Source organism: Lewinellaceae bacterium (assembly GCA_020636105.1).
Taxonomy (GTDB): domain Bacteria; phylum Bacteroidota; class Bacteroidia; order Chitinophagales; family Saprospiraceae; genus BCD1.
The window spans coordinates 57,672-173,014 of the sequence record JACJYL010000001.1; the positions used below are offsets into that span (position 1 = coordinate 57,672).

A 115,343-nucleotide genomic window follows, 5' to 3' on the forward strand; every position below is an offset into this window, starting at 1 on the left:
GATAGCGCACACCAGTCTCAAAAGAAATAAGATGCTCAGGGGTTAAGTGTTCTTTCAGTGCGTGTGCACCAAATGCGCCAAAGATCACGGCAAAAAGAGCAAACAATACCCCGATTTTAAAAAATGTCTTTCTCATAATTGTTCGTATGTTGTTATAATATACAAATGTATTAAATTCGGGCCGGACATAAGATTCACAGATGAAAAATTTATTCGGATTCGGTTTGCTTTCCCTGCTTTGGGTTTTTATTTTGACCAATTGTGGCAACAAGCCTAAACAACTCTTGTCAGCAATACCCGAAAATTCGGCGGTGGTGGTTTATGCCGGGGCTTTTGAAAAATTGAAAAAATTCAATCGTTTAGACAGCCTTTTGCCGGAAAAGTCCAGCATGAAGGATTGTCTTTTGCGGTTGGAAAGCTTGAATTTGGGCATGAATCTGGCGGATAAACCAGCCGTTTTTGTGCCTGACCGAACTACCGGGTTACTGATATTGGATATTTCTGGCAGCCTGAACCAAAAGGATATTCTTTCTCGTATGAAGGCATTGCAGGGAGGAGAACTTACCCTATACCATTATAAGGGAAAGGAGATTTATGCTGTTTCGGGCAAAGAAAAAATTTCCGTTGCCTTTCACAAAAACCTGTTGTTGCTTTCTTCAGAAGCCTTCCCGATTGAGGCTGCGCTGGACCAGATCAGGGAAGGTAGTATCGGGCCGTTTGTTTACCAACCCGACCAGGAAGGGATAACCATTTACATTCAACCAAAATGGCTGCCTGCCTTGTTTGCCGGACAACTTTCCCTGGCTGGGGAAGCGGCTTTTAAACACTTCGAAGAAAAGATTGAAACGCTGATCTTTAACTGGCAGGAGCCGGACAGCCTTTACTTTACAGCGACTGCCGGATTAGGCAATGGTTTTCCTGCTCTTCAGCAATCAACTTCTCTTGACCATTTTTCCGGAATGCTGGAACGAATGCCTTTTCGCAGCGGACAACTCATGCTGCTGAATTTGGATCTTGCCCGTATGAGGAAACAAGGAGATTCCACCACCTTTTCAAGATTGATCCTGCCGTGGATGGGACATAAAATTGGGGTGTTTAAATCGGTAACTCAGCATGGAATAAAAACCGATGGTTATGTTTTGAACATTTCAGATAAAGCCCTTGCAGAATCCTTAATGGCCGAATTGGGAGAAGAAATGCCCGCCGGAGCGCCTTATGATTATGGAATGTTTACAATTCATCCGATTACCGGTAAAGATCTCTTCCTTGGACTACCAGGGAACGATGAGGATGGATCCGACCTGCTTGCTTACGTAATGTTGGAAGATTGTGTAGTATTTGCTGGATCAGCACAGGAACTGGAGTTGATATTAGAGGATATTATCGTCGGCAATACCAGGATGAAAGACGAAGCCTTACTGGCCAGCCTGGGGAAGGGGACGCCAAAAATGTGCGGAGTTTCATTATTTGAAGCTTCCTTTTTGGGGGATCTTTTTTCAAATGAATCCTTGCGTTTGGCGTATGGACAAATGAGGATGACGCTTCTGTTTTCAGAATTGGATTCCCAAAGGAATGCTATCGAGATCAAAGGCATGACTTCAGCAGCTGAGGAAACTAAAAACCTGCCGGGTCTGAAGGTCTGGAGTACCAGGCTCCAGGCAGAAGCTATCTCCCCGCCTGTTTTCATTAAAGACCGTATTTTCATTCTGGACCAGAAAAATATTTTATACGCACTTGACCTTTCAGGGACGATTTTATGGGAAAAACAACTGGAGGGGCCAATGCTTGGAAAAATTCAGCATGGAGTCGTGGAAGGAAAAACAGTCCTGTTTTTCAATACAGCCCATAACGTTTCGGCTTTGGATCTTTCGGGAGATGAATTACCCGGGTTCCCGATAATGCTTAAGGAAGTGTCCACCCAGGCCATAACACTTGTTGATTTTGAGCACAATGGACGTTTTTCGTTTTTTGTTCCCTGCGGGGATAAAATTTTTGGTTTTGAATATAATGGAATTCCGATTGTAGGCTGGAATCCTTTAGTGCTTGAGGCCCAGGTATTGTTCCCTTTTGATCATTTTCAATATGGAGGGAACGATTATATTTTTACATTGGATAGCTTGCCACAATTGCTTGTGCTGGACCGTTTTGGAACTCCCGTTTTTCCACCCATTCCACAAGAAGGATCATTTTCTTCCCCACCTTTTTATCAACTCGATCCCAGCTCAAAAATGCAGGGGATAAACCGCATTGTAGCCGGGAATGATGCAGGAAAAATCCTGGTGGTCAATCCGGATGGAACCCATTTCAATCTTCGGCTAAAGTGCGGGAATAATAAAAGAATGAATTTTGTTTTTGCTGATTTTACCGGGGATGAAAGAATGGATTACCTGGCTTCCAGCGGGCAAAATATCTCCCTAAGCGGTTATGAATCGGATCGCTTTTTTATCCATTTTGAAGTTGAATTACCCGTGGAAATCACCGGGATTTTTGGATTGGATCCGTTGTGTCAAAACAAGGCTGCGTTGGGTGTTTTCTCTGCTCCTTCCAAAAAGGTATACCTCCTGAATCCCGACGGTTCGGTAAATATGAAATTTCCCCTGGCGGGTAATCAACCTTTTACCATGGCCTGGAATGAAAATTGCAGGGAAATTTTCTATATTTTGGTGAACGGATCAGAAGTATATGCAGTCAGATAGAGCGAGCTAAAGGAGGGGGAATAATCGCCCATTAACTCCTCTGTTTTGCCAGACTGTTCCGTCGTTTCCAGAGCATAGCGAGGCTGAAAGCAGAGATCAGATGCCATACCCCCCACCAGGCGGCGACCATGGCCATTCCGCCCAGGCCGTTAAAGAAATTGAAAATCAGAATGAGGCCCAGCCCTGAATTCTGTATGCCGGTTTCCAATGAGATGGCCTGTGCATCTGTATTGGGTAAGCGGAATAATTTGGCCCAATAGTACCCTGCACTCAACCCCATAAAATTATGCACCAGGACGAGAAAAAATACCAGGTGAAGATAGTTTTTGATGTTCTCGAAGTTCCCGTAAATGGCAAATACCACAAAACTTAGGAAAATGATCATCGAAAGTATCCGGACAGGTTTTTTGATCTTTTGCGTAAAGTCTTCAAACCTGCTGTTGATCCACATGCCGAAGATTAAAGGAACCACAATCAACCTGATAATCGTGCCGGCCATGTCTTGTGGGTTCACATGGAGTTCCTGGGCGTAAACCTCTGTGCCGGGAATGAAAATGCTCAGGTACCGGAAATAAAAAGGCGTAACCACTATGGCCGCTAAAGTGGAAATAGAAGTCAGTAAAACGGAAAGCGCAGCGTTGGCTTTTGAAAGGTGTACCGCGAAATTGGAGACATTACCTCCCGGACAGGAAGCCACGAGAACCATTCCCAGGGCAATACTGGTAGGCGGCCTCAATATCAGGATCAGGATCACTGATAATATCGGCAAAATAATGAATTGCGAACTCATTCCGATCAACGCGATGCGGGGGTGTTTGAAAATGTACAGGAAGTTTTCTTTTTTAAGGTCCAGGGCTACCCCGAACATCAGAAAACCAAGACATATATTCAGCAAAAAAAGTTGATCCGGATTGAAATTAATACGGATGGCATCAATACCGGTCATATTAAAGTTGATTTATTTCGTTGCAAAGGATGGATGCTTTATTTTTTTTCAATTTCATCCATTACGTTTTGCGTATCATCCAGCAGCTTTTTCCAGTCCTCCTGGATTTTTTTTTGATCGTAGCTGTCTGGAGTTTTCTCCGAAAGTTTCTTTTCGAGATCTACCCGTTTTTGTTCAAGATTATCCAACTGGTCAAGTAAACCACTGTCTTTCACTTTTTTGGCATTATCTTTTAGCGAAGAATAAATGCCCTTCAACTTGTCCACCCCGGATTCAATGTTGTCCACGGCCTCATCGTATTTACCGTCTTTGAATTTTTGATGTTCAGTTTTCAGCAGGTTCCATGCTGATTTTGAAAAATCTTTAACATCGGAAATGATCTCTTTGGATTGCTCTTTTTCCTCTTCGGAACCATAAAATAAATTATAGGCGACGATGCCGACGACTAAAAGAAGCGCGATTTTAATTGCAGATTTTATCATAGTAATTATCGTTTATTTTAACAGAACTATATGATTAAAACAAAAAAAATCCCTCATAGAGTTCCGCCTGGTAAAACAAAGTTAGGGAAAAATAATAATTTTCTTTTCACTTTGTCATCCTTACCGACCGAGTTATCTTATTCTTCGACGTTTTGACGCCAATCCTGATTAAACGCTTTTTTGCGGGTGGCTTTACTTTCATGTCGTTTTACGTATTCTTCGAAAAGCGCTTGCTGTTCGATTTCAGGTAAAGGTTTGTTGTCATGATAGAACCCTTTTTCGAGCCGCTGGCGAAAGGCTTCGTATAAAGTTACCGCACAAGCGACTGAAATATTCAAACTTTGAACCATTCCCATCTGAGGGATGATAAAATTCCCGTCCGAATGTTTCAGGGCTTCCTCAGAAACGCCATCGTGTTCATTACCGAATAAAAGGGCTACCGATTGGGTCAGGTCGAGATCGTATATGGATTTGGGTTCTCCCTCAAGGTGAGTACTGAGGATCAGGTCATAATTACTTCGAACGTGTTCAAAACAAGCTTTGAGATCCGTATAAAAATGAACATCCACCCATTTTCTTGCCCCCGAAGAGGTGCGTTTTCCGAGCACAATATTTTTTATAGATAATTCCGGCTCCGAATACAGTACGAAAATTTCTTTCATGCCAACGGAATCGGCACTCCGTAATACTGCCCCGATATTGTGCTGGTCGTGCACATTCTCCAGGATCACCGTAAGATTGGGTTGTCGCCTTGAGGCAACCTCTTTAAATCTTTTTATTCTTTCATCTGTCATCATGTTCTTTCTCCATTTTATTAACTTACCAAATTTAACCAGGATCAGGTATTTACTACCACAGATTTAATATTTACCAACTCAGGGAATCCCTTTCGGCCTCACCTTTTAGTTTACCCATTTTCTGCCTCATTAAGGAGGCGTATCTGGATGGAACTGTCCTCAGGGCCCAGGCGATGTTCCTGATCATTTTAACACGGAGGGTTAATGGAACCGTTTTCCACAAAGAGTAAACGGTGGTAGCCAGATCAAGTTTTTCGGCAATGGCTGAGGCATTGAGGGATTCATAAGTGTTCAAGGCTTTTTTCGAAACCGGAATAATGCTTTGGAACATAACAAATTGATTCGCAGGTTATGGATTCAAAGAACAAAGTTAACCAAAAATAATGGTTAATAATTTTAGGCTAAAATTTTTAAATCTGAAAAATTTATAGTAACTTTAAGAGTATTGAAAAAGGTTCTACGGTAATAAATTTCGCTTATTTACACCCAGTATGTTAATTGTTCTGTTGCCGTATTGTAAAAACGAACCAAAAGACATTCTATTGACCCTGACATAATTTTTTACTGATTTTAAAAAGTAAAATTATGTTAGAAATACGAGGCCATGCGCGCGGCGGCCAGGGAATGGTAACCGCTTTTGAAGTACTTGCCAAAATATTCAGCCAACTCGGTGATTATGAGGTACAGTCTTTTCCTGCTTTCGGTGTGGAAAGGACGGGGGCTCCAATTCAGGCATTCCTAAGGATAGCCAGGAAGGCGATTCTCAACCGGAGCAATGTTTATCATCCCGATTTTATCATTGTCTTTGATGAATCCCTTCTCGATCAGGTGCCTGTTTTTGACGGGCTAAAAAATGGGGGATCCCTTTTGCTGAATACCTCCAAACCTATCAAGGCATTTGTGGGGCAGTGTGATAACGTTTATGCCGTACCAGCTACCCAGATTTCGCTGGATCTGGGCCTTGGTAGTAAATCCCTGCCCATCGTCAATGCGGCCATGATTGGTGCAATCATGCGTATCCTTGACGCTGATATCACCATAGCGAAACAAGTGGTTGCCGCAAATGTGCCGGTTAAACCCGAAGCCAACATAAAATCCTCACAAATAGCTTACGACAGTGTTTTGGGGCTTGAAAACAGCAACAACCTTTTATTGGAAGCCCTCAATACGAATGAGGAAGCCGGTTATGAACAGCCTGTATTTTCTAAGGACAACAATGGGGGCAACGATCCGAAATACAAGGTGCCTGTTTGGGAAGACCCTATGTCAAAGAACAAAACGGGAAACTGGCGCTTGCTGACTCCTTCTTACACTACAAAAACGCCTCCCTGTACTGATAACTGCCCGGCCGGCACTTCGGTTCGTGAATTTGTAAAACTGGCCGGAGCCCATAAATTTGATGAAGCGTTCGAGGTAATTCATGAACACAATCCTTTTCCTTCCATTTGCGGTAGGGTTTGTCCCCATTTCTGCGAGCAAAATTGCAACAGGAATCCTCTTGACGAGGGGCTTAATATCGGGGCAATAGAACGTTTCCTGGGGGACAGGATGACGGCACGAAAAATAACCGCTGTTCCGGTTACCCGGGAAGCAAAAATCGCGATCATTGGATCGGGCCCCGCGGGTCTTACGGCTGCTTTACGGCTGCGCAGTAAAGGGTATCAGGCGGTCGTTTTTGAGGCTTTACCCAAAGCGGGAGGCATGATGCGAACGGGTATTCCCAAATTCAGATTACCCGATGAAATTCTCAACCGGGAAATCAGGAATATCGAAAAAGCAGGGGTGGAGATTCTTTTGAATCAGCGTAAAAAAGTGGCTGAATTAGCCGATAGTTTTGATGCCGTGATCACCGCGGTGGGGTCGCATGTCAGTTCATCCATGTACCTCGATAATGAGGATCTCGTCACTGATGGCATTGATTTTCTTAGGGATTTTAAATTATTTGGCGATCAAAAGGGCCTCAGAAAAGGAGAAGAAGTTGCCGTGATCGGCGGAGGGAATACGGCCATTGACGTATCCAGAACCTTGCTGAGGCTGGGAGCCAAACCTACCATTTATTACCGGCGCACCAGTGAGCAAATGCCGGCCATTGCGCAGGAGGTGGAAGAGGCTCGTCACGAAAATGTACAGTTTGAATTTCTTGTTGCGCCTGTTTCTGTGGCCAAAAAAGCGGATGGCCGCTTCGAACTCGGGCTGATAGGCATGGAACTGGGCGAAAAAGATGCTTCGGGGAGAAGGAGGCCGGTTCGTATGGAAGGTTCTGAAAGGTTTATTCAGGTGGATCGCATCATCTCGGCCATAGGTCAAAGATTTGACGATTATGTTTTCAATGGAAGACCCATTATGCCGCAACAGGGGCAAATCGAATTTCAGGCCGGAGTCCCCGTCTTCTGTGCGGGAGATATGGCCTGGGGCGGAACGGTTGCCGAAGCCATTGGTAGCGGGAATAAAGTGGCGGAAGAGGTGCATGCTTTTTTGCAGAAACAACCTTACAGTCACGAGGAAGTGCTTCCGGAAGTCGTTTTGCCCAAAGACATCAATTATACATACTACCTGCCGTCGGCCAGACATGACAATAAGGTCTTTTATCCAAAGGATATTTTTAATGATTTTTCGGAAGTGCTGGAGTCTCTGCAGGCGGATGAGGTGGTGGACGAAGCTTCCCGCTGTTTGAGTTGCGGAGATTGTTACAGTTGTTTCAATTGTTTTAATTACTGCCCGGATGCCGCTATTCATGTGGATGAAAATGGCAGGATGCGAATTGATTATGATTACTGTAAAGGATGTGGCATTTGTGTTACAGAATGTCCTTGTTCAGCGATGGATTTTAGCTTAAGTTAAAAAAATGCCCGAATCATAAATAAAACCAGTCCGTGTATGATCACGGAGAAAAGAAGTAAATATGGAAAATAAAATCCAGGAACGTAAAAAAACGGTCAAGGGATATCCACGGCACACCATGAGGATCATGAAAGGGAATTTTGCGGCATCAGAAGCCGCCCAGTTGTGTCGAGTGGATTTTGTGCCCGCTTATCCCATTACCCCTCAGACTACCATCATTGAAAGTATTGCAGAAAAGGTAGCCCAGGGTGAAATGGAAGCCACCTACATCAATATGGATAGTGAACATTCCGTTTTTGCAGCGGCTATGGGAGCTGCAATGGGAGGTTCGCGTGTATTCACCGCCACAGCAGGGCAGGGGTTGTTTTATTCTCACGAGTTGTTGCATGCTATTGCTCACTTCAGATTGCCGGTGGTGGCTTGTAATGTGGGAAGGCCTTCTATACCGTGGAACATCTGGTCCGACCAGACGGATTCTCTTGCGCAAAGAGATACCGGTTGGGTGCAATATTACGGGGAGAGTTCTCAGGAAGTGCTCGACACGATCATACAGTCCTATATGTTGGCAGAAGCCCTGGAATTGCCTGTTTTGGTGGTGTTGGATGCCTTTTACCAAAGTCATACCAGTGAAAATATTTGGGTGCCGGATGCAGATCTCGTAGATGAATTCCTGCCTCCAAAGGCGCTTAAAGGAAACGAAATTGATCCTGACCATCCCAAAGATTTTGGTGGACTCGTTCCACCTGAACACTATGGGAAATTCAATATGAATTATTGGGAGGATGTCAATAAAGTGGAATTGCTTTCCGAAAAAATTGCCAGGAGGTTTGAAACCCATTTCGGGCGTAAATACAGCAATGTGGAGGCGGTGAATATTGGCAAAAACACCAAAATCGTCCTGGTGACCCTCTCAAGCATAACCACTACTGCCAGAGGCGTCATTCAAAAATACCCGGATGTGGGATTGCTGAAAATCAGGTTATTCAAGCCTTTTCCTAAAAATTCAGTACTCGAAGCCTTAAAAGACCTTCCGGAAGATGCCATTATTGCCAGCGTGGAGCGTAATTTCATCGGAGACAATGAGGGAGCCATTATGCAGGAAATGCTTCGTACCCTTTACGGTAAAAAGTACAGGTTGCACGATTTTTATGCCGGGATGGGTGGAAAGGATGTTCCACCTGAAACAATAGAAAAGATCATTTACATGGCCAGAAACAACCCTGAGTATATAAATTGGGTGTAACCCGGAAGAAATCATTAATCTACCATCAAAAACTACCATCATAAATGGAACCATCATTTGATTTTTTGATAAAAGAAGAAAAAGTATTCTCAGGTGCATTGAGTTGCAGAGGTTGTGGCTGGTCCCTTTTAGTCAGGCACCTGGCCAGTATTTTGGGCGAGAAAACGGTATATGTGCTTCCAGCCTCCTGCTTTTCCATTATATCGGGTCCTTATCCTTTAAATGATTTGAAAGGCACCGTTGTGCACACGGTTTTTGCCGGAGCGCCTGCTACGGCAACAGGTGTCCGGGCAGCTCTTGATCGTCGAGGTATGGAGGATGTACCGGTAGTGATCCTGGCCGGAGATGGCAGTACTTTTGATATAGGATTGCAGTCCCTGTCCGGAGCCGCCTCCCGTGGGGAGAATATCCTGTACATTGTCAACAACAACGGGGCCTACATGAATACGGGGATACAGACCAGTACTGCAACCCCTTATGGTGCTATGACGACGACCAGTCCCGGAGCTCAGGGGTTTAAAAAAACCTGGCCCAAGGATCTCATGGGCATCATCGCGGCTCACAATCTTCCCTATGCCGCCACTTGCTCCCTGGCTTTTCTCGAAGATTTTCGAAGGAAGGTTGAAAAGGCAAAAGAAATGAAAGGTTTTCGTCTGCTGATGATCGATGGCCCTTGTCCTCCGGGGCATAAAACCGACCCGTCACAATCCATTTCGCTGGCACGACTGGCGGTGGAAACCAGGTTGTTCCCCTTGATCGAAATTGAGCATTTTGATTACCGGATCAATTATACGCCCGAAAAATTCGTTCCGGTGGAAGCCTGTATGAAATTGCAGGGAAGATTTAAAAATGTCTTTAAAACCGGCAATGAACAAATATTGGAGGACATCCAGGAGCATACGGATAAAAACTGGAAACGGCTGGAAGCCCTGGCGGCGATGGTGGTTTAGGTGCTTTTTGTGAAACTTTTAAAAGAGTTGAGTTGTTCAAGTTGTTCTAAGAGTTCAAATTGTTCAAGTTGTTCCAATTGTTCAAGTTGTTCAAGTGAATCGAAGACAAGTCGGGAGGGTTTCAAAAAACTCCATGTTAACCCCCCTTTGAACTTTTGAAACAAAAAAACACTCACACATGACCTTTTCCACCCGGGTAATTGATTTTTTCAACCGCATCCAGGCCCCCGAAGTGCCCAAAGGGATTGGTGTCATGAACCCATATGTGACAGCGGAGGTAAAAGCCATTGTCCGGCAATTTTACGGTAAGTATTATAACGATCAGCATCCCCGGCGGTTGATATTTGGGATCAATCCGGGCAGATTTGGCGCAGGCATCACCGGGATCCCTTTTACCGATCCCATTCGCCTCGAAACTAGTTGCGATATTCATAATACTTTTCAAAAGAGACTTGAAGTTTCCAGTGTATTCGTTTATAATTTTATTAAAAAGTACGGCGGCCCCGAGATGTTTTATAAAGATTATTTTATCACGGCCACCTTTCCGTTAGGGTTTACCTTTGAAGGGAAGAACATCAATTATTATGATCAAAAGCCGCTGCAGGAAGCCCTTGAAGCCCTGATCATCCGATACATAAACGAACAACTCGAATGGAATGTCAAAACCGATGTGGCTTACTGTCTGGGCAAGGGCAAAAATTTGAAATATCTGGAAAAACTCAACAAAAAACATCAATTTTTTGGTGAAATACGCCCCCTTCCTCATCCTCGATGGGTCATGCAATACCGGTATCCAATGAGGGATGAAATTGCTGAGCAGATTGCCCTTGAGTTAAAAGGTCCCTAAAATTTTACATTTTACATTTTACATTTCACCTTGCAATGCCTACTTTTATCCTTTCAAAATTTTGAGGGTTTGCTTTCCTCATTCCTAAACACACCGATTTAAATTATGACAAAGACCATTCGTTTTTGCCTGTTCCTGATGATAGGGATGGGTTTCATTTCCACCCATGTCAATGCACAATTTGTAAATTTCGAAGAAACCTGGAAGGAATTTCTCGCTGACAACAAAACCATAGATTTCAGCGAATTAAAAAAACCATCCAAAGATCAGATCATCGATTATGCCAAATATACGCTTATGTATGCCACCAAACATTTTTGTGGAGGCGACATAAATGCTGCAGAAAAGCTGATCAAGGAAATCCATTCCTTTACCGAGGAAGGGTATAGTTACATCGATGGGTTTAAACCCAAATTTGATGACCTTACTGCTAAAGTCAAAGCCTATCATGATGTCGAACGACTGTGGCGTAAATTTTTAAAGACCAGAGATGTCAGCCTGGCGGAACTGGAGATTGAAAATGCTCCGCTGGTTTGTGATAAAGGAACCCTGGCCAAGTATTTTTATATGACCAGTGCGGCTTATTATTGCGAGGGAAACATTCAGAAATCAAAAGATGATTTTGAGAACAGGGTGATCAAACTCGTGGATTTTACCTCTTTAAAAGTGGAAGATGTGCCCGGCCTGGAGGTCAATGTAAATGTGATGAGGCAGATATACGCCGGGTTACCCCAATTGGGAAAGGCCTGGAAGCAATACCTCGATACAGGGGTTTCTCCCGGCTTTGATATTGAACTTCCCGTGATCGAATGTTATTCCATTCCTTCCATGAAGGAGTTTGTGCTTCGTGGGTCAGCAGATGTCTGTGGACAGGGAGAGTCGATGCTTAAAAAGATCAATGACCTGAAAGCCAAAAATACCCACCCAATCGAGGCAGGACTTGCAGATAAGATCAAATGGCTGGAAGAGGAAGTGGGCAAAAATAATGGGGATGTAACGGCATTGAATAAAGCCTGGAACGATTTTTTGCCGGATAACCAATTGACCGGGGGCATTAATTTTGGCTTTGAATATTGTAATAAGGCAGCCCAGGTTAAAGCCTATATCATCGATGGAATGGTCAATTTTTGCGAAAAGGGGCAACAGCGATTGGCTGATATAGACGCTTTGCGCAAATCCGACAATCCCCAATTGGATGAACCCACCCTCCGCAAGATCAATGAGTTTTCTGCCCGGCTGAACAGTGCCGACCAGGACCTTTCCAAACTGGAATTCCTTTGGAAGGATTTTGTACAAAACAACGATACCATCGTCGGGGCTTTTCAACTGGCCGATTTTTACTGTGATAAAATTGCCCAGGTGAAATCATGGACCATCAAGGGACATTTTGAGGCCTGTAGCCAGGGGCAGCAATACCTGGATAAAATTGCCGACCTTAAAAGAACACACAACCTAACTTTTGATACTGAATTATCCTGCCGGGTGCAGCGGTTGAGCCGCAAAGTTTGGTGGTGTCGCTATATTGAGCTGGTATTACAAGCCAGACGGGAAACCCATGAGGAGCGCGAGCGTTTTGGACCTAAATCTGCCCTGATCATGGAAGGGGATTTGAATAGTGATAAATTGCCTTGCCAAACGACGGTAAAATATGAACCCCTGGGCAATATCGGCATCAAATATGTCATTACGACTTACCTCTGCCAGGAAATCGACCTGGCAAAAATGGGAGATCCCGAATATTATAAAAAAATAGCTACCTGGGTGGATACCGAAGTGCTCCAGAAATATTGTGAAGTTAGCATGCGGTGTAAGGAAGATTTTTTCATTTACCTGGAAGGCCATACCGACGGGCATCCTTTTGGAGGCGCACGCTATAAGGAATCCCTTGAAATTCCGGAAGGTACTCCATTTACCCATTTTTGGGATGGGGAGGCCATTGAAAAAACGACGGAACGTGAAATGACCACCTCCCTCAAAAATAATATGGAATTAGGGATCGCAAGAGCCTGGACGGTGAAACGGCAGCTCGATTTCATGGGCGTTCCCATTACCATTGGCGCCTACGAGCATCCGAAATCGGAGAAAGGAGGGGAGTACCGCAGTGTCCATATAGAATTGAATATCACTAACCTTTTGCTCGATTTTTATGAGAAAAGGCTGGCTGAATTGTTGGAAAAATCAGGCATCGGCAAGCAGCCGGATAATTGCTAGAAAATATAAATCAGTTGAATGAATCCCAATAGCAAAAAGGCCATTCAAACCACTTATGTGAGTATCTTTGGCAATGTCCTGTTAGCCCTGGCCAAAGGCCTGACCGGAATTTTTGGGCATTCATTTGCTCTGGTGGCAGATGCCATTGAATCAACCACGGATGTTTTTGCCTCCATTTTGGTGTTGATGGGATTAAAATATGCCACAAAACCTGCCGATGAAAACCATCCTTACGGACATGGCAAGGCTGAAGCCCTGATCACCTTTGCCGTAGTGGGTTTCCTGGTGATATCTGCTACGGTGATTGCTTATAAGAGCATTCAAAACATTCGTTCTCCACAGGAAATGCCTGAAAGTTACACCCTCATCGTTTTGGCGGTTATCGTGCTGATCAAAGAATTTTTTTATCGGTTCGTTTCCAGGAAGAGCGATGAAACACGAAGTACTTCCCTCAAGGCGGACGCCTGGCATCACCGGAGTGATGCCATCACCTCTTTGATGGCTTTCATCGGCATTTCCATTGCCCTTATCATGGGAGAAGGGTATGAAGCGGCTGATGACTGGGCAGCTTTGATGGCATCAGGATTTATTGTTTTTAACGCTTACCTGATTTTCAGACCGGCACTCGGGGAGATTATGGATGAACACCTGCATGATGATCTGATCAGTAAGATCAGGGCCTTGGCAGGTTTGGTGGAAGGCGTGGTGGATACAGAAAAGTGTTTTGTGAGAAAATCCGGTCTTTCTTATCATGTTGACCTGCATTTGATCGTTAATGGGAATATAAGTGTCAGGGAAGGCCATGGTATTGCGCACAACTTAAAAAATTATTTACAGCTTAAAATGCCTGAAATTTCAGACATATTGATTCACGTGGAGCCGGATGAATAAAATTAAATCAAGATTATGGAAACAGATCAACTTTACGACAAAGCCAGGAAAAAAGTAAAAAATAAAGCGGGGTTCTTTGTTCACCTTGGGGTATTTATTCCCGTAGGTATATTTTTGTTCCTTTTGAATATGTTTACGTCCCCGGATATCTTATGGTTTCATTTCCCTATGTTATGCTGGGGATTAGGTCTGGCCATTCATTACACGGTCATCTTTGGTATTCCCGGAACGAAAATTCTCAGCCCGGACTGGGAAGAAGATGAGTTGGATAAGGAAATAGAACGCCTGAGACGCATCCAGGATAAAACCCGCACCAAAAAATATCTTTTGGACATGGGAGGGTTTAAGGAAGATTCCCTTGATCTCAGGGAACTGGATAAACAACGGGAGGAAATGTTTGATGAGGAAGACCTGGTTTAAATTATTCAGTTGAGCAACAAACGAAAAATAAAATAGTGCGTTGTCCTAAATTTTTTTGATGACCAGAATAAACACGCTCAGCAGAACAATAAAAGTTTCCATTCTTCCAATCTTTTCTTATTTTTGCCGGCTATGAGATTGCAAAGTCTGGAAATAAAAGGTTTTAAGAGTTTTGCCAACGATACGAAGATCAACTTCGGGCAGGACGTCATTGGGATTGTCGGGCCAAACGGCTCCGGGAAGTCCAATATCGTCGATGCTATTCGCTGGGTGCTCGGAGAGCAAAAGAGCAGCGAGCTCCGCCTCGACCAAATGTCCAGCGTGATTTTTAACGGCACCAAAAAGCGTAAGCAGGGTGGATTGGCACAGGTTTCCCTGACTTTTGACAATACTAAAAACCTGCTTCCTACCGAATACCAGTCGATTACTATTACCCGAATGTTATATCGTTCCGGTGAAAGTGAATATCGTCTGAATGGTGTAGCCTGCCGGCTGAAAGACATCACTTCCTTATTTTTAGATACCGGGATTGGCTCCAATTCCTATGCCATCATCGCATTGGGGATGGTCGATGATATCCTGGCCGACAAGGATGATTCCCGCCGGAAAATGTTTGAGCAGGCCGCCGGAGTTTCCAAATACAAAATTCGCAAAAAGCAGACCCTCAATAAGTTAAAAAGTACGACTGAAGATCTCGACCGGATCGAGGACCTGCTGTTTGAAATAAACGCCAACCTGGAGACCCTTGAGAAACAAGCCAAAAGGGCCGAAAAATATTTTGAGCTTAAAAACGAATACAAGAAACTGAGCGTTGATATGGCTATCCTTAAGGTAGCTTCGCTCAAGGTCAAACAAAACGAGCTAAAGGCTACCCTGGAAAAGGAAGAGGACAAATACCGCGAATACGACGTCGTGACCAGGAAACTGGAAGCCCAACTCGAACATGAGCGTAAAGCCAATGTGGATAAAGAAAAGGCATTGTCTGAAAGTCAGCGTGAACTGAACAGCCTCATCGGCCATATTCGTGGTATGGAGAACGACAAACGCATGATGGAACAGAAACAGGAGTTTCTCGAACAAAACATGCAGAAGTCGAATCAGGATATACAGTCTGCCAGCGGTAGAATTGCGCAATTGGAAGGCGATATTGAGCATTTTCGTTCAGAACTCAATTTGTCAAAAAGAGAAGAAGCCCGTCTGGAGGAGGAACTTGAAGCAACAGAATTGGCGCTGAAAAAGGTTAAAGAAAGCCACGGCTCCATAAAAGCTGAATTGGACGACATTGTCAATAGTCAGCAAGAGGCCGAACGCGCCTTGTTTTCCCTGGAAAAACAAAAAGCGGTCAATGCCAATGAGATCGAAAATTACCAGCGGCTCATCGAACAAAACAGACTCGATATAGAGTTGAGGGTAGAAGAAGTCAATTCCCTTAAATTGAAAATAGAGGCCATTCGCAAAGAAGAAGAGGGGAAAGCCAAATCGCTGGAGAATCTTGAAAAAGCCGAAGCGGGTCGTGTGGAAGAAATCCGCCTGACGGAAGAGGAACTGGATACGCTTCAGAAGACCATGACCCGTGTGAACAGGGAACTGGATTCCAAGCGCAATGAATTCAAACTGACTCAGAGCATGATCGAAAACCTCGAAGGTTTTCCGGAGTCCATCCGTTTTTTAAGTGGAAGCAAGGAGTGGAAAAAAGATACGCCCCTGCTTTCCGACATCATTTATGTCAAGGAAGAATATAGAATTGCCATAGAGAATTTTCTAGAGCCATATCTGAACTATTATGTCGTTCAAAACCTGGAAGAGGCCCAGCAGGCCATCCGCTTATTGAGCAGGAGCCAGAAAGGGAAGGCCAACTTTTTTATTTTGGATGCTTTTGCTCATTACGAGGCACCTATGAAGATGCTTCCGGGGACAAAACATGCCATTGACCTGGTGGAGACGGATATGAATTATCGCCGATTGTGCGGTTATTTGCTTGAAAATGTGTTGATTACGGATAATGAACAGTTCGAAATCCACGATATGGATGAGGATGTGACCATTCTTTCGAAAAGTGGCAGTTTCATCCGCAGGAAGTTCAGCGTATCAGGAGGATCGGTCGGTTTATTTGAAGGAAAAAAGATCGGGCGCAAGAAAAATCTCGAAATACTCGATTCATCCATCAAAAAACTTGAGCGGGAAGAGAATAAGTTCTCCACTGCTTTTTATAATCTGAAAAGTAAAATTGATCACCTGAAAACAGGGAATCATAATCCCGAAATACACCAGGAGCGGAATGCGCTGAACCAATTGAGCCAGGAACGTATTTCCCTGGCTACGCGACTGGAAAATTTCCAGACCTTCATTGCTGAAGCAGATGCCAAATTCCAAAAATCAAGTGAGGCGATCAAGACCCTTGAGGCTTCCAATATCAGCATAGATAAGGACCTGGAGGAAAAAATGAATATCGTCAGGGGCGTGAAAGACCAGATTGCCAATATGGATGGATCTTACCGGGAAGTGGCAGAGGAACTCAGTACGGCATCGGCGAATTTCAACCAAAAAAATATTGCCTTCATTCAGCAGCAAAATAGGGTAGGAGCGTTACAAAGAGAATTGGTTTTCAGGGAGAAGCAATTGGAAGAAACCCTTACTGCCTTGGATGCCAATCAGCGTCAGTTAAGGGAAAATAGTGAGGAAATCAAACGGATACAGTCAGGAATTGATGAGTTGCAAAATAACCTGCTGACCAAATACGAGGAGCGTAAAGCAAAAGAATCCTCCCTGACGGAGGTGGAGCAATTGTATTTCAGTGGCCGTGGCGGCATCAATGAGATCGAAGATAAACTCCGTCAGACAGGTCGCGCCCGACAGGATGCACAAATCCTCATCAACCAGATTAAGGAAAAATATACCGATATCAAATTCCAGGTGAGCTCTGTAGCCCAGCGCCTTAAGATCGAGTTTGAAATGGATATCAACTCCATCATCAACCAGGACCCCGAAGATCCCAACCAGGATCCTGAAGAACTGGAGATGAAAGTCGACCGGATGCGACGCCGTCTGGAAAATTACGGGGAGATCAACCCCATGGCAGTGGAAGCCTATAACGAGATGAAAGGTCGTTTTGATTCCATCACTAAACAAAGGAATGACATCGTCGAGGCTAAGGATTCCCTGATCGCCACCATCAAGGAGATCGAAGAGACCGCCACCATCCAGTTTTTGGATTCTTTCAGCAAAGCCAGGCTGTATTTTATCGATGTATTCCGCAGTCTTTTTACCGAGGATGACAACTGCGATCTCATCCTGCTCGAACCAGATAACCCGCTGGAGTCCAAGATCGAGATCGTCGCCAAGCCAAAAGGCAAGCGTCCACAAACCATCAGCCAGCTCTCAGGAGGAGAAAAGACCCTCACGGCCATCGCCCTGCTGTTTGCCCTATACCTGCTGAAACCGGCCCCTTTCTGTATCTTCGATGAGGTAGATGCGCCATTGGATGATGCCAACATACTCAAGTTCAACAAGATCATCAAAAAATTCTCCGTGGAATCCCAGTTCATCATCGTGACTCACAACAAACTGACCATGGCTTCGGTAGATACTATCTACGGAGTGTATATGGCAGAACAGGGCGTTTCAGGCGTCAGTCCCGTCGATTTCCGGGATTTTGAGCATAAGGCTACTTTTGAGGTGAGCAGGTAGGGAGAAAATAATTGAACCCAACAAAACTCCTGAAACCTTTCCCCATTCTATGTGTTGATATTGAAATATTCGAACAACCCACTTCATATCATGTCAAAATTCAGAACCCGCTTTCGCAAAGTGCTCAGGATCATTGGTATTGTTTTTTTTATTCTTCTGGCATTTGTTTTTTTTGCTATGCATTTCCTGATGCCTTTCAGGGAATCGGATAAAAAAATTGAAAAATATTTCGCCGAAAAGCATGTTCCTGTAGTCATTCATCATGTCGAATACCAGGGCGCTCCGGTTCGGTTTATTGAAACCAAAGGATCTGAAGCCCCCGACAGTACGCTCATCATTTTTGTACATGGAGCCCCGGGGTCTTTGTCAGATCATAAAGCTTTTTTGGCTGATAGCCTGCTGCTTTCAAAGGCGAGAATGGTTTCCATGGATCGCCTTGGCTATGGCTATTCGCATTATGGACAATCTGTGCCCGGGATTGGGGAACAGGCAGCGTTTATTAAATTTATCGTGGAGCAGTTTCCCCATAAAAAGGTCATTCTTTGCGGTCATTCTTTTGGAGGGCCCATCGTGGCAAAATTCGCCATGGATTATCCCGAGCTAGCCGATAAGGTCATCATGCTGGCTCCCTTGAATGAGCCGGAAACAGAACCCATGTTCAATATGGCTTACCTGGCCAAGTGGAAACTTACCCGCTGGACGTTGCCTGCAGCCATCAATGTTTCGGCTGATGAAAAATTTGCCCATGCGGCCGAACTGGAAAAGATGAAAGGAGGGTGGGCAAACCTGAAAGTGCCCATGGTACATATTCATGGCACAAAGGATATGCTGGCGCCGTTTTCCAATGTAAAATTCAGCGAGGATCATATTCCTGCTGCATTGCTGCAAACCATTGTATTAGAGGGTGCGAATCATTTTTTGCCCTGGTCGCATTATGAATTGGTGAGGAAGGTTTTGTTGGAAAGTATTTAGGTTTCAGGTGTTCAAAGTGGGCTTAATCCGTTTTATCCGTTCCATCCGTGTTCTAAATAGTCCCGATGGAACACGGATGGAACGAATTTGACGAATTTAGACGGATTTTCTTTCATACAAGAAAGCCCTGATCCAACAAATCCCGGTTCTGACGCTAAATTTACTTCAACCTGGCCACAGCTTCCTTGATCCTTTTTGCAGACTCTATCAATTGTTCATCGGAAGCCGCATAAGAAATTCTGAAGCAATTGTCCGCTCCGAAGGCACCGCCTGAAACGGTGGCTACATGGGCTTTGTGCAATAAGTATTCACAAAAATCATCCGCATTGTTGATGGTCATTTGTCCATCACTTTTGCCGAAAAAGTGGCTGATATCCGGGAAAATATAAAAGGCGCCATTGGGCATATTGACCTTGAAACCGGGAATTTCGCTGAGTTTTGCGATCATCATATCCCGGCGTTTTCTGAAGGCTTCGCACATTTTATAGGTTGGGGTGAGGTCCGACAACAGCGCGTGGGCCGCGGCTTTTTGACCGAAAGAACTGGCACCGGAGGTGAATTGTCCCTGGATCTTGGTACAGGCATCGGCGATCCATTTTGGCGCGCCCATGTATCCGAGTCTCCATCCGGTCATGGCAAATCCTTTGGCAAAACCATTCACCGTGATGGTGCGGTCCTTCACATTTTCAAAAGAACCTATGCTGATGTGTTTGTCTCCAAAATTGATGTATTCGTAAATTTCGTCAGAAACGATGTAAACATCATCATATTTGGCAATCACATCCGCAAAAGACCTGAGTTCTGCTTCATTATAAACCGAACCGGTAGGATTGCAGGGAGAAGAATAGAGGATGAACCTTGTTTTGTCGGTAATGGCGGCTTCGATTTGGGCCGCAGTCACCTTGTAGTCCTGCTCGATACCGGCGCTCACCAAAACCGGCGTCGCTCCGGAAAGTCTGATGATTTCAAAATATGACACCCAGTAAGGGGCCAAAATGATCACTTCATCGCCTTCGTCCAACAGCGCAAGGGAAAGGTTCGCAATGCTCTGTTTGGCTCCGTTGGAAACTACGATCTCATTGATATTGTAATCGAGATTGTTATCTCTTTTGAACTTAGTCTTTATGGCCTCACGCAATTCGATCAGACCGGGAACGGGAGTATATTTGGTATACCCATCATCCAGGGCCTGCTTGGCGGCTTCCTTTATGTGTACGGGAGTGTCAAAATCGGGTTCCCCAAGGCTTAAATTGATAACGTCATGTCCCTGTGCTTTAAGGTCACGGGCCAGCTGCGACATTTTAAGGGTGGCGGATTCCTCCATTTCCTCAAGGCGCTTTGATACGATTTCTTTGCTCATTTTTTATGAGTTGTGGCTTCTGAAAAGTGGTAAATAAGAGGGGGCAAAAGTAATTCTTTTTTTCAGAACAGCCCGCTTTTTTTCACCCTGAATTACAGTCTCAAAAACACATTTGTTCCTGCAATATCTAATTATTAAAAGACCTATTGGCCGACAATTTTAGTTTTTTGCAAAAGCAATATTTTTAGAAGTGTTGTATCCATGAAACTATTTGTCTAATTTGGCGCCGATTATTTGAATAATATTTTGCAAAATCTACTTTAATGAAGATCATAGTAAATCTGGGCCTGCTTTTTTTGGTCTCTACCTCCTTTGTACGGGCTCAAAATGATTCCTGGAACATGAATTTGCTGGGTAACTGGACGGATCCCTCCCTTCCTGTTTATCAGGGCCTTATTTTTAATGATGTTTGGGGATATACGGATCCTTCCGGAAGGGAATACGGCATTATCGGTTCGGCTCAAAAAGTACATTTTATCAATATAACCAATCCAGGGGCACCTGTGGAGATCGCCAGTTTTGCCGGCGGGGTGTCGAGTATCTGGCGTGATATAAAAACCTACGGCAATCATGCCTATTCTGTTGCTGATCAGGGGGCGGAAGGCCTGATGATTTTTGACATGAGCGGTTTACCCGGTACGGTTGCCAAAGTGTACCAGTCCAATTCATTTTTCAACAGGGCGCACAACATTTTTATTGACGAGGCCCAGGGACGGTTGTATGTTTTGGGGTCCAGCGGAGGTTCCGGGCACATTATGATCTTTGATATTGCGACCGACCCTGAAAATCCCATTTTGTTGGGCGCCCCGAACCTCAACGGCGGTTATATTCACGATGCTTATGCAAGGGATAATATTGTTTATTGTTCCCATGGCAATAATGGCCTGTACGTCTATGACATGACCAATCCGACAAGCCCGGTGGAGTTGGGCAACCTGACTGGCTACATCAACAGCGGTTACAACCATAGTAGTTGGTTGAGCGAGGACGGGACAACCCTGGTTTTTTGTGATGAATCCCATGGAAGAAAAATCAAGGCCATTGATGCAACCAATCTTTCCAATTTATCCGTGAGCAGTAACAATTTGTTTTATTCCAACCTGCTGGGGACCACACCACTAAACAGCATTGCGCATAATCCTGTTATCAAAGGCAATTACGTGTATATTTCTTATTATCACGATGGGGTACAGGTGTTTGACATCACCGATCGCACCAATGTCACCCGGGTAGCTTATTTTGATACCTATCCTGATAATACGGGTTATGGCGGGTACGACGGAGACTGGGGCATCTATCCATTGTTTGACTCCGGAAAGATCATTGCCTCTGATGAAACCTACGGGTTGTTTATTTTAGAATTGTCTAATCCTTTGCCGGTGGGCCTGAAAGACTTTGCCGTGACCCGGGCAGATGGCCAGTCCGCACGAATTGCCTGGAAGACGAATCATGAAGAAAACAGTGCTGTTTTTTACGTGGAAAGAAGTGTCGATAATCAATCTTTTTCGACCATCGGCAGTGTGGTCGCGGCGGGGAATTCCCAGATGGAGCTGAAATATTTTTTTTACGATGAAAAGCCTGAGCCCGGAACCAACTACTACCGCTTACGACAAGTAGATTTCGACGGCAAGGCTAATTATTCGGACTCCAGGTCCCTCGATTTTTGGTCGCCGGGGGCTTTCTCCGTTTTTCCAACGCTGACCAAAGCAGGAACGGCCATCAGGTTCGAAAGCAAAGGAATCCTGCCCGGAGCTAATTGGATTCTGCAACTGTTTGATGTTCAGGGGAAACTCCTTGAAACGCTCGATTTTGTCCCGGGAGAAACTGAAAAAAACATACCTACCGAAACTTTGGTTCCAGGAACCTATCTTTTTGTTTTGAAGGAAGGGGATCGCACGGCATTCTTACAAAAAATGATCATTTCTGAATAAAAGGCTTGATTTTTTATATCTTTCGGGTCAAAACATAAGCCTTACAAGATGAGTAGGAAAAAAAGCGGTAAACCACCAATACAAAAAAATAAGAAGTCATCGGGAACCAAAACCGAGTCGTTCCAAAAAGAGAAAGAGATATGGATCGATCATAAGGATCCCAAGGATAACTTTTACAGAAAAATATTTCTGGGTGTTTCAGCCTTCGTGGTCGTGGTCATGATATTACTGTCTTTCAGCGCCGGGATCAATGCCGATGATTCCTACCAGGTCAAATATTCTGAGAACATCGTCAATTTTTATACCACTTTCGGAAAAGACAAAGCGGCGCTGGAGAACGTTCATATAGGAACCAGCCAGGCTCCCATGCAGTATTACGGTGGGTTTTATGAACTTATGGCTGGCGGAATCAACCGCATTTTGGGATACACGGAGTACGACCCCGCTTACCATAATATCCGGCAGATGCTCATTGCCATTTTTGGTTTTTTTGCCATGTTTTTCACCGGGTTGTTTGTCAAAGAAATCGCCGGATGGCGGGCAGGCATTTTGGCCCTGGTTTTGATGTTTTTATCGCCGCGTTTCCTGGGACATTCAACGATGAATCCCAAAGATATTCCCTATGCGGCCGGTTTTGCCATAAGCCTTTATTTTCTCATCCGGATACTCAAACACATGCCCAAACCCGATTGGCGGGAGGCGCTCGGGTTTTCCCTGGGCGTAGGCATCGCCCTGGGCACGAGAGCCGGTGGTTTGCTCGTGATCGCCTACGCCGGATTATTTGCCGGCATAGATTTTTTGGCCAGGTATGGCCTGAATGGCTTAGGGACGAATTTTAAAATGATTTATAAATACCTGATTTATATCGGAGGGACCTCCATCATTGGTTATATTATTGCCGTCCTCTTTTGGCCCGCGGCCCTGGTTTCCCCCATCAAATTTCCCCTGGAAGCGCTGACGGAGTTTTCGAAATTCGGGACGGCCATACGCTTGTTGTTCCAGGGCGACAACGTGATGTCGGACACTACACCCTGGTATTACGGAGGGTTGTGGATTGCCAAGACCATTCCGCTTTTTACCTTGATAGGATTGTTAGGTAGTTTCGCGGTATTGCCGGCCTTGTTGCGAAAATATTCCAGGGTAGCGGTTTTACTGGCTTATTTCGCGGTGTTTTTTCCCTTGCTCTATATTGTTTATAAAGGATCAAGCCTTTATGACGGATGGCGTCACCTGTTGTTTATATATCCTCCCATGGTGATCCTGGCTTCCTTGTTCTGGGCCCACCTGGAGCAGTTGTTTGCAGAAAATGCTACGGCAAAAAAAGCGATATGGGCCATCCTGGGTATTTTGATGCTGATCCCCGGTATTTTTATCGCCCGAAATCCCGCTTATCCCTATACTTACTTCAACCCTATCGGCGGGGGCATCCAGGGAGCTTTTGGCAATTATGAAACTGATTATTGGGGCATTTCCTGCAAACAGGCCATCCGCTGGATGGAAAAAGAAGGGATACTTAGTGAAAACATGAAAGATACCCTTTACATCGGGACGACCTTCCAATACAATGTTTCCCGGCAACTCGATCCTTCCTATGCCGGTAAAGTAAAAGTGAGGTATGTACGCTTCGGTGAACGATATACGGCCAGTTGGGATTATGGAATTTTTCCTTCCCGGTTCTTTAGAGGGCCACAACTGCGTGCGGGTTTTTGGCCCAACAGCAAATCCATACATTCGGTAAAAGCCAATTCTGTGGTCTTGACCACCATCGAAAAAGATGAAAATCATTATGCTTTCCAGGGAGAACAAGCCTTGAAAGCAAATGATTTCACCAAAGCCATTGAGCAATTTACCCTGGAGGTACAGGCCTTCCCGGACAATGAACTGGCCTGGGGCGGTTTGCTGCGCGCTTACCTCAACACAGGCCGATTGGATGAGGCTATTGTTGCCGGACAGGAGATGCTCAAACTGGCTCCGGAAAATGAAACCGCCCTGTTGATGCTTGGCGTCGCTTACCTGAATAAAGGCGACCTGGATACCGCTGATCAGATGTTGCAGGAAAATGTAAGGATCAACCCTAAAAACGCAACAGCTTTTTATTACCTCGCTTTGGTTTACGATAAGAAAAATAATTACGTGGAAGCGGTTTCGTATGCCACAAAGGCCGTAGCGGCCAATCCGCGTTTTAAAAATGCTTACAGCCTGGCGGCCGACCTCTATCAGAAGATGGGCGATGCGGCCAGTGCAGAAAGATACCGGCAGGCGGCGGCTAAGGTGCAATGATGTTAAAGGACAAAAGAATAATGTCAATTTATTTAACCGCAATGGTCGCAAAGAAGGCGCAGTGATCGCAAAGGGAATGTAATGACATCCCGACCTAACGGTACGGGATGTTCTATTTGCGAACTCAGAAACAGATTATACATGAAAGATAAATTACAAGAACTTAACGACAAACTGGCAGAAGCCAAATTAGGCGGAGGGCAGGCCCGTATTGATGCCCAGCACGAAAAAGGAAAACTGTCGGCCCGGGAGCGGATACACTTCCTTTTGGATGAAGGCTCCTTTGAAGAAATCGGTGCATTGGTGACCCACAGGAGCAGTGATTTCGGAATGGACAAACAAAAGGTCCTCGGGGATGGGGTAGTGACCGGTTACGGAACCATTGAGGGCCGTCTGGTGTATGTATTTTCACAGGACTTTACCGTTTTCGGGGGATCCTTATCAGAAACCCATGCCGAAAAAATATGCAAGGTGATGGATCTCGCCATGCAGAATGGCGCTCCCTTGATCGGGCTGAATGATTCCGGCGGGGCAAGGATACAAGAGGGCGTCCAGTCTTTAGGTGGTTATGCCGATATTTTTTACCGAAACGTACAGGCTTCCGGGGTGATTCCCCAGATTTCTGCCATCATGGGCCCTTGTGCGGGAGGTGCCGTTTATTCCCCCGCGATGACGGATTTTACCATCATGGTGGAACAGTCTTCCTATATGTTTGTCACCGGCCCGAACGTCGTGAAAACCGTTACCAACGAAGAAGTGACGGCAGAAGAACTCGGCGGCGCCAAAACCCATGCCATAAAATCCGGTGTTACCCATTTTACGGCGGTAAACGATCTCGATTGCCTGGCCAAGGTAAAAAGGATGCTCAGTTATATGCCTCAGAATTGTGAGGAGAAACCCACCGATATTCCCTTTGTTTTGGAAGAGGAGGAAAGACCGCAACTGCTGGAGATCATTCCCGAAAACAGGAACCATCCTTATGATATGCGGGATGTGGTGAATGGCATAGTGGACCAAGGCAGTTTCATGGAAGTGCATAAGGATTTCGCTGAAAATATCATTGTCGGCTTTGCCCGGCTCGGTGGACGCAGCATCGGCATTGTGGGCAACCAGCCGATCAGCCTGGCCGGAGTGCTCGACGTGGAAAGTTCCAAAAAAGGCGCCCGTTTCGTCCGCTTTTGCGACTGCTTCAATATCCCTTTGCTGACCCTCGTAGATGTACCGGGTTTTCTGCCCGGGACCGACCAGGAATGGAACGGCATCATCGTCAACGGCGCCAAGTTGCTCTATGCATTCAGCGAAGCCACCGTGCCCCGGATCACCCTCATCACCCGCAAAGCTTATGGCGGGGCCTATGATGTGATGAACTCCAAACATATCGGGGCCGACATGAACTATGCCTGGCCTACCGCCGAAATTGCCGTGATGGGAGCCAAAGGCGCCTCAGAGATCATCTTCAGGAAAGAGATCAAGGAAAGTGACCACCCGGATACCTTCCTCGCCGAAAAAGAAAAAGAATACCAGGATAAATTTGCCAACCCTTACCGGGCCGCTTCCCGGGGATTTATCGATGAGGTGATCAACCCCAAAGATACCCGGAGGAAGCTGATCAGCGCCTTTGCCATGCTGTCGAATAAGGTAGCCAAATTGCCGAAGAAGAAACATGGGAATATTCCTTTGTAGGGGAGGGGCGGAGATTCACAAAAGTTATATGGAAACGTGGGAAGGTTTCTATGTAACTAAGTATAGCCAATAAACAAATTAAACTTATGAGCATATTTAAAGTATTAGAAAGTAGCATTGAAAAAAATGCAGAAAATTATTCCGAATTTTTGAAAGATAAAAAAGGAGATATTTTAAGAGGCTCTGAATTCATGCTTTATGCTTTAACAAATATGTTCAAAGATAAAGAGGTTGATGAAATTGAAAATGGCATCGTTGATTCTTCATACAAAGGTGAGAAGTATGATTTTGGAATTGATGCAGTTTATATAACTGCTTCAAATGATTTCCTAGAAGAACCAGAACAGGTTGAAGATTATAATGAAGATACTAAATTTAAGATACAATTTTTTCAGTTTAAAAGGGGTACAGGAATCGCTCAAGCTGATCTATTGAAATTTAAAGGGGGAATTGAAAAGGTTTTGATAAATGAAAGTATTTCTGAAGACGATAATTTCTACTTTTTCAATCGAATGAGTGTACTTAATGAAATTAAAAATATTCTATTTAGAGATTTTCCCAGTGAAAATATTTCAATATTATGTCATGTTGTTTTTGGTGGTATTGAGAAAAACATTCACTCTGAGAAAATACTGACAGATGAATTAGAAAGCTTAAACTTATTACTTAACAACAATGGCTATACGAATTCCAGTATAGTAATCACTGATTGTGAATCCCTAATAAAAGGGCCATTTAAGCATCAAAACATTGTTGACATTGTCGAGTATCAAAAAACTTTTAAATATATCACTGATACAGACAAAAAAAATAAGCTAAATGGTTATATCAGTATTATTAACGGTGGTGAAATTGCCGAACTTGTTCGCAAACATCAATCATCAATATTTGAAGCAAACATCCGTGATTATTTCAAACGAAGCGATTTGAATTCAAAAATACTTGAGACAAGTGCCAATGAAGAAGAAGCTAAATATTTCTGGAGTTACAATAATGGATTAACAATGACATGTAGTAAAGTCGAAGAATTACCGAATAATAAATACAAATTGCATAACCTTCAAATTGTAAATGGCTGTCAAACATCTAATGCAATATATGCTGCAGTAAAAAATAAAGAGCGAATTATTGAATTGAACAAAAAAATTGAAGAAGGAAATACTTTAACTAGAAAAGAAGCCGAAGAATTTGATCAAAAAAATCTTCTTCAATTCAACGAAGAAACAAGTTTATTGGTAAAGATAATCGAGACTAATAATGATGATTTAATTTATCGAATTACTGAAACAACAAACTCCCAAACACCAATAAAGGCATTTTCTTTAAAAGCCAATGATGACATACAAAAACTAATCGAAAAATATCTTGAAGACTATGATGTTGCTTATGAACGAAGAATAAATGAACTGAGGAATCAAGGAAAAAAGAATATCTACAGTATTCAGAAGTTATTTCAATTGTACACCTCTCATATTTTACTTAAACCTTCTCAAGTTAGAACAAGACCTAAAAGCATGTTTATTTCATCTTATGACGATGTTTTTCCTGCGCCAAACGTTAAATCAATAAATTACCTTTTGTATTACATTCCTATTCAGTTGGATATATATGTCAATAAAATCATCAAAGAATACACAGGAGAAATGGACTCCTACCAAAAAACATTGATGTCATATGGGAAATTTCATTTAGGATGTTTTTTGCTGAGTTCTATATTAAAAAGTAACTATAGTGAAAAAGGAATAATAGCAAATGAGGATAGAATTAAAAAAGAATTGAATGATAATTTAGAAGCACATTTTTTAGATGCAATCGATAATTTTGAAAAGGTTGTCAAAAATTTTATCGGTAATAAAAAAGAGTCCATTCCCAGTGCAGTACGTAAATTAGAACTAGACACAAGAATCGCGAGGTTTGTGAAAAACAGAAAATAAAAGGCTATAACAAATAAGCCCCAAAGCGAGGCGGAGGCGCAGCCGACGGCCGTAGCTTTTGGGCTATGTTGGACGCACCCGCCCTTTCAGCAGGATATTATGGGGATTGAAAAAGTTGGTTGATTGGGGTAAAGGACTAAATGGGAAAAAGCAACGGCCTGCATTAGCTTGTTTTTATAGGCAACTTTTACATTCGTTCTTTGAAAACCGGATTATTAAGGAGTTATATTTATGGTTTGGGGCTTTTCAGGTGTAGCCAGGCATGAAAATGGCCCGAAAGACAACGCTCATCGCTTTGACAGGAAACAAAAAACCGGACTTTCGTTTGGGTGCTTGCCATTTCCCTTGTTTGTTTATTCCTCCACCGGGGACAATGGCATGTACATGGGGGTGTAAACTCAGGCTTTGTCCCCAGGTATGCAGTACCATTGTAGCGCCGGTAGCTGCTCCGAGGTATTTTGGATCGGCGGCGAAGTTTTGTAAAGTCTGCCATGCAGCCCGAAAGAGTAAATCGTAGCAAAAATTGGGATTGTAGATACACCAGCTATTGAGCTGTTCAGGAATGGTGAACACGACATGGTAGTAAGTTACGGGCAAGAGTTCCCGTTCGCGAGCTTGTATCCACAGCTCGCGCTCCAACCCTCCGCACTTGGGACAGTGTCGGTTGCGGCAAGAGTTGTAACTCACTCGTAAAACTTGTTCACAAGCAGAACAATAGTCGATGTGGCCGCCAAGCGCGGCTGTTCGGCACTGCTCCAAAGCCCGTAACGTTCGGAGGTGTGGGGGGATACAGATGATCGGCGAGTTGGTCTAATGCCTCTTGTAGTTCAGCCCGATGGGAAACTATTGCTTTTTTTTGACATGATAAACATTTTTAGTGAATTGGAAAGATAGGTCAAAAAGTGTTATCTTGGAGGAGTTTTGGAAGAGTTCCCGCGTAAGCGGGTTCGTTCAACAGCACCTATAAGAAATTGGCGGTTCAGTGCTCCGCAGACAGTTTTGTGGTTAATCAAAGTTTGGTTCTCCGCATCAACATTTGTGGTGAAAATCGCCAACTTCTTATAGCTGCAAAACGTTGGCGGCAATGCCCCAAAAGACAATCAATAACTATTAAAATTGTATGGATAATCACCCTAGAATATTCGTTTCATATGCGTGGAGTAACTCCAAATATACTGATGTAATAGAAACAGATTTCAGTACAGCAGGAATTCCAATAATTAGAGATAAAAATTCAATTAAATATACGGGAAGCTTAAAAGAGTTCATGGACTCTATCCGATTCAGTGATTTTGTTATTGCACTAATTAGCCCTGATTATCTAAAAAGTAAAAATTGTATGTATGAGCTTACTTCAGTTTTTAAGGATATCGATTATAGGAATAAAATCTGCCCAATAATAGTAGAGCCTACTAAGTTTTATGACGTAAATGGTAAAATAGAATACATAAAGTATTGGGAAGAAAAAAAGAGAATGCTTAATGATAAATCAGCAGAACTAGAACCAATGAACGCTTTATCCATTTTTAAAGAATTGAAGTTAATTGACCAGATTTATGATCAAATTGATGAGATTTTAGATTTTCTATCTGATTCTTTAAATAAAAATTTAGACGAACTTAGAAATGATAATTATAGACCATTATTAGATCGAATGGGAATTAATGAAATAAGTCATTTGTCTAAATTGTTAGAAATTTCAAAATTGAAGAATGATGAACAAAAAATGATTGCTTTAGATGAATATGAAGAGAAATATGCCCCGAACACATTTACATACTACTTTAGAGCTCATAATTCAGTATTAAATAAAGAATACCTAAGGGCTGAAGTCTACTATAAAAAGTCATTAGAACATGATGAAAATAATTCTGAGTCATTATTTAGATTAGGAGAACTATATTTGGCATATCTCAATAAACCAGAAGAGGCTATCAAGTTGTTGCATGCGGCAGTAGAAATTAATCCTAAAAATGAAGGAGCTCTACTTGATATTGGGCTTTATTATTTTAATATACTTGGTGACTATGAAACAGCGGCTGAATATGCAGACAAAGTAATAGAGATAAATCCAAGAAATGAAAAAGGGTATAATAATCTAGGTGGTTGCTATGTGATGATGGATATGAAAAGTAAAACCTACACTTATAAAGAAAAAGTAAAAAGTTTAATACTGAAATCACTAGAGATAAACCCTAGGTATTATGATGGATTAATGTCTTATGGTGGATATTATATATATTATGAAAATAATCTTGAGCGAGGAAGAGAAATTCAAATAATGGCTTTGTCCTTACGAGAAAATAAAGATATTGGAAGTTCTTCAGTATTAATAAACGATAGTACTGGAGAAATCAAAATCATTTTAGATAATTAACACTTGCCGATAACAATGCGCATACGTCAACCCAGCCACAACGTTGATTCTTCGGTTGAAAAGTCCTAAATTACGCCACGTTAAACCTCTGAAAAGACGTTTGTGAAGGCTAGGCTGCGCATGCGCGGACCGTTATCTTCAAATAAAACCGACAAAAGAACCAATCAAATGAACTATTTTCAACCTAAAAACACCGCCGAACGATACGCAAGTGGAAGACCAGACTTCCATGAAAATACTATTGGGAAAGTAAAGCAGGATTTGGGTATTCAGGATAAACTTGACAAAGCTTTAGATGTAGCTTGTGGGACCGGATTATCAACCAGGGCGCTATTGAAAATTGCCGATAATATTTTCGGAACAGACTCCTCCGAAGAAATGCTGAGGTTTGCCCATTCAAATGATAGGATTAACTATTCTGTTTCCACGGCAGAAAACCAGCCATTTCCGGATAGTGAATTTGATATCATTACCGTATGTTCTGCTATTCACTGGTTCAACATAGATGACTTTCTGCTGGAAGCCAGTCGGCTTTTGAAAAATGATGCTTACCTCGTTATCTATGATAACTTCTTTATTTCCGAGATGAAAGAAAATGAAGATTTCAAACATTGGTTTCCGAATGTTTATCTAAAGCGATTCCCTTCTCCTGTGAGGAATAATAATTATGATTGGGATAACGGGAACTTAAAAAGAAGCCATTTTATTCTCGAAAAGGAAGTGAGTTTTAATAATGAAGTGAGTTTTTCAAAGGAAAAATTAATGCTGTATTTTACCACTCAAAGCAATATTACAGCGGCCATAAAACAAGGGAGCAGCTACGAAGAAGTTGAAGATTGGCTGAATACAGAACTTGCTCCATTTTTTGAAGACAACAAGGTCACGAAAACCATTTATTTTGGGAATTGGGTGAAATATTTAAAACGAAACCATTAAAACCTGCGGTTAAATTCTTCCGGTTAAATTTTTCTAAATTCGCAACTTACCTTAATATAAATTCAGCTCCTAAAACCAATCCTGGCCGGAGAGTTGCATCAATCGTACATAGGCCATAATTTTGTCATATTCAGCCTGAATGAGCCGTTGATTGATGCTTAACTGTTGTAAAAAAACCTGTCGCAATTCAAATTGTGTGATTCGGCCACTGGTGTATAGTTGTTGGGCCAGATCGAAGTTTTCTTTAGCCATGTCGAGGTTTTCAAGTTCGCGATTGTACAATGCTTGTTTAAAGTTATAATTTTGCTGCTCTGTTTGAAGCTCATGCTCAATGCTTTTCGTCAGCGTTTCCGTGGATAACTTTGCTTCCATTGCATTGAGTTGGGCAATTTGATTTTCCCGCTCTACCCGCTTGCCATCATATAGATTATAATTGGCGGTAACGCCCAGGTAAGGACCGTAAGCGATGTTGCTCACAAGGAATCCTGTCGTGGAATTCAGGAAGCCATAATTGAGCCCTGCATTGAGATTGACTTGTGGCAATTTTCCGCCTTTGGCCAAATCCACCTGCTTTAGGGTGATCTCATTCTGTTTCCTGGCAGACAGTAAATCAAGATTGTTCTTTCGGGCATTTTCCTCCCAAAACGCAGGATCTATATTTTTATTCACCACCAAAAATTGTGTATCCACCTGTATCGGTTCATTGGCATCGCGATGGAGCAGGGTGTTGAGTTCAGTCTGGGTGACCTCGTATTGTAAAACCATCAGGTCACGGTTGTTTGTCAACTCGTTAAGGTCGGTATTGGCTTGCAACACATCTAATTTCGTACCCGAACCAATGTCTAATTTAGCTTTGGTGAGTTCTAGGAAATCCGACAAATAATCAATGTTTTCGTCCAGGATGGCAATATGCCTTTTTTGCAATACCATCAACTCGTAAAGCTCCGTAATTTGTGCCTTCAAAACCAATTGCTGATTGAGGTAATTGATATGAGCGATGTCATTTTCAATATCCAAAATATCTTTTCTGGCAAACATTCTCTTTCCGTCATAAATCGTCCAATCCATACGAACCCCACCGTTCAACGACAAGTTAGTCCCCCCTTTGATTGAATTTTCACGACCATCGAGAAAAACCTGGTTTGCGTTATTGATCGCATAGGATCCAGATGCGTCCAAATTTACACTGGGAAGCATACCGGCGGCGCCTTTTCCTGTGTTAATGGTGGCTCTTTCTTTGGCAATTTTCGTAATGGCGATATTAAGATTATTATCCAGTCCGATCTGGATGATTTCTTTCAAGCCTTGAACCTGTTGTGCCTGGGTGACATTCGGAAAGGAAATGCTCATCAACATCAGCACAAATAAAAATGGGTATAAAAGTTTGTTATGTCTGCTCATCTCAATTATGTCATTTGTGGTTTCTTCCGGGAAATTAATAAATACATTGCCGGGATGACGTACAGGGTTAATCCCAATGAAAATAACAATCCGCCGATAATGACAAGGCCCATAGGCACTCTGGAAGTAGAAGCGCCGCCAAGGGCTAAAGCAATAGGCAGCGTTCCAAGAACCGTAGCCATGGATGTCATCAAGATGGGGCGCAACCTGGAAGTCGATGCTTCTAAAATGGCCTCCGTTTTTGTTTTGGAGGTCTTCATTTTTTGGTTGGCAAACTCCACAATCAGGATCCCGTTTTTAGTGACGATACCCACCAAAACAATAATCCCGATTTGCGAAAAGATGTTGAGCGTTTGTCCGAAAAAATACAAGGTCAGCAAAGCCCCTAATAATGCCAAAGGCACCGTCAGCATGATAATTAATGGATCGACATAGGATTCAAATTGTGCGGCAAGCGTCAAAAACACCAGTATTAAAGCTAAAACAAAGGCAAATAAAAGTCCGCTGGAACTTTCTTTCAATTCCTTGGACGTTCCGGCCAATGAAGTTGAAAACGTTTCATCCAATAAATCAGCCGCTATTTTATCCATTTCGGCAATGCCATCCCCAATGGTGTATCCTTCATTCAACCCGGCATTTAAGGTAGCCGACACATATCGGTTATAACGATAAAGCTGCGGTGGAGAGGAAGTTTCCTCCATATTGACCACCTCCGTTAATTTGACTAACTGACCATTTTCAGCCCGCACATTAGCCATTGAAATATCCATGGGGTCATCACGGTAATTCCTGGCAGCTTCCCCAATAACCTGGTATTGTTTTCCGTCACGGATGAAATAACCATATCGTTGCCCGGCAAACAACAGTTGCAAGGTTTCGGCCACATCCTTAACGGAAACGCCTAACGTTCGTGCTTTATCCCGGTCAATGGTAATCGTCAATTCCGGTTTTGTGAATTTCAAATTGATATCCACCACACTGAAAGCAGGATTGACTTCCGCTCTTTTGATAAACTCAGGGATGACGTCCTTCAGTTTTTCTAATGTTGGCGCCTGTATAACATACTGAACCGGCAGGCCCCCAAAACTTCTGGTCACTTCAATGGTTTGTGGCTGGATTATAAATGATCGTGCAAAATTCTTTGCGGCAATTTTGGGAAACAAATCAGCCACGATCTCTTGTTGACTCCGGTCTCTGTCCCGCGCATTGACAAGATTCATGAAAATAAACCCGGTGTTTACCGAAGTGGAGGAACCAAACCCAGGCGATGTTACACATATATAGGCGTCACGCTCCGAAAGGGTATCTACTATCTCTAAAATGGAGGTCATATAATCCATCATCAATTCGTAACTCGTTCCTTCAGGAGCTGTGGAAAAGACCCTAAACTGACCTTTGTCCTCCATCGGTGCCAACTCACTCGGTATTTTCTGAAAGACCCCGTAAATGGTTCCCAAAGCCACCAGGATGATAAGGGGAGAAAGCCATTTAATTTTTATGGTTTTTGCCAGTGTTTTTTGGTAGACCTCCGTCAACTTAACAAAAAAGACCTCTGTCACCTGGTAAAAGTTATTGTGTCTTTCGCGTTTTTTCAACAGTCTGGAAGCCAGCATTGGGGTCAGGGTCAGGGATATGAAAGTAGATATGACAATCGCTCCTCCCACGACAAATCCAAATTCTCTGAACAATCGCCCGGATAGTCCTGAAAGGAAAACAACCGGCATGAATACAGCGATCAAACTGACCGATGTAGAAATGATGGCAAAAAATATTTCCTTGGCCCCTTCATGCGCCGCCTTTAATGGCTCCATTCCTTTTTCGATCTTCTGATAGATATTTTCCAGCATGACGATCGCATCATCAACCACCAATCCTGTTGAAAGTACGATGCCGAGCAAGGTGAGAATGTTAATGGAATATCCCATACCATACAAGACGAAAAATACACCAATCAGGGATATCGGCATGACTATTACCGGAATGAACGTTGTGCGCCAGTCACGCAAGAACAAAAAGATGACGAGTACCACCAGGGCAAAAGCGATAAAAATGGTGTTTTTAACCTCTTCAATCGCCGCCCGTATAGGTTCTGTATTATCAAAAGCATACCCCACTTTGACATCTTCAGGCAATTCCTTTTCAATGGCCGCCACCCGCTCATAGATGTCGTCTGCTATCTCGATGTAATTGGCTCCGGGCTGAGGGGTGATCGCCACCCCTACCATGGGGATAATTCCTTTCCCCCGAAGTAAGGTTCTCTTATTTAAGGCTTCTATTCTGGCTTGGCCCACATCTTTCAGCCGAATGATCGTACCTTCCTTTTCGGCAAGAATCAGGTTGTTAAAGTCCTCTTCAGTCTCTAAGCGCCCATAAGTTCTAATCGTTAATTCCTGGCGAAATCCTTCAATTTTACCGGTAGGAAGCTCGACATTCTCTTTGCTTAATGCAATTCTGATGTCATTTGGTGCAATCTCCAGTGAGGACATTTTGGTCGGATCCAGACTAAGCCGCATACTGTATTCTTTGGCTCCCCAAATCCTTATATTGGCAATACCCTTAACTGTTTGCAGACGTTCTTTGAACATCTTGTCAGCCATATTGGTCAAATCCAGTAAACTTCTATTCTGGGATTGAATGGTTAAGGCCATTATGGTAGTTGCATCAGCATCTGACTTATTCACGATCGGGGGCTCAACATCAGGGGGCAGGGAACTTATGGAACGCGACACCCGGTCTCTTACATCATTGGCAGCAGCCTCCAGGTCAACATCCAGTTCAAATTCCACGGTTACCGTAGAACGGCCATCCGCTGATACCGAAGTAATGGTACGGATGCCTGAAATGCCGTTGATGCTTTCTTCCAGCGGTTCTGTAATTTGAGACTCCATCACATCGGCATTCGCCCCTGGATAGTTGGCCACAACTGAAATGATGGGTGGATCAACGGATGGGTATTCCCGAACTCCAAGAAAGGTAAATCCTATTATGCCAAAAATGACAATAACAATAGATAATACGGATGAAAGTACGGGTCTTTCTATGTTTAAGGAGGATAAATTCATACTATTATATCTCTTTTAAGGTCGCTTTGACAGGAGCACCATCAACTGCCGACAGGATACCCGTTACTAAAACAGTGTCACGTTCTGTGATTCCGCTGAGAATTTGTACCGACTCGGAAGTTCTCATGCCAACCTGTACTTTTTGCGAAACTACTTTCCCATTTTTACTGAGCAGTACTTTTTGCCCGTCCAGAATAGGGATGATGGCCTCGGCAGGGATCAGCAATGATTCTACTGCTCTTTCCACGGAATAATACACATCGGCATAACCTCCCGGCATAAACTTGTTGGCCTTATTGTCCACGCGGCAACGGATCCTTAAGGATCGATTGTTTTCATCCATGCTGGGATTGATGAGATATATTTTGGTGGAAAAAGTATCTTTACTGGCAGGTATTGAAAAAGTGACATCGTCTCCCGGGTTGATTTCTCCAGCCAGTTTTTCAGGAATGTAAAACTCCAGTTTGATCGGGTCTGTTCGATACAATTCTGCAATTTTAGTTCCAGGGGTCACATAAGCGCCCTCGCTGATAGACCGAACGCCAATTCTACCTGAAAAAGGCGCGTAAATATTTGTTTTTTTGATTTGGACATCCAGGATATTTATGTCTGCATTAAGGAGGTCAATATCATTTTGAAGTTTGTCCAGTTCTTCCTTGCTGATCGCTTCGATTTTAACCAGTTTTTGTGCTCTGGCTAATTCTGTTTGGGCATAATTCAGCTGAACTTGAAGCTTTGATTTCCGGGCTTGCAATTCATCATCATTTATTTTTCCCAAGAGAGAGGATTTTGATTTGTATTCGCCTTCTTTAAAATTTATTGATTGTAAATACCCGGCTACTTCGGAAGAAATCACAACATTGTCTTCGGCTATAAAAGATCCCGTGGAATTTGACTTTTGCACTAAAGTGGAATGAACCGGTAAAACAGCTTCCGCAAACAATGTTCCGGGACCACCGGATGCATTGGCAGGTTGTTTATCCTCCTGACCACAAGTGGCAAGCGTAATGCTTATGGTTACTAAAACCATAATTTTTAAAATTCTTCGCATAAATAACAAGGTTAGTCAATAGTTAAAAATCATGCATGGAAACAAGGGGGCACTGTCGATCCGTCCAAACAATACAAAGAAACCTGATTTTTATATCTTTTGTTCATTGAAAAAGCGGCTATTTTCTACCAGGTTATTTTTCTCTCTGTATCTCCTTTAATTTCGAAATGGCTCTTTTATAAAGCACCTTGATTTTCCGGCAGTTGGTTTACCTCACTTTCTCTTTGCAATAATAATAAATTTTTCCCTTAATAAAACCTGACAGATCAATATCTTTGGTCGAAGATAAATCTTAACAATCATGGCCACCGCCTGGCAGTAATAAATCTGGAAGTAAAAAACCTGATACGGGGGCAGCCTAAGCGGTTGCACATAGCCTTATTTTGTAACGCGAATGTTGTTGCACTCCATTTATACCTTGCTGCGCGACGGAAGGCAGGTTTTGCGGTTTATTTCTTTTTGTGAAATAAAAAATCCCGAATTTCATCTAATCAGATAAAATTCGGGATATCTCATGTTTCGTTCCTGATATTTAAGCAACCGCTGCTTCAGTAAAGTATAGCGGCCAGCTATTGATCACTGAAATCAGGCCAGGTCGAATCGGTCAAGATTCATCACCTTGGTCCAGGCAGCCACGAAATCTTTTAGGAATTTCTCCTTGGAGTCTGCACATCCATAAACTTCAGCGAGTGCCCGTAATTCCGAGTTTGAACCGAAGATGAGATCGGCACGAGTACCGGTCCACTTGACTTCGCCGGTCTTACGATCGCGGCCCTCAAAGACGTTTTGGGCCTCAGAAGTCGCCTTCCAGGTCGTACCTAAATCGAGGAGATTGAGGAAAAAGTCATTGGTAAGCGCTTCAGGATGTTTAGTGAAGACACCATGTTGAGACTGGTCGAAGTTCGTATTCAGGACTCTCATGCCGCCCACAAGCACTGTCATTTCAGGCACCGTTAATGTCAGAAGTTGTGCCCGGTCCACCAGCATTTCCTCTGCAGAGGCGGCATGTTTAGGCATGTAGTAATTGCGGAACCCGTCTGCTGCCGGCTCGAGGGCTGCGAATGATTCCACGTCTGTTTGTTCCTGTGAAGCATCGGCGCGTCCGGGTGTAAAAGGTACCGTGACCTCCTGGCCGGCATTTTTAGCTGCCTGTTCAAGGCCTGCGCTGCCGCCCAGCACGATCAGGTCAGCCAGCGAAACCCTCTTGCTTCCTGACTGGGCACTGTTGAATGCTTTTTGGATGCCCTCCAGCGTTTCCAATACGATAGCGAGTTGAGCCGGATTGTTTACCTCCCAATCCTTTTGAGGGGCAAGACGAATGCGTGCACCATTCGCACCACCACGTTTATCCGAGCCACGGAATGTTGATGCTGATGCCCAGGCAGTAGATACCAGTTGGGATACCGTCAGACCGGAAGAAAGGATCTTACCCTTCAGCGCGGCGATATCCTTATCGTCGATGAGTTCATGGGTAACGGCAGGTACAGGGTCTTGCCAGATAAGCACTTCCTCCGGCACCTCTGGACCGATATAGCGCGCCAGTGGTCCCATGTCGCGGTGAGTCAGCTTGAACCATGCACGGGCGAAAGCATCGGCGAATTCATCCGGATTTTCGTGAAATCGTCTTGAAATTTTTTCATAGGCAGGATCCATTCTCAAAGAGAGGTCGGTTGTCAACATGACAGGTGTATGGCGTTTTGATGGATCATGTGCATCCGGGACAGAATCGGCCCCCATGCCATGTTTGGGTATCCATTGCTGGGCACCGGCCGGGCTTTTGGTCAATTCCCATTCGTAGCCGAAAAGGTTCCAGAAAAAATTATTGCTCCACTTCGTAGGCGTCGTCGTCCAGGCTCCTTCGAGACCACTGGAGATGGTATCGACTCCATGGCCACTGCCTAAAGTATTTTTCCATCCGAGGCCCTGCTCTTCGATGCTCGCTCCTGCGGGTTCCGGCCCCACGTATTTACCCGGATCGCCTGCACCATGGGTTTTTCCAAAAGTATGCCCCCCGGCAATGAGTGCAACCGTTTCGTAGTCATTCATCGCCATACGGCCAAAAGTTTCACGAATGTCACGGGCCGCTGCGAGCGGATCAGGATTCCCATTAGGGCCTTCCGGATTCACATAGATCAGGCCCATCTGAACGGCACCCAGAGGGTTTTCCAGTTCGCGGTCACCGGTATATCTTTTGTCTCCCAGCCATTCGCCTTCAGATCCCCAATAGATGTCTTGCTCAGTCTCCCAAACATCTTCACGTCCTCCTGCGAAGCCAAAAGTCTTGAAGCCCATTGACTCCAGTGCACAGTTCCCCGCGAGGATCATCAAATCCGCCCAGGAAATTTTCTTGCCGTATTTTTGTTTGATTGGCCAAAGCAGCAATCGTGCCTTGTCGAGGTTCACATTGTCGGGCCAGCTGTTGAGTGGCGCAAAACGCTGAGTACCAGATCCCGCCCCGCCACGTCCGTCAGAGATTCGGTAAGTGCCGGCACTGTGCCAGGCCATGCGAATAAAAAACGGGCCATAATGACCGTAATCAGCCGGCCACCAGTCCTGGGAATCCGTCATCAGATCGAAGATGTCTTTCTTGACGGCACCCAGGTCAAGGGTTTTGAATTCCTCCGCGTAGTTAAAGTCCTCGCCCATTGGGTTGGACAGGGAAGAGTGTTGACGAAGGATGTTTAAATTCAGAGCATTGGGCCACCAGTCACGATTTGACGTTCCTTTGCCAGCGCTGTGCTTTACTGCTCCACCAGTAAACGGACACTTGCTTTCCTGGTTGCCTGAAGCTCCATTTGAGATGTCCTTATTTTTCTTGTCATCCATAATTTTTATTTATTTTGTTGCTAAGATAGGGTTTAATTTACTAAATTTTTTATTGAATTAAACGATTATATTATTGATAAAATCTATCATGCAGGCTTTTCTCCTGTATACACTTAATTTACCAAACAACTAGTCGACCTTTTGCTGCAAATATTGTAAATTAGGGTAAGAATTTAAAAAAAGCTACTTTTATATGATGAACTACAAAAAAAGAAACAACCTGCCATTCACATTTATCCTCTTTTGTTTAGGACTCCTTTACAGTTGCGCGTTAAAGCCGCCCCATGAAAAAGGGGATTTCAAAGATTCAGATCTGGTTGAATTAATCAAACTTGATTCCACCCTTAAACTAGATATCAGGTACGCTTCGGACAATAATTTTGTTGGCAGGCCTGTCTATACCGAAGCGAGAGCTTTTCTACAGCGTCCGGCAGCAGAGGCTCTGGTTGAAGTAAATAACGAATTAAAACCGCTGGGTTACAGGTTGTTGATTTTTGATGGGTATCGCCCCTGGAGCGTAACCAAAATGTTTTGGGATATCACCCCGGAAGAGGACAAAAAATTTGTGGCAGACCCCAAAGAAGGTTCACGACATAACAGGGGATGCGCCGTAGATTTAACCTTGTATGAAATTTCTTCCGGAAAAGAAGTTCAGATGCCGGGAGAGTATGATGAAATGAGCGAGCGCTCTTATCCAGATTTCAACGGAGGCACTGACGAACAACGGAAAATGAGGGATTTGTTGAGAAACAAAATGGAAGCCCATGGTTTCAATGTTTATGAATATGAATGGTGGCATTTTGATTTTAAAGACTGGAGAAAGTATCGTATTCAAAACATTCAGTTTTCAGCAATAGGGACAAATTAAACAACACTGGGAAAATCGCCTGGCCGTTTGTGATAAATTGCAGGATTTACCTTTTTTTCATACTTTTGATATTATCACCGCACCATCATGAACTTTACCCGGGTATTCGACATATTATCCTACCAGCAACAGAAGTATCCTGAGAAGGAGGCACTGAATACTTATGAGCGCGGGCGCTGGGTGAGTTATTCTATTGAAGAAGTCCAGCGACGGGTGGATGTCTTGTCTTATTGGCTGCATCAAAACGGATGGGTGAAGGGGGATAAAATCGCTTTTGTACCGAAGATGGGACTGCCAGAGTGGATGATGCTCGATTTCGCCTGCCAGCAATTGGGGGTCATCGTAGTACCCATCCATCCGACAGCCACCAGGGAGGAATTTCAATTTATCCTTTCGGAAACGGCCTGCAAAACCTGCGTGGTAGCCGATACCGCCCTCTTCTACAAAATGAGCCTTTTTTTTGAGCGGCAATTTTCAACAATTTCGCTTTATCATCTGAGATCTGATGAGGAAGGTTATTTCCCCGGTTTTCACCGTAAAAAGATTACCGAGGCTGAACGGGAGGTAGTGAATGATCTGAAAGCCCGGATCCAGCCGGAGGATATGGCGACGATCCTCTACACTTCGGGCACTTCAGGAGAACCTAAGGGAGTGATGTTGACGCATTTTAATCTGGTCAGCGCCATAAAGTCGGTCATTCCTCTATTGCCGATTTCCTACAAGGATAGAGTGATCAGCTTTCTGCCATTCAGTCATATTTTCGAACGCGCCACTACTTACACCTATATCGTTTTTGGCGTTTCTATTTATTTTGTTCAAAATCGTGAAAACCTTCAGACCGATTTTCAAAGCGTGAAGCCTGTCATGTTTACGACTGTGCCGAGGGTTTTGGAGAAGATGTACGATCTTTTAAAGGAGGAGGGGCTTTCCAGAAATGCCGTAAAACGCCTGCTCATCAAATGGGCCATACAAATAGGCAAACGTTACCAGGAAACCAACCGTTTTCGGCCGGGTTATGAAATTAAACTGGCCATGGTTCGCCTGCTCGTTTACCGAAAATGGAAGTCGCGCCTTGGCGGTAAAATAAAATACATCATCGTGGGGGCCGCAGCGCTGAGCCCGGATATTGCCCGGCTGTTTTCCGCAGCAGGAATCATGGTGAGGTCGGGCTACGGCATGACTGAAACTTCCCCGTTTATCAGCGCCAATCGTTTTGAACCGGGCATGAACAGGTTTGATACCGTTGGGATGCCGGTGGCCGGGATGGAATTAATAATCCACGAACCCAATGACAAGGGAGAAGGGGAGATTTGGGTAAAAGGTCCCAATGTGATGCAAGGTTATTACCAACAACCCGAACGGACTCGTGAAGTGCTTTCGGATGACGGATGGCTGAAAACCGGGGATGTCGGTTTAATGGTGGACAAAAGATTTCTCAGGATCACAGGAAGGAAAAAAGATATTTTCAAAACTTCTGCCGGGAAATATATTGCCCCGGAATCTTTGCAGGATTATTTTAAACAATCGGTTTTTATTGAACATTGTCTGGTCATCGGTTTCCAGCGTCCTTTTGTGACCGGGATTATTGTACCCAATTTTTCCTGGCTGGAAAAATGGTGTAAAAAAGAAAAAATCCACTGGACGGCTCCCCAGTTTATGGTCCATAATATCCGGGTGATTGAAAAGTTTGAGGAAGAGGTCAATCACCTGAATGAAAAATTACCCAATTACCAGACCATGAGAAAATTTTTCCTCTGTCATGAAGATTGGTCGATAGAAACCGGCGAGTATTCAGCCTCCTACAAACTTATCCGGCACAAACTAATGGAGCAGCACAGCAGGGAGATTGAAAAAATGTACCAGTAGATCGAAAAAATTTGCCTTTTGATCGCTTTTTGCGGATGTTTGTTTTTGTTGTTTTGAAAAACCTAACTCATTAAAAATACATGAAAAAACTGACCGGGCTTATTTTTTTATGGGCCTTCCTGATAATTCCCTTATCAGGACAAAATGTTTCTACTCTTAAAAGCATTCCCAATCCAAAAAATGGAGGTAACGGTTATGTGAGTGACCCCGATCAAATTTTGGAGGCCTCCGACATTGCCACCCTTAACCGGCTGATCGCCAGCCTTGAAGATTCATCCACTGCGCAGGTGGCGGTGGTCATCGTAGCGTCTATCGGACAGGAAAATCCAAAAGATTTTGCCACCCGATTGTTCAACCAATGGGGCATCGGACAAGCGGATAGGGATAATGGACTGCTCGTCTTTACGGTTATGGATCAGCACCGTACTGAATTCGAAACCGGTTACGGCCTGGAAGCCGTGCTGCCCGATGCCATTTGTTATCGTGTCGGGATGCAGGAGTTGGTGCCTGAATTTAAAAAAGGCAATTACGGGGCCGGATTGATCGCCGCTGTTTCCCGAATGAAGGAGATTCTCGAAAAAGGAGAAGTGGTGGATGAAATTCGCAGCCGCCGCAAGTTGGGATCGGGGGCAGAAAATCCCTTGTTCATCGCCTTGCAAATTTACCTGTTGATCAGTCTTGTTTTTCATCTCTGGTGGCTTTGGCGGCTCAGGGATATGCTGGTGGCCAAGGATGATTTTTATGATAAATACATGAATGTCAGGAAATTGAGATTATGGGGTTTTTTGATCGTTTTCCCATTGCCCTTCCTGTTTGTCTGGTATTACCTCAAAAGAAAGATGAATCAATTGCGGAATAATCCCCGGTACAGTAAAATTACCGGCGAACTGATGACCAAATTATCCGAGGAGGCTGAAGATGATTACCTGGAACATGGACAAATAGTGGAAGAAGAAATCGGTTCGGTGGATTATGATGTGTGGGTTACCGAAAGCGGGGAGGATGTTCTGATCCTGAAATATGAAAAACGGTACTCAAAGTTCAGCACCTGCCCGAAATGTGGGTTTAAAACTTATTTCCTTGCCTTTACCAAAACCATCGTTCCTGCTACGACGGTCTCAACGGGGAAGCAGTTGAAACGTCACGAATGCAAGAATTGCGCTTATTCAAATGATAAGATCACCATTATACCCATCGTACAGACTTCTTCAGGTAGCGGCGGTTCCGGCGGTGGCGGTGGCGGGGGATCCTGGGGAGGAGGATCTTCCGGCGGTGGCGGTGGTGGCGTGAGTTGGTAATGCTTTAGCGGTTGACGGCAAAGGGGGGACGGTTGACGGTGGTATCAAATTACACTGATTCGTCCGTGTTTTATTTCCGGTTCCTTGCGTATATTGTGGCGATTTTTATTTACACTGAAATCTAAACAATCATGGAGAAAACCAGGGTGGCCATTATTTTTGGAGGACGTTCCGCTGAACACAGCATTTCCCTCCGCTCAGCAAAAAATGTAATCAGGTCTATCGATCAATCAAAATACGACCTTGTTTTCATTGGCATTGATATGCTGGGAAACTGGTTTCACTACGATACCGCAAAAAAATGGAGTGAAATGGAACAAACCGGTAAACTTACGCTGGATAATCCTGTCGGAAAATTATCACTCCAACTGGAAGCCAAAGGGAGTTTTGTTTCTTCCAACGGGAATGAAAAAGTGTCCGTAGATGTCGCCTTTCCTGTGCTGCATGGTCCCTTTGGGGAAGACGGCAGTGTACAGGGGATGTTGAAATTGGCCAGCATTCCCTTCGTGGGGCCTTCTTTGCTGGGTTCTGCAGTAGGCATGGATAAAGATGTGATGAAACGGTTACTGAGAGAGGCCGGGCTTCCTATCGGAAAATACATTTGTTTAAGGAAAGGGGAGGACATTCCGGAATTTTCCTTTTTTCAAAAGGAACTCGGCATTCCCTGTTTTGTTAAGCCTGCCAATCTCGGCTCATCGGTGGGAATAAGCAAAGCCAAAAATGAGGAAGAACTCAAAAAAGCCATCGAGGTGGCTTTCCAGTACGATAAAAAAATTGTGATCGAAGAATTCATTAAAGGCCGTGAAATCGAATGCGCCATCCTGGGGAACGAAAATCCGAAAGCCTCTGTGGCCGGAGAAATTGTGGCTCATCATGATTTTTATTCTTTCGATTCAAAATATATCGATGATCAGGGCTCTGAAACAGTTGTCCCAGCGGATATTCCCAGGGAGGATGAAGAAAAAATAAGGGCTTTTGCCATAAAAACATTTACTACACTGGAATGTGAGGGACTCAGCCGGGTGGATATCTTTTACAAGGAAGACGGGAGCATGTTCATCAATGAGATCAATACCATTCCCGGTTTTACCTCGATCAGCATGTATCCCATGCTTTGGAAAGCTTCGGGGATAGAATACGGCCCTTTGATCGATAAACTGATCCAACTGGCTTTCGATCGCTTCGAGGTGGAACAGCAGTATAAGGTGGAGGTCTAGAATATGTTCTTAACCAGTCAGACCTACTAAATCCCTTAAGGCTTCCCGGATACACACCCCGGAGAAGCCGTCACCTCCGCAACCAGCAAACGAGTAACCAGTAACCAGCAACGAGTAACCAGCAACGAGTAACCAGCAACGAGTAACCAGCAACGAGTAACCAGCAACGAGTAACCAGTAACCAGCAACCAGCAACGAGTAACCAGCAACGAGCAACCAGTATGAAACCCATTTTGATCATCCTCTTTTTTCTGATAATTGGTCTGGCTGCAACAGGGCAGTCAGATACTACCGTGCTTTTTTCAGAGAGGCTGACGGCGGAGGATATTCATATTGATATCATGGAAGTCAACAGTCAAAAGGTCGTTTCTGGCAGCCGTACCTTGCAGGCAGTGGAAGATTTACCCTTCACCGTTTATGTGATCACCAAAGACGAAATCAGGAACAACGGTTACAACACTTTAGTGGATGCGCTCAAAATGGTTCCCGGGATCAGGGTTTCCCAGCCGGGGTCAGGAACTGACGGCGAGACGTTCCTGATGAGGGGCCTGAAAGGCAATGAGTACACTAAAATTCTCATCAACAATATTCCTGTCAAACCCATTGGCATCAAAGGAATGCCCATCGGTGCCCAATTGCCCATCAGGCAGGCGGAAAGGATAGAGGTGATCTTTGGTCCGGCGGCAGCCCTTTACGGGGCGGATGCTTCAGCAGGAGTGATCAACATCATTCTAAAAGAATCAGAGCGCCCCCTGTACACCAAGGCCGATATCAGTTTCGGAGCCGAACAGTATTCCAGTATGAATATTCTCTTCGGGGGGAAGGCCGGAAAACGTAAAAACGTTTTAAAATACAATGTCTTTGGCAACTTCACCTCCCTTTCAGACCGAAGGATATACGAAGAGGGAGGGCCATTATTTGATCCGGCCACCTATTCCAAGGATTCCCTCTACCTCAGTCATCCTAATTATATGTCAAAGGATACCAGTGGTATTGAACCGGAACTCAGCAATCTTCCGCATCAAAGCCGGTCCTTTGGTATGGAACTCAGGTATGGCGCCTTTGATCTTATCCTGATCAATATGTACCGTCGTGATCACAGCTCGCTGGGCTTAAACCCGGCGGCATATTCTTATGCCAATCCGCTCAATTTTATTGGCGAAAACCTTTACCAGGGGCATCTTGGGTACAATAAAAAAACCGAAAAGATCGGATTTTCACTGGGAGCAAATTTCCTGATGTATGAATCCGATCTAAACTCTTCATACCATATTGTCAGCAGCCTTTTCAATCGGGCTCTTGTTATGGCTACCGATGCGGATCATCAGTCGCCTGTGCCCTGGCTGTCGAGGTTGAACAGGTATTTTGATAACTTTATCAGTGGGAACCGGTATCTCTATGACCGGAAAATTGATCTGTCACTGGATGCTACTTTAAATGTTCAATTACTGGATCGGATTGAATGGATGACGGGAATTACGCCCAGGGCACTGGCTTCGAAAAGTGAATATTTTCTCCGAACGCCTTATCCCAATCTTTATGAAGATCATACTGTGACGAGTGGAGGTCATAAAGATGATGCTGAGCTGGCTGCTTTTACACAGTTTTTCTTCAACGGGAATAAACTAAAAGGAGTGCTTGGGGTGCAATCCACGCTTAAAACGGATTTTACCACTCTTTCCTATTCCAAGTTGTTTCCCAGGATGGCCTTGTTGTTTAAATTTACTCCCGGCTTTAGCCTGAGGTTGTTTTACGGCAGCGCTTTCAGAAGCCCCTCCACCTACTATTCCAAAAATTCCTACACCATTACCACGGGTAATTACGACTGGATTGAACTCGGCTATTACCCGCTGAAACCGGAAATTACGCGGTCACTGGAAGGGGGAATAAGATGGACCGTTTCTGATAAATTTCATGCCGATATTAGTTGGTTTTCTACCAAAACGGATAACCTCATTGAATCCGATTTTGAATTTGAAAATGATCTCTTGGGAAATATTCGAAAAATTACCCTCGGGTACTTTAATGAAGGTAATTCTTTTGCAAAGGTCGTTGGATTCCAATCGGTTTTTATGTGGAAAAATTTGATCCCTGAAATCAGTTTTAACGCCGCACTCCATCTTGCCATTAGCAGGGGCAGTGAACAGAAGTCCGGGGAGCCGGAGCCGCAGAATTTTTTAAATGAACAACCAAGAACCCTGGCCCAGCTTAAACTTTCCTTCGAACCCCTTAAGGATATCTTTTTTTACCTGGATAACCTTTATGTATCCTCCAGTTCAAATAAAATTGAAATAGTCGATCCTGCATTCCTGCATTACGATACCTTGCCTGGATATTATACGCTCGACCTATCAGTGCTGGGAAAACTGACAGATCATTTTCAGATAAGTTTTAAACTGAGGAACGCTTTTAATGCTTCATACGCAGGTCTCGCAGCTACCGGTACGGAGGACGACCTTTTGTGGAATCCGCAGTCCCGGCGTACCTGGGAGATTGGCTTTAGTTATAGGGTAGAATAATTTTTATCAATCATCAATGATCATTCGTTTGGCACATATGCGTTTTTTTATTTTCCTGATATCCTTCCTGTTTTTTCCGGCCCTGCTTTGGTGCCAGGAAGAAATAGAAGTGACGGATAGTGTCATCATGGAACGATTGAAGGCCGCGAAACAGGAAAAGGCAGCCTATGCGGCTATTTTGTTGTCTCAGCAGGCCTTGCTGGATGCCAAACGCAACGGGCTCCAAAAAAGCATGCAGGCGGGGTTGCGACAACTCTCTGAACTTTACCAGGAAAATAATAATACGGTTCAGGCTCTTAGGTACGGACTGGAGCTGCTGAGCCAGGTCGAAGAGAAAAAAAACCAGGAGTTTTACCAGGCCAATTTGCACCTGGGCGAAATTTATTACGGGGAATCTTTTTATGGTGCGGCCATTAATTATTTTAGAGCTGCGATGGATTTTCGACCGGAAGGAGTGGAGCAATTACCCTTGTTGATCAAGATCGGAAAGGCTTTTTTTGAGAACCAGGAGCTGGACAGTGCGGCCGTTTATTTCCAAAGGGAATGGAAAATTTACAACCAAAGAGAAGATTACGACGGACAGTTAAAGACCCTCCAGCAATTGGCCAAAGTTTTTGAACTCCGCGGCAATTCCACCAATGCCCTGCAATATTATCGCGCGGTAGAGCAGTTGGTCTATAACTTTAAAGATACCGCTCATTTTGCCATCGTACACAATAATTTGGGGTATCAATACCACTGCCTGAAAGATTACAAAAATGCTATTGATCAATTTGAAACGGCCGTTGATTTTTGCAATGAAGGTTGCCCGTTAAACAAGGTCATACTGTACACCAATCTGGGGATTGCCTATTTTAACGCCAACCAGTTTCTGGCCGCCGTACGTCTTCTGGAGACCGCACTGCAAGAGGCTAAGGCCCAAAAAGATCTTTCGGAGGTGGGCAAACTTCAAAATTTACTGGCCAAAGCCTACCTAAAACGCGGGGAGCTTTATGAAGCCCTGCTCAAAAATAACGATGCTTTATATACTTCGAATAAAGCCAGGGAGTTGAAAACCCTCAGCGATGCCTATTTAACGGAAGCCAATATTTATGAAGAACTTTTTGAATACGATAAGGCACTCGATTTTTATCAAAAGCACCTCGCATTGCGCGATTCCTTGTTGTTGTCAGAAAGATTGCACCAGGAAAAGTTGCTGCAGGATCAGTTTAGCCTTGAAAGATCTGAAAAAGAGATAAAACTGTTGCTGGTCAATCAAAAGGTACAGGATCTGGCGATTCAACAACTTCAGCTGGAAAAAGACAATCTGGCGCTCGAATCCTCGCAGCAGGAGAGTGAGCTCGCTCTTTTGCGAAGGGATCAGCAGATTCGTGAGGAACGCTTGCATATTGAACAACTGGAGGCCTTGAAGACGAAACAGGAACTACGGCTGACCCAGCAACTGCTTGATGCTGCTGAAAAAGACAGGCGGATTTCTACCTTGCAACAAACCGAAGCACTGCAGGCGCTTGAGTTGAGCCAAAAAGCCGCGGAAGAAGAGGCTCAAAAGCAGGAAATTAAAGCCCTTAATAAAGAACGTGAGTTGCAGCAACTTGAAATTGAAAAGCAAAATACTTTCCGAAAATTCATCTATGGATTGCTGATGGCTCTTTTCATCATTTTGGTGCTCATCCTGTCCGGGTATCTTTTTGCCAGGAAAACCAATCGTAAACTTGAAAAGCAAAAGCAGGAAATAGAAAATCAAAAAAGGCTCATAGAAGTGGAGCAGGCCAAGTCGGAACGATTGTTGCTCAACATTTTACCGGAGGAAACGGCGCTGGAACTCAAACAGAAAGGGTCCGCTACCCCCCGGCATTACGAAAAGGTGACGGTTTTGTTTGCCGATTTTGTCAACTTTACCAACCTCACCGAGCACATGCCGCCAGGGGAGTTGATCGAGGAACTCAATCATTGCTTTTCGGCTTTTGATGAAATCATTGATCGTCATGGGATGGAAAAGATCAAAACGATTGGAGATGCTTACATGTGTGCAGGAGGCATTCCTACCCCGAATGACACCAACCCCGGGGATGCCGTGGAAGCAGCACTGGAAATGATGTCTTTTATCGAAAGCCGTTTCCGTCAATCGGAATTTCCTTACTGGAAAATGCGGGTTGGCATACACACAGGTCCTGTGGTGGCCGGAGTAGTCGGCAATCAGAAATTTGCTTTTGACATCTGGGGAGATACCGTCAATATGGCCAGTCGGATGGAAAGCAACAGTGAACCGGGACGGATCAATATTTCCCAGACCACTTTTGAAGCCATTGGCCAAAATTACCCTTGTACTTTCAGAGGCAAACTGCCTGTAAAGAACAAAGCAGATGCCCCCATGTATTTTGTTGAAAAATAAATCGCATTGAATTTTTGAATATACATTCTTTTGCTGTACCTTGGCCTCGCTTAAGGAAGGATGTTTTATACTTCCGCATACTACACATCAACATTCGGTAAGCAATTGCCGGAAAACACATACTATAAGAAGGGGGGATTCCTTTTGTTTGACCGACAAAAGGTTCAAAAATATTTTCAGTTGGCTATATGCCAAAGGATAATAGCATCTATCGTTGATCATTGCGATTAACCGAATCATAATTTCACACGGAATGTATCCGGATGATACATCCCATTTCGCTAATAATAGCCGCAATTCTGTAAAGGGTTGCGGCTGTTTTTTTTCCTTAAAATTATTGCATGATTTAAATACACACGGGTACAAGACCATTCCTTTTTATTATATTTGCTGTATGGAACCTTTAAAAAATATTCTGATTCTTTGTACGGGCAATTCCTGTCGCAGCCAGATGGCCGAAGGTTTTCTGAACCTTTTTTTGTACGATAAGGCAAGGGTTTTTAGCGCCGGGGTGGAGGTTCATGGGCTGAATCCAAGGGCGGTAAAAGTTATGGCTGAAGACGGAGTGGATATTTCAATGCAGACTTCCAACCACGTTGAGGAATACATTCACATGGATTTTGACTTCGTGATTACCGTTTGCGACCATGCCGCAGAAGTTTGCCCGGTTTTCCCCGGTGCAAAAGAAATAATTCACCATAGTTTTCCTGATCCAGCCAAAGCAAAAGGGAGCGAAGCAGAAATTATGGATGCTTTCCGGGACACCAGGGATGAGATCAAGGACTGGTTCAAGGATTTTGCCGATGCATTGGTGCTTTGACCTGTGCGGAGTCATCAGGGGAATAAAAGAACGACCAATATCAGTGTGATAACGGCCGTTCGCGTTTTTGGGAAAGTGTATAAAAATGTAGGGGACTTAATTCAGGCTCAATAAAATTTACCGTTCATTGTCAACAGTAAAATCTTTCAGTGATTTTCCGAGTTCATCCATATCGTGATTAAACTCTATTTTGAACGATTGCCATTTTTCTCCTCCGTCTTCTTTGTATTCGCTCATTCTAATTTTCATTTCGGAATTTTTTTCTTCCAATACAGCAATTTGTTTTTCGTAAGATGCCTTTAAATCTTTTTTATGCACCTAAATACCTGTTTTATGAGATAGGGATGGTAATTTTATTAAAAATTTACATTGACTTCTTCCCTGTTGTAGTTAAAAACAGTTTAAATCAGGAAAAGTAACATTAGATTGAAACCATCCATGCTCGGCATATTACTGGTTATGACCTTTCTGGTACCTGTTTTGGGTACCTATGGATGGTTGCATCACCAGAAAAATGTTGTCCGGGAAGAAGTCAAAAGTCAGATCCTTCAAGGTATGGACAAAAAGGAGCTGGTTTTACTTAAATTATCCCAGAAGGAAGCCCGTATTGAACTTAAGTGGAAAGGTCCCGGTGAATTTAAGTATAAAAACCAGATGTATGATGTGGTGGAATCGGAAATGGCCGGAGATTCCATCACCTACTGGTGCTGGTGGGATCATGAAGAAACCCAACTCGACCAAAAACTAAAAACGCTAGTTAACCATGTTCTGAATAACGATACCGATGGCAAAGAAAAAAAAGAGCGATTGATTCATTACCTGAAATCGCTCTATTGTTATACCTCAACAGAGGTCGTTTTTCCTACTCCTCCTTTAATGTTTACCGCATTTAACTTCATTGCGGATCCTTATGCAATTCTTTTTTTGACCCCACCGGCCCCACCTCCTAAGCTCTGCATGGGGTAAGGTGATTATTTATCTATCTGATTCATTTTATTTTCCAATTAAGAAACTGTGCATTCCCGACAGTAACCATGGCTCGTTTCATTTGATTATCATATGGATCAATCAATGCTTGCGGTGGTGTATTCTGAATCAGGGGAATTTATCCGCGCGATCAACATTCGTTCGGGGATTCATTTAATTAAAAATGACTAATGAAATATATATACATTTTAGGGTTATGGCTTGGAATTTCAGGGGTTGCCCTTTCCCAAACCATCACCATTAAAGATAAAGATACTGAAGAGCCACTCGAACTGGTGAGCCTGTCCAGCGATAATCCCAGTGTCTTTACTACCACAAATGCACGGGGGCGGGCAGACCTTTCAGCTTTCAAAGATGCCGGGCAAATACAGATTCGCCTGCTTGGTTACCGCACCGTCACGGAAAGTTATGCCGGATTGGAGGCTTCTTCTTTTGAGTTGTTGCTGGAACCTTCCTTTTTGGATATGGATGAAATCGTCGTATCTGCTTCCCGCTGGCGTCAAAGCTCCCGTGATTTACCTTCAAAGGTGATTACCGTTTCGGCCAGGGAGGTAGCCCTTCAAAATGTTCAAACGGCAGCAGATCTTTTAAATATTTCCGGGAAAGTGTACATCCAGAAAAGCCAGCAGGGGGGAGGTAGCCCCATGATCAGGGGCTTTGCGACAAACAGGTTGCTGTATACCATAGATGGCGTTCGCATGAACACAGCCATTTTCCGTGGGGGCAATATCCAGAACGTGATTTCTCTAGATCCCTTCTCCATCCAACAAACGGAGGTTTTTTTTGGACCGGGATCGGTTATTTACGGGAGTGATGCTATTGGCGGTGTCATGAGTTTTCAAACGCTGACCCCTCAATTTTCCATTACAGAAAAACCGTTGATCACCGGGAAGGCCGTCAGTCGGTATGCTTCGGCAAATGAGGAAAAAACCGCCCATTTTAATGTCAATGTGGGGTGGGGAAAATGGGCTTTTGTCACCAGCCTCAGCGCCAATGATTACGATCATCTGCGCATGGGGAGCAAGGGCCCTGAGGATTACCTTAAGCCTTATTATGTACAACGTCTGGACAATATGGATGTAGTGATCGAAAATGAAGATCCCCGGGTGCAAAATCCATCGGCATATTCGCAGATCAATATGATGCAAAAGGTGCGCTTCAAGCCTAATGATGAATGGGATTTTCAATACGGATTTCATTATTCCGAGACCTCTGATTATGGCCGTTATGATCGGCATCTGAGATTGAAAGAGGGTTTGCCCCGTTATGCCGAATGGAAATACGGGCCACAAAAATGGATGATGAACCATTTTAGTATTGATCACCTGGGGCAAAACAGCGTTTATGATGAAATGAATATTCGCCTGGCACAGCAGTTCTTTGAAGAAAGTCGCATCGATAGGTCGCTCAACAAGAACGCCAGGTCTATTCGTAAAGAGCAGGTTCAGGCTTATTCCGTAAATATTGATTTTTTTAAAGCACTTGGAAATAAAAACAAGTTGTTCTATGGTGTTGAATACGTCCTCAACGATGTAAACTCCACAGGCATAGACGAGGATATTTCCACCATGAAAAGCGAACCCGGCCCTTCCCGTTATCCCCAGTCAAAGTGGGAGTCCATGGCCGCTTATATCAACAGCCAGTTTAAATTATCTGATGAATTCATCCTTCAGGCAGGAATGCGATATAACCAGTTTGTCCTGGATGCGGTATTTGACACTGAATTTTATCCGTTTCCCTTTTCTACGGCAGTCCTCAACAGTGGATCTGTCTCTGGAAGCCTGGGATTTGTTTACAGGCCCTCGGATACCTGGGTGATCAGCTCAAACCTGGCCAGGGGGTTCCGTGCCCCGAATGTCGATGATGTGGGAAAAGTGTTTGATTCTGAACCAGGAGCGGTGGTTGTTCCCAATCCCGAGCTACAGCCTGAATTTGCCTACAATGTCGACCTGAGCGTGGCAAAAGTGTTCGGAAAAACCGTCAAGATAGATTTGACGGGTTATTACACCTTATTGCAAAATGCATTGGTAAGAAGGGACTTTATTTTAAACGGACAGGATAGTATTTTGTACGACGGTACTTTGAGTAAGGTCCAGGCCATCCAAAATGCGGCGGTAGCCCATGTGTATGGAATCCAGGCAGGCATTGAGATAAAACTGCCAATGGGTTTTGGAATTTCTTCTGATTTTAACTTCCAGAAAGGGGAGGAGGAACTCGATGACGGAACCACCAGTCCTTCCCGACATGCTGCTCCATGGTATGGTATGTCCAGGCTTACTTATACAGCGAGTAAACTTAACCTTCAGTTTTACGCTGTTTACCAGGGAGAGCGAAAATTTGAAGACATGGCTTTTGAAGAGCAGGGGAAACCGGAAATTTATGCAGCGGATACCAACGGAAATCCTTATGCACCCTCCTGGTGTACGCTCAACTTTAAAAGTATGTACCAATTCATGGAAAATCTAAGCGTGAGTGCCGGAATCGAAAATATAACGGATCAAAGATATCGCCCTTATAGTTCAGGAATTTCTGCACCAGGGAGAAATTTTATCCTTTCGTTCAGAGCTAATTTTTAAGATTTGGGAGGGCATATTTCGTTAAGGGAGTCAGGGGAGGTTTAAGGATTGATCTTTTTTTGAACAGATCGTCCTTAAACCCTCCCCGGCTTTTGGGGAACCCTTTTACATTTATTCTGTTACATTTTTCACTCTCTTATCCTGATTTCTACTCGCCTGTTTTGGGCTCTGCCCTTGGTCGTTTCATTGTTATCCACCGGTTCTTTTTCACCAAATCCAATGGCTGTAATGTTTTCCGGGGCACAACCTTTTTCAATGAGGTAGGCTTTGACGGCTTTGGCCCTGTTTTCGGAAAGCAATTGATTATCAGTCTCTTCTCCCACATTATCGGTATGTCCGAGAATTTCTATGCTCAAAGCATATTCCTTCATCCAGTTTACGAGGCGGTCGAGCTCGGGGTAGGAGGTAGGTTTGATCTCGTATTTAGCGGTTTCGAAAAAGAGGTTGTTGAGTTTCAGCTTGACGCGATTTTCTTTCATTTCTTTTACGGTAGTCAGCACCATGTCTTCTTCCAGCTTGAAATTTTTCACCCCTTCGGTAAGATCTACATTTCCTGACAAGGGAAAGAAATTCGGGTGTTTGATGGAATACCCGAATTTTCCAATTTCCGGCAGGGTGGCAAAAAAGTCGCCGGTAGCAGGGTCGCTGCGGGTTATCTGCACGATCTCCCCTGTTTCGAGGTCCTGCCATTGTATTTCGGCGCTAATGGGCTCGCCATTGATTCCTTTGAGGCTCCCGCTAATGGTGGCTACCTTATCGGGTTGGTAAGCTTTGGGAAGGTCTGCGATGTAAATATCAATATCGCCGCCGGTTTCCTCTTTTGAAAAATAAGCCTGTGATCCGTCGGTAGTCACTTTGAATTCCCACTCGTTGTTGACCGTATTGATGCCTTTACCTAGATTTACAGGTTCGCTCCAGTTGGTCCAGCCATCATCGAGTCTTTTGGAGACAAAAACATCAAATTCGCCGATACCGACATGGCCTTTGGAGCAAAAATAAAGCGTTTTTAGATCAGGGTGAAGATAAGGAGCACGGTCGGCTTTGTTGGTATTGATTACGGTGCCCAGAGTATGGGCCTGTGTCCAGTTGCCGTCCTTATCTTTTACGGAAACATAAATGTCGATATCATCAGCATACACGCTTGATCCCGATGCGAATAAAATAGCATTGCCATCGGCTGTGATACGGGCATCCGCCTGCCAGGAATTTTTGTTGATGGCATCAGATAAAGGTTTGGGGGTGGACCATCCGTTTTTTTGTTTTTCACTGGTGCATATTTTACCTTCGACGAATAAGATCATGCTGTTTCCGTCAGCAGATAAAGCTTCCGGAGCCTCGTTTTTAAAAGTACTTAATTCGGGAATGGGCACCGCTTCCTGCCAGATACCTTTTTCCTTTTTGGAAATATGGATATTTTCATTGTTCCTGAGGCCGTTGGATTCGTTTCTGCAGATTAATAGTGTTTTGTCGTCAGCACTGATAATAGGAGCGTATTCCATGGCCTTTTTCGTATTAATGTTTGCCCCGATACTGCTCGAATGTACGATCTGCCCTTCCGTGGTGAGAATGGTGTAGAGTTTATTAAATTTATCATTTTTCTCACCGAAGTAAGCTTTAAGCTCTTCCATTTCTTTGGCCGCAGTATCAAAATCCTCTACAGTCAGTAAGGGTTTGATCAAGCTTCGCATGGCGTTGTAGGCTTTATCCTCCGGAGCATTTTGTTTGATGTAGGTTCTGTACATCGTTTTTTTCGAAGGATCGAAAAGGCCCAGTTCAAAATCTTTTATTTTTACATTTTGGAGATCTTCTTCCAGCCGGGCTTCTGTGATGATGCCAGGGTACTTATCCATAAATTCCATAAGGTCAGTTTTGGTGCCCTCGGAAGCAATAGTCTGGTACAGGTTTTTCAAAATGACTTCCCTGTTTTTTCCGTTGGGAAACCTTCGGGCATAATTTTCCATGGCATTTTTGTCGTTTGATTTCAACAACGCCTTGACCAGCATACCTGTTATCTCGGGGGTGTTTTTAGACTCCGGAAATTTATCCAGGTAATCAAAAAAATCTTTCGGATTATCCGATGAAGCAATAGCCTCTAAAGCCATCTTTTCTTCGTTGTGTTTGAAATAAGCGATGTCTTTATCGATTTCGGCAACGTTTGGGTAGCCGGGGTATTTCTTTTTGAAACTTTCAAGCGCCTCCCAGTTTTTGGCCTCCTTTTTATACAGAGCATAATATGCTTTCAGTACCGGCTTGGCACTGTCATGGTCTGGGTAATTGTCGGCAAAGGCTTTGTGTAGGGCAACGTCTTCCGTTTTTAATATTTTTTCAGCCATGAGGTCAACGGCTTTACTTTTATCGGTCTGCAACAAATCCTGAAAGGGAAATTCAGGATTGAGGCTTCCAAAGCGTTCCAGGTAATCGATGCCCGGATAACCTGTTTTGTACAATTGATAATAATTCAGCCAGACGGAATCTATCTTTTCATAATCAGGGAACTGGTCGATGAAGTTTTTATTTCCTGTAATGGTGCCGTCTTCGATCACCCTTTGGTACATATCGTCTTTTATCCGGTTTTTGTCGGCTTCAAGCCTCGGTTTTAATGGGAAATCCGGATACATTCTTTCAAATTGCTCCAGGTCGCTAAGGGAGGGTTTGGTTTTTTGATATTTGAGATAAAGCGCTTCCCATACTTTTTGATTTGCAGGATGAGTGGGGTAATTTTCGACAAAGCGCTTGTTTTCTTCATACGTTCCGTAACGCGGAAGTTTTGCTGCAAGACTGTCCACTCCTCTTGCTGCAAAAGGGGTATCGCGGTATTGTAATATGAAATCATCCAGAGAACTTATGTTGTTGGATCGTGAAAGGCTGTCCAGCGCGTTAAGCACTCCGTTTTTAATAAAATAATTCTGGGGAAAAGCCTCCGCAAATGTTTCAAATCTGTCCCATGAATTCGCCTCGATATAAAGATTGAAGAGGCTGGTTTGTGCTTTTTTGTACAACTCCGGTGACCGATTGGAAAGACTTGAACCATATTTTTCCAGTAATTCGGCATAAGCCTGCCAGGTGCCTGTCTTTTCAGTATGGTTAAAGGCCATTTTATTGCGGGCCAGGACAGCCTCTTTTTCGTATTTGAAACCCGGTTTGGGATAAGAATTTAGAAAATGATCCCAGGATTCAAGGGTGTTTTCTTCTTCTGAAGCGCTGAATGCAGCAATGGCAATATCCTTTTTTTGCTTTTTGATCAAACTGGTATTAAAATCCTTACTCAGCTTGTTTTTAAGCCTGGAGTTCATTTTCCGATAGGATTGTTCGGCCAGTATCGTATAGTGATAAGCAGTGTCCAGGTTATAATTCGAAAAGCCTCCGGTAGCATGGATTTTGCCCATTCCGAACTGTGCCAGGGAAATATATTCTTCATCTGTAAGCCCTTGCATTAGGGTGGCGTAAGCTTCATCGAGTTGACCTTTTTCTATCTGTTTGATTCCCTTTGTGGCTTGAGAAAACAAAAAGGACCCCATGCAAAAAAGGATAAGGAAAAGGGATAGTTTTTTGGCTGTGACAGCATGCATTGTGATTGGATTTTTTACAATAATACGAAAAAAAGGGTAAGAAATTGTTCTGCCAAAAGCTTCAGCTTGTTTTGTCCTGGAGCAGGATTAGCGTTTTCCTGGTTATTGAGGTTGATTTTATAACCGTCGAAAATATTTTCTCTCGTTCAGATAATATTTTTGTACCATAAAAAAAGGGACAGAAAATGATTTCCGCCCCTTTTTTATGGTATTCAGCTTTGATTAGCGAAGCAAGGTTATTTCTCCGGATTCTTCCAGTTCATCGCCATTTAAAACGTAAATGGTCGTATAGATGTAAACATCTGACTGAGCTGGTTCGCCCTTATAAGTTCCATCCCATGCTTCGTCAGTGGTGGTTTCGAAAACCATTTGTCCCCAACGGTTATAAACGCGTACAGATTTTACCTGTACACCATCTGTATGATAAATCTTGAAGACATCATTGTAATCATCCCCATTGGGGGTGAATACATTGGGGATTCGAAGTGCTGAGAACAAGACAAGTACATCTGTTTCGTCCATTCTCTCACAACCGTCCACTGAAGTAACTGTCACGCTGAAGGTTTGATAAATTTCAGCATTATCGTCGCCGGGAATATTGGTGGCTGTGAAGGTCGGTACTGTTGAAGTACCTAACGACTGGCCATTCATGAACCATTCATAGGCAGCACCGGCAGCCAGTGGAGGATCTGATTCGATATTGGCGGTTAACAATGTGGCCCCTCCGATGTAAACTGTATCAGGCTCAGCAGTTAAAGAAACGCTGAAATTGTTCCCTACAACACTGATGGTCGCCGTTTCCGTAAGGGTTCCACAATCATCTCCATAGGAATAGCTTAGGGTTACCTCCGTAGTGGCGGCCAGGTCCGGGATCACAAGCGGGTTGCCGGTCTGGGTTACCCCGTTGTAACTCCACTCGAAAATTTCAGGAATTCCACCAGGCAGATCAGAAACAGCCTCAAGTACGGCCTCGTCTCCCAGACAGATCTGGATATCATTCAGAGTGAGCGTAGGTTCTTCCACCACGGTGAGCGTCACACTTTCTTCAACCGTACCACATTCATTGTCTGCCGCAAGATCATAGGTTGTCGTCATATTGGGATTCACCTCATACATGGCATCGGAAACGTTGACATTCGGATCATCAGGGGAGGTCCAATTGTAACCGACACCTGCTTGAACGTTTCCGTTGTATAATTGAATAGGCGTGTTATCCGACTCACAAATCGTCAGGTCGTCGATTACCGAAATGATAGGTAATTGAGTGACATTGACGGTTACGGAAGTGGAGGAAGGACAAGCGTCATCGCTGGTTGCCGTATAAGTCGTCACACCGGTCGGGCTCACCACCGGATCCAGACAGCCATTGCAGACTTCCGGACTCCATTCAATCCCGCCCTCTCCATCATAGGAAAGCATCAGTTGCAACTGATCTCCTGCGCAGATGGTTGGGTTCTCAGGCGTAATGCTCATATTTGGCGGTTGCTGGACATTGATGAGAATGGAAGCTGTGTCCAGACAGGCATTATTATGGGTCACTCTCTGGTACAGGAAGCTATCCTGTGTAATAAATACCATATTCCACAATGAATCAGGTGTCTGGTAGCCAAGACCATTTAACCATTCCAATTGAATATCCGGAAAATCCGACGGTTCATAAGTCGGGGAAATAAGCGTTACAATTTCACCGGGGCAGTAAGGATCCTTTTCAGGGATGGCAATGAGGGTTGAATTCGGGAGAGAATCCACCCGAACCAATACGGAGTCAAATACCATACATGCCCCTACCTGGTAGGCCGTGAAATAAGCAGTCGTCAATTGAGGGGTAACGGTAACGGACAGCACATCACTGACTGAAACACTGTTATCACTGGAAGTCCAGACAACATTGTCTGGCGTGCCCAGACTGGTGATGGCATTGATGTCGATGGTTTCTCCCAGACAGAGGAAAGTGGTATCCGGATTGGTAATGGCTATGTCTGCCGGTAAAACGGTTACCGTCACCTGCGCGGTATCCCGGCACGCTTCGTTGGCGCTTATGGCAATAAGCTGATAAGTAGTGGTGATATCCGGGGTGCCAATAGGTGTCGGACTCAACGGATCATCAATCGCTTCGGCCGGTGTCCACGAATAAGTAGTGGTTCCCAGTTGGTCTAGGTAGGCCAGTTGTACACTGTAATTTTCACATATAGTGGTATCCTCGGCCATCACAGGGAACGTGAACGGAGATACGCTGATAGATACCGTATCACTGACAGCACAGCCATAGAGATTTACGGTAGCAATATAATTTGTAGGAACCAAAGGATCAACCGTTACAAGAGATCCGTTGGGGTCATCAATATTGTTGGTCGGAGTCCAGAATAGCCCGGTATGGTTTACGTTATCAGCAACTTCAAGAGTAACGTTATCTCCCTGACAAATAGCCACAGGATCCAGGGCGTTGATTTGGATTTCAGGATCAATAATCTGGAGATAGATTGAATCCTCTGCAGAACATATCCCCACATTACCTACCACATTTACCCACATGCTTTGAGTAGGAGTGACCGTAGGGTTTTCAGACTGCGCATCACTAAAAACAGCTACCGGAGTCCAGAAATAGGTTGCCGCACCTGTTACGCCCAGGGAAGCATTACTGCCCTGGCAAACAAAAGTGGTATCCTGTCCCGGGATAATATTTACAGAAAGTGCGTCGTGTAATTCAACGGCAACACTGGTCAATTCGATCAAACCACAGCCAAAATCACTGGTCAGTGATATTTGAATGATTTCAATAGGTTCTACCTCAAGGTCAGAAAGCACAGTGATTGGGAAGGATAATTCAGTTACCCCCGGAGGGAAAACGATCGTTTCCGGGATGTCAAGTAAATAATCAACACCCAGTTCAGCGGTTCCCAGTCCTCCAATAACTACATTGTATGAAACGGTATCTGCCTGGGGAGAACTCAGTGTGATGACCAGGTCATCCGGTTGGTTGGTACAATCTTCAATGAGGTAATCAATACCCGAATTGAAGTTTATCGCCATATTGGGCGCCCCTCCCTTTAATTCAGAGATAAACACCCCTGAATCCCATGCGGTATCCCCCCTGTCGGCAATAGCCAGCTTCAGGTGGTAAGTATTGCAAGGAATTACTTCGGAACGAGCAGTAAGGCTCTTTTTAACACCAAGGTAATCAGAAGTCAACCCATCATACTGGACACTTTGCCCACCGGTATTGTCGCGGTAGTATTGCCAGTTGACCAGGTTGTTTACACTGTTGATCTCAACGAATGTATTGTTGCCATCAGGCAGCACAGCAATATTTTGCTGGTTATTTATGTTAGGATCTCCCGCGATACCTGGTCCTGAGATCAGGAAGGCGAAGATATCATTAAACTGGTTGACGAATTCGGGGTATTCTTCCGAGCCAAAGACGTATTCAAAAACGAGTTCGTCCGTCGCCACAAAAACATCCATTTCGATGATACAGGCGTTGTTGGACAAATCTCCGTCCCCGAAAGTAATGGAAAGGTAGTCGAGATCGGCATCCCCAGGGAATCCGTTGTTGCTGTTGAAGTTTCCTCCACCGCCATCATCATTAGGGCCTACTGCCCAGTTAAGATCTCCGCTGGTGAGCAGGAGTCCTCTGTCCAGGCCAAGGTTTGAGTTGTCACCCGTTTCAAAAATACCATAAGCCCCCTGAGCACAATTCACATCTGTAATGGTCACAGTGGTTTGTGGCGTCGTAATAAAGTCGAGTATTTGTTCTTCTGTGATACCGCTTTCCACGGTGATCGGGTTGACTGCTTCACAAGGCTGGTTGGAACATTGCCAGGATCCTCCCCAACCTTCAAAAGCGTTACTGCCATCCGAGATGAATTGAACGGTCATACAGCCACTGGAGGCTTGAACCATATAACAAACACCGCCGCCGCCGCCATCGAAACCATCACCAGCCAGGTTGGCGATTACTGCACCCGGATCCGCTTCGTCGCTATCATAAAAAATGAGCTGGTCGGTAACCCCGAAATCTGAAACTTCAATATTGTAGTAATCAAGCGTAAATAATATACATGAATTCGGCTGATCAGGACATATGGTAAAAGTATAATTTTCATTGTTGCCGTAATCCCCGTCGGGGCCTCCGGAATCGAATAGTTCACCCGAACAAAGCGTTGATCCTCCTTCGTCAATGGTATTCACCGGCTCCAGTTCATCAACGCAGAGGCGGAAATCCCCCCAGTTGGGTGTGGCCGAAGCTGAATAATCATTGATCCGGATGAAATACTGGATATTGGGGGTTAGTCCGAGTACATCCAGTTCGAGGTAGGTTTCATTCAAACCGGCAGAAATACAGGCTATTTCTGACAGACCATCAAAGGTACAATCGCCACGATAGAGAGCTATCTGCGGATTGAGAATGGAGTTGCCATTGTCGGTAGCTCCTTCCAGGTAAATGGTATAATCAAAAATGGTATCACTCGTGGTGAACATAAACCAGACGTCGTTTTGGACGGTGCCGCCATTAAAACAGTTAGGGATATTTCCGAAACCAATATTACTGGCCGTGGCATTCACATTATTATAGATCATATCGTTGGGGCAGGTAGGAGGTACCCCGAGATCAATAATTCCATCACAATTATCGTTGACAGGCTGAGCCGTGGCAAGGATTGCGGAATAGAGCAGGAAAAATAAAAAGTATAAACGCTTCATATTTCGTGTAATTAATTTTTTCGTGCTAAAAATAAGTTTCTTTTTTGTTATTACGCAGGAGAATCAAAAATTTGATGTCGTAAAATTGCCAAATTTATACTTGTAGATAACTTTTATTCTAATTGCGTCCTTTTGCTTGGAAGAATTGGCTTTTCAGGAGGTTATTAAAAGGGGCGTATATATTAAGACTTACATTTTCGAAGGGCCTCTTGAACGTCCTTGATTTTCACATATCCAAAATCATTGCCCCAGGCCTGGTTAATGAAATTGATGATATTGGTTAATTCGGCATCGGTCAAATTAGGAATGGGCAGCATTGCTTCACTATATACCTTGTCACCATACCGGAGAGTATCTTTTAGCCCATTGGTAATGATACAGGCAATCCCCGCTCTATTTTCTGCAAGATAGTTAAAACCTGCCAGCGGGGGGATCAGTGACTGAAGCCCTTGACCATGCTCCATATGGCAACCGGAACAATGATTTTTATAAAGCATTTCACCTTGCTTGAAAGTATTTCCTTCACAGCTGTTGATCAAAAGTGAGATAGCGGTGAAAAAAGCCAGTTGAATTAATTTCAGTTGCATGGTAAAACAAATTTTGGTTCAGGCAATGATCTGAAGTGTTTTTTTGACGGCTTCGGCCTTTTCCAAAGCGGTTTCCAAATTGTCGTCCAAAATAGTGGCATGCCCCATTTTTCGAAACGGTTTGGTCATTGCTTTGCCGTAAAGGTGGAGGTTTACTCCTTCCATAGCCAGGCATTTTTCCAAACCGTCATAAATGGCCGGCCCTGAAAAATGATCCTTTCCCAGTAGGTTTAGCATTACGGCTGGCGATTTAATTTTTGTGCTTCCCAAAGGTAGACCTAAAATGCCCCGCAAATGCTGCTCGAACTGTGAAGTATAACAACTATCGATGGTATGATGCCCGCTGTTGTGGGGGCGTGGAGCCACTTCGTTGATCAATAATTCTCCTTTTTTGGTGAGGAAAAATTCAATCGCCAGCAATCCGCAAATATTAAAAGCATTGATGAGAGACGCGGCCATTTTTTCGGCAGCTTCTTCAATGGATGGATCAATCCTGGCCGGGCAAAGCAGGTATTCCACAAGGTTAGCCTGTGGGTTGAAGGTCATTTCAACGGCAGTGAAGGCTTTTGTTTCTCCGGATTCGTTCCGGGCTACAATGATGGCAAGTTCTTTGTCGATGTCGACAAGATCTTCCACCAGGCTTTCTCCTTGTAACAATTCCGGCAGGTCGGAAAGGGAGGAAACCACCTTAACTCCTTTGCCATCATAACCTTCCCGACACAGTTTTTGAACAAACGGGAGGCTTATGTCTCCTTCCTGAACCGCATCTTTGATGGCCTCAGCGGAGGGATAAAGCCTGAAGGAAGAGGTTGGGAATCCATTGTCGTGGTAAAATTGCTTCTGGAGCCCTTTGTCTTTTATGATATTGAGACTCGTCGGATCGGGATGAACTTGCACCCCTTCCTGTTGTAAACGAATGAGCGCCTCTGTATTGACATGTTCGATTTCAATGGTGACGACATCTTTGTCCTTGCCGAACTGGTACACATCGTCATAGTTGTTGAAGTCTCCCTCCGTAAACCCATGTACATAAGGGCCTGCTGGAAAATTGGCGCTTTTATCCAAAGCATAAATCGGAATATGCATGGGACCTGCATCCAATGCGAGCATTTTACCTAATTGTCCCCCGCCAATAATGCCAACCCTTGTGTTGGTTATTGATTTTTTTTCCATGAATGCTGCTACTTAATTTGAAGCGTCCTGCTTATCGTACTTATCTACTTTCTTTTTGCTTTTTAGCGGCATGTAACGATAAGGTTTATTTTGGAAGTCGGTGACCAAAGAGTCGATTTGCCTGCTCATGCTGTTGAGGTTGTTGTAAAGTGCATCATCCTTGAGCAGCTTTCCTAAAGAGCCCTCGCCTTTGTTGGCTGATTCCATCATCTGAGACAATCCACCGAGGGTGTTGTCGGCAGAGGTAAGGGTAGCTTTCAGGCTCGTAATGGCGGCTTTAACTTCCTTGAGTGTGTTTTCAATGTCACCATCGGCCAGCTGCTTGGTGAGTTTGTCTGCATTGTCGACGATATTTCCGATACTTCCTTTTTTACTGTCCAGTTCTTTGGTCAGGGATTCAATATTAGCAAGGGACTGGCTAATGTCCCCTGAAGACCTTCTCATTAAATTATCGAGCTGGCTCGTGCCTGAATTCAGGTTGGCCATGGTTTGTTTTAGATCATTCATCATTTCCGCAAGGCCGCTGTCGCTGTCGGTAAACAAGGCCTTATTCAGAGAATCCACCAGGGATTTCATTTCTGTTTTGATGATATCCATGTATTCTTCCACGACCTGAGGACTTGCCATGGAGGCCAGTAGGTTTTTAGTCTGGCCGGCCAGGTAACTCCCCGGTTCTGCACAATCATCCCCTGAACAGGGTGCACCGTATTCCATGATAATGGCTTTTGCCCCCATCATGCTGGTAGCGACAATGACTGCTTTGGTGTTTTTAGGTACCCGGATTCCTTTTTCCATATCCAGGGTTACCAATACGTGCTCCCTGTCGTCGGGGAGCAGCTCTATGCCGGAGACCACCCCTTTCTGAATACCACTGATGCGCACATGCGTGCCGATTTGGAGACCTTCCACATCTTCATATAACACAAAATACGAATTGGATTGTTTTAGGACATTTGATCCAAGGATGAATTTATATCCCCAGAATGAAAGCGCAATCGCAACGATTGCGAGAATGCCGATTTTTACTTCTTTTGCCATGCTTATTTTGGTTCATTTTTTTAAAAGACGAGCAAAGATAAATATTCTAAAAGGAAACAGCGCGTTTAACTGGAACAGTGTTGGTTCTTTTTATAAATAATTCCATAGATTGAGGATCAACCCCCTGTTTTTGGGTGTTTTTAGGATTTGTTTTTTCGATGACATTAAAAAAATTAGCGCTTATTGGATGCCTAATTGTTTTTTTGCCTCATCAATAGTAATACGGCTTCCTTTTTGGTAAGCCACCATGAAAGCATCCGAAAAACCTTTGCTCCTGAGATCCATTTTGGCTTCGAGAGCCTGAGTATAGGTGGAGAAGTTGCGTGCCTGGTATTTATATAAATTATTTTCCTGGATTATTTCGATGAGGTAACCGGTGTTTTGCCAAGGGGAGGAACTGGTGTTTAATGGGTAGGGTGAAGCTGCCAATTGTACTCTGAAATCAATAACTCCCTCTTTTGGGGCAATGCCCGATTTGGCCGTCACTGCTTCCCGTGAATCTCTCTTTGAGTAGGTTTCCGGTACAGTGTAAGCCGAAGGTCTGCGGGCGTTGTAATCAAGCCCGGGATAGGTTGCGTAACTGGTTTCGGGTTCCTGGTTCCTGAAAATTTCTTGAGCGTTAAGTTCTTTTGAAGTGCCCTGATCCGCAGCAGATTTTTCCTGACGAGCTGGTGGATTGTATTCGTAACTTGGCGATGCATTTATGGTGTAATACACTTCATTTCCGGTTTTATTGGTCTGAATTCCACTTTTATCCATCTGGGGCGCAGAAACTTCCACCGTTGGCGTTTTTACTTCAACCACTTCATAGGGCAACCCATTTTCAACAGAGGATTCTATCTCCTTTTTATAATCGGAAAAGGCTTTAAGGATGGCTTCTGCCACCTGGTCCTGCCCTTGATCTGTATAAAGGTAATTTTCTTCCCTGGTATTGCTCAGGAAGCCTGTTTCGATCAGCACACTGGGCATGGTAGTTTCCTTCAAGACAACAAATCCAGCTTGCTTGACCCCGCGACTGTTCCGATTGGTGACTACCGAAAACTGTTGTTCCACTTTTGTGGCAAACTGGATACTTTGTTCCAGGAAGGCATTTTGGAACATGCTTAGCAATATATGTCCTTCCGGAGAATTAGGATCGTAGTCATAATTTTTTTCGTAATCCGCTTCAAGCAGTATGGCCGCATTCTCTCGCTTGGCCACATCAAGGTTGTGTTGGGCGGTATGGAGCCCCATGACATAAGTTTCTGTTCCATTGGTTTTACCATTTCCAGGGGGCATGGAATTGCAATGGATCGAAATGAAGAGGTCAGCATTGTTCCTGTTGGCGATTGCCGCTCTTTTGTGCAAGGGGATGAAAACATCAGAATCTCTTGTGAGAATGACTTTAACCTGCGGATAATCTTTTTTGATAGCGTCGGCAAGTTTCTTGGCGATAGAAAGTGCAATAGTTTTTTCATGGGATTTTTTACCCAGGCAACCCGGATCGTGCCCGCCATGACCGGGATCTATCACTACAGTTTTTATTCCGGAGGAAGAAATTTTGATGCCTGGAAGTGGATTGATTTTTTCCAAAGAAAGGCTGTTGGTCTCTAAGGGTAGGTTATTTAGGGTCAAATCATTAGCTTTGTGCCCTGACAATGTAATAATCGGAGAATCGTTTTTGATTTTAGGGGAACTGTTTTGAAGTAAATGTGAAGGAAACGATAAAGAAACGTTAAAATCGACAGCAGGGGCTGCCAAAAAAGACAAAAGAACCGTTTGAATCAGGAATGCAGTTTTGAACATAATATGTTTTTTGAGACCTTTAAACCAGAGTAATTTATTCGCCAAAAAGTTTAATTGCCCGGCTAACAATTTGCAAAATAAGATAATTCTCTCTTTGAAAACAAAACTACTATATATTATTTTTATTTTCTGTGGGTTAACAAAAATATTGTCAGCACAGATTAGCCCTTTGGCAGATTCTTCCTTTATTGTAAAAAATGATCTGGAAGAATCCCAGGATTCTCTTGTCCTGCCATTGGATTCTATCTCGGTGGATTCTATTTCCCCAACCCCTGTTTCTCTGCCTGCTACTCCAAGGCTTCAGTATACTATTTCTTCAGATTCTCTCGACGCCGAAGTGATCTCTTCCGCCAGGGATTCCATGATAACCGATATTATTAATCAAAAGATTCATCTTTACGGAGAGGCAACGGTTGATTATAAAACCATTAATCTCAAAGCCGGGCACATTGTGCTGGATTGGAATACCAGTATTGTGACGGCTGACGGGCTCCCGGACAGTACCGGAAGGATGGCCAGCTTTCCGGTGTTTAAAGACGCCACCCAGGAATTCCAGGCCAAAAGTATGAAATACAATTTCAAAACCGAAAAAGGGATCGTTTACGACATTACTACCCAGCAGCAGGAGGTGATTATCCACGCTGCCCGGTCTAAGTTTATCAGCAATCCTCCAAAAGACAGCACCGAAGAAAAGCAGGACATCATTTATTCTGAAGATGCTATTTTTACCACCTGTACTGCCGAGGAACCTCACTTCGGGGTACATAGTAAAAAACAAAAGATTATTGCCAATAAGATGGTGGTTTCGGGTCCGCTCAATCTTGAAGTAATGGGGGTGCCGACTCCTTTGTGGTTGCCTTTTGGCTTTTTCCCAGTCACTCAGCCAAGAGGTACGGGGCTCTTATTTCCTGAATTTGATTTTTCCGCTGATCAGGGCATGGGCCTTAAAGGACTCGGCTGGTTTTTTCCCCTGGGTGAGCATTTTAACTTGTCGCTTCGCAGTAATGTTTACTTTTTTACCGGAACCTGGGGCCTGTCGGCAGCCTCCCAGTACAAGAAGAAATACAAATACGGCGGGAGTTTTAACCTGGGCTTCGACAACAGAAGGGTAGAGGAGGAGAGCGACGGATCCATTTCCAGCTCCAAGTCGTTTTCCATTCGCTGGACCCACAACCAGGACCGGGCAGCACATCCTACAATGAATTTCGGGGGATCTGTAAACTTCCAGATCAATGGCTACCAAAGTACCGTCAGTAACCGTGCCAATGATGTATTGAATAATTCATTGAGCTCCAACCTGAATTTTACCAAAAACTGGCGGGATAAACCTTTTAATTTCAGCGCCTCCTTCAGCCACAGTCAGAATACTTCCAGCAAAAAAATTACTGTAAACTTTCCAAAGCTGAATTTCCAGACGCAGACGCTTTATCCATTCCGGAAGAAACAGCGTTCAGGCCAGGCTAAATGGTATGAGGATATTACCCTTAAATACACCTCCGAAGCCAAAAGTACTTTTACCGGGGTGGATTCCACTTTTTTTACCAAACAAACCCTTGATGACGCCAGGTATGGGATGAAGCAAAATATTACGTCGGGAACTTCATTTAAGTTACTGAAATATTTCAATTTCAATCCCAGCGTACAATATCAGGAAGTGTGGTACTGGAAATCATTGAATAAAGATCAAATTGAGCAGTTGAATGTAAAGGTGGATACCAGCGGCACAGGTGTAATCACCAGGGATACCTTGTCTTACGGATTTGCCAAGGATACCCTGGTTACCGGATTTGAATCCTTCCGAACCCTTGACATATCGGCATCGGTCAATACCCAGATTTTCGGTACCATTCGATTTAAAAGAGGACGGTTAAAAGGCTTCCGCCATGTGATTAAACCGAGTATTGGTATTAGTTATTCACCTGATTATTCTTCCAATGCCCATTGGTTCAGGCAGGAAAGAGATTTCTCCACTCCCGATAAATACAACGATAATCCCTATTCTATTTTTGATAATGGCATTTATGGATCTCCTTCGGATAACGGAAAACAAATGAGGCTGACCTACGGGTTTGTGAATAATTTTGAAGCCAAGTATTTTTCGAAAAAGGATTCCATCGATAGGAAGATCAAAATATTTGAAAGCATCAATATTGGGGGAAGTTACAATTTTGCCCAACCGGAATACCAATGGAGCGTGGTCTCTGCCAGTGGTCGCACCCGGCTTTTTAAAGGGTTGACCAATTTTGCCTTCAGGTTCAGCTGGGATCCATACCTAAATGAAGTGAACGAGGAACAGACAAGCAGAACGAGGGTGGAAAAATTGTATTATAAAGAAACAGGAAAATTACTCCAGTTTATGGGAGGAACTTTCTCCTTGAACACTGGATTGACCGTTTCCAAAATAAGGGAATTATTCCAGGGCAAGGATCCTGAAGTGGTGGAAGACAGGCGGGATGAACAACAACAACAAGAGGAAGACGATTTCCTGAGTTTGTTTGACAATTTTAGAATTGCTCATAATATGGGGGCTCGATGGGAGCGTACCTATCAGGATAAGGATACCCTGATCATCAGTACCAATTCTGTGGACGTAAGGGGGAATATTAAGCTAACAAAAAACTGGCAAATCACAATCGGGCAAATCGGTTATGATTTTATCAATAAGCGTTTGACTTATCCTGATATCGGTTTCAGACGCGATATTCACTGTTGGGAAGCCGGCTTCAACTGGACACCCGATCGCCAGGCATTCAGCTTTTACATCCGCGCCAAAGGAGGGACTTTCGGATTCCTCAAACTGCCTTATCAACGAAATTACCGGGATGCCGAGCGGGCGAAGAATGCTTTTTAAAAAAGGGGAAGTATTCGGAATTTCAGGGCACAGACAATTGTATTTTTTCAAAAACCTGCATCCCTCGTTTATTATAGGTTGCAGGATACAGGGGCCATATTAAAAAACCCTGCAACCTGCAACGCCATAATATTTTGCCTTAATTCGGAACAGCGCTACCGTTTATGTCCCCCATTTTAAATCCTGTTATATCCTGGATGACTTCATTTGCCGTCATTTCCACTTCCACCTCGTTTAAAGTATAGTTGCCGGTAAATGTACTGATGCCTGCCGGCAGAAATTGCCAGGAAGGGACCATCATCTCTGTATCAATCCCCAGAATGAGCCTTCTGAGCAATACCATGTCAAAAACAGTAACCGTAGTGGAGCTGTTGATATCTGCCGCGTACAATAAATAGGGAGAAGTAATGGGATCTATCGCAAGAATATGTCTGACGATCAGAACCATATCAAAAGTGGAGACGCCGTTAAGTGGGGCTTCGTTTTTTTCGAAGGTGATTCGGTAGGTATCTCCCTGGTTCAACCCTGAGAAAGAGAAATGGTCTCCGGAGGTAACCGCAAGGAGGTTGTCGTTGGCGTCATACAAGTTAATGGTGGTAACCTCGACCGGATCGCTAAAAGGAGAGGTAATGCTTCCGGAAAGTGTACCCGTTTGTGCTTTTAAACCAAGGGTGCTTACGAATATTAAAAGGAAGAATAATTTATTTTTCATGGTTTGAATTTTTTTTTGTTTAAAATAGAGCCGCTAATGAAAGCGGCTCTTTCAGAGAAATTTCGCGTTTATGGGATTATATTTTTGAGATTCGTTTGATGATCACTCCTTCTTTGCTGATGATTCTGAGGAAGTAGGTTCCTGAGGTGAATTCTTTTACAGAAAGAGAATCGTCATTATTGGATCTTTTTACCAGTTCTCCATTTGCATTGTATAATTCAATCGCGGTGATCTCCAGATTTCCTGCTGAAATATAAATGCTCTGGCTGGCCGGAGTCGGGAATATACTTACCTGTTCGGCTAATTCAGGATCATTAAAATCAGTGGTGGTATCGATAAAGGAGATGGTCGGGACGGGTTGCACCAAAATTTCCTGCCCCGTCGAATTGATTATCTTAACGCCTTCTATCCCGAAGGGGACTTCAGTCAGATTGCCTCTGAATATCACATCTTTTATGGTGATTTGCATGGCTCCAATAGGTCCGTTGCCGGAAACCTCTGCTCCGTCAATCCTTGTAACAGCTACATGAAGTTTTCCGGCTTCGTAATCTTCTTTGTAAATGCCTATAAGATTCTCACCGATGGAACCCAGCCATGAATTCTCAAATCGGGCATGTACACTTCCGGGCACTACGACTTCCGGATCAAAAGTGATGGTGAATCCGATGCCATAGATACCGGTTGCAGGGAAATTTTCCTCTCCGAGAATAATATTTAATAATGTGGTCTGATCCAGGGCTACCGTGTCACTTTCCACGTAAAATGGAGCATCAATGGTCAGCGTCGTTCCGGGAGTGGGGCCCTGGGGGGCAATACCCGGGTCATTGTCCCAGTTTTCATTGGTCGATCCCCAGTTCAGGGAAATGGCCAGGGTATCCTGGGTGTTAATGGTTCCGTTACCGTCGGTATCCATATGTTTGTAGTCAACTCCTGACAGTGGCGTGGCCGGCCCCCAGTCCTGTACATAAAAAGGAGTCCAGTCGGTGCTCAAAATCCTTGCCGTTCCTTCTGCTCCATAGGCCAAGCCAATGTTGAGCAGATCGTACTGATCTACAATACCGTTGAGATCCGTATCTCCGGGCCAAAGCGGATCAAGAATGATAATTTCTCCTCCGGAAGTAGAGACGTTTAAAGGGATCGCATTGATCCCAATAAATTCAATAGGAATGGGCGAATTGGTAATCGTAACAGGTTCTATACCATTGTCTGCCACCACTTCAAAACACAGCTCGAATAATGGGGTATCTTCCGCGATGGATAAACCCGAGGTAAAGTCATTGGAGAAGTAAACAAACCTCAGCTCCCCGGATTCAGCCGCATCGGTTAATGAGCTAAAGGAAAGTGCAATGCTGGTTTCAGGTTCGAAGAGGAAGTTTTCCACTCCACTGAAGTTTAAAGCTTCCGGGTTCCAGTTCATGCTGAACTGGATAGCTCCTACATTGTAAAGATCCAGTGCGCGTATTTCCACACAGGTTATATCTCCGGGAATGGCGGTATTCGAAGTGATATAAACGGCTCCCTGGCCTGCCGGCGGATTTCCAATGGTGATGATGCCACCGCTTGTTTGTACGGTTTGTTCTTCATCCATCGTATTTATGACCTCGATATCGGTTGGGGTATCCGTAATTTCAACAGTTGCCGTTCCATTGGCATTTAAAGCCGTAAAGCACAAAGAAAAAACGGGAGTATTGTTGGCGAGTGTAACCCCTTCGAGGGGTGGATCCAGCCAACTGAAAGTGAGTTGATCGTTTTGGGGCATTCCGAAATTGTTTGCACTCAGGCCGGGAAGGTTAAAATTGGTCACTTCCTCAAAATGAAGCAGGGAAGGGTCCCAGTCAACAGTAAACTGCATGCTGATGATGTCGTTGAAATTTCCCGCTACTACGTCTATGCAGGTACTTTCGCCTTGCTGGATATTCGTTTGTTCCGGAGAAACAGACAAGTAAAGATCACTCTCAGGGTTTTCACAGTCCACTTCAGCGACAAGGGTTTCTGAACATCCCGTGGCGTCCGTTGCGGTAATCGTATAACTTACCGGCCCGGCCTCCATAGGGAAGGTTATGCTGCTTAAATTGACCTGGGCGGGATTGTTGACGGTTTCTGTAAATCCATTGCTCCATTCATAGGTGATGGGAGCCAGGCCGGTCCAGGAAATTACCGAAAGGGTGGTCGATAAGGGGAATTGGCATTGATAAGTATAAGCAAGGTTAAGGCTACCTGCCACAAAAAATTCCTTTGTCGCGCTGAGGCCGGTTTCGTTATCTGTAACCACGACGGTATAATAACCGGAGATAAGCCCCGTAACATCTTCACTGGTAGCCCCGTTGCTCCATAAAAAAGAGAAATTCTGACTGCCTCCGGTAACGGTAATGTCAATACTTCCGTCGGTTTGGTTGGTGCAATTTACATCGGTTATTGAACCGGTAATATTGGGAGGGAAACTACAGCCTACTTCCATATCACTCAGGATGAACTCAAATCCCTGTTCATCTGTGATGGTAACACTGTAAAGGATTCCGGACGGGTTGGTGATCAGCAGGGTGCTTTCGTTGACGTTGGTTGTTTCTATGGTTCCGTCACTCCAGCTAAATGTATAAGGCGGAGTCCCACCACACCATAATAAAACGTGAAGTTGGGCTTCTATGAGGCCAGGGTTGAAATAAGTGCAATCGTAGGCATAAGAGGCCAATCCGTCTTCTGCTTCCACCTGGTAGGTTTCTGTTACGGAACAGTTTCCTTCTGTAATAGTCACTGTATAGGTTCCGGCTTCCGAAACCTGAATGTCTTCTGAGGTAGCCCCGTTACTCCATTCGAAGGAGGGATTAACCCCGTTGGTTGCCAGGTTAATGCTGCCGCTTGATCCATTACATCCGACCGGGTTTACATTTGCCGAAGTAATCAGCAAGGATTCATTTTCCAGGGTGTAGGAGGCCAAAAGTGTGGCTCCTTCGGAGTCTTCAATGGTCAGGTCATAAATCCCGGCTGATAACCCTCCGATATTTCCTTCAGTAGCGGAAAAGCCATCAGGTCCTTGCCATTGGTAAGTGTAAGGAGGCATGCCCCCGACAGCAATCACGGCAATACTGCCATTTGAGTTCCCGCAAATTTCAGCAGTCAGGATAGCAGAAGTCAGCTCCAATGGACCTCCCGTGGAGGAAATAGTAATGGAGCCATTATTGAAGACGCCATTCAAAATCTGATCATTGACATCCAATATTTCGATCGCGGTGGGCGTATTTTCAAAACTTATAGGCGTAGTGACGTTTCCGGCGGTATTGGGAAAAAAGCAAAGGGAGAATATGATCTCGTCCTCCGGGAGGGTAACTCCCGAAAGAGTTGGGTCAATCCAGGAAAAGGTTATGGCTCCCTGGGAGGTAATGTTCCCAAAATTGGCCGTGCTAAGGTTCAGCGCAGAAAGATTACTGAACCCTGAAAAGGAAAGCAGGTTATCATCGTAATGCATACTGAATTGCATGCCGATAATGTTTTCAAAGTCAGCTACCGTAATGTCAACACAAACTTCATTGTTGGAATTGATCCCCACATGAGAGGCGCTGAAGGTCTGTCCGTTGCTTTTGGGTAAATGGATTAACATAGCCAGCATAAGGCTCGTCAACCAATAATATAGGGTACTTTTTTTCATGTTTAAAATAAGTTTTACAGGCTGCAGGAGTTTTCGAAAATATCCGGAATTTCCAAAAATACCTTTTAGTCTATGGAAAAATAACTTTTACGTTGCAAATGTACCGGCAGTGTGAGGGAATAAAAAATACAAAATATCAATATTCTAGAAATTAATTTATGATTTGTTGTTTGTAAAATGTTGATTATCTTTATTTTGTTGTTTTAAAATATAGATTTTATTATGGAAAAATCGAAACTTTTTTTAACCCTTTCTTCCCTTGACTTAAAGGAGCGTAAAAGGTTCAGCGAATATGTCCATTCTCCCTTTTTTAACAAGAATGAGAAAGTCCAACAGCTGTGTGAAATAATGCTAAAAGCAATGGACCAGCCGAAAAAAAAGCCGTTGTTAAAGACAAGGGTATTTAAAAAGATATTTAAAGAGGACCATTACAAGGAGATAAAACTCAATAATGTCATTTCCGATTTGTTGCAATTATTGCAGGATTTTTTAGGATTTGTCAGGTTCCGGGAAGATCGGATTTTGCAGCAAAATCTTGTGGCCCGGGAGCTGATCAGTCGGGAGCAATACCAAAATTTCAATACGGTAACCAGGCGTTACGACCAGTTGAGAGCTCAATCTGAAGTAAAAAATTATCATTTTTATTTATCAGAATATGAATATTATGAAGTGCTGGATCTTTTGTCATTAAGCGGAGATAAAAGGTCTTATAACAAGGCCTTACAATCCAAAAGCGACATGCTTGACCTGTATTATTTTGCCAATAAGCTGCGGATCGCCTGTGATATGTACAGTAGAAATATTGTCATCAATGCCGGTTATGAACCTCATTTCGTTGAAGATATGCTGGATCGTTATGAGGAAAAATTTGAATACTACGGTGATATTCTTGCCTTAAAGTTGTATTACGTCACCTTGAAAATGTTGAGAGAAGGGGAGGAGCAGCACTATTTTGGACTCAAGGATTTTTTGGAAGAAAATAACCGAATATTTCCACCCGAGGAATTGAATACGGTTTATAGTTATGCGCTGAATTATTGTGTAAGAAAGATCAATTCGGGGCAAACCCACTTTTACGCAGAAATCCTTTCTCTGTATAAAGTATTGTTGCAAAAAGAGTTATTATTCTCAAACGGTTATTTGTCGCAGTGGGATTATACCAACATCATTACATCAGCCATGCGTTTGAACGAATTCGATTGGGCCGATGAATTTATTCATCAATACAAAACATCTCTGCTCCCAGATGAACAATTTAATGTGTACACCTATAATCTAACGGCCTTGCATTTTGCCAGAAAAGACTATGACAAGGCCCTTCAATTGTTGCATGAAGTCGAATTTACGGATCCTTTTTACCATGCCGCCGCCAAGATCATTCAGTTAAAAGTATATTTTGAAATGCAGCAAACCGAAGCTTTTTTTTCCCTGGCAGAGGCCTTTAAACAATTTGTAAACCGCAACCGTCAATTTTCAGGGTATCAAAAAAAGTCGAATTTAAACTTCATCCGGGCGGCCTTATGGTTGTATAAGGATCGACTCAAAGGAGAAGTGTACAAGAATTTAGATATGAGTGAATTATATCAAACTACCCGAAGTAAGATTCAACACCTGGATCCCCTGGCAAATAAGGCCTGGCTGGATCATATTTCTGAAAATCAGGGGTGATTCAGGCAATGGTTGCAAAAAATAAATAAAAGTCTATAAATAAATGTATATTATTTCATATGTTTGTTATTAGTTGTATCGAATTAAAATGCTGAATTCCTGCCTTTTTTCGATTTCATATAAATTAAAAGCGGGTGATTCATTTTCAATCAGATAAAATTTTTAATCTTCTAATCTAAACTTTAGCACATGGGTACTAATGGACAATCTTCGTGGCTGGATTCAGAAGCCGGGCAACAGCTCGAGCAAAAGCTGGCGGCGGAAAAAACCCTGAAAGCTTTAGACCATATTCTGGATCGCATAGATACGATCGAAAAAGCCGTTGAGGGGCTTTCGATGGCTATGTCCCGGGGACCGGGTTTGGTAAGTATGGCGGCTGATGTTGTCGATGAAGGATATTCCAAAGCCGCAGCACGCGGTGTGGATATTGATCAGCGACTCAATGCTGCACTCGAAATTGCCGAAAAACTGACCGCTCCGGAAATGGTAGAAAAGCTTAGTGGTTTGTTTAAGTTTGTCGATCAGGCCCCCGGGATGATGAGCATGACAGCCGATATCGTCGATGAGGGATATCGGAATGCAACTTCCCGTGGGGTTGATATTGACAAAAGATTACAGGCCGCACTTGATTTGGCGGAAAGGCTGACCGCACCGGAAATGATCCACAAGCTCAACGGTTTATTCGATCTGGTGAACCAGGCTCCCGGCATGGTGAGTATGGTGGCCGACATCGCCGATGAGACCTATCAAAATGCCGTGAAAAAAGGCATCGATATCGACAAACGGCTTCAGGCCGCACTTGAATTGTCGGAAAGACTGACCGCTCCGGAAACGGTGGAGAAGTTCTACGGCATGCTCGAATTTGCGGATCAACTGCCGGGTATGATGGCAATGATGCTTGATACTTTTGACTCGGAAATCCGAAAGGCCGTCAATGAAGGGCTGGATCTCGATGCTTTGAAAGATTTTCTCAGCGGGCTGACCATGGCCATCTCCAAAGCCAGTGAGATGCCTCCGGCTCGCGTAGGCGGACCTTTAGGCCTGATGCGTTCCATGAAGGACGAAGACCGTCAGAAGTCTTTGAGTTTCCTCATGGATTTTGCCAAGGCTTTCGGCCAATACATGAAACACCGGGATCTGGGTTTTAGACCTTTGAAATAATTATTTTGAATCCATTTTAACAAACAAGAAAAACAATATAAATCATGGCACATCACGAAGTTGTCGTTGTAGGAGGAGGAAGCGCAGGTCTTGCTGTAGCTGCTCAACTTTTAAATCAGAAACATGCCCCTGAAGTAGCAATAATAGATCCTTCTGAAAAGCACTATTACCAACCCATCTGGACGCTGGTAGGCGGAGGGGTATTTCCCAAAGAAATTTCAGAAAGAGACCAGAAAGATTATATTCCGTTGGGAGCCACCTGGATCAAGGACAAAGTAGCTTCTTTTGATCCTGATCATAACAGTATTCAGCTTGCCGGCGGAGATAGTGTGACGTACGATTATCTCGTTGTTGCAGCAGGTATCCAGATCAATTGGGGAGCCATTCCCGGACTAAAAGAAAGTGTAGGTAAGCCGGGAACAGGCGTATGTTCCAACTATTCCTATGATACTGTCGGTAGCACCTGGGATAATATTAAAGCCATTAAATCCGGAACGGCCTTATTTACCCAACCCAACACACCTATCAAGTGTGGAGGCGCGCCGCAAAAAATTATGTACCTGGCCTGTAATCACTTTGAACGCGAAGGGATTCGTCCTAATGTTGACGTGAAATTCATGAGTGCAGCAGGAGGCATTTTCGCAGTGCCGAAATATGCGGCTGCATTGAATAAAGTGGTTGCGAATTATGGTATTGAGACCCATTACGGTCATGACCTGGTGGAAATTCGTGCCGATAAAAAAGAAGCGGATTTTGTCAAACTGGCTACCGGGGAAAAAATGACCATGAAGTATGATATGATTCACGTCACGCCTCCGCAAGGACCTCCGGATTTTATTAAAAATAGTCCTTTGGCGGCAGAAACAGGCTGGGTGAATGTAGATAAGCATACCACTCAACATGTCAAATATCCAAACGTATTTTCATTAGGAGATTGTAGCAGTCTGCCGACTTCAAAAACGGGGGCTGCCATCCGGAAACAGGCACCGACGACTACCGCCAACATCATGTCAATGATTGCCGGCAGGCCATTGTCTGCTTCTTACGACGGATATACTTCCTGTCCTTTGGTTACCGGATACGGCAAACTTATCCTCGCTGAATTCTCCGGTTATACCAATGAGCCCGAGGAGTCCTTCCCGTTCAACCAGGCAGAAGAGCGCTATAGTATGTATGCTTTGAAAGCTTACGGCTTGCCCAGAATGTACTGGCATGGGATGTTGAAAGGTAGAGAGTTCTAACGGGTAGAAAATGATTTTAAACATGAGTCATCCCGAATTTCATCTAATCAGATTAAATTCGGGATTTTTCTTTTACAAAAGAAATAAACCGCAAAACCTGCCTTCCGTCGCGGCAGCAGGCAAGGTTTAAAACAAGTAACCGCAAAATTTAGAAGTGTTTGGGTCGTGGGTTAGGTGTTTTGCGACAAAAAATGACTTTTTTCCAAAACCCAAACCTTTTGCCCACTCACTTTTACACCCGCCTTCCTGCGTCAGCAGGCAGGTTTTAAATTCCTTGTTTTACACCTGCCTTCCTGCGTCTGCAGGCAGGTTTTACATTTAAAAAATACTTCAAATAATCAAAAAATTTCTATTTCAGACAGTTTTTGAAAATTCGGGATGAACTCATGTTTTTTATAATCCCTATTCTTTTTTACCCTTGGTATTCAATCCCACCAGCGTGTACAATGGGCAGAAGTTAACCAAAGCCGTTAATGCAAATACTACGGCTACAATTGCGAGGATAATTCCAAGCGTGGAAGCAATGGCGACTTTTCCCATGAACAATACTACTGCGATGACAAGGGCAACGATTAAACGAATCATTTTGTCTGTGTTACCAACATTCTTTTTCATAATATCCTAAGGTTTTAACCCTCCGTGAATTCGAAAGGCTTATTTAATAATAAAATACTTAATGATGAATCCCAGGCCTGACATTATGCCGACGCAGAGGATACAAACCAATATTAATTTTAATACTTTGTTCATCATGGTTAATTATGCAGCATAAAAATAGGGAATAAAGAGAGGGAGTGTAGGTGACTTTTGTCACTTTGAAGTATTTTTTCTTTCAAAAAGTGACTGATGGAGTTTTACGTTGTTCCTGGATAGCGTAATTAAACCGGTTTTTTCCATTTGTTTGAGTATACGGGAGATGACTTCACGGGAGGTTGCAAGGTCCAGCGCGATTTCCTGGTGCGAGATATTTAGGCTATGGGTTTGCTGGCTTTGAGCCCTTTTTAACAAGTGTTGGATGATTCTTTCGTGCATATTGGAAAAGGCAACGCTCTCAATGGTAAGGATCATTTCATCAAAACGAAGACTGAACGTTTCAATGATAAAATGTTGCCAGCCGGGATATTTTTTGTTGAAATCATATACGACATTCACGGGAACGGTGAGCAAATGGGTTTCCTTCATCGTGATCGCCCTGACCTTACTTTTTTCCCGCCGCAACACACTGGTGAGGGTCATGGCACAGGATTGTCCTGCGGTGATGTAATAAAGAAAGACCTCCCGGCCTTTTTCGTCTATCCTGGAAACTTTGACGGAACCTTTGAGTACGAGCGGAACGGCATTGATGTAAATGTTTTCTTGGAGAATTTCCACTTCATTGGGTACCTTCATGAACTGACTGTGTTCGGCGAGTGCCTCCACCAGATCCAGTTGGTCAAAAATGGGAAAAAAGGTTCTGAGCGCGCCTATTTTTTCGAGCTTATCCATTGATGAGCTCGATCTTATTCCGGCCCAGTTTGACTTCACCTTCTTTTTCGAGTTGTTTCAGCAGCCTTGAAATGGCCTCACGGGAGGCATTGAGATCATAGGCTATTTGTTGGTGCGTTGCATTGATGACGTTAGAATCGGTGGCTTTGGCCTTTTTTTCGAGGTAGGCAATAAGACGCTGGTCCATTTTCTGAAAGGCAATGCTGTCGATGGTTTTGATCAATTGGTTCATCCTGTCGTCATAGGACATGAGGATGAAATTTTTCCAGCTGTGGTATTTTACCATCCACTGGTCCATATACCGGATGGGAATGGCAATAACCTGTGTCTTTTCCTCAGCCACGGTTCGGATTTCACTTTTTTTATTCATCATGCAACAGGTAAAGGACATTGAGCAGGTTTCTCCCGGCGCAAGGTAATACAGGAATAACTCGTTTCCTTCCTCATCTTCCCTGGACACTTTTATCGAACCCTCCAGAATCAGGGGCACAAAACGAACGTAACTCCCATAATCCATAATGACCTCATCGGCACTGAACTGCATTAATTTTCCTACGGTAGCAATTTCCTCCTGCAGACTTTTTTCCGCTATTTGAGGATATTTTTTTTGGAGGAGTTGGAGTAAGTGATGATCCATTTTTTTTAGGTGGTTGGTTAGAAGGTTACAGAATCTAATATTGAGCTTACCTTGGAGGATTGTATTTAATGTTGAGGCTAATCCATATAGAACGGGCCAGTCTGAAAATCACCACGAAAAATATGGCAAAAAAAGCTACCAGCATACCAAAAGAGGTCATGAGGCTAAAGTCAAAAACCCAGTGGAAAAGGAGCAGGAATCCAATGGAAAAGAAAGCCGTGAAAATATAAGACACAAACATTGCGCCATAATAAAACCCGGGTTCCGGTTCAAAATCCTGGTGACAAACGCGGCAGGATTTATGCATTTCGAAGGATTTTTTAAAGGAAAAGGATGTTGTTTTATACAGATCACCTTCCATACATCGTGGACACTTAAAGCCCAAAATACTGTAGGCCTTGGAGCCTTTTTTGAATAATGCCATTGAGTTTTAAAGTTGTTGGTTTGTGCTTTTAGACGGGGAAATAATTACATGTTGCATTGACAATTTTCAAGGCATTCCAGAATCAGGGAAACATCTCTTTCTTTCAGCGAATAGTACATGCTTCTGCCTTCTCTTTTTACACTGAGAATTCCCTTCAACCTCATGTTTTGCAAGTGATGCGAAGTCAGGGATTGTTCCGTATCCAACATGTCGCAAATCTCTGAGACGGAAAGCCTGGGATGCTGTTCCAGTAGGTGAATAACGCCTAGCCGCATTGGGTGCGCTACGGTCTTGAGAATGAATGCTGTACGTTCAAGCTTCTCAGCTAAATCGTTATTGATGACTTTTTTGTCTGTATTTTCCATAAGGACAAAGATATGAAAATATGTTCATGCTTCCAAGGTAATCTTTTCTCCTTTTACTGCATGAAGGGTTAGTGGTTAATTAAAATAGTATTGCAGAGTATTCTTAACAAAAAAACAACTGAAGAGTTCTTACCCTTTCAATACTTTTTTATTTTCCACGGTAATAACCGAACCTTCAGCCAACATGATGGAAACGGGTTTACTTTGATCTAAAAAACCATATTTTTTGCCATAGGTAAGTTCAAAGCTGGCATCGATTTTATAATCCTGAACCTCGTATTGCTGCCACCTCGGATGGGTGACCTCGTATTCATTGCTCTTTTTGTCATTGACAGCCGCATATCCCCAGTAATGTTCCGTAATGAATTCGGTTTCACTGCCGGATTCGATCAGGGAGGAGATTTTGGAAGCCTTCACCTCGAATTCATTCCAGCGGGATCCTGTTTTCCATCGGTAGGCGACCTCGCGGGAATGTTCATCCTCCTGCCATAGGTGGTCCATCTTCAGGGTCTGATAATTTTCTTTATAAACCGTATTGGCTACAAAGGTCAATGCAGGTTTGGGCACGATTTCTTTAATAAAAACGACCCCACGGCGCCATTCCCCTTCAGCATATCTTTTGACATAAAACCTCAGGTTGACTTCCTCGAAATTGACGTGAAAGGGAATTTTTATGCCCAGCAATTTGGTATTGAGAAACATAAAACCGACCAGGCTCAGGTAACACTTGCCTTGCCATAAATCCAGTTCGGTACCAAAAGGTACGTGATCTTTAAGGATAAGCGGATCAATTTCGTAATTCGCAATGGCCAGCTTACGCCATTCTGCTTTGAGGAAACTCATATTTTCTTGGTTAAAAGTAATTTTAAATAAACGAATTCTTTAAAACAAAAGTGCCATCCCTTTTTAAAAGAATGGCACTCCGGCATTATTTTCAAAAACTTCATTGCATCAATTCAGCAACTCATAAATTCCCGCAATGCCTTGTCCGCCACCCACACAAGCAGTGACCATACCGTATTTTTGATTGCGGCGACGCATTTCGTTGAATAGTTGCGTGGACAATTTCGCCCCGGTGCAGCCCAGCGGGTGGCCGAGTGCGATGGCGCCTCCGTTTACGTTTACAATATCGGGATTGAGTCCGGCTTCCTGGATCACAGCAAGGGATTGAGCGGCAAAGGCCTCATTCAGCTCAATTTGTTCAATGTCGTTTAAGGTTAATCCTGCATGAGCCAGGGCTTTTGGAATGGCGGCACAGGGGCCAATGCCCATATACAGCGGATCCACTCCGGCAACACTGCATGAAACCAGCCTGGCAATAGGCTGCAGGTTGAGCTGCTTGACCATTTCCTCGCTGACTACAAGCACAAATGCCGCTCCGTCAGAGGTTTGGGAGGAATTTCCTGCGGTAACAATTCCGCCTTGTGCAAATACAGGGCGTAATTTTGAAAGGGCTTCCACGGTGGTTTCCCGGCGGACGCCTTCATCCGTATCCACGGTATGTTGGGAGGTGACCTTTTTATTATCTTTCACAAAAACGTCTTCGACCGTTACGGGAACGATCTCGTCTTTAAACTTGCCTTCGTCAATGGCATTGGCTGCTTTTATATGAGAATGGTAGGAAAATTCATCGGATTGTTCCCGGGAGATGCCGTATTTCTTCCCTACGGCTTCTGCTGTAATGCCCATGCCAACCATATAATTTGGGTTCTCATTGGCTACTTTATAGGCAGGAGCCAGTTTGTAACCCGTCATCGGTATCACACTCATGTTTTCCGTTCCGCCAGCGACATAAATATGCCCCATGCCCGCACGAATCTTGGCAACGGCAATGGAAATCGTTTCCAGTCCTGAGGCACAATACCGATTCACGGTCATACCGGGAACATCCTTCCCGAAGGCACGTAACGAAATTTGGCGCCCGATCTGGAATCCTTGTTCTCCTTCCGGATTGGCACAGCCGACGATAGTATCATCGATGAGCTTGGGATCTATTTCAGGCGTGTTGGCCAATAAGTGTTTCACAACGTCAACAGCCAGGTCATCGGCACGATAGTTTCTGAAACCGCCTTTTTTCGCTTTCCCAACGGCTGATCGATATGCTTTTACAATATATGCTTCCATGATTATTTTTTTGCTCACACATTTTGTGCTTTAGGACCTATGGATTTTTCGTCCTTTAAGCAGTCTTGATGGTGTGAATTAAAGTTTTAAAAAAAAGGATTCATAAATCCAAAAAGTCCAATTAATTCCTCAATGGTTTATTTGTTTTCAGCATGTGCTCTATCCGTTCCATTGTTTTTTGTTCTCCACACAGACTCATGAATGCTTCTCTTTCAATATCCAGCAAGTATTGCTCGGAGACTTGCTGCTGCCCTGTGAGGTCTCCGCCGCAGAGTACATAGGCGATCTTTCGGGCAATTTTAATATCATGGTCACTGGCATAATTTCCGAGGCGCAATTCATTGGCAGCTACATAAAGCGCAGCCATGCCTGTCCTGCCCAGCACCGTAATATCTGTTCGGGGTACCGGCTGGGTGTAATGATCGGCCATGGAAAGAACCATTTTTTTCGCTTCGGCAATGTTGCGGTCTTTGTTGGTCACGATAATATCCCTTCCTTTGATGAGGGTGCCGTTGTTGTAACCTTCATAACCTGAGGTGGCTACATTGGCCAGTGCGATGGATTTGAATTTTTCGATCAAAGTAGGAATCTGTACATCCCCTTCAAAAAATGCATCAGAGGCCCTGAGGGCAAACTCTTTGGTGCCACCACCTCCCGGCAGTAATCCAACCCCCACTTCAACCAACCCGATATAGGACTCTGCAGCTACCGCCGCTCCGTCACAATGCATCAGGGTCTCACAACCTCCGCCAAAAACATAGCCTTGTGTGGCTGCTACCACCGGAATGCTGGAATAGCGACATCTCATGGTCGTTTGCTGGAACAAATTGACAGCCATATTGAGTTCGTCATAATCCTGAGCATAGGCGAGTTGAGCGATCAGCATAAGGTTAGCGCCAACAGAGAAATTGGTCGCATTATTCCCGATGACCATTCCTTTCCAGTCTCCTTCCTCGGCTACCTGTATGGATTCATTGATGCCACGCAACACGCCTTCTCCAATAGAGTTGTACATACTGGTGAACTCCAGGCAAAGCACACCATCTCCAATGTCGTGAAGAATGGTTTCAGTCGTTTTATGAACCGCAGTTTTGCTTCGGTAATTATCGAGAATGATGAAGGCTTCCGTGCCCGGAATGATTTTATACGACTTACTGCTGATATCGTAGTATTTGCGGACATTGTCTTCACGTTTGTAGAAAGCCGTATGCCCGGCAGCAATCATTTCTTTTACCCAGTCGGCCACATGTTCTCCGTTCGCCTCGGCTATGTCGACTGCCTTTTTCAACCCTACAATATCCCAATATTCAAACGGTCCGATTTCCCAGGCATAACCCGCTTTCATAGCATTGTCAATGCTGTAAATATTGTCGGAAATTTCCGGTATGCGGTTGGAGGCGTAAGCGAAAAGCCCTACGAGAGAATTGCGGATCAGTTGTCCTCCTTTGTCTTCTGCATTAAAAACGGCTTCTATCCTTTTAGGTAGGTTGTCAATGTTTTTGGCAAGGGAGAGGCTTGGAAGATCCGGTTTTTTACTGGGGGCGTAAGTTAAGGTTTCAAGATTCAGTGCATTGATGATGGTTCTGCCGCTGGCATCTTTTTCCCTTGTTTTTTCATAAAAGCCTTTCCTTGTTTTATCTCCGAGGAATTTGTTTTCGAGCAGAAATTCCATGTATTTTGGCGTGACAAAAGTTTTTGCCTGCTCATCGTCGGGGCAATTATCCCTGATCCCTTTCATCACTTTATCGGCAGTATCATGGCCGACGAGGTCTCCCAACCGGAAGGTCCCTGTTTTGGGACGACCGATTACCGGTCCGGTGAGTTTGTCCACCTCCTCAATGCTCAGGCCGAGTTCGGTGGTCTGCTGGTAAATTTTGGCCATGGAATAGACTCCGATCCTGTTGCCGATAAAGGCCGGGGTGTCTTTGGCCAAAACGGGTTGTTTGCCCAGGAAAACATCTGCGTAGTGCATGAAGAAATCAATGACTTCCTTTTTAGTTTCCTGTGTCGGGATAATTTCAAATAACCTAAGGTATCGTGGAGGGTTAAAAAAGTGAGTTCCGCAAAAATGATGACGGAAATCCTCGCTCCGGCCTTCTGTCATCAGGTGAATGGGAATTCCGGAGGTATTCGATGTGACCAGCGTGCCCGCCTGACGATATTGATCCACTTTTTCGAAAATCTGCTTTTTAATATCCAGGCGTTCTACCACGACTTCAATCACCCAATCGCAATCCTTGATTTTTTTAAAATCATCCTCAAAATTTCCGGTAGTAATGCGCGAGGCGAAGGCATTGTCGTATAGCGGAGCAGGTTTCGATTTAATGGCAGTACGGAGGGCTGAGTCCACTATGCTGTTCCGGGCAGATTTGTTGTTTTTTTCTTCCTCTTTAAGATCAAAAGGTACAATGTCAAGCATCAATACCTCCAGACCTATGTTGGCAAAATGGCAGGCAATACCGGAACCCATGATACCGGAACCCAATACGGCCACCTTTTTTATTCTTCTACTCATAAGATCGTTTTGGCTATGAAAAATAATTAGCGAATTTTCGCTAAATGCAAATGTACAAATTCTATTTGATTTTTTCCACCTTACTGCTTTCAGTATTGCTGAAAAATACTTAGCTTGAAGCTGAACACCAATGACACTCGACCATGAAAGTAAATTATTTCTTCCCGACACTCATAATGGCACTCATTATGTTTCCCTCCTGCCAAAATAATGGATCCAATTTTTCCAATGCCCTGATCGATCTGGAGAATGTTGATCTCACCAAAGAGTGGCCTATGATCGAAACGGTTGCGGCTCGTGATTCTTCCATAGAAACGGAATATTTTCGGTTTCATTTCATAGAAAGTGCTTTATCGGGAGATCAAATGTCAAAAATCGTTCAAAAATGCAATCAAAATTTTTCTACTTTAAAAAAAACGATAGGAGGGGACAAACTTACCATCCCCGTTGAATATCTCATATATCCTACCATTGAGAAAAAGGGATTGGCATTACAAAACGCAACCCTTGCCCATGTGGATCAACAACATCAAAAAGCTTACGCCGTTGTGGGTGGTTTTTTTGAGGGATACCAAATGCATCCTGAAAATGAATTGATCATCCGTTCGCAGCTGGGAACCGCCCTTCATTCGGCGCTGGAAAAAGGCCTGGCCATATATTTAAATCCTGATTGGCAAAAAAAAGGCTATGACTATTGGGCCGCACGGTTATTTACATCGGACAACCTGCCACCCCTGAGTGAATTGCTGGATGAGGAATGGTTTGCCAATGAATCTGATCTGATCATGGGGTGCGCGGCGGCTTCCTTTGTCGATTTTTTGATCAATAAACAAGGCATGCAATTGTTTTTAGCACAATATGCTTCCTTTTCGATTGCTGCGGATCGAATTAATGAATTACAGGAAGAATGGGTAGCTTTTTTAAGTTCAAAATATACAAGGATTCCGGCTGTTGACAAAAACATGAACGTCCCCTGGCTCAAGGGGTTCAATTTTGCCCACGAGGGGTACAGGATTTATAACGGGTATGGCTCTAGCCTGGCAGAAAATTCTATGCAGCAAATGATCAATCTGGGTTGCAACGCATTGGCTATAGTGCCCTATTCTTATATGCGTTCCGATGATGTACCTTCCTACCTTCCGATCATGAGAAGAGCCGGTTCCGAAACCGATGAATCGGTGGTCGCCACTCATTTGCAGGCCAAAAAAATGAAGGCTTTCACTATGTTGAAGCCCCAGATATGGATGCGGGGGGGCTGGCCGGGCAGTATTAAAATGAAAAATGATCAGGATTGGGATCAGTTCTTTGATTATTATTATCGATGGATGCGCCACTACGCTTTGATGGCGGAGATTTGGGAAATGGATATGCTTTGTGTAGGAGTGGAATTTGCTGAAGCGACAAAGGCCCGGCCGGAGGACTGGCGTAAATTAATACGAAAACTGCGTGGTATATATTCGGGACCAATGACCTACGCGGCCAACTGGGGAGAAGAATTTGAAAGCATCCCTTTTTGGGATGAACTGGATTATATTGGATTGAATTGTTATTATCCTTTGAGTAAAAATAAATCAGCCAATCGTGCCGAACTTGAGGAAGGATTCAGGCGCACCGCTCAGAAGATTGAAAAGGTCTGTAACCGTTTTCAAAAGCCCATGATATTTACGGAAATCGGCTTCAGAAGCGTTGAAGGTACCTGGATGCAACCCCATGAAGAGGCAAATGGAAGGCCCGTAAATGAAGCCGAACAAAGTTTATGTTACGAGATCGTACTCAATGAGATCATGGATGAAAAGTGGTGCCGTGGCATTATTTGGTGGAAATGGCCGAGTTATGCTGATTATGATCATCGTGGCGGCACTGGATTCACGCCGAGCGGAAAGTTGGCCCAGGAGGTGGTGAGGGAAAAATTTTCCTCCGGAGTAGAATAAAGATATTTTCTCATTTTCCAGGAGTGTTCCAATTATTTTTTTAAATTTTCCATTTATCCCTTTACTTGCCTATTTTTGTCCGGCGCTCGATATGCCGGATTTTTTAATTGCCTTAACCACATTTGCAATGGATTATTTACTTCAAATAAAAGAAGCTACTGCCTACATAAGCAGCCGAACTTCCTACCGTCCTAAAATTGGATTGATCCTTGGATCCGGCCTGGGGGAACTGGCCGATACTCTTGAGTCGCCGGAGCACTACCGGTATGAGGATATTCCCAACTTTGCGGTATCGACCGTGCCGGGGCATAGTGGTAAACTTGTCATGGGAAAACTCGAAGGCGTCGAAGTGGTAGCCATGCAGGGAAGAATTCATTATTACGAAGGCTATTCCATGAAGCAGGTTACCTTTCCCGTAAGAGTCATGAAGAATTTGGGGGTTGAGGTGCTGATCGTTACCAATGCCTGCGGAGGGTTGAATGAAAAACTTTACGTCGGAGCACTAATGCTCATTCGCGATCATATCAACATGATGCCGGAAAATCCATTGAGGGGAATTAATTTTGATGAGTTGGGACCTCGCTTCCCGGACATGTTACAGGCTTATGATAAAGAATTGATTACCATAGCGCAGGAAGTGGCCAATGAAATTGACCTGGAAATTTTCACAGGGGTTCATTGTGCGGTTACCGGACCTACTTTTGAAACACATGCCGAAATGCATATGTTGAAAGTCCTCGGGGCCGATACGGTGGGCATGTCTACCATACCAGAAGCCATTGTTGCGAGACATGCAGGAATGCGAGTGCTGGGCATCTCAGCTGTGACAGATATGTCAGGTATGGAGGAAGTGTCCCATGAATCGGTGATTTTGGCAGCCAATGAAATCAAACCTCGTTTCATTAAACTGGTGCGTGGTGTGGTTAAAAAAAATGCATTTAAGCCTTAAGAGCCTGGTATGTATAAACATTTACGGCGATTATTCCTGGCTTTCCTGTTGTTTTTGGATACGGGTTATTCTTTTGTACAGCACCTGCACATGCCCGTTGACGGTGATTTTACGGCCATTGTCCTGCCCGGCCCTCATTATGAAAAAGTATTAAAAGATCCACTGGGGGTTAGTGTTTTGACCGGCAATGAAGTTTACGCTGCTCCTAACCGTTTCTTCGTGCATTGGACCCTTTCCGCATTGTTTAGGAATTTTCCTTTGTTGTTGCAAAAGATTACCCATCCTGTTGATAGTGTTTATCTGGCCATTGCTATTTCAAAAACAATAATCCAATTATTCTTGATAGGATTACTGGCCTTTTTGATTTCGGGGCGCAGCAATTTACTTTCCGAAAAATTTCTGCTGGCAGCCGTTTTGATCACTCCGCTTTTCCAGACATCCGGTTATTATTACCATAGCATGGGGGTGATTGAGCAATCGGTCACGTACACTTTTTTTTATGCCTTGCCCTTGAGCCTTACCCTGTTTTTCTTTTTACCCTTTTTGTATCCCAAAACATGGAAATGGACGAAGATCAAACACTTTGTTTGGGGCTCACTAACCATTATTTTGCCTTTAAGCGGCCCTCTCGTTCCTGGAATTGTTTTACTGGGTTTCCTGACGCTACTGATCCGGGGATTTTTTGAAGGCAGAAAAAATGGGACCACCTTTTCCCCTTTCAAAATCTTTACATTCGATTCCCCTAAAAATGCGGGAGGGGTTGTTTTTTACTTTGTTATGATTTCATTTTTCAGCCTGTATTCTTTATATATCGGCAGAAATAATGAAGAAAATTTTTCTGCCCAGTCTATTGCAATTGGACAAAGCTTTCTCTTGTTGCCTCAGGGCATTGTCAGGGTCCTTTTTCAGAAACTGGGCATGCCTTTGATTTTGCTTTGGGTTGGGTTGAATAGTTTTCTCATCAGTAAGAGTGATCACCGTGAAAAGTATTTCCAGCTTTTAAAATGGTTCGGCCTGTTTTCTTTACTTTACCTGTTGTTATTGCCGCTTGGCGGATATAGGGATTACAGGCCACTCATCATCAGAAGAGATACCTTTCTGCCGTTGACTTTGGGGATGTTTTTTTTCTTTGGGTATTCCTCTCTGTTGGTATTGAAAAATCTTAAATCAAAATACCGGGTGATCCATATAACCACCCTCATAGTGCTCCTGGGAGTCTTTACGGTGGCCGATCAACCTGAGTTGGATAAAAATGCCTGTGAAAAAGAAGCTTTGGAGTTATTATCCACTACAAACGAAGCGGTGGTATTGCTAAAAAAAGATTGTCCGGTGATGGCGTGGACCCCTTTGAGAAATCCCAAATATTCTGAAAATACTGCCCGGATGCTATTCCATTGGCGCATTACGAAATCTGTCCAGCTTTATTACCAGGAATAGTTAAAATTCCGATAACTTCCGGTAAACGGCCTCCATGGGTAATCCCATTACATTGGAGTAAGTGCCTTCGATTCTGGAGATCTTACAGTGACCGATCCATTCCTGCACGGCATAGGCTCCTGCTTTATCGTATGGCTGGTATTTGTCGATGTAATAGCTGATTTCTTCATCCGTCATGGTTTCGAAAAAGACCTTTGAAACGACAGAAAAAGTGCTGGTTTTGGTCTTGGATAAAAGACAGACACCTGTGATGACCTCATGCATACTGCCGGAAAGCTTTTTTAGAATATTCACAGCATCCTGCCTGTCTTTCGGTTTACCAAAAATGGTGTCGTTTTGTAAAACAATCGTATCTGCAGTAAGGAGTATCTCATCGTCTTCTAATAAATCTTTTACCGCATTGGCTTTAAGTTCAGCCAGGTAAACGGCCACGGCTCTTTTGGGAAGATCCGGGGGGTAAATTTCTTCCACCTCGCGGGTTTTTATTTCAAAGGTAAATCCTGCTTCTCTTAGCAATTGGCTTCGGCGGGGCGATTTCGAAGCCAGAATTAATTTTTTATTGAGAAAATCCATTCCTGTCTTTTTAGTGAAGTTTTAAAACAAAGACGATAATGAGCGAATAAGTTAAGGGAAGAATATTGCTCCCTTTCCTCGCCCATTTAGCGCTTGAGGCCTTCTTTTTTTAAATGATTTTTATGCACAATAAAAGAAGCACTCCTGTAAGCATCAACAACTTGGTCAGTTGGCTCACATGATGAAAATCGGCTTTATTACTGGCCTGGTAGAGTTTAACAACAGACCAAATACCCGTAGTTAAAAGCACGGGCAATACGACTATCCGGCCAATAAAATTAACGGCTGGCCAGGCTAACCATCCGCCGGCAACAATCATCAGAAGTAGTGAAACTGCAAAGATCATGGCTAACTTTTTCACCCTGGCAATGCCCATTAATATGGGGAGTGTCCGGAAATTCATTGATACATCTCCCTCAATGTCTTCGATGTCTTTGACGATCTCCCTAAACAGGGTGGAATAAAAGGCAAAAAGCATATAAGCCCCCAAAAGAGCGAAAATTTTCAGACTGGTTTCGGGCGATTTTTCCATGAGTTGTTGAAGTCCTTCAAATTCTGCAAAACCGATAATTCCGGCCACTCCTGCAGCAAAAGCAGCAATGAGTAAATTGCCTGCCAGGGGCATTTTCTTCAGTAATTTCGAATACATAAAGAGGCTTCCAATGGCGATGGGGTATAAAACCACCAATTCTGGCTTGTGGATGTAAAAAGCGAGATAAATAGCAAGTAAAAAGCCCAGGGCACTAGAGGAAAAATAGAGCCAGGTTGCGGTTTGCAGGCTTATTTTCTTATGCAGGATAACGGCATCTCTTTTATTGATAAGATCAACCTCATAGTCAAGTATATCGTTAATGATGTAACCGCCTGCGGTAACGAGCACTGTCACCAGGATAAACAATAGAAATTGCTGTATGGGTAGGGTAGGCCTGATGTCATTAATTTTGAACCCCGGAAGAATAAGATAAAAATAGATGATGGATTGTGTCAGGGCAACGATCACCAGGTTTGGAATTCTTATCAGTCGAAGGAAATGTAGCATATAGGGTCAATCGTTGGTTTTTTCAAAAAATGTTTTTAACTCCTCCGGGAAAATCTACCATTTTCCCTGTAGGCGTAATACCTTTTCGATGACATCCCTCACACATCCCATTCCCCCTTTAAATGGAGAAATATAATTGGCGATCTCCCTGATTTCTTCCACAGCGTCAACCGGACAGGCAGGTAACCCGACCCTACGCATAACTTCATAATCAGGTAAGTCATCGCCCATATAAAGAATACCGCCTTCTTCCAATTCCAGGCGTTCCACGATCTGGTTATAGGTGGAAATCTTATTCTTTATCCCGCTATGGACTTCTTCGATGCCCAGGGCTTTTAAACGAATGGTGACTCCTTTTGAGTTTCCTCCGGTGATGATACAAATACGATAGCCTTCATCCAGTGCCCGTTTCATGGCATATCCATCCCTAACATTCATCGTGCGTAACAACTCACCGGTTTCTGTAATCAGGAAGTTACTGTCCGTTAAAACACCATCGACATCAAAAATGAAGGTATCAATATCTTTGAACGCTTCGAGTAGGTTCATGTCCTGAAGGGTTTAAAAGGTGTATGGAAGAGTAAAATTACTGATTATCACGCCATTCATAAACCCACTTTGCCTGGATTTGTTCGAGATGACCTTCGTTACATTCTTCTCTTTTTCCGGAAAAATGAGGAATTTCGAGCACCCAGTCCATGAGTTCCGTAAATCTGATCCTGTATATTTTACTTTCGGTAAAGTCATCGCCAAAGCGATCGTAGAGCTTCATTGCTATATCTTCGTGGTCGGCCCAGTTGATGGGCATATCGTCAAAATCTTCAAAAGCCATGATTATACTGTTGTTTAGAATTTTTGATGAATGTAAAAAATAAAAATAGCGACACTTTCCTAGTGTTCGTGACCGATAATGCCACTTTGGTCTGGGACGATCACTTCAATGAAAGCTTCATCTTCCAGAATTTCACACTGACAAGCCAGGCGGGATTCGAGCCTTGGATTTTCTGCCCTGTCGATAAAATCTTCTTCTTTGTCACTAATTTCTTCCAGGAATTCTTCCCCTTTTTCTACATAAATATGACAGGTACTGCAGGCACAAACGCCTCCACAATTGTGGTTGAGATGAATATCATTTTCTTCTGTAATCTCAAGAACCGTTTTTCCCACTACTACGTTTTTAACCGTAATGGGATCGTGGTCCGCTTCTTCAAATAAAAATTTTATGGTAGCCATGTAATGATGGTAAATTTAAAATACCTTTTACCAGCTTAATCTAGTGCATTTTTTGCGGCAAAAGGAGGTAATTCAATTTTGGTGCAAATCTAATCGTAAAATCTAACAAACAATCTATGAATTTGTTTTTTCTCAGCGGACTTATTTTTTTATGCCTCCGAACCAAATCAACTTGAATTCTTCCTGGGTCATATTGGCCACATTCAGGAAGCCGGTTCTTAAGTCCAGCACCGTTTGACCGTTATAAAAAAGACGAAAAATGGTATTCTGATTCATTAAGGGTTTTGAATTCCCATGCAGTTTGACCCGGATAGGGAGCGGAGGCAGGTGAGGGGCATAAAAAAGCTGGAGACCTGCCTCTCCTTCAAATAATGGAGAAAGTCCAAAACCTTCGGCCGAAAGGGTTTTCTTCACTTTGTCTTCCTGGAATTGAATATCAAGCCCTTCAAAAAGCTCGGCATAGAGGTCCATGAGGAAGTCGATTTCATGATCTCCCCGATCTGTGATCGTCGATTCAAATTCAAGCACTATATTCTCTTTTTCCTGGCCCAAAAAGTATTCGGTTTGGACTCCGGTAAGGGTAACGTCGGTAAAATGGCTGATAAACTCAGAGGAAATCCCATCAAAGAGGGGCATTAACTGGTTGAGGTGCCGACTGAGTTCTTCCAGTGATTTTTCCTGAATAAATCGATCTTTTCCGTTTCTTGCCGGCCAGTTACTTATGGCTTCCAGTGCTGCTTTTTTAATTCGGAGCGCCTGGAATTTTGAATGTGCCTGGAATTGGCCGCTGATGCTCAACAGTTTGTTATTGATGGTTTCTGACAAAGTGGCAATGCGTTCCTTGAAGTGGTAAAACTGCCAGTTCCGCGTGGCATAATCCATTCCGAAAATGTCCTCTTCCAATGTGTCCGGATTTTCCATGCGGCTGATTTTCCTGTCAAGGCTTTGGATTTCAACCTGAAGTTTTTTATAATAAGCATGAGGGTTATCAGAATAATTAGGCATTGGGGGAAGCCAGTCGTCGGTCCTTGGAGGGCAGAATTCCAGCTTTTCAATGATAGGCACCAGCTTATTGTCGCGGAGCAATACATGGAAAATGATGGGCGTATTATCATTGGCTGCAACCAGGTGGTCGGCCGATAATTTGGTGAGGTCATTTTCAATTTGTCGTTTCAGGGCCCGTCCACCCATCCTGGGATCATATCCGCGTTCGGAAACCCATTCCAGGGCTTCTTTTGAAATATTTAAAATGGTAGTCCTTTGAACGAACCCGTCTCTTTTGAGTAATTCTTTTATTTGTAATTGAGCGATCCGGGTAATGTGTTCGGGCAAAAGGGGATTGAAAATGACAATTTTATCAATCCTGTTGACGAGCTCAGGGCGAAAAAAATTCTGAACAGCTTTAGTATAAATAGCGCGAATATCCTGTATGCTTTTACCAAAACCGAGGGTATGGGAAATGTCTCCTGCGCCAATATTGGAGGTCATGATGATAATGGTATTACAAAAATCCACTGTTCTTCCTGCGCCATCGGTAAGTCTTCCGTCATCGAGAATCTGTAATAGCAGGTCATGGACATCCGGATGTGCCTTTTCAATTTCATCAAATAACAAAATGCCAAAAGGATTGTATCTCAATTTTCCGGTCAGAAGTCCTTCTGGCCTTAAGGCGGTTCCGGTCAGTCTTTGTGCCGCCCCGGCGTCCACAAATTCATTCATATCAAAGCGCATCAGCTTTTGCTCATCGCTCATCAGGTATTGGCAAATGGCCTTGGCTGCTTCCGTTTTGCCGACGCCCGTCGGGCCGATAAACAGGAAGGAACTTTGAGGTTTTGAACTATCGGTCAGTTTGGCTTTGGCCAGGTGAATCGCATCAGCAAGGGCGTTCACGGCATCCTCCTGACCAATAAGCCGGGCACGCAATGCGCTTCTGATCTCGCCTTCCTGGTAAGTGCGGTTTTTTTCGATGAGCTGCCGGTCCAGCCCACTAAAGTTGCGAAAAGATTCCCTGATTTCAGGAGCGTCAATGATGCCGAATCGATACCTGGAAGCCAACTGAACAAGAATTTTAATGACACTCCCCGGTAGCGCACTATTGCGGAGGAAATTTCTGTGAAGATCCAGCAATTGACTGATGGCGTTGATCGTGATGGACAAATAGTTGTCTAATTCCAGTTGCTTGCGTTTTTGCAAAAGGATTTTTACAGCCGTTTCGTTGTCCGGAGGCTGTAACCTCAACACCTGGAACAGCCCGGCAAATGACCTGTTTTTTTCCTGAATGATCTTCCATTCTTCCAAAGTGGCGATCAGGATCACCTGTAATCCTTTTTTTTCAAGATACGGCTTGATAATGTCGCTAAAGTTGAGATCACTTCCGGCAGATTTCCCCACTGTAAGCAGGGCAATGGCATTGTCGAACAATAATTTGTCGGGGAGTTTATGCTTTCCTTCCGGATGCCGGATGTATTCGATGATGGCTTCGAGCCTTTTTTGCCAGTGACCTACAATGGACATTCCCGCAATGATCCGGTTGGGATTGAGGTGCCAGATGTTTTGTTTCCTGGAATCATCGGGGGTTGGTCTGGATAAATAACGGAACACAGCTTCCTTTAAGATGCTGTGTTTGCCTACCCCTTCAGGGCCTATAATGGCAACGGGAATGTTATTGGCATTATAAAGCAGTTCTCCCAGTCGCTCCACCTCATGCTCCCGTTCATAGGCTCTGCCGAGTTCATCAGGAAAAAGGCTGTTGTAGTCAAAACCTACTTTCTCCACTTCCACCGCCCCTTCAAAGGATTCTTCTTCAGACATAAATGCAAATTGGGGCCCGGCTTTTTGTGGGTCGTATTTAAAAGCCCCCTGGTCCACATTCAGGTTGACTTTCATCTGGGTAATGAATTCTTTTTTGCCGGAAAAATAATCGGATGCATCAAATTCCCCGGGATAATCTGATTTTATTTTTTGTAAACGGTTTCGGATTCCTTTTTTGGCCTGGCCTTCAATATCCACATGGCCTTTTTCATTCGTTTCAGCGATAAACATATAATGCTGGAGCAAGGGTAAATAAAGGAAGGTGTATCCGGCGTATTTGAAACTGACGACCGAAAAAATGCCTTTCACCCATTCTCTGCCCAGCTTGAATTCAAAAGGAATCTGGCGATAGGTATAATCAGGAGCGAACAAAAACCACATCAGCCGGTCCGACTCCTCTCTGTCCATTTTAAAATTACGGAAGAAAACTTTTATTTCTTGCCTCAACTGGCTGACGGCCTTTGAAAACCTTGGATGAACGGCAATGGGAAAGGGGATGAAAAGCGGCTTGAGGTAATACTGTGTTTTACCTTCGACTATAACATCTCTTACTATGACCGGTAGTTTGAAATTTACTAATGCCAAATTTATTGATTGATTTTTTTAAATTCCAGTGTTTTGGACTGGTATATCTTTGGGGTGAATGATTTCAGCTGCTCATTGGTAACTCCTGCCTGGTTGGCTTTTTCGATCACCTTTTTGTAATCGAGATTGAGTTCATGGCTTATGTACATTATTTTGGCCCATGCTTCTTTATTTTCCGGGTTTATGTTGGTAATTTTTTGATTAGCGTTGAGCGCAGTATTGTATTCCCCAAGGCGTATGCTGGATTCGGATAATACATTGAGTGCCTGTAGGTTATTGGGGTCTTGTTTCAGTTTTTCTTCAGCGTCTTTTTTTCGTTGGATCTCGGTGGTCACTTTTTGGTCGTAATCCTTTTTGAGGGGAATCACCTTTTTTCTTTCGGTATTTGCGGATTCAAGGACAGAAATGTCTTTTTTTGCTTTATCCAACTGGTCCTCTTTTACATAAATGGTGGCTCTTGAAAAACGAGCAGCATGATCTTTGGGATCGTTTTTTATTTGCCGGTCCAGGTCTTCCACCGCTTCAGCAGTGTTGCCGGTTTCAAAATTCAGCATGGCCCGGTTGATGAGCGCAAATCGATAATCCGGATGGAGGGCCAGGACCTTGTCATAGGATTTTATGGCTTCTTCATTCTGACCTTGTTCCAGGTAGCTGTCGGCGAGTGCCATGCCCCATAACAGCAAAGTGCTTGAATCGGGGGGCGTTATATTGGCGAGAAGGGTTACGGCTGCCTTAGGATCTCCCATTTGTTGAGCGGCGATTCCAAGGAGCAATTGTTCAATATCCGCAGTGGCTACTCCTTCTGTAACTATACTCGAAATGGAATTGAGGGTGACAGACTCCAGGTTCTCGTCTATATTGATCTGGCTAAAGACAAAATGATCCCCCACGTTCAAAAATTTATAAAATGTCGTGGTGATGATTTGGGTGGAGCTTAGATTTTCATAATTGCCCCAAATGATTAGCCTAATAGTATCCTCGCAGGTTCCGGCATATATTTCAGCCTCTTCTCCGCTTGCCGGGGCTACCTTTTCATTTTCCCCGGGCTGGTATATTTTTGTATCCGTGATAAAGGATAGCCGTTTTTTATAGCCATTTAAGCGTTGGCGGTAAGCTTCCTCAAAGTTAGGAACTTCTTCCCCCCGGAAGTGCAAAAATGGCAAAAGCAGAATATTGAATTGAGAATTTTTGTCAAAATCAGGACAGGGGCTCTTTGTTTCAAGAGGGGTTACAGGATCAGCAGGGAAAATAGCATCTTTAAAAATGACCAATGCCAGGAGAAGCAACACGCCGAGAGTGGAACCAATGATAAGCCCTGTTTTTTGACGGGCCTTAATTTGTGGATCTTTCAATTCACCCTTTTCCAATCGGTCACATAGGCGGGTGATGCTGTTGCCAATACGGTTATAGCCCAATTGAGCATTGTCATAGTTGACCAGCCCAAGGGATTCGTCTTTTTGGAGTTTGGAAAGCTGTGATTTCAATTGAAGCGCCTCACTGGCCAAAACATCATACTGATCATCGCTTTCAAGAAAGGCATACAATTTTGACAGCGCCTCCTGGCTATTGCCTTTTAGCAGCAGGGATTTGACTTCGGCTATTATTTGGGTTGTATCCATCGTTTTTTTTTAAGGGCACAGGAAAATAAGAGGACAAGGAAAAAATAAATGAAATTTCTTAATATGGTTCCCTTGAAGCATTTTGCCCTGGCTTTAGTACAAAAATAACATTTTTAAGGAGGCGAATGAAAAACAAAAATAAATATTTGCATTTTAAATTTAAATGTCCATATCTTTGGCACTGTTAAAAAACAAATGTTTTTTTCGCGATGAATAAATTAAATAATACAAAATTTTGGTGGTGGCATAATCATTCGTTCGACCGGGTGAAATGATACGCCAATTTTGTTTGATAAAATAGATTAAAACGGCTTGTCAGGTTACCCTGGCAAGCCGTTTTTTTATTACAAGACCTAAATCAAAACACTCATGAACACGCTTTCAGCAACGAAGATTAAAATTAAGGGCATTTACCATAAAACACTGGCAGATACCAATACCCCGGTTTCCCTGTTCCTCAAGCTAAGGGATCATTATACCGATCCGGTATTACTGGAAAGCAATGATTTTAAAAGCAGGGAAGATTGTCGTTCCTTTATCGGACTGGATGCCATGGCCACCTTCGAGGTGCAGAACGGTGAGATCAGGATTTCAGGCAATGCGGTTGATCATCAGGTATTACCAGTGACTGACCTGGATAGCGTACCAGACGCTTTGCAGGCTTTTATTCAACAATTCGAAGTCGATTATGAGCAGGATTACCCCGGACTAAACGGGTTGTTTGGTCATTGCAATTTTGATGCCATCCAGTATTTTGAAAGCCTTAAATTTGAACCTGCAAAACGCCGTATTGATCTGCCGGATCTGCGTTACAGCTTTTACCGTTTTGTCATCAGCATCAATCATTTCAAAGATGAAATGCTCCTGCTTGAAAATCTTTTGCCGGGTGAGGCTTCTGAAATGGACAGATTGCTCAGGTTTATCAACGGGCAAAAATTTTCCACCCATAATTTTAAATTAAAAGGGAGAGAAACCAGTAACCTGACGGATGAAGCCTTCAAAGAGCTCGTTGTTGCCGGCAAGCACCATTGCCAGGTCGGGGATGTGTTCCAGATCGTTTTTTCAAGGCAGTTTTCCCATGGGTATGAAGGGGATGATTTTAATGTTTACCGGGTTTTGAGGTCCATCAATCCTTCCCCTTATCTCTTCTACTTTGATTACGGGAGTTACCGGATATTTGGTTCCTCCCCGGAAACCCAGATGCAAATAGAAGCCGGCATAGCCAGGGTCAATCCTATTGCTGGAACGTATAAGCGCACCGGAGACAGTGTTGATGATGCTTTAAGGGCCATCGATCTGGCGAAGGATCCCAAGGAAAATGCGGAACATATCATGCTGGTTGATCTGGCCCGGAATGACCTGGGGCGGCACGCCTCCAATATTCAGGTTAAGCAGTTGAAAGCGATCCAGTTTTTCAGTCATGTGATTCATCTGGTTTCAAAGGTAGAAGGAGAACTGGATCCATCGACCAACCCGATACGTGTATTCGGGGATACTTTCCCGGCGGGAACACTCTCCGGGGCGCCTAAATACAAAGCGATTCAACTCATCAATACCTACGAAAATCAGAACCGAAGTTTTTACGGAGGGGCTTTGGGGTTTATCGATTTATCAGGAAATATGAACCAGGCTATTGTCATCCGGTCGTTCCTGAGTATGAACAACAAATTGTACTACCAGGCCGGTGCAGGAATTGTTGTGGACAGCAACGAAGAGAATGAATTGCAGGAGGTCAACAATAAACTGGGTGCATTGAAAAAAGCATTATTGGAAGCAGAAAATATTTAAGGGAAATGAAAATACTTATTTTAGATAATTACGATTCTTTTACCTACAACCTGGTCCAGTATATCCAGGAAATTTTGGGACAAAAAGTGGATGTTTTTCGTAATGATGCCATCAGCCTTGATCAGGTGGATGCCTATGATGCCATTGTGTTGTCTCCGGGGCCGGGATTGCCAAAAGACGCCGGGATCATGCCGGAACTGATCAAAAGGTATGCAGACAGCAAGCCGATACTTGGGGTTTGCCTGGGGCACCAGGCTATTGTGGAAGCTTTTGGCGGGGATCTTGAAAACCTTGAAAGGGTTTATCATGGCATGGAAACACCCATTAAAATCGTCGAAAAAGACAGTGATCTTTTTCGGTCATTACCGGAAACCATCAATGTGGGGCGTTATCATTCATGGGTAGCCAAGAAGGGCGATATTCCCCAATGCCTGCAGGTGACGGCCATTGATGAAAAAGGGGAGGTTATGGCTATCCGACATAAGGAATATAAGGTGCGGGGCGTCCAGTTTCACCCCGAATCGATTATGACCAAAGACGGAAAGACCATGCTTAAAAACTTTTTCGACCATTGTGTCGGAGCATAAAAAGAACTTAAAAGATGAAAAATATACTCAACAAACTCTTTGATCATTCCATCCTTTCCCGGGAGGAAGCTAAAGATATTTTGCTGCAAATATCTCGGGGGGAACACCATGAGGTACATATTGCCTCATTTATTACCGTATATCAAATGCGTCCGATTACCGTGGCAGAACTACAGGGATTTAGCGATGCCCTGCTTGAACTTTGTGTGCCATTTGATGTGAAGGGCATGGAAACCTTTGATATTGTCGGAACGGGCGGCGACAGTAAGAATACTTTTAACATTTCCACGACTTCTGCTTTCGTCATAGCTGGAGCGGGTTACAAAGTGACTAAACACGGGAGTTACGGGGTTTCTTCCAATGTGGGTTCCTCCAATGTCCTGGAAGAAATGGGTTATCAATTTACGAATGAGCAGGACACCTTGATGCGACAACTTGAAGAGGCAAATATTTGTTTTTTACATGCCCCGCTTTTTCACCCTGCTATGAAGGAAGTGGTTCCCGTGCGCAGGCAATTGGGGATGAAGACCTTTTTTAATATGTTGGGCCCATTGGTGAATCCGGTAAGTCCCAAATGGCAATTGTTTGGAACCTATAACCTTGAATTGTCAAGATTATACCAATACCTCATGCAGGAAACCGAACGGCATTTTTCTATCGTTTATGCCCTGGATGGCTATGATGAAATATCGCTTACCGGGCCTTTTAAATGGCGTTCCCGGAATTCAGAGCAATTGCTTTATCCTAAAGACTTGGGCATGCCGACTTATACCGAAAAGGATCTTTACGGGGGCGAAACTGCCGATGAAGCAAGGGGTATTATGACCAATGTCTTAAAAAATGAAGCAACAGTGGCGCAGAAAGACGTGGTGATCGCTAACGCAGGTTTTTCCATTCACACCATAAAACCTGAAACCAGCCTGCCGGATTGCATGGCTGAAGCACGGGAAAGTATTGAAAGTGGAAAAGCGCTTCAGACCCTAAAAAAACTGCTAAAATAATGACTATACTCGATAAAATAATCGTGCAAAAGAGGAAGGAGGTGGAAAACGGGAAGCAAAACCTTCCGGTGGCTACTCTTGTGAACAGTCCTCTTTTTCACCGTTCCATATTTTCCATGAAGAAAGGGTTGGAAGAAGCCCCTGGGGCAGGGATCATCGCTGAATTCAAGAGGAAATCCCCTTCAAAAGGTCTCATCAACGGCCATGCCGTGGTGGAGGATGTTACAACGGCCTATATTGCCGCCGGAGCCATCGGATTGTCTGTTTTGACGGATGTTGAATTTTTTGGCGGCAGCAATGAAAATTTGCTGCGGGCCAGGCAGGCGAATAACAGCCCCATTCTTCGCAAGGAATTTATTGTGGATGAATACCAGTTGTTAGAGGCCAGGGCGTTGGGAGCCGATGCGATTTTACTGATCGCGGAATGCCTGGATAAAAAGCAAGTGTTCCAACTGGCCAAATTTGCCAAAGAACTTGGACTGGAAGTACTGATGGAAATTCACAGCGAAGATCAACTGGAAAAACTGAACCCGTACCTGGATATGGTGGGCGTGAACAATCGCAATCTTAAGGATTTTTCAGTCAGTATTGATACTTCCCTGGATTTGTTCGATAAAATTCCGGATGATTTTGTTAAAATTTCTGAAAGTGGGCTGGATAATGCCAGGGCTATTGCTACCTTGAGTGACGCAGGATTTCGGGGATTTTTGATCGGAGAATATTTTATGAAACAGGAAGATCCCGGGCTCGCCTGTAAAACTTTGATTGAGGATGTTTCTATATCTTTGTCCAGGTTCAAAAAAAACTAACCGATAACTATGAAAATAAAAGTATGCGGGCTTAAAGAGCCGGAGAATATTAAAGGGGTATTAAAATTCGCTCCAGACATGGTGGGATTTATTTTATATCGCAAATCGCCCCGGATGGTGGAGGAAAAAAAACTTTCCAAATGGATGGATCAAAACGAAGCACTTTTTGGAGAGATTAAACGTGTAGGCGTTTTTGTCGATGCCAAGATAGACTATGTATTGAATGCCGTGCATGATTTTAAACTCGATTTTGTCCAGTTACACGGTACTGAAAGTCCGGAATATTGCAGGGAAATCCAGGATTACTGGAACTTTAGTTCTATCAGGAGGGCAGAATTTATCAAGGCCTTCCAGGTGGAGGAGGCTTTTGATTTTTCGGATACCCGCGCTTATGAAGGGTTGTGTACCTATTTTCTTTTTGATACCAAAAGTGAGGTGCGTGGTGGTTCGGGGCATAAGTTTGACTGGGCCGTCCTGGAAAGATATAAAGGGCTTACTCCATTTTTGCTGAGTGGAGGTATTGGACCGGAGGATGTCGAGGCCATTGGCAAACTCGCCATTCCCCAGCTGGCAGGTGTGGATATCAACAGCCGCTTTGAGTTGGAACCAGGGATAAAGGATCTGAATATTGTTGAAACATTTATTCAAAAATTGAGAAAATAAAATACACGAGTCAGACGCGTTGATCTTCGTGAAAAACAAATAGTATGATTGCTGTAAACGAAAGAGGTTATTACGGGGAATTTGGCGGCGCTTTCATCCCCGAGATGTTATATCCGAATGTAGAGGAGCTGAGACAAAATTACATTCGGTTGATGCAGGAGCCTTCCTTCCAGGAAGAATTTAAAGATTTGCTGAAAAATTACGTGGGCCGGCCCTCTCCGCTTTATTTTGCCAAAAGATTGTCGGCGCATTATGGCGTCAATCTCTATTTGAAACGGGAAGACCTCAACCATACCGGTGCGCATAAGATCAACAATACCATCGGACAAATCCTGATGGCCCAGCGGTTGGGAAAACACCGTATTATTGCAGAAACCGGCGCCGGGCAACATGGGGTGGCCACAGCTACTGTTTGTGCGTTAATGGGCCTTGAATGCATCGTGTATATGGGGGAAGTGGATATCGCACGCCAGGCCCCCAATGTGGCCCGCATGAAAATGCTGGGGGCAGAAGTCCGACCAGCCCTGAGTGGCAGCCGCACGCTAAAAGACGCGACCAATGAGGCCATCCGTGACTGGATAAACAACCCGGTGGATACCCACTATATTATTGGTTCCGTAGTGGGACCACACCCTTACCCTGATATGGTGGCACGGTTCCAGTCAGTAATCAGTGAAGAAATGAAGTGGCAGTTGAAGGAACAGACTGGCCATGAAAATCCTGATGCCATCATTGCCTGTGTTGGAGGAGGCAGCAATGCTGCCGGGATTTATTATCATTACCTGAATGAAACCGGAGTCCGATTGATTGCGGTTGAAGCGGCTGGTTTGGGAGTGTACAGCGGGGAATCTGCCGCCACAAGTGTATTGGGCACCAAAGGGATCATCCATGGCAGCCGGACGCTCCTGATGCAAACAAAAGACGGACAGATCATTGAACCCTATTCCATTTCTGCCGGACTGGATTATCCGGGTATTGGACCTTTACATGCCCACCTGATCGATACCGGTCGTGCTGAGGCCGTTAGCGTGACGGATGATGAATCCCTTGAAGCGGCCATGTTGCTGACCAGAAAAGAAGGCATCATTCCGGCCCTTGAATCCGCCCATGCTTTTGCAGCGCTGGAAAAGTTGTCTTTTGGAAAAGATGATGTGGTCGTTTTGAGTTTGTCGGGTAGGGGAGACAAGGATCTGGCGACCTATATTGACCGGATGGATCTATCCAATAAAAAATGACCTTGCGCGATGAAAGGTCTCAAAGATATATTATTACTGGGGGATCCCAGGTTGTATGAAAATTGTCCACCGGTGGAGGTTTCAGAGTTGCCGCTACTCGTAGGCTGGGTAAAAGATCTTCATAATGCCATGGAGGAAATCCGGGCAAAATACCACTTCGGACGCGGCATTGCGGCGCCACAGCTGGGCATAATGAAAAGATTGATTTACATTAACATTGAAAAGCCTTTGATCCTCATCAATCCACGGTTTGAAACCATGAGCGATGAGATGTTTGAGCTTTGGGATGATTGTATGAGTTTCCCGAATTTATTGGTCAGAGTGAAGCGCCATCAACGGGTGGTGATGCATTACCTCGATGAAAACTGGAATCCACAGCAAATCTATGCTGAAGGAGACTTCGCCGAATTACTTCAACATGAATACGATCACCTGGAAGGCATCCTATGCACCATGCGGGCCATTGATGACAGGTCGTTTAAATGGAGAGGGTAGGGGTAATAATGATTCAATGATTCAATGATTCAATGATTCAATGATTCAATGATTCAATGATTCAATGATTCAATGATAAACCTGGTTTAAACTTTGAAAAAAAAAAGTAAGGCTAAAGAATCAATGCACTGCCGCTTTTACCTCCATCATTTGCATGACTTCTGATTCCTGTTCAATCCACCAGCGGAGGCGGGAATAAACCTGTTCTTCAGGGAAATAGTTCAGGGCCATTTTAACATATACATTTCCGTGTTTACATTCGCTGGCCCACAATTCCTTATAAAATCTTTTGAGTTCGGGGTCTTCCATGGCTTCAGAGACGAGTTTAAAGCGTTCTCCTCCGCGCGTTTCCACCACGGAAGTGATCAGCAACCGGTCTAAAAATCGTTCTTCTCTTCCGGAATGGCAGCGTTTGATGAGTTCTTTCATGTAAAGATCTTCCCCAATGGAATGATCCAGTTGAAGTCCTCTTTTTTCCATCAGTTTGTAAACATCCCGAAAATGTTCAAGTTCTTCAATGGCGGTTTCGATCAATTCGGGGATGATCTCCACCCGGTCAGGGAACTTCGCCACAAAACTCATCGCAATAGCTGAAGCTTTTCGTTCACCATTGGCGTGGTCTTGCAAAAAGGTATCAAAATCGTTTATTACAGCTTCTACCCATTCCGGTTTGGAAGGTACCGCCACGTCTATGTTAAGTTTCATAAATCCGTTAATTATAAATCAGTAGAATTAATATTTTCTTCATTTGCTTGAAGATTTTAATTTTTACAAATTTAGCGAAAAAAGAGGATTAATCTTGTCACCTTTATAATTTTGCCATTTTTGCAACCAAAATACTATGGAGATATCAATTCGTTTCAGGGCTTTTTTGTTGATCTGCTCATTGATCATTTCCCTTAGTTTATTCCTTTTCAACGATTTGATGACCATTTGGTCGGGGGCGGAAGCAAGCTGGTTATGGGCGAGTTTGTCCAGCGATAAAACCTCTTTTTTACCCTTGATGGGAATGAAAATCCTCGCCCGGACACAAGAAAATTTTCCTTTTGTACCCCGGGTAACGGGTGCTGTATTGTTTTTGGCCTCAGTGCTGGGTTTCTACCATATCGCCAAACCTTACCTGGGGAAAATGGTGGTCTTACTGGCGGCTTTAGTGCTGGGGGCCGGTTTTTTGATCCCTGTGCTGAGCAAACTGGCCACTTTGGATATTTGGATCTTCTCCTTTCATTTCTTGACTTTTTTTACCATGATCCGGTATTTAAAGCAGCCGGATGTAATTTGGCGAGGGTTGTTTTACCTGGGATTGTCTTTTTCCATCCTGGTCCAACCTGTTTCGGCCCTGGTATTTTTAATGGGGAGTGCTGCTTTTTTATGGTGGAAACATCCGCAAGGCAGACGATTGGTAACATTGAACCCATGGATCGCCGGCTTACTGTTGACGATTGTTTTTCATTTTTCAGGCTTGCTTCACTGGCAAAATGAATGGCTGATATTTTCTTCAACAGGAGCGGATTTCGGGAAGTATATGCTCTTTAATTTTATCGGGATACTCCCTTTTGTAGGATTTTGGGTAGGTGGACTAAGAGACCTGTTGTACAAATTGAAAAAAGGAGAGGAGATGGCTTTAATGCTTATCAGCCTGATCTTGTTTTCTGTTTTGGCGCAATCGCCTGTGTTGCAGGCGGGTTTCGCTTTAATGATCACGAAACAAATGCTGCTTTTTTCCGATGAGCAATATCCGTTTAAAACCTGGGTAAGGGCAACGACGATTATTCATTTGTTATTTGCCTTTGTATTGTCGGTTTTACTGATGTTGGGCGGCATGACTGAATTCGGGGGATTGGGATTCCGTTCGGGATTGATTTTTTCCTTTATGTACTGGGCAGTTGGCCTGATAGGCATTTTTGGACTTTACGGAACCCAGCGTACTATGCTTATCGGTGGTCCGGTGGCGAGTGGCGTATTGAGTATGTTTATCTTTTGGATGCAATTGTATCCATTGTTGGAAAGCCAGCGGAATCTGCCCAAACGACTGGTAGAAAAGGTTGAAGTGTTGGAAAATGCCCCGTTTTTTGAAAAGATATTTATTGCGGTTCCGAAAGAAAACAGACCTTCAAACCTTGCTGTTTATGCTAAGTTAGCCTTTCCTGCTGCCGAAATAATAGAAATGGATACCACTGAGGCGGATAATGAATGGGAAAAAACGCCAAAAAGCATTTTGTTTCGCCCTGTCGGGCAAAGTGAAATACCTTCAGAAGGGATTGTAATATTAAAGGGTTGGAATGACCAACTCAAAAAGGTGACCTGGAGTGTTCAACCTAAATAGAAATCCGGTACCCCCCTGTACTATAAATTTTTATAAGCCAGGTAAATTAATACCATCAAAACCAGGGTGCCTATGAGTACTATCCTGACGATCTGACGTTCCTCTTTTTTGCGCTTTGCAAATTCTTTTGCTTTTTTCTGTGTTGACTTTGACATCGTTCAATTTGTTTTTAACAATATCCTTCGGTAAAATGACTGAGCCCCGTTTTCAACCGTTCATTCCGGGGATTTCCAATGCACTAAATTAGGGAATAGGTTGGTTATTGCAAATTTTTTTCTAATGATTTTAACGCTTATTTTTTAAAGGCCCGTAGAATGGAGTTGCTGCGTAAAAAGCCAGTCATCATATTTTTATAGATTGGATTTTTCCGGGTAAAAATTTGATGGCATAAGAAACGGTTATCTCTTGTAAACCTGAACCCTGGACAATCCTTCAGAAAAATCCCTGACATCAATATACTGCGGCATTAAAACAGTTTCCCCGATTTTGTTGATAAACACCACCCCATGATCCGAAGCTACCCTGGCAAGACCTTGTTTAAAATCCCATGCGAGATAATAAACAGGAGGAATGACCACTGTTCCCATGGTGTCGATATATCCCCATAAATCATCCTGTCGGAAGGCGGCCAGCGTTTCGGAAAAGCTGTAAACAAGTTGTAATTCCGGCTGCACAATAAATGCTCCATTCCTGTCAATAAAGCCGTAATGAGTGCCTTTTCCGACAGCCCAGCGCCCTGTGCCTGCATACCATACGGGGTCAAATTGAGGCGAAACCATAAATTGGCCACTTTTGTCAATTAACCCCAATTTGTCATCGGTTCCCGCTACCGCAAGACCTTCATGAAAATCCTGGGCCGATGAAAATTGGGGGGGGATCACCCATTGACTCTTTAGGTCCAAATAACCGAATTGGCCAGCTTTTTTCGCTCTGATCAGACCTTCTGAGAGCCCGCCTAATCTTTCATATTCCGGTTGGAGGATGATTTTTCCGGTTTTATCTATTAAGCCGTACTTGCCTTCTTTTTTAACGATGGCAAAACCTCCTTCAAAATCATAAGCCTTTTCAAAAATAGCCGGGATGACCAATTTTCCGGAAATATTGCAATATCCATACTGTCCGTCCGTTTTCACCACCGCCATTCCTTCTTTGAAATCAGCAGCTTCTTCCCATACTGGATCGACGACTATGGTACCTTTTTTATTGATAAATCCCATTTTGTCATCAAAGGTAAGTATCCGGGCCAATCCTTCACTGAATGACCATGTTCCTTTGTATTGGGCAGTGATCACCTCTATGCCTGATTTATCGATAAATCCCCATTTGCCTTTTTTTCTGACAACGGCGAGTCCTTCAGAAAAATTACGGGCATCATCAAAATTACCGAGGACTTGCAATTGTCCTTGCCTGTTGATAAATCCCCATTTGTAAACCTCTTCAGTATAGTCTGTTTCGGGCAATTCGCTCCCTGCTTCGGGTTGGTTAACAGTAGTGTCAGACTGACAGGAAAACAGGAACAACGTAAAAATCAAACTAAAAATGTTCGCACGATTGAGTGTTGAAGTCATTTGGAAGGCATTTTAGGTTAACGGAAAATCGGAACCAGGGAATTTTGACGGGTCATTGGAGGCATTAAATTAAATTTCAAAATCAACCCCTCGTTTGATCAGGTCATCATATCTTTCACGGGCCAGTTGCTGGTATTTTTCATTGTCAAAACTATAAAGAATGGCCGGCCGGTGGGCCACATTTTCCTGTTTGCCGACCTCCTTGAGCACACCCATTTTCATGATGCGACTCCTGAAATTTCTTTTGTTGAGGGTTTTAACCCCCAATACTGTTTCGTAAAGGCTTTGCAGCTGGGAAAGTGGAAACTGTTCAGGCAATAGTTCAAAGCCTATAGGTTGATAACGCACTTTTGCCCGCAGCCTGTTGATCGCCACCGTAAGAATGTCTTCGTGATCAAAGGCCAGGGAGGGTGTTTTATCCAACTCAAACCATTTTGCATTTTTTGCATCGGAAGAAGCCTTTATGTGGTGTTCGGACAGGTTGACCAAAGCAAAGTAGGCTACGCTGATCACCCGGCCCCGGGGATCACGGTTGGGCGCTCCAAAGGTAAAGAGCTGTTCAATAAAAATGTCTTTTAAGCCTGTTTCTTCTTCCAGTTCCCTCAACGCTGCAGCTTCGAGATTTTCCTCCATATCGACGAATCCGCCAGGTAATGCCCATTTATCTATAAATGGTTCATTTGCCCGCTGGATGAGTAAAACCTTTAAAGCACTTTTGGCATCAAATCCAAAAATTATACAATCCACAGTTACAGAAGGACGAGGATATTTATAGGTGTATGGCATCGCAGGAAAATGGTGAATCCCGAAAGATCGGGACAAGTTTTAAAATGATAAATTTAGGTTTTTAATAATAAACTGAGGAAATCCCCACGTTGATTTAAACCAAAACCGGTTTTTTTAATTGATCGATCAATAACTGTTTGGTTTCAAACAGGGATGTTTCCAACCCAACCGTATATCCAATGGCAAAAGTGTGTTCAAATAACGCCTGTTGTTTTATACTGTGTGAGCGTATTGCCTCGATTTTTGGGGATTGATATACCAGCTTTCCATTTTTGAAAATGGGCACCAGTATGTCCGATTCCGTCAGCCCTTCAAAATTAAAAATTCTTCCCGTATTCATTTCATGAATTTGAGGCTTACCCGATTTTTTTTCTATATTGTAAATCACATCTGCCACAGGAAATCCTTTTTCATTCCAAAGCCTTTTGACCTGCAGTATGCCGGGGGTTGATATTTTTCCTTCGTCTTCGGAAAGCTTTATTTTGTACTGCCATGCTCCTGAAGCATCCTTTAAAGCGGCCATTTTGTACACACCGTTCAAGGCACCCTGGCCTGCTGCAGTAACCAGGCGCGTGCCTACCCCCCAGACTGTGATGGGGGATTTGGCTTTTTTGAGTTCCTGGATGGCGTGTTCGTCGAGATCGTTGCTGGCGACGATCTCTGTATTATAAAAGCCGGCCATATCGAGCATTTCCCGGGCCGATTTACTGAGTTCCGCCAGGTTGCCGCTGTCCAGTCGGATGCCGTTGAGCGGATAGCCCATTTTCCTCAACCGTTTTCCGGTTTCTATGGCATTTTTCACTCCTTCAAGGGTATCATAAGTATCGACCAGGAATATGGAATTGTTGGGCATTGCCTCCCCATAGGTCTCAAATGCTTCCTGCTCTGAATGAAAACTCATGACCCAGCTGTGGGCATGAGTGCCCCGAACAGGAATGCCAAATAGCTTTCCTGCCAGGACATTGCTGGTCGCATGACAACCTCCGATGAAGGCAGATCTGCTGGCAGTGATGGCCCCATCAATCCCCTGCGCTCTTCTCAGTCCGAATTCAAGCACAACATCTTGTTTGGCAGCCCGGGTAATTCTTGAGGCCTTTGTAGCGATAAGAGTGGAAAAATTGACCATATTCAGCAAAACGGTTTCCAGTAATTGTGCCTGCAACAATGGCCCTTGTATCCGGAGTATGGGTTCATGCGGAAATACGACACTGCCTTCCGGAACAGCATCCACAGAACATTCAAATTCCATACGACGCAAATACCTCAGAAATGATTTTTCAAAAAGAGGCATGCCATCATTTCCCTTTAACGAGGCCAGGTATTTTACATCATCTTTTTTAAAACGGAATTGCTTTAAAAAATCAATGACCAGTTCCAGTCCTGCTGCAATGGCAAAAGGATTCTTGAACGGGTTGGTCCTGTAAAACAAGTGAAAAACTGCCTCGCGATTGTGCACTCCGGCTTTCCAGTATCCGTTGGCCATGGTCAGCTGGTAAAGATCCGTTAGCAGACTTAGGTTTGATTTATATATGTTACTTAGATGTGAACTCATTTTACTTAGCTTAATTTTAAAACTAAGGTATGTGCTTTTAGACTAATCTCCAAATAAAGATCAAAAATTTAACTATTTTAACTTTAAATACAACTTTTTGTCCTGAGCTTTACACTTTGTAATGTCGGCAATCGTCTTTTTGTTCAGGGCACTAGGTGAAGGATTAAAAGCGTTCCGAAGGAGACATTTTATATAAAAATAAATGATGCGGATAAATATATTGGTGTTTTTCATTTTAGGCTTGAATTTTTTTGCCCGGGCACAGGATTCCTTAGCCACTATTGCTACCATGCAATATCAAAGTGAACCCCTGAGTGATGGCTGGGAGGAAATTACTTCTATCGACGGAAACTTCAGAATGATGATGCCTGGTCAGGTTGAGCTAAAATCTGACACTTTTCTTACGGATATTGGGAGATTGAATTACCATGTTTTTTACCATGAGCATTTTGTGAAAGAGGGGAGTCCCCGCGAAGTTACCGAAGAAGACCCTGAAAAGACCCTGCTTTTCATGTTAAGCATTTATGAATATCCTACTTATACCATTCATTCTGATTCTCTCGAACTACTCGACAGTTATTTTGAAGCCACTATAGAAGGGGCCACGCAAGGGGTTAACGGAACGTTGATATACGTCAATGACATCCAAAAAGGTAATTATCCCGGCAAAATTTGGCGGATTAATTATAATAACGGAAAGGGCGTCATCCGTACCAAGGCCTTTCTGATTAAGAAGCGCCTCTATTTACTTTCGGTAGTTTCCGATAAGGCCTTTAGTGCCAATGCTGCCAACGACAGGTTTTTCGATTCTTTCGAAATTTTCAATTAATCTGGCCTGTAATTAAGGGGGGAAATAAGTCCAGCGACTTTGTGTGGACTCAAAAGGCGTGGTTTTGGGATATTCCTCAACTTGGTTTATCTTTGAATCCGGACAGGGTGGTGGCCACCTTGTATTTTTGATAAATCCCACAATTTTCAATTATGCTGGCCTTACGCGAGCTTATTTTCATTGTAAAGAACAATCGGATAGCCGAGCCGGAACTTGTTAACCTTTCAAAATCAAATGAAAATGCCTATGGGAGGTATTTTTGGGGCATACTGGAAGGCGTTTTCAAATCTGAAGAGGAGGCAGCAAAAGCGCTTTACCGCAAGCCCATTCAAAATCCGGCTTACCAGAAATTCAAAAAGGAGTTTAAAAAGAAATTAGTCAATTACCTTTTTTTTCTGAATTTAGAAAACCAGCGAATATCAGATCGCCAGAAAGCCTATTATTCCTGCCAAAAGGATTTTGCGGCCATTAAGATCCTTTTGGGGCAAAATGCCTGGAAGGCGGCTGTTGATCTATGTTTTAAGGTTTTAAAGAAAGCCAGGAAATTTGAGTTTACGGACCTTGCGGTAGAGGTTACCCGTACATTAAGGTTGTATTATTCCACCAGGGAGGGAAATCTGAAGAAATACGAAAAGTATAACGCAGAATATCATCATTATAAAAAGGTGTTGCGCATAGAGGAATTTGCAGAGGAATTGTATACGGATCTTGTGGTTCGTTATGTGAAAAACAAATCTAAAGAACAGGAAGCGCAGGAAAAAGCAGCTAATTATTACAAAAAATTAAAAAAATTTTTGACGGGTTGCGATTCTTATTGGTGCCAGTTGTGCGGATACCTTATTGAACTCGCAAGTTACTCAAATACAAAGAATTATGAAAGAATATTAGAGGTTTGTGATCGGGCGATTGCCTTCTTTGAAGCCAAGGATTACCAGGCAAATGTGGCGTTGCAAATATTTTATTATCAAAAAATTGTCATAAAAACGCAACAAAAAGACTACAAATCAGGTAAACTAACAGCAGAGAAGGGATTGACGCTGGTTGATGAAGGTTCATCCAACTGGTTTTTATACCAGGAGCGGTTTTTTCTTCTTTCGATGCATACCGGAAATTATGCAATGGCTTTTAAAATTTATCATGAAGTGGTCAGACACAAAAGGTATAAATTTCAGCCGGCGCCTAATAGGGAATTTTGGAATATCTATGAAGCTTTTTTATATTTCCTGTTTTTGATAGGAAAATTAACAGGCGAAAAAGAGAAAGCCGTTTTTGAAAAATTCCGATTCGGTAAATTTTTGAACAATACACCAATATTTTTAAACGATAAGCGGGGGATGAATATTCCCATTCTTATCGCCCAAACAATTATCTTGATAGCTCGTGAAGCATTAGAGGAAGCGGGCGACAAAATAGCCTCTTTGCAGAGGTATACCTCAAGATATCTCACCCAAAACCTTGCATTTAGAAGCAACTGCTTCATTAAAATGCTTGTGCAAATTCCGATTAGTGATTTTCACCACGTTGCTGTTGAAAGGAAAGCATTAAAGTACGTGGAAAAGCTGAATACTGTGCCCTTGGAGGTTTCAGAAGAAGCTCGGGAAGTTGAAATTATTCCTTATGAGGATCTTTGGAGCATCATTGTTGAATTGTTGGCCTCAAGGCGTTGATCCATAGGAATACGAAAAAGAATAAGAAGCCGGGTTAGGTTTAGTGACCTGCCGCTGCTTGAATCATAGAATCATGAAACAAATTTACACCCTTCCTCGGAAGTACCCCCCGTACTTCTCCTGGTTTTCAATTCTGTATCATGATTTATGTATGGTCAATCGGTGAGCCAGTCAGGCGGATCCCTGTTTTTTATTTTGGCCAGGATAAATAATTAATTCATAAATCATAAGTCATGAAACATTTACGTAACACAAACACAAAATTTCAGTACAAATTCTCGAAAATGAATCTTTGGACCGGGGCTGACCCTATCATTGTTGTGGATATTGTGGGCCCTTAGGTCGGTTGGTTTTTAAATCATTAATAAAGTAATTATTATAACATATTGATTAGTAACATTTTAATATTTTTAAAGAGTCTTATTTGTTGAAAATATAAGGTATCTTAAAATGGTTTTTTGTCCATGGAAATGATGTAAATGAACCTTAATTTTGTAATCAATAACAAATCACAATCTTGAAATAGTTTTAACAGCTATAATAAATTACAACTGGAATAATATTCAAAGGAGCGAATGCGAAAGTGTTCGCTCTTTTTTTAGTACTCTTCTTCCGGGTTTACGTAGAGCACATCGTAGAGGATTTCGAAAAATGCCGGAAATTCCGGCAGATCGTTGTGATGCCCTCCTTTTATTTTAAAAAGTTTAATGTCAGGAAACAAGGCTTTTAATCTTTCGCTTTGGTCAATTGGAAATAACCTGTCTTTATCTCCATGTATTATGTAAACAGGACATGTGATATTTTTAAGGTACTGATCCGTTCGGATATCATACCGAAGTAAATGCTTTAATGGGATAAAAAACAGAAAGCGTTTGAGGTTGTGGTAAAAGCTGAAGTAAGGAGAATCTAGAATCAACATCCTGACATGGTTCCAGGAGGCAATCCTGGCGGCGATACCGCTGCCCAGTGATCTGCCAAAAATGACGATCTTTTCTTCCGGGTATTTCCCGGCCAGCCATTTAAAAATGAACTGGGCATCATTGAATAGAATGGTTTGGGTTCTTTTGCCCTGGCTCTTTCCAAAACCGCGATAATCCATCATGAAAAAATCATACCCGTTGCTCACAAAGTCCCGGGCAAATTTGCCCCAGCCTTTGATGCTCCTTGAATTCCCTTTGAGATAATAAACCACCCCGCGGGGATTGGGCACCTTAAAATAAATACCGTTGATGCGTCCCCCGTCTTCCATGTCAAAGTTTACCTCCTCAAATGGAAAAGGGTATTTGTATTGAAAGCCGGAAGGCAATTTTTCCGGACGGAAAAAGAAAATATCCTGAAAAAAATAGAAAAACAAGGCAAAACACAGGTAAACTAATCCGATGATGAGGAATATTTTAAGCACTTTGGTTTTCGTTTAGTGTGTAAAATAAGCAATATGTATTCAAATTTCTTTTGACAATTTTTTAAGCGGGTGCAATTGGTCATTGAGGGCTTCAGCCAATTTTAAATGAAACAGTCCGAATTTTCTTAAATTGCGATGTCCCCCTTTGGGGATGATGATAAATTTGTCGTTTTCCTTCAAAAAGGGTATTAATCGGCGGGCAGAAGAAAGAGGAGTTATCTTGTCTCTTGTGCCGGTGATGATAACAACTTTGCATTTAACTTCCGGGAGTAGTCGGTTATTTTCTAATTTAAATTTAAAAGAAAGAGGAAATACAAGCGGAAACAGTGCCTTACGGAATGCGCCCCGGATAGAGTCGAAGGGGGTTTCGAGTATTAAAAGGTCGGGGGAGTATTTAGTGGCGAGCTCCGTG

At 43.7% G+C, this 115,343-nt stretch carries 82 protein-coding genes and 1 pseudogene (2 of these 83 cut by a window edge); 42 read left to right on the forward strand and 41 right to left on the reverse strand.

All coding sequences use genetic code 11. From position 1 onward, the window contains the following. A protein-coding gene (locus H6571_00205) for a DUF423 domain-containing protein (GenBank protein MCB9322137.1) crosses the window boundary here: on the reverse strand, positions 1–136 show its beginning. It extends 266 nt beyond the left edge of the window; 136 of the gene's 402 nt are visible here — the first part of the coding sequence; the start codon lies at positions 134–136; its stop codon lies beyond the left edge, outside the window. Between the two features lie 64 nt (positions 137–200). Between H6571_00205 and H6571_00210 the strand changes: the two genes are divergently transcribed. Further along, entirely contained in the window at positions 201–2,696 is a 2,496-nt protein-coding gene (locus H6571_00210) for a PQQ-binding-like beta-propeller repeat protein (GenBank protein MCB9322138.1), read from the forward strand. A 31-nt stretch (positions 2,697–2,727) separates the two neighbouring features. Here the strand turns inward: H6571_00210 and H6571_00215 are convergent, their stop codons facing one another. The 4 genes from H6571_00215 to H6571_00230 form a co-directional block, all read right to left on the reverse strand. Further along, positions 2,728–3,642, reverse strand: coding sequence for a bile acid:sodium symporter family protein (locus tag H6571_00215; protein ID MCB9322139.1), 915 nt, complete (start codon positions 3,640–3,642; stop codon positions 2,728–2,730). Between the two features lie 38 nt (positions 3,643–3,680). Further along, positions 3,681–4,124 carry a hypothetical protein gene (locus H6571_00220; protein ID MCB9322140.1) on the reverse strand — a complete coding sequence of 148 codons (444 nt, stop codon included), beginning with the start codon at positions 4,122–4,124 and terminating at the stop codon, positions 3,681–3,683. A gap of 137 nt (positions 4,125–4,261) precedes the next feature. Next, positions 4,262–4,918 (reverse strand): RNA methyltransferase, encoded by a 657-nt coding sequence (locus H6571_00225; protein ID MCB9322141.1) that lies wholly within the window; start codon positions 4,916–4,918, stop codon positions 4,262–4,264. Between the two features lie 73 nt (positions 4,919–4,991). After that, positions 4,992–5,252 carry a hypothetical protein gene (locus H6571_00230; protein ID MCB9322142.1) on the reverse strand — a complete coding sequence of 87 codons (261 nt, stop codon included), beginning with the start codon at positions 5,250–5,252 and terminating at the stop codon, positions 4,992–4,994. Positions 5,253–5,506: 254 nt separating this feature from the next. Between H6571_00230 and H6571_00235 the strand changes: the two genes are divergently transcribed. The 9 genes from H6571_00235 (at position 5,507) to H6571_00275 (ending at position 18,983) form a co-directional block, all read left to right on the forward strand. Further along, positions 5,507–7,762, forward strand: a complete 2,256-nt coding sequence (locus tag H6571_00235) for a 2-oxoacid:acceptor oxidoreductase family protein (protein MCB9322143.1) — start codon at positions 5,507–5,509, stop codon at positions 7,760–7,762. A 61-nt stretch (positions 7,763–7,823) separates the two neighbouring features. Continuing rightward, complete coding sequence (porA, locus tag H6571_00240) at positions 7,824–9,005, forward strand: pyruvate ferredoxin oxidoreductase (protein ID MCB9322144.1); 1,182 nt, start codon at positions 7,824–7,826, stop codon at positions 9,003–9,005. 44 nt (positions 9,006–9,049) lie between these two features. After that, positions 9,050–9,955: a pyruvate synthase subunit beta gene (locus H6571_00245; protein ID MCB9322145.1), complete on the forward strand. Its 906-nt coding sequence runs from the start codon at positions 9,050–9,052 to the stop codon at positions 9,953–9,955. 178 nt (positions 9,956–10,133) lie between these two features. Continuing rightward, positions 10,134–10,802: a DUF4918 family protein gene (locus H6571_00250; GenBank protein MCB9322146.1), complete on the forward strand. Its 669-nt coding sequence runs from the start codon at positions 10,134–10,136 to the stop codon at positions 10,800–10,802. A 105-nt stretch (positions 10,803–10,907) separates the two neighbouring features. Then, complete coding sequence (locus H6571_00255; GenBank protein MCB9322147.1) at positions 10,908–13,013, forward strand: hypothetical protein; 2,106 nt, start codon at positions 10,908–10,910, stop codon at positions 13,011–13,013. An 18-nt stretch (positions 13,014–13,031) separates the two neighbouring features. Beyond that, complete coding sequence (locus H6571_00260; protein MCB9322148.1) at positions 13,032–13,904, forward strand: cation transporter; 873 nt, start codon at positions 13,032–13,034, stop codon at positions 13,902–13,904. A 15-nt stretch (positions 13,905–13,919) separates the two neighbouring features. After that, the gene (locus tag H6571_00265; GenBank protein ID MCB9322149.1) at positions 13,920–14,324 is read left to right on the forward strand and encodes a 2TM domain-containing protein; all 405 of its coding nucleotides are present in this window, start codon (positions 13,920–13,922) and stop codon (positions 14,322–14,324) included. A 132-nt stretch (positions 14,325–14,456) separates the two neighbouring features. After that, entirely contained in the window at positions 14,457–18,011 is a 3,555-nt protein-coding gene (gene smc / locus H6571_00270; protein ID MCB9322150.1) for a chromosome segregation protein SMC, read from the forward strand. Between the two features lie 90 nt (positions 18,012–18,101). Beyond that, positions 18,102–18,983 (forward strand): alpha/beta fold hydrolase, encoded by an 882-nt coding sequence (locus tag H6571_00275; protein MCB9322151.1) that lies wholly within the window; start codon positions 18,102–18,104, stop codon positions 18,981–18,983. A 160-nt stretch (positions 18,984–19,143) separates the two neighbouring features. Here H6571_00275 and H6571_00280 read toward each other — a convergent pair whose 3' ends face one another. Further along, a complete protein-coding gene (locus H6571_00280) occupies positions 19,144–20,343 on the reverse strand; it encodes a pyridoxal phosphate-dependent aminotransferase (protein MCB9322152.1) in 1,200 nt (399 codons plus the stop codon). 263 nt (positions 20,344–20,606) lie between these two features. Here H6571_00280 and H6571_00285 point away from each other — a divergent pair, with 263 nt between their 5' ends. From H6571_00285 to H6571_00300, 4 genes are all read left to right on the forward strand, one after another. Next, positions 20,607–22,274 carry a choice-of-anchor B family protein gene (locus H6571_00285; protein MCB9322153.1) on the forward strand — a complete coding sequence of 556 codons (1,668 nt, stop codon included), beginning with the start codon at positions 20,607–20,609 and terminating at the stop codon, positions 22,272–22,274. A 48-nt stretch (positions 22,275–22,322) separates the two neighbouring features. Next, positions 22,323–24,554: a tetratricopeptide repeat protein gene (locus H6571_00290; GenBank protein ID MCB9322154.1), complete on the forward strand. Its 2,232-nt coding sequence runs from the start codon at positions 22,323–22,325 to the stop codon at positions 24,552–24,554. A gap of 141 nt (positions 24,555–24,695) precedes the next feature. Beyond that, a complete protein-coding gene (locus H6571_00295; protein MCB9322155.1) occupies positions 24,696–26,237 on the forward strand; it encodes an acyl-CoA carboxylase subunit beta in 1,542 nt (513 codons plus the stop codon). Between the two features lie 86 nt (positions 26,238–26,323). After that, positions 26,324–28,171, forward strand: coding sequence for an AIPR family protein (locus tag H6571_00300; protein ID MCB9322156.1), 1,848 nt, complete (start codon positions 26,324–26,326; stop codon positions 28,169–28,171). 261 nt (positions 28,172–28,432) lie between these two features. Here the strand turns inward: H6571_00300 and H6571_00305 are convergent. Continuing rightward, positions 28,433–28,951, reverse strand: a pseudogene (locus tag H6571_00305) (transposase zinc-binding domain-containing protein). Positions 28,952–29,291: 340 nt separating this feature from the next. Between H6571_00305 and H6571_00310 the strand changes: the two are divergent. Together H6571_00310 and H6571_00315 are read left to right on the forward strand one after the other, a co-directional pair. Further along, a complete protein-coding gene (locus H6571_00310) occupies positions 29,292–30,548 on the forward strand; it encodes a TIR domain-containing protein (GenBank protein MCB9322157.1) in 1,257 nt (418 codons plus the stop codon). A 168-nt stretch (positions 30,549–30,716) separates the two neighbouring features. Next, on the forward strand, positions 30,717–31,484 hold the full coding sequence (locus tag H6571_00315) for a class I SAM-dependent methyltransferase (GenBank protein ID MCB9322158.1): 768 nt from the start codon (positions 30,717–30,719) through the stop codon (positions 31,482–31,484). 69 nt (positions 31,485–31,553) lie between these two features. On the opposite strand, the gene H6571_00320 is transcribed toward H6571_00315, so the two are convergent. The 4 genes from H6571_00320 to katG form a co-directional block, all read right to left on the reverse strand. Beyond that, complete coding sequence (locus H6571_00320; GenBank protein ID MCB9322159.1) at positions 31,554–32,885, reverse strand: TolC family protein; 1,332 nt, start codon at positions 32,883–32,885, stop codon at positions 31,554–31,556. A 5-nt stretch (positions 32,886–32,890) separates the two neighbouring features. Beyond that, entirely contained in the window at positions 32,891–35,947 is a 3,057-nt protein-coding gene (locus tag H6571_00325) for an efflux RND transporter permease subunit (GenBank protein ID MCB9322160.1), read from the reverse strand. A gap of 4 nt (positions 35,948–35,951) precedes the next feature. Continuing rightward, entirely contained in the window at positions 35,952–36,998 is a 1,047-nt protein-coding gene (locus H6571_00330) for an efflux RND transporter periplasmic adaptor subunit (protein ID MCB9322161.1), read from the reverse strand. A gap of 585 nt (positions 36,999–37,583) precedes the next feature. After that, entirely contained in the window at positions 37,584–39,824 is a 2,241-nt protein-coding gene (gene katG / locus H6571_00335) for a catalase/peroxidase HPI (protein MCB9322162.1), read from the reverse strand. Between the two features lie 196 nt (positions 39,825–40,020). On the opposite strand from katG, the gene H6571_00340 reads away from it, so the two are divergent. The 9 genes from H6571_00340 (at position 40,021) to H6571_00380 (ending at position 54,367) form a co-directional block, all read left to right on the forward strand. After that, on the forward strand, positions 40,021–40,692 hold the full coding sequence (locus H6571_00340; GenBank protein ID MCB9322163.1) for a M15 family metallopeptidase: 672 nt from the start codon (positions 40,021–40,023) through the stop codon (positions 40,690–40,692). 87 nt (positions 40,693–40,779) lie between these two features. Continuing rightward, positions 40,780–42,558 (forward strand): long-chain fatty acid--CoA ligase, encoded by a 1,779-nt coding sequence (locus tag H6571_00345; GenBank protein ID MCB9322164.1) that lies wholly within the window; start codon positions 40,780–40,782, stop codon positions 42,556–42,558. Positions 42,559–42,638: 80 nt separating this feature from the next. Next, entirely contained in the window at positions 42,639–43,856 is a 1,218-nt protein-coding gene (locus H6571_00350) for a TPM domain-containing protein (protein MCB9322165.1), read from the forward strand. 131 nt (positions 43,857–43,987) lie between these two features. Beyond that, the gene (gene ddlA, locus H6571_00355; protein ID MCB9322166.1) at positions 43,988–45,073 is read left to right on the forward strand and encodes a D-alanine--D-alanine ligase; all 1,086 of its coding nucleotides are present in this window, start codon (positions 43,988–43,990) and stop codon (positions 45,071–45,073) included. 221 nt (positions 45,074–45,294) lie between these two features. Beyond that, positions 45,295–47,592 carry a TonB-dependent receptor gene (locus H6571_00360; protein MCB9322167.1) on the forward strand — a complete coding sequence of 766 codons (2,298 nt, stop codon included), beginning with the start codon at positions 45,295–45,297 and terminating at the stop codon, positions 47,590–47,592. 16 nt (positions 47,593–47,608) lie between these two features. Then, positions 47,609–49,984, forward strand: a complete 2,376-nt coding sequence (locus H6571_00365; protein MCB9322168.1) for a hypothetical protein — start codon at positions 47,609–47,611, stop codon at positions 49,982–49,984. 394 nt (positions 49,985–50,378) lie between these two features. Then, on the forward strand, positions 50,379–50,804 hold the full coding sequence (locus tag H6571_00370; GenBank protein ID MCB9322169.1) for an arsenate reductase ArsC: 426 nt from the start codon (positions 50,379–50,381) through the stop codon (positions 50,802–50,804). 426 nt (positions 50,805–51,230) lie between these two features. Next, entirely contained in the window at positions 51,231–51,770 is a 540-nt protein-coding gene (locus H6571_00375) for a hypothetical protein (GenBank protein ID MCB9322170.1), read from the forward strand. A gap of 191 nt (positions 51,771–51,961) precedes the next feature. Continuing rightward, positions 51,962–54,367: a TonB-dependent receptor gene (locus H6571_00380; protein MCB9322171.1), complete on the forward strand. Its 2,406-nt coding sequence runs from the start codon at positions 51,962–51,964 to the stop codon at positions 54,365–54,367. Positions 54,368–54,495: 128 nt separating this feature from the next. Here the strand turns inward: H6571_00380 and H6571_00385 are convergent, their stop codons facing one another. The 6 genes from H6571_00385 to H6571_00410 form a co-directional block, all read right to left on the reverse strand. After that, the gene (locus H6571_00385; protein MCB9322172.1) at positions 54,496–57,936 is read right to left on the reverse strand and encodes an OmpA family protein; all 3,441 of its coding nucleotides are present in this window, start codon (positions 57,934–57,936) and stop codon (positions 54,496–54,498) included. A gap of 222 nt (positions 57,937–58,158) precedes the next feature. Then, positions 58,159–62,637: a choice-of-anchor L domain-containing protein gene (locus tag H6571_00390; protein MCB9322173.1), complete on the reverse strand. Its 4,479-nt coding sequence runs from the start codon at positions 62,635–62,637 to the stop codon at positions 58,159–58,161. A gap of 182 nt (positions 62,638–62,819) precedes the next feature. Continuing rightward, positions 62,820–63,224, reverse strand: a complete 405-nt coding sequence (locus H6571_00395) for a cytochrome c (GenBank protein MCB9322174.1) — start codon at positions 63,222–63,224, stop codon at positions 62,820–62,822. 18 nt (positions 63,225–63,242) lie between these two features. Next, positions 63,243–64,397, reverse strand: coding sequence for a 5-(carboxyamino)imidazole ribonucleotide synthase (locus tag H6571_00400; GenBank protein ID MCB9322175.1), 1,155 nt, complete (start codon positions 64,395–64,397; stop codon positions 63,243–63,245). 12 nt (positions 64,398–64,409) lie between these two features. Further along, entirely contained in the window at positions 64,410–65,435 is a 1,026-nt protein-coding gene (locus tag H6571_00405; GenBank protein ID MCB9322176.1) for an MCE family protein, read from the reverse strand. 180 nt (positions 65,436–65,615) lie between these two features. Further along, positions 65,616–67,220, reverse strand: coding sequence for an N-acetylmuramoyl-L-alanine amidase (locus H6571_00410; GenBank protein ID MCB9322177.1), 1,605 nt, complete (start codon positions 67,218–67,220; stop codon positions 65,616–65,618). Between the two features lie 148 nt (positions 67,221–67,368). Between H6571_00410 and H6571_00415 the strand changes: the two genes are divergently transcribed. Next, positions 67,369–70,071 (forward strand): LPS-assembly protein LptD, encoded by a 2,703-nt coding sequence (locus H6571_00415; GenBank protein ID MCB9322178.1) that lies wholly within the window; start codon positions 67,369–67,371, stop codon positions 70,069–70,071. 139 nt (positions 70,072–70,210) lie between these two features. Here H6571_00415 and H6571_00420 read toward each other — a convergent pair whose 3' ends face one another. Then, positions 70,211–70,783 carry a hypothetical protein gene (locus H6571_00420; GenBank protein ID MCB9322179.1) on the reverse strand — a complete coding sequence of 191 codons (573 nt, stop codon included), beginning with the start codon at positions 70,781–70,783 and terminating at the stop codon, positions 70,211–70,213. A gap of 76 nt (positions 70,784–70,859) precedes the next feature. After that, on the reverse strand, positions 70,860–74,426 hold the full coding sequence (locus H6571_00425) for a T9SS type A sorting domain-containing protein (protein ID MCB9322180.1): 3,567 nt from the start codon (positions 74,424–74,426) through the stop codon (positions 70,860–70,862). A 222-nt stretch (positions 74,427–74,648) separates the two neighbouring features. On the opposite strand from H6571_00425, the gene H6571_00430 reads away from it, so the two are divergent. After that, positions 74,649–76,094: a hypothetical protein gene (locus H6571_00430; GenBank protein ID MCB9322181.1), complete on the forward strand. Its 1,446-nt coding sequence runs from the start codon at positions 74,649–74,651 to the stop codon at positions 76,092–76,094. Positions 76,095–76,615: 521 nt separating this feature from the next. Here the strand turns inward: H6571_00430 and H6571_00435 are convergent. After that, the gene (locus tag H6571_00435) at positions 76,616–76,825 is read right to left on the reverse strand and encodes a hypothetical protein (GenBank protein ID MCB9322182.1); all 210 of its coding nucleotides are present in this window, start codon (positions 76,823–76,825) and stop codon (positions 76,616–76,618) included. Here H6571_00435 and H6571_00440 point away from each other — a divergent pair. Together H6571_00440 and H6571_00445 are read left to right on the forward strand one after the other, a co-directional pair. Next, on the forward strand, positions 76,803–77,255 hold the full coding sequence (locus H6571_00440) for a DUF1641 domain-containing protein (GenBank protein ID MCB9322183.1): 453 nt from the start codon (positions 76,803–76,805) through the stop codon (positions 77,253–77,255). The genes H6571_00435 and H6571_00440 overlap by 23 nt on opposite strands. A gap of 41 nt (positions 77,256–77,296) precedes the next feature. Further along, positions 77,297–78,496 (forward strand): NAD(P)/FAD-dependent oxidoreductase, encoded by a 1,200-nt coding sequence (locus H6571_00445; protein ID MCB9322184.1) that lies wholly within the window; start codon positions 77,297–77,299, stop codon positions 78,494–78,496. A 402-nt stretch (positions 78,497–78,898) separates the two neighbouring features. Here H6571_00445 and H6571_00450 read toward each other — a convergent pair whose 3' ends face one another. From H6571_00450 to H6571_00485, 8 genes are all read right to left on the reverse strand, one after another. Then, positions 78,899–79,111, reverse strand: a complete 213-nt coding sequence (locus H6571_00450; GenBank protein ID MCB9322185.1) for a DUF2892 domain-containing protein — start codon at positions 79,109–79,111, stop codon at positions 78,899–78,901. A 195-nt stretch (positions 79,112–79,306) separates the two neighbouring features. Next, positions 79,307–79,981 (reverse strand): Crp/Fnr family transcriptional regulator, encoded by a 675-nt coding sequence (locus H6571_00455; protein MCB9322186.1) that lies wholly within the window; start codon positions 79,979–79,981, stop codon positions 79,307–79,309. Continuing rightward, positions 79,974–80,618, reverse strand: coding sequence for a Crp/Fnr family transcriptional regulator (locus H6571_00460; GenBank protein MCB9322187.1), 645 nt, complete (start codon positions 80,616–80,618; stop codon positions 79,974–79,976). The genes H6571_00455 and H6571_00460 overlap by 8 nt, the downstream gene beginning before the upstream one ends. 46 nt (positions 80,619–80,664) lie before the next feature. After that, positions 80,665–81,042, reverse strand: a complete 378-nt coding sequence (locus H6571_00465) for a DUF983 domain-containing protein (GenBank protein MCB9322188.1) — start codon at positions 81,040–81,042, stop codon at positions 80,665–80,667. 44 nt (positions 81,043–81,086) lie between these two features. Continuing rightward, positions 81,087–81,407 (reverse strand): helix-turn-helix transcriptional regulator, encoded by a 321-nt coding sequence (locus H6571_00470; protein MCB9322189.1) that lies wholly within the window; start codon positions 81,405–81,407, stop codon positions 81,087–81,089. 129 nt (positions 81,408–81,536) lie between these two features. Beyond that, the gene (locus tag H6571_00475; GenBank protein MCB9322190.1) at positions 81,537–82,250 is read right to left on the reverse strand and encodes a DUF2071 domain-containing protein; all 714 of its coding nucleotides are present in this window, start codon (positions 82,248–82,250) and stop codon (positions 81,537–81,539) included. Positions 82,251–82,358: 108 nt separating this feature from the next. Next, positions 82,359–83,531: a thiolase family protein gene (locus tag H6571_00480; GenBank protein MCB9322191.1), complete on the reverse strand. Its 1,173-nt coding sequence runs from the start codon at positions 83,529–83,531 to the stop codon at positions 82,359–82,361. Between the two features lie 121 nt (positions 83,532–83,652). Beyond that, a complete protein-coding gene (locus H6571_00485; protein ID MCB9322192.1) occupies positions 83,653–86,046 on the reverse strand; it encodes a 3-hydroxyacyl-CoA dehydrogenase/enoyl-CoA hydratase family protein in 2,394 nt (797 codons plus the stop codon). 143 nt (positions 86,047–86,189) lie between these two features. Here H6571_00485 and H6571_00490 point away from each other — a divergent pair, with 143 nt between their 5' ends. The 3 genes from H6571_00490 to H6571_00500 all read left to right on the forward strand — a co-directional run bounded on the left by H6571_00490 (position 86,190) and on the right by H6571_00500 (position 90,363). Continuing rightward, on the forward strand, positions 86,190–87,977 hold the full coding sequence (locus tag H6571_00490) for a hypothetical protein (GenBank protein MCB9322193.1): 1,788 nt from the start codon (positions 86,190–86,192) through the stop codon (positions 87,975–87,977). Positions 87,978–88,104: 127 nt separating this feature from the next. Further along, positions 88,105–88,926 carry a purine-nucleoside phosphorylase gene (locus H6571_00495; protein MCB9322194.1) on the forward strand — a complete coding sequence of 274 codons (822 nt, stop codon included), beginning with the start codon at positions 88,105–88,107 and terminating at the stop codon, positions 88,924–88,926. 9 nt (positions 88,927–88,935) lie between these two features. Next, the gene (locus H6571_00500) at positions 88,936–90,363 is read left to right on the forward strand and encodes a hypothetical protein (protein ID MCB9322195.1); all 1,428 of its coding nucleotides are present in this window, start codon (positions 88,936–88,938) and stop codon (positions 90,361–90,363) included. On the opposite strand, the gene maf is transcribed toward H6571_00500, so the two are convergent. From maf to H6571_00535, 7 genes are all read right to left on the reverse strand, one after another. Then, the gene (maf, locus tag H6571_00505) at positions 90,364–90,936 is read right to left on the reverse strand and encodes a septum formation protein Maf (protein MCB9322196.1); all 573 of its coding nucleotides are present in this window, start codon (positions 90,934–90,936) and stop codon (positions 90,364–90,366) included. Positions 90,937–91,045: 109 nt separating this feature from the next. Further along, positions 91,046–91,975, reverse strand: coding sequence for a geranylgeranylglycerol-phosphate geranylgeranyltransferase (locus H6571_00510; protein MCB9322197.1), 930 nt, complete (start codon positions 91,973–91,975; stop codon positions 91,046–91,048). A gap of 54 nt (positions 91,976–92,029) precedes the next feature. After that, positions 92,030–92,524: an HAD-IIIA family hydrolase gene (locus H6571_00515; GenBank protein ID MCB9322198.1), complete on the reverse strand. Its 495-nt coding sequence runs from the start codon at positions 92,522–92,524 to the stop codon at positions 92,030–92,032. 37 nt (positions 92,525–92,561) lie between these two features. Further along, positions 92,562–92,807, reverse strand: a complete 246-nt coding sequence (iscX, locus tag H6571_00520; GenBank protein ID MCB9322199.1) for a Fe-S cluster assembly protein IscX — start codon at positions 92,805–92,807, stop codon at positions 92,562–92,564. 59 nt (positions 92,808–92,866) lie between these two features. Then, positions 92,867–93,208, reverse strand: a complete 342-nt coding sequence (locus H6571_00525; GenBank protein MCB9322200.1) for a 2Fe-2S iron-sulfur cluster binding domain-containing protein — start codon at positions 93,206–93,208, stop codon at positions 92,867–92,869. A gap of 141 nt (positions 93,209–93,349) precedes the next feature. After that, positions 93,350–96,604: an ATP-dependent Clp protease ATP-binding subunit gene (locus H6571_00530; GenBank protein ID MCB9322201.1), complete on the reverse strand. Its 3,255-nt coding sequence runs from the start codon at positions 96,602–96,604 to the stop codon at positions 93,350–93,352. Positions 96,605–96,606: 2 nt separating this feature from the next. Then, positions 96,607–98,223 (reverse strand): tetratricopeptide repeat protein, encoded by a 1,617-nt coding sequence (locus H6571_00535; protein MCB9322202.1) that lies wholly within the window; start codon positions 98,221–98,223, stop codon positions 96,607–96,609. 369 nt (positions 98,224–98,592) lie between these two features. On the opposite strand from H6571_00535, the gene H6571_00540 reads away from it, so the two are divergent. Genes H6571_00540 through H6571_00570 form a run of 7 tightly spaced genes read left to right on the forward strand, consistent with a single transcriptional unit; the run spans position 98,593 to position 104,801 of the window. After that, positions 98,593–100,011 carry a chorismate-binding protein gene (locus tag H6571_00540; protein MCB9322203.1) on the forward strand — a complete coding sequence of 473 codons (1,419 nt, stop codon included), beginning with the start codon at positions 98,593–98,595 and terminating at the stop codon, positions 100,009–100,011. A gap of 5 nt (positions 100,012–100,016) precedes the next feature. Further along, positions 100,017–100,598 carry an aminodeoxychorismate/anthranilate synthase component II gene (locus H6571_00545; protein MCB9322204.1) on the forward strand — a complete coding sequence of 194 codons (582 nt, stop codon included), beginning with the start codon at positions 100,017–100,019 and terminating at the stop codon, positions 100,596–100,598. Between the two features lie 14 nt (positions 100,599–100,612). Then, on the forward strand, positions 100,613–101,599 hold the full coding sequence (gene trpD, locus H6571_00550; protein MCB9322205.1) for an anthranilate phosphoribosyltransferase: 987 nt from the start codon (positions 100,613–100,615) through the stop codon (positions 101,597–101,599). Next, a complete protein-coding gene (gene trpC, locus H6571_00555) occupies positions 101,599–102,408 on the forward strand; it encodes an indole-3-glycerol phosphate synthase TrpC (GenBank protein ID MCB9322206.1) in 810 nt (269 codons plus the stop codon). The genes trpD and trpC overlap by 1 nt, the downstream gene beginning before the upstream one ends. Before the next feature lie 9 nt (positions 102,409–102,417). Then, on the forward strand, positions 102,418–103,071 hold the full coding sequence (locus H6571_00560) for a phosphoribosylanthranilate isomerase (protein ID MCB9322207.1): 654 nt from the start codon (positions 102,418–102,420) through the stop codon (positions 103,069–103,071). A 44-nt stretch (positions 103,072–103,115) separates the two neighbouring features. Continuing rightward, complete coding sequence (gene trpB, locus H6571_00565) at positions 103,116–104,306, forward strand: tryptophan synthase subunit beta (protein MCB9322208.1); 1,191 nt, start codon at positions 103,116–103,118, stop codon at positions 104,304–104,306. 9 nt (positions 104,307–104,315) lie between these two features. Beyond that, positions 104,316–104,801, forward strand: a complete 486-nt coding sequence (locus H6571_00570) for a peptide deformylase (GenBank protein ID MCB9322209.1) — start codon at positions 104,316–104,318, stop codon at positions 104,799–104,801. 120 nt (positions 104,802–104,921) lie between these two features. Here the strand turns inward: H6571_00570 and H6571_00575 are convergent, their stop codons facing one another. After that, positions 104,922–105,506 carry a tRNA-(ms[2]io[6]A)-hydroxylase gene (locus tag H6571_00575; protein MCB9322210.1) on the reverse strand — a complete coding sequence of 195 codons (585 nt, stop codon included), beginning with the start codon at positions 105,504–105,506 and terminating at the stop codon, positions 104,922–104,924. A gap of 136 nt (positions 105,507–105,642) precedes the next feature. Here H6571_00575 and H6571_00580 point away from each other — a divergent pair, with 136 nt between their 5' ends. Beyond that, the gene (locus H6571_00580) at positions 105,643–107,127 is read left to right on the forward strand and encodes a glycosyltransferase family 39 protein (GenBank protein MCB9322211.1); all 1,485 of its coding nucleotides are present in this window, start codon (positions 105,643–105,645) and stop codon (positions 107,125–107,127) included. Positions 107,128–107,525: 398 nt separating this feature from the next. On the opposite strand, the gene H6571_00585 is transcribed toward H6571_00580, so the two are convergent. The 3 genes from H6571_00585 to H6571_00595 form a co-directional block, all read right to left on the reverse strand. After that, a complete protein-coding gene (locus tag H6571_00585) occupies positions 107,526–108,695 on the reverse strand; it encodes a WG repeat-containing protein (GenBank protein ID MCB9322212.1) in 1,170 nt (389 codons plus the stop codon). A 69-nt stretch (positions 108,696–108,764) separates the two neighbouring features. Beyond that, the gene (locus H6571_00590) at positions 108,765–109,481 is read right to left on the reverse strand and encodes an NUDIX hydrolase (GenBank protein MCB9322213.1); all 717 of its coding nucleotides are present in this window, start codon (positions 109,479–109,481) and stop codon (positions 108,765–108,767) included. Between the two features lie 94 nt (positions 109,482–109,575). Then, the gene (locus H6571_00595; protein MCB9322214.1) at positions 109,576–111,033 is read right to left on the reverse strand and encodes a nicotinate phosphoribosyltransferase; all 1,458 of its coding nucleotides are present in this window, start codon (positions 111,031–111,033) and stop codon (positions 109,576–109,578) included. Positions 111,034–111,235: 202 nt separating this feature from the next. On the opposite strand from H6571_00595, the gene H6571_00600 reads away from it, so the two are divergent. Both H6571_00600 and H6571_00605 read left to right on the forward strand, forming a co-directional pair. After that, positions 111,236–111,862, forward strand: a complete 627-nt coding sequence (locus H6571_00600) for a hypothetical protein (GenBank protein MCB9322215.1) — start codon at positions 111,236–111,238, stop codon at positions 111,860–111,862. A gap of 152 nt (positions 111,863–112,014) precedes the next feature. After that, positions 112,015–113,529 (forward strand): hypothetical protein, encoded by a 1,515-nt coding sequence (locus H6571_00605; protein MCB9322216.1) that lies wholly within the window; start codon positions 112,015–112,017, stop codon positions 113,527–113,529. Positions 113,530–114,127: 598 nt separating this feature from the next. Here H6571_00605 and H6571_00610 read toward each other — a convergent pair. Both H6571_00610 and H6571_00615 read right to left on the reverse strand, forming a co-directional pair. Beyond that, entirely contained in the window at positions 114,128–114,931 is an 804-nt protein-coding gene (locus H6571_00610; GenBank protein ID MCB9322217.1) for an alpha/beta fold hydrolase, read from the reverse strand. 39 nt (positions 114,932–114,970) lie between these two features. Beyond that, positions 114,971–115,343: the end of an alpha/beta hydrolase gene (locus tag H6571_00615; protein ID MCB9322218.1), read on the reverse strand. 467 nt of this gene lie beyond the right edge of the window; only the last 373 of its 840 coding nucleotides appear in the window; its start codon lies beyond the right edge, outside the window; the stop codon is at positions 114,971–114,973.

Coding starts and splice junctions, on each gene's coding strand:
- H6571_00210 (MCB9322138.1), top strand. CDS start 201: ATGAAAAATTTATTCGGATTCGGTTTGCTTTCCCTGCTTTGGGTTTTT.
- H6571_00215 (MCB9322139.1), bottom strand. CDS start 3,642: ATGACCGGTATTGATGCCATCCGTATTAATTTCAATCCGGATCAACTT.
- H6571_00220 (MCB9322140.1), bottom strand. CDS start 4,124: ATGATAAAATCTGCAATTAAAATCGCGCTTCTTTTAGTCGTCGGCATC.
- H6571_00225 (MCB9322141.1), bottom strand. CDS start 4,918: ATGACAGATGAAAGAATAAAAAGATTTAAAGAGGTTGCCTCAAGGCGA.
- H6571_00230 (MCB9322142.1), bottom strand. CDS start 5,252: ATGTTCCAAAGCATTATTCCGGTTTCGAAAAAAGCCTTGAACACTTAT.
- H6571_00235 (MCB9322143.1), top strand. CDS start 5,507: ATGTTAGAAATACGAGGCCATGCGCGCGGCGGCCAGGGAATGGTAACC.
- porA (MCB9322144.1), top strand. CDS start 7,824: ATGGAAAATAAAATCCAGGAACGTAAAAAAACGGTCAAGGGATATCCA.
- H6571_00245 (MCB9322145.1), top strand. CDS start 9,050: ATGGAACCATCATTTGATTTTTTGATAAAAGAAGAAAAAGTATTCTCA.
- H6571_00250 (MCB9322146.1), top strand. CDS start 10,134: ATGACCTTTTCCACCCGGGTAATTGATTTTTTCAACCGCATCCAGGCC.
- H6571_00255 (MCB9322147.1), top strand. CDS start 10,908: ATGACAAAGACCATTCGTTTTTGCCTGTTCCTGATGATAGGGATGGGT.
- H6571_00260 (MCB9322148.1), top strand. CDS start 13,032: ATGAATCCCAATAGCAAAAAGGCCATTCAAACCACTTATGTGAGTATC.
- H6571_00265 (MCB9322149.1), top strand. CDS start 13,920: ATGGAAACAGATCAACTTTACGACAAAGCCAGGAAAAAAGTAAAAAAT.
- smc (MCB9322150.1), top strand. CDS start 14,457: ATGAGATTGCAAAGTCTGGAAATAAAAGGTTTTAAGAGTTTTGCCAAC.
- H6571_00275 (MCB9322151.1), top strand. CDS start 18,102: ATGTCAAAATTCAGAACCCGCTTTCGCAAAGTGCTCAGGATCATTGGT.
- H6571_00280 (MCB9322152.1), bottom strand. CDS start 20,343: ATGAGCAAAGAAATCGTATCAAAGCGCCTTGAGGAAATGGAGGAATCC.
- H6571_00285 (MCB9322153.1), top strand. CDS start 20,607: ATGAAGATCATAGTAAATCTGGGCCTGCTTTTTTTGGTCTCTACCTCC.
- H6571_00290 (MCB9322154.1), top strand. CDS start 22,323: ATGAGTAGGAAAAAAAGCGGTAAACCACCAATACAAAAAAATAAGAAG.
- H6571_00295 (MCB9322155.1), top strand. CDS start 24,696: ATGAAAGATAAATTACAAGAACTTAACGACAAACTGGCAGAAGCCAAA.
- H6571_00300 (MCB9322156.1), top strand. CDS start 26,324: ATGAGCATATTTAAAGTATTAGAAAGTAGCATTGAAAAAAATGCAGAA.
- H6571_00310 (MCB9322157.1), top strand. CDS start 29,292: ATGGATAATCACCCTAGAATATTCGTTTCATATGCGTGGAGTAACTCC.
- H6571_00315 (MCB9322158.1), top strand. CDS start 30,717: ATGAACTATTTTCAACCTAAAAACACCGCCGAACGATACGCAAGTGGA.
- H6571_00320 (MCB9322159.1), bottom strand. CDS start 32,885: ATGAGCAGACATAACAAACTTTTATACCCATTTTTATTTGTGCTGATG.
- H6571_00325 (MCB9322160.1), bottom strand. CDS start 35,947: ATGAATTTATCCTCCTTAAACATAGAAAGACCCGTACTTTCATCCGTA.
- H6571_00330 (MCB9322161.1), bottom strand. CDS start 36,998: ATGCGAAGAATTTTAAAAATTATGGTTTTAGTAACCATAAGCATTACG.
- katG (MCB9322162.1), bottom strand. CDS start 39,824: ATGGATGACAAGAAAAATAAGGACATCTCAAATGGAGCTTCAGGCAAC.
- H6571_00340 (MCB9322163.1), top strand. CDS start 40,021: ATGAACTACAAAAAAAGAAACAACCTGCCATTCACATTTATCCTCTTT.
- H6571_00345 (MCB9322164.1), top strand. CDS start 40,780: ATGAACTTTACCCGGGTATTCGACATATTATCCTACCAGCAACAGAAG.
- H6571_00350 (MCB9322165.1), top strand. CDS start 42,639: ATGAAAAAACTGACCGGGCTTATTTTTTTATGGGCCTTCCTGATAATT.
- ddlA (MCB9322166.1), top strand. CDS start 43,988: ATGGAGAAAACCAGGGTGGCCATTATTTTTGGAGGACGTTCCGCTGAA.
- H6571_00360 (MCB9322167.1), top strand. CDS start 45,295: ATGAAACCCATTTTGATCATCCTCTTTTTTCTGATAATTGGTCTGGCT.
- H6571_00365 (MCB9322168.1), top strand. CDS start 47,609: ATGATCATTCGTTTGGCACATATGCGTTTTTTTATTTTCCTGATATCC.
- H6571_00370 (MCB9322169.1), top strand. CDS start 50,379: ATGGAACCTTTAAAAAATATTCTGATTCTTTGTACGGGCAATTCCTGT.
- H6571_00380 (MCB9322171.1), top strand. CDS start 51,962: ATGAAATATATATACATTTTAGGGTTATGGCTTGGAATTTCAGGGGTT.
- H6571_00385 (MCB9322172.1), bottom strand. CDS start 57,936: ATGCATGCTGTCACAGCCAAAAAACTATCCCTTTTCCTTATCCTTTTT.
- H6571_00390 (MCB9322173.1), bottom strand. CDS start 62,637: ATGAAGCGTTTATACTTTTTATTTTTCCTGCTCTATTCCGCAATCCTT.
- H6571_00395 (MCB9322174.1), bottom strand. CDS start 63,224: ATGCAACTGAAATTAATTCAACTGGCTTTTTTCACCGCTATCTCACTT.
- H6571_00400 (MCB9322175.1), bottom strand. CDS start 64,397: ATGGAAAAAAAATCAATAACCAACACAAGGGTTGGCATTATTGGCGGG.
- H6571_00405 (MCB9322176.1), bottom strand. CDS start 65,435: ATGGCAAAAGAAGTAAAAATCGGCATTCTCGCAATCGTTGCGATTGCG.
- H6571_00410 (MCB9322177.1), bottom strand. CDS start 67,220: ATGTTCAAAACTGCATTCCTGATTCAAACGGTTCTTTTGTCTTTTTTG.
- H6571_00420 (MCB9322179.1), bottom strand. CDS start 70,783: ATGAAAAATAAATTATTCTTCCTTTTAATATTCGTAAGCACCCTTGGT.
- H6571_00425 (MCB9322180.1), bottom strand. CDS start 74,426: ATGAAAAAAAGTACCCTATATTATTGGTTGACGAGCCTTATGCTGGCT.
- H6571_00430 (MCB9322181.1), top strand. CDS start 74,649: ATGGAAAAATCGAAACTTTTTTTAACCCTTTCTTCCCTTGACTTAAAG.
- H6571_00440 (MCB9322183.1), top strand. CDS start 76,803: ATGGTGAGTATGGTGGCCGACATCGCCGATGAGACCTATCAAAATGCC.
- H6571_00435 (MCB9322182.1), bottom strand. CDS start 76,825: ATGTCGGCCACCATACTCACCATGCCGGGAGCCTGGTTCACCAGATCG.
- H6571_00450 (MCB9322185.1), bottom strand. CDS start 79,111: ATGAAAAAGAATGTTGGTAACACAGACAAAATGATTCGTTTAATCGTT.
- H6571_00455 (MCB9322186.1), bottom strand. CDS start 79,981: ATGGATAAGCTCGAAAAAATAGGCGCGCTCAGAACCTTTTTTCCCATT.
- H6571_00460 (MCB9322187.1), bottom strand. CDS start 80,618: ATGGATCATCACTTACTCCAACTCCTCCAAAAAAAATATCCTCAAATA.
- H6571_00465 (MCB9322188.1), bottom strand. CDS start 81,042: ATGGCATTATTCAAAAAAGGCTCCAAGGCCTACAGTATTTTGGGCTTT.
- H6571_00470 (MCB9322189.1), bottom strand. CDS start 81,407: ATGGAAAATACAGACAAAAAAGTCATCAATAACGATTTAGCTGAGAAG.
- H6571_00475 (MCB9322190.1), bottom strand. CDS start 82,250: ATGAGTTTCCTCAAAGCAGAATGGCGTAAGCTGGCCATTGCGAATTAC.
- H6571_00480 (MCB9322191.1), bottom strand. CDS start 83,531: ATGGAAGCATATATTGTAAAAGCATATCGATCAGCCGTTGGGAAAGCG.
- H6571_00485 (MCB9322192.1), bottom strand. CDS start 86,046: ATGAGTAGAAGAATAAAAAAGGTGGCCGTATTGGGTTCCGGTATCATG.
- H6571_00490 (MCB9322193.1), top strand. CDS start 86,190: ATGAAAGTAAATTATTTCTTCCCGACACTCATAATGGCACTCATTATG.
- H6571_00495 (MCB9322194.1), top strand. CDS start 88,105: ATGGATTATTTACTTCAAATAAAAGAAGCTACTGCCTACATAAGCAGC.
- H6571_00500 (MCB9322195.1), top strand. CDS start 88,936: ATGTATAAACATTTACGGCGATTATTCCTGGCTTTCCTGTTGTTTTTG.
- maf (MCB9322196.1), bottom strand. CDS start 90,936: ATGGATTTTCTCAATAAAAAATTAATTCTGGCTTCGAAATCGCCCCGC.
- H6571_00510 (MCB9322197.1), bottom strand. CDS start 91,975: ATGCTACATTTCCTTCGACTGATAAGAATTCCAAACCTGGTGATCGTT.
- H6571_00515 (MCB9322198.1), bottom strand. CDS start 92,524: ATGAACCTACTCGAAGCGTTCAAAGATATTGATACCTTCATTTTTGAT.
- iscX (MCB9322199.1), bottom strand. CDS start 92,807: ATGGCTTTTGAAGATTTTGACGATATGCCCATCAACTGGGCCGACCAC.
- H6571_00525 (MCB9322200.1), bottom strand. CDS start 93,208: ATGGCTACCATAAAATTTTTATTTGAAGAAGCGGACCACGATCCCATT.
- H6571_00535 (MCB9322202.1), bottom strand. CDS start 98,223: ATGGATACAACCCAAATAATAGCCGAAGTCAAATCCCTGCTGCTAAAA.
- H6571_00540 (MCB9322203.1), top strand. CDS start 98,593: ATGAACACGCTTTCAGCAACGAAGATTAAAATTAAGGGCATTTACCAT.
- H6571_00545 (MCB9322204.1), top strand. CDS start 100,017: ATGAAAATACTTATTTTAGATAATTACGATTCTTTTACCTACAACCTG.
- trpD (MCB9322205.1), top strand. CDS start 100,613: ATGAAAAATATACTCAACAAACTCTTTGATCATTCCATCCTTTCCCGG.
- trpC (MCB9322206.1), top strand. CDS start 101,599: ATGACTATACTCGATAAAATAATCGTGCAAAAGAGGAAGGAGGTGGAA.
- H6571_00560 (MCB9322207.1), top strand. CDS start 102,418: ATGAAAATAAAAGTATGCGGGCTTAAAGAGCCGGAGAATATTAAAGGG.
- trpB (MCB9322208.1), top strand. CDS start 103,116: ATGATTGCTGTAAACGAAAGAGGTTATTACGGGGAATTTGGCGGCGCT.
- H6571_00570 (MCB9322209.1), top strand. CDS start 104,316: ATGAAAGGTCTCAAAGATATATTATTACTGGGGGATCCCAGGTTGTAT.
- H6571_00575 (MCB9322210.1), bottom strand. CDS start 105,506: ATGAAACTTAACATAGACGTGGCGGTACCTTCCAAACCGGAATGGGTA.
- H6571_00580 (MCB9322211.1), top strand. CDS start 105,643: ATGGAGATATCAATTCGTTTCAGGGCTTTTTTGTTGATCTGCTCATTG.
- H6571_00585 (MCB9322212.1), bottom strand. CDS start 108,695: ATGACTTCAACACTCAATCGTGCGAACATTTTTAGTTTGATTTTTACG.
- H6571_00590 (MCB9322213.1), bottom strand. CDS start 109,481: ATGCCATACACCTATAAATATCCTCGTCCTTCTGTAACTGTGGATTGT.
- H6571_00595 (MCB9322214.1), bottom strand. CDS start 111,033: ATGAGTTCACATCTAAGTAACATATATAAATCAAACCTAAGTCTGCTA.
- H6571_00600 (MCB9322215.1), top strand. CDS start 111,236: ATGATGCGGATAAATATATTGGTGTTTTTCATTTTAGGCTTGAATTTT.
- H6571_00605 (MCB9322216.1), top strand. CDS start 112,015: ATGCTGGCCTTACGCGAGCTTATTTTCATTGTAAAGAACAATCGGATA.